This window comes from Lacticaseibacillus hegangensis (assembly GCF_003946465.1).
GTDB lineage: Bacteria > Bacillota > Bacilli > Lactobacillales > Lactobacillaceae > Lacticaseibacillus > Lacticaseibacillus hegangensis.
This window is the reverse complement of the sequence record NZ_RHOL01000001.1, coordinates 1-115,343: the sequence shown is the minus strand read 5'-3', so window position 1 is coordinate 115,343 and position 115,343 is coordinate 1. Positions and strand designations below refer to the sequence as shown.

The following is a 115,343-nucleotide window of genomic DNA, read 5'->3' as shown; positions in this document are numbered from 1 at the left end:
GGTTTCGTGGTGGTCGGGCAGGTGCTCGGCTACGTGCTGGCGCTTGGCGCCACGCCGTACCTGGAAATGATTTGGCAGGATGATTCGGTGTTTAAGCTGAACCAGCTGAGTGACCCCAATGATCCGCTGCTGCGAGATTTGATGGAAAAGGCGCCTGGGACGTATCATCACAGCATGATGGTCGCAAGCCTGGCGTCCAACGCCGTGGCGGCGATCGGCGGGCGCACGATGCTCACCCGCGTGGCCTGTTATTACCACGATGTCGGTAAGTTGAAAAAGCCCCTGTATTTCACCGAGAATCAGCCGGCAGGCTTCGACTCGCCGCACAATCACCTGACGGCGCCAGAATCGGCAGCCATCATTTTTGCCCATGTCACAGACGGCGTGGCAATGCTCAAGGCGCGCCACATGCCGCAGTTCATCATCGACATCTGTCAGCAGCACCATGGCACCACGCTGATGAAGTATTTTTACCATGAGGCCAAAGAAGCCGACCCGAGCACTAAGGAAAGCGACTATCGCTACGATGGCCCGAAGCCGCAAACCATTGAGGCGGCGGTGGTCAACATTGCCGACACCTGTGAGGCCGCGGTGCGGTCGATGAAGCACCCGACGCATGCGTCGATTCAGACGTTCGTTCACAACATCACCAATGAGCGTCTGTTGGATGGGCAGTTTGACGAGTCGCCCATCACGGTCGAACAGCTGCGGCAGGTCGAGGCCTCGCTGGTCGGCGGCTTGACCAGCACCTTCTACACTCGCATTGAATACCCCAAAGACGATGCACCAACTAAAGGAGAAGCATAATGGATCTGGAATTTTATGATGACGACCACCGCTTGGATGATGCCCACACAAAGCTGGCTAAGGAGCTGGTTGAGTTTGCCGGCAAAGAGCTGAACAAAGCCGAAGACACCGAGATGTCGATCACGATTGTTTCCGATGAGGAGATTCATCGCATCAACAAGCAGTATCGCAACACCGACCGGGTGACTGATGTCATTTCTTTTGCCATTGAAGACGGCGACGACGAGCAGTTGGTCGGGTTCCCTGACATGCCGGAAAATATCGGCGATTTGTTCATCGACCCCGACCAGGTGGCGCGCCAGGCCAAGGATTACGGTCACTCATTTGAACGCGAGCTGGGCTACACGGTGGTCCACGGCTTTTTACACCTGAACGGTTACGATCACATCAAGCCGGAAGACGAAGCGGTCATGATCCCGCTGCAAGAAAAGATCCTAGACGCCTATGGCCTCCCGAGATAAGCAAATCGAGAAAAATCACCACTTTGGTCAGTCCCTTAAGCATGCGCTGACCGGCTTATTTGGGGTTTACCTGCGCGAAGGGAATTTTCGGCGCGAAGGTCTGATGGCGCTGGTCGTGTTTATTTTTGCCTGGGTGTTTCAGGTCGGCCGCTTTCAGTGGTTCATCTTGCTGCTGGCGGTGATGCTGGTCTTTTTGATGGAGCTGTGGAACACCATCATCGAAAATGTCGTCGATTTAGTGGTCGGCCATCAGTTCGACGAGCGGGCCAAGCGGATTAAAGACATGAGTGCCGGCGCCGTGCTTGTTGCCAGCGGCATCGCCGTGGTTTGCGGTCTGTATGTGTTCCTGCCGCCGCTGTGGCAGCTGCTGACGAGCTGGGGTTAGGAGGATGAAACATGGATGAATTGATTGAGGCGGCCAAACAGGCGCGTGAAAAAGCCTATGTGCCGTATTCCCATTTCAAGGTCGGCGCCGCCGTGAAGGTGGGCGACACGATTTTTACCGGCTGCAACATTGAAAACGCGAGCTACGGGCTGGCAATGTGCGCCGAGCGAACCGCCATTTTCAAAGCAGTATCGGCTGGGCACCTGCGGCTGGACGCAATCGCGATTATCGGCGACACCACCGGGCCAATCTCGCCGTGTGGGGCGTGCCGGCAGGTGATGGCAGAGTTTTTTGCGCCGGACGCGCCGGTGACCTTGACCAACTTGACCGGCGAGCAGACTGACACCACCGTGGCGAATTTGCTGCCAGGGGCTTTTACCAAAGGAGATATGCAGAAATGAGTCATCATTCAGGTTTCGTTGCCATTATCGGCCGGCCAAACGTCGGTAAATCCACGTTCATGAACCGCATCCTGGGCGAGAAAATTGCGATCATGTCGCCCAAGGCGCAGACCACTCGCAACAAGATCAACGGGATCTACACCACGGATGACGTCCAAATTGTGTTTGTCGACACCCCCGGGATCCACAAGCCGAAGAACCAGCTGGACGATTACATGGATACGGCGGCGCTGTCAACCCTGAACCAGGTCGACGCCGTTTTGTTCATGGTCGCGGCCGACGAGGCCATGGGCCCTGGCGACCAATACATCATCAATCAGCTCAAGCCGGTGAAGACCCCAGTTTACCTGGTCATCAACAAAATCGACCTGGTTCACCCCGACGACTTGCTGCCGCGCATCAAGCAGTACCAGACGGCCCGCGAGTTTACCGGCGTGTTCCCGATTTCTGCCACGATGGGCAATAACGTCGACGAGCTGCTCAGTGAATTGACCAAGGCACTGCCTGAGGGCCCGCAGTATTACCCGGACGATCAGCTGACGGATCACCCTGAGTATTTTGTCGTCGGCGAGCTGATCCGGGAAAAAATCCTTGAGCTGACGCGCGACGAGGTGCCGCATTCCGTTGCTGTCGAGGTCGAGCGCATGAAGGACCGGGTCAACGGCAAGCTTCAAATCGAGGCGTACATCATCGTTGAGCGCGACTCGCAAAAGGGGATTATCATCGGTAAAGGCGGCGCGATGCTGAAACAGATCGGCATTCGCTCCCGCCGCGACATTGAGGCCTTGCTGGGTGAATCGGTCAATTTGAAGCTGTGGGTCCGGGTGCAGAAGAACTGGCGCGATAACAACCAGTACCTGCGCAGCCTTGGCTACAACATCAAGGACCTGCACTGATGGCGCGCCGCGATGTGACCTTTGCCGGCCTGGTGCTGTCGCGGCAGAACTACCGTGAGTCTGACATGCTGGTCAAACTGGCGACGGATCAGTTTGGCAAGCGGATGTTTTTGCTTCATCGGGCGCGCAAGCCGGGCTTCCCTTTGGCGGCAGGCATTCTGCCGTTTACCCAAGGCACTTATGTTGGCACCATCAACGAAAAAGGCCTGTCGTACCTCAGCGCCGTTAAGCACGTCGAACAGTTTCAGCAAATCGCCGGTGATATTTCACTTAATGCCTACGCGACTTATGTGCTGGGGCTGATCGACCTGGCGTTTCCGGATGGCGAGAATTTAGGCGGCTGGTACGACTTTGCGGCCACCAGTCTCCACCTGATCGATGCCGGCTTTGATGCGGGCATCGTGGCAAACATCGCGGAAGTGCAGCTGCTCGGCGCGTTTGGGGTGGCCCCGGACTGGCGCGCCTGCGTGCTGGATGGGCGCACAGATCTGCCGCTTGATTTCTCGGAAAAATACGGCGGTTTGCTGTGTCAGGACCACTGGGCGCTTGACGACTACCGCTTCCACGTGCAGCCCAAGGCGCTTTACCTGCTGCGGCGGTTTTCCGTGACTGACTTGCACCAGCTGCACTCGATCACCGTCAGCGCCGCCACCAAGCGTGAGCTGCGGCGAGTCCTTGATCGCATTTATCAGGACATGGTGGGCACCGTGCCCAAGGCCAAACGCTTTTTAGACCAAATGCAAAGCTGGCAGGACAAGCTGCCGCCACTTCACCCTTCAGACCCAGCGAATTAAGCCGGGTCTTTTTTGCGCGTGCGGGCAGAGGCAAATTATATTATGATTGAACAAGCGTTTACTTGACGGGAAAGTGGGTTTGGTGATTGAAGACTCTCAGCATGATTGTGCCTTGTTACAACGCGGCCGATTACATGGCGCGTTGTGTTGACTCGCTGCTCGTGGGCGGCACTGCGGTGGAAATTATTTTGGTCGACGACGGGTCAACGGATGGCACGCCGGCACTGGTTGACGACTATGCGCGCCGCTATCCGACGCAAGTGCGGGCAGTGCACCAGGCAAACGCCGGCCACGGCGGGGCCATCAATGCCGGTCTGAAGGTGGCAACTGGGACTTACCTCAAGGTCGTGGACTCGGACGACTGGCTTGATGAGGCCGCTTTTCACCAGGTGCTGAGGACGCTTGAAAGTTTACCCGCGCCGGTGGATTTGTTCATCAGCAATTACATTTACGACAAGGTGGGCGCGCGCCACAAAAAAGTGACGCGCTACCGCCACGGCCTGCCGCAGCACCGCGTTTTTGGCTGGCCTGAGGTTCGCCTGCCAGTCGGGCAGTACCTGCTGATGCACGCGCTGATCTACCGGACTGCGCTGCTGCGCGACTTGCCGCTTCAACTGCCCACACACACGTTTTACGTCGACAATTTGTTTGCGCTGGAGCCGCTGCCGCAGACCAAGCGGTTGTATTACTTGGATGTCGACCTTTATCACTACTTTATCGGGCGGCCGGACCAGTCCGTTCACGAATCCGTCATGATCAAGCGCATTGACCAGCAGCTGGCGGTGAACCGGCGCATGATCAAGGTAATTGCCGCAGCGGGCGAGCTCGAGCCGCATCTTTACCGGTACATGGCCCGGTACACGGAAATCGTCACCGGCATCTCCTCAATCCTGCTGCTGCGGCAAGGAACGCCTGAGGCCCGGCAGAAAAAAACCAATCTTTGGCGCTACATGCGCATGACGGCGCCGCGCTTTTATCGTCAGGCGCGCACCAGCGTGGTGGGCGTTGGGGTCAATCTGCCAGGCTGGCTGGTCCGCCACACCAGCGTCGATTTTTATCGGCTGTTGCAGCAGATTTACCACTTCAACTGATGGCGCAGATCAAACTGGTCGCCAGCGACCTCGACCACACGCTGCTGCGGCCAACCGGCGTTCTCGCCGAGGCCACCGTCGGCCTGCTTCAACAGCTGGCTGCGAGCGGCATTGACTTTGTGCCGGTCAGCGGCCGGGATCTGCCCACCTTGTTGGCGCTGCTGCCAGGGGCTGAATGGGTGATCGCACACAACGGTGCGGTGGTGGCCCGCCGCGGTCGGGTCATTCAGGCGCGGCTGCTGGCGAAGGACACAGTGAAAGCCCTGATCAACCAAGCCGACGCGCTGGGGGCATTGCCGGTGTTGTGCCGACTGAATGGGGCCGAGCTGCTCACCGGGCACGCAGAAGCGTCTGCCCAGCTGCGGCAGTTCTTCTTGCGCGTTACTGAGGTCTCGGCCTTCACGCGGCTTGATGATGTGGCCAAGGTCACGTTGCTGGTTTCGCCCTCGCGCCTGGCTGCCGTGCAGACGGCAATCACCGCGCAATTCGGCGCGGTTCTGCAGGTGACTGCAGGTGAGGCCGACGCACTGGGCATCACTGACGCTAGGGTCAATAAAGGGTCAGCGCTGACTGCGCTGTGCCAGCGGCTGCACGTGCCACTGGCGCAAGTCCTGGCGTTCGGCGACGCCCAAAACGATGCGCCGATGCTGCAGGCAGCGGGCTTCGGGATGCGCATGGCAGACGGCGATCCGGCGCTGGCAGGCGTGACGGGGCTGGTCGCCCCGCCCAATGCCGAAAAGGGGGTCGACCGGGTGCTGAAGCAGCTGATCGACGATCATGGCACATTGTCTCAATCCAAAGGAGTGTAAACATGACACCAGTGAAACTGATTGCCAGTGACTTAGATCGAACGTTGCTGCTGGATGACAGCAGTCTGCCGGTGGGCATTTTTGACCGGGTCAAGGCGCTGCACGCGGCCGGCATCGAGTTTGTCGCCGCCAGTGGCCGGGGCGTTTACACACTTGAAGACCTTTTCGCCCCGGTGCGCGAGCAGATGAGTTTTCTGGCCGAAAATGGTGGGGTCCTCAAGCACGCCGGCCAGGTGGTCGGGGCGACGTATCTCACGCCGACTCAGGTGGCGGAGATCGTGAACTTTGTTCGCACTCAGGATGACGCGATCGCGATTGGCAACGGGCTTGATGCCACCTACCTTGACGCGCACGAGCGGCAGTACCAACCGGCCCTCAGCAGCTTTATCACGCGCTTCAAGATCGCCCCTGATTTAGCCAAGCTGGATGCGCCGCTCGCGAAGCTCTCGCTGTATTTCCCGCACGGCGGCGCTTACGATGCCATCGAGCCGATTTACCAGCCGCGGTTTGGCCAAGAATTAGCGCTGACCGTCGGCGGGCCGACCTTTATCGATGTCATGCCGAAAACGACCAATAAGGGCAACGGCCTGACTCAGCTCGGCGCCGTGTTGGGGATCGCGCCGGAAGCCATGATGGCCTTCGGCGACACCAACAACGACATTGAAATGATGCAAACGGTTGGGTATCCGGTGCTCGTCGACAACGCCACTGAGAACATGTGGCAGTATGGTAAGTATCACACCAAAACCAACCAGCAGCACGGTGTTCTGGCCGCAATCGACCGCGTCCTGGTAGGTGAGCTGCCGGCGCTGATCGGCAAATAAAAAGGCTGAGACATAAAGCGGGTTTAGCCCAAAGCACAAGCGCCCCTGCACCGTGATTTGTTTTTCAAAATCGCGGTGCAGGGGCGTTTGTGTGCTTGGGCGTTGCTTTATGAAACGCGACTAGGCAATTTTGGCTTACTTTATTTTTAGGCTAAGGCCTTGAGCATGGTTGGTGCGAGCAGCTCCTGCGCGTAAGCCTCGGCTGTTTTCAGTGAGACGTGATGGCCGGCCAGGAAGATCCATTCGAGGATCAACAGAACGGTGGTGCTGTAATGCTGCGCCACCAGCTCCATCGGCGTTTCGAGGCGCTTGGGCTGATCGCTGGCGGCCATGAGGTTTGAGAACACCCCAGTGAAGTAGTTAGTGAAGTTAAAGACGAGCGGCGAATCCAGCGGATTGTGGGCGACGACTTTGACCAGCAACTCTCTGTGCGTGTCGAACACGTTGTAGATCTGCGCGAACGCCTCCAGAAAGGTCTCGCTGCTTTTGGCGGCGGACAGGGAATCCAGCTTCACTTCTTGGCGCAGCCGATACCAGCAGTAGGTGAGCAAGTCGTACTTGTCATCAAAGTAGTTGTAAAACGTCGCGCGCGGATAGTCAGCCTCCTGGCAGAGCTCATTGACGCTGATCTTGTCAAACGGCTTTTCACCAAGCAAATTAAACATGGTTTCTGAAAACGCATACAGGGTTCGTTTAGCACCGCGCGTGAGTTTCTGGCTGGGATCGTATTTCATTTTCATGTGCTCCTTCAGTCTGTTTTCTGGACTATTTTCAGCTATTGTCTAAATTCAGACGATAGGCCATTCATTGTCCCTTGTCTGACTTTCGACTGTACTTTATCATAGCCTTGAACGTTTGACAAGTGTCTAAAAGTATACAAGTGATTGAGGGGTTCTCACATGAAGAAATTTTTCGAACATCATGGTTTAGCAGCCATTACCTGGCTGATCGTCGTTGTGTTGGCGGTCGTGTTTATGCCCGATGTCAACGCCTTAGTGCGCGACAACGGCGCGGTGAAATTGCCAAACAATGTCGAAAGCGAAGTTGCCACGCGCATCCAGAAAAAGGCGAATGGCAAACCAGTGCGCACCTACACGGCGGTTTTCTCAAACGGCAATCAGGCACTCACTGCGGCTCAGACCAAGCGTATTGATCGCACGCTGCACGACCTGAAAAGCGAGTCCGGGCTGCGCGTCAAGTCGGTGATGCGGCCCAACGATAACGCGGAAACGCGCAAGCAGCTGATTGCTAAGGACAAGACCACCCAGCTGGCGCAGATCACCGTTAAAGACGGCCCGCTGGTCAAGACACAGGTGGCCAAGCTGCGCGCTCAGCTGAAGGTCAAAGGGTTGAAGACGTATGTGACCGGTGCCGATGCCTTAAATGACGACTTCACCAACGTCACGGAAAAAGGCATTCAAAAAACCGAGATCATCGCGATCATCTTTATCTTTATCGTCCTGATCATCGTGTTCCGCTCGCCCATTGTCCCAGTGTTATCACTGGTCAACGTTGGGGTCGCCTTTATCACCAGCTTGAGTGTGGTGATGAACCTAGCGAAATACGTGAACTTCCCAATTTCCAACTTCACTCAGGTCTTCATGGTCATCGTGCTGTTTGGGATCGGCACGGATTACAACATCCTGCTTTACGATTACTTCAAGGGTCAGCTGGCCAAAGGCAAGTCTGCGCTTGAGGCGACCCGGGCGACTCGGCGCCACGGCGGCCGCACCGTGTTGTACTCCGGGGTCTCAGTGCTGATTGGCTTTTCTGTTTTGTGGCTGGCGAAGTTCTCCTTCTACCAAAGTGCTTCAGCAGTTGCAATCGGGGTGCTGGTGCTGCTGCCAGTGCTATTGACCTTGAACATGTTCTTCATGGCCACTTTGGGGGCCAGGATGTTCTGGCCGAGCAAGATCGATGGCGCTGAAACCTCCAGCAAGCTGTGGTACGGCCTGTCTCGCGCCTCGATGAGCAAGCCCGCGCTGTGGCTGGCAGCCATCGCGGTCCTGGCGGTCCCGTTTACCCTGGCCATGATGAATGCCAAGGAGAGTTTCAATAACGCAGAAGAAGTGCCAAGCACCTACCAGTCCAAACAGGGCTACCTGGTGATTGAAGACCACTTCTCCAAGGGAATGACCGAGCCGGCGACGGTGTACATTCAAAGCAAGACGCCGATGGACACGCCGGCCAAACTGGCTGCCGTCGACGAACTCACCCAGTACCTGCAAAAAGAACCTGGGGTCAAAACGGTGGCGTCGGTCACCGAACCGGGTGGCAGCAAGCTTGATCAAATGTACTTGCGCTCGCAGTTGAACACGATCACGAAGGGCCTCAAGACCTCCGAAAAGGGCCTGGCCACAATCAAGTCCGGGCTCAGCGGCGCCAGCACCCAAATGAAGGCCGCCAATGTGTCCGGCAGCATGGGCCAAGTCCAGCAGCTCGCCAACGGGACTGATCAGCTGCAAAGCAAGATGCAGGAGATGCAGGCTGGCCTGAGTACGTACACAGCCGGCGTCAATGCGGCGAACACCGGCGCCCAGAGCCTGAGCAAAGGGGTTTCGGCTGTGAATACCGGGACGCAAACCTTGAATCGCAGTGCCGGCCAGCTGGCGAGCGGCGCAAGTCAGCTCAGTCAAGGCGCGCAGGCGGTCAGTGCCGGCGTTGATCAAACAAACGCCGGTGCGGCCAGCTTGAGTCAGTACGCCGGTCAAGTCGCCGGTGGCACCAGCCAGCTAAACGCCAGCGTGCAAAGCCTCACGCAAGGCGCCGCCGGGATGAGTACGCAGCTGACCGCCCTTCAAAGCAGTTTGAAGGCGTATCAGGCCCAGGCCCAGCAGCTGGTGGCTTATCTGAACAGTCAACCCGGCCAAGGGCAGGCCATGGGCAGTCAAACTGCCGCGGCGCTCAACCAGCTGAATGCCGGCTTAACGCAAATTAACGGCGGCACTGCGGCCCTGCAAAATGGTATGACCGAAGCCAGCCGCGATGTGCCAACGTTAAATAATGGTGCTGCGCAGTTGGCCAGTGGCGCAGCGGCGCTCAGCCGCGGGACGGGGACCTTGAGTCAAGGCACCCAGAAGTTGGCCGCCAACCTGGCCGCGTTGAGCCTTGGCACCAACCAAGCCGTCAGCGGCATTGGCACGTTAGCCAGTGGCACCGGCCAGGCGGCGGCAGGCGCTTCGACTTTAGCCGCCGGAACCGGCAAGTTAGCGGCTAATAGCGCCACCTTGAATAGTGGCGCCGGCCAGCTGACCGCAGGCAGTCAGCAGGTCAACGCTGGCGTGCAGGAGTTGAACACCAAGCTCCAGCAGATGAGCAGTCAGCTGACCAAGCTGGAAGATGGGTTAGGGTCTGCGACCGATGGGTTATCTGCCTTGGAAAAAGGGTCAAACTCCATGGATCAGTACCTGACTGAGCTTCAAGGGTCGTACATGGGCAACCAGTTCTACCTGCCTAAAGCTTCGGTCCATTCCAAGGCCTTTAAGCCGGCACTTGATGCGTACATGTATGACAACAACAAAATCACCACGATGACCATCGTGCTGAAAGGCGATCCGAACTCCGATCAGACAGACAAGCGCTTTGGCGTCTTGCAGCGTGATTTGGCGGCCAAGGTCAAGCACAGCAGCCTGGCTGGCACCACCGTCGCGATTGGCGGCCAAACCGCTCAGAATCACGACCTGCGCAGCCTTGCGAACGGCGACTTCCTGCGCACCGCCTCGATCATGGTGATTGGGATCTTCATTGCGCTGATTTTCGTTACCGAGTCCGTGCTGCAACCGATCACGATCCTCGGGACTTTGATCACTGCTTATGTCGCCTCAATGGGCATGACGCGGCTGCTGTCCAATGTTGTGTTGGGTCGGCCGCTGCTCAGCTGGAACACGCCGTTCTTCACGTTCATCATGCTGATGGCCCTTGGCGTCGACTACAGTATCTTCCTGATGGTTCGCTTCCGCGATGGGCGTCAGGAACCTGACATTCGCATCCGGATGCTGAAGGCAGCCACGATCATCGGGGCAGTCGTCCTGTCCGCGGCGGTGATCCTGGGCGGCACGTTTGCGGCCCTGATGCCTAGTGGCGTCACCACGCTGATTCAAGTCGCGCTGGGCGTCATCATCGGCCTGATCTTACTGGTCATCTTGTTGCCGATCACGACGTCGGCACTGGTCAGCTTGAACGAGTGGCACAACGAGCGTGAGCACAAGGCGCCAGATCAAGACGAAGACTAATGTTTGACAGGACCCGCAGGCTTAATGACTGCGGGTTTTGTGGTATTCTGGCAGCGGAGGTGGCGCAATGAGAAAAATGGCGGTGTATTGTGGGGCCTATTCAGGCGGCCCAGTCTATGAGCAGGCGGCCCGTGAACTGGGCGAGTGGCTGGTCGCAAACCAGTTTGAGTTAGTGTACGGCGGCGGTGGCGTCGGCCTGATGAAGACGCTGGCCGAGGCCGTGCTCTCGGCCGGCGGCACGGTGCACGGGGTGATGCCGGAGAATCTGTATGCGCGCGGCGCGGCCCTGGCCGGATTACAGAACCTTGAGGTCGTTTCGGACATGGCGGCGCGCAAGAAGCGAATGCTGGCTTTGGCGGACGCCTGCGTGGCGCTGCCTGGCGGGGCCGGCACGCTGGAGGAGATCAGCGAGGCCTTCTCCTGGGCGCGGGTGGGCGATAACGCCAGTCCCTGTGCGTTTTACAACGTGGCGCATTATTACGATTCCCTGGCGACCTTTTACGATCAGATGGTCGAAAAAGGGTTTCTGTCCGCGGCGGATCGCAGTAAACTGTTGTTCACGGCGGACTTGTCCGCCCTTGGGCAGTTCATCGACCACTACACGCCGCCGGTTCTTCGCACCTATCCTAAACAGGGCTGAACTTGACCAGCAGGTGGGGCGTGCTATACTTAATGCAATTGAATCGGTGATGAGAAAAAGCGTCGCAGGCCATGGGCCATGCAGCGAGCAGGGGACAGTGAAAGCCCTGCCGGCCGAGCTGCGACGGGCGTTTTCGAGCCATGTTTAAGTAAGGGCAAGTCTCTGACTTGAAGTAGGGTGGAACCGCGCGCAAGCGTCCCTATGCTGATTTTGGCATAGAGGCGCTTTTTTCATGACCAGAAAAGAGGAAGCAATGAGCAAGAAAATGAGTGTCCAGAAAATGATTCAGACCCTGCAAAACTTCTGGGCTGACAAGGGCTGCATGCTGATGCAGGCCTATGACACAGAAAAAGGGGCCGGCACCATGAGTCCCTACACGTTCCTGCGCGCCATCGGCCCGGAGCCGTGGGCCGCGGCGTATGTTGAGCCGTCCCGGCGGCCTGCCGATGGCCGCTACGGGGAAAACCCGAACCGCTTGTACCAACACCACCAGTTCCAGGTCGTGATGAAGCCGTCGCCGGAGAATATTCAGGACTATTACCTGGATTCGCTGCGCGCTTTGAACATCGACCCGCTCGAACACGACATTCGCTTTGTTGAAGATAACTGGGAGAACCCGTCAATGGGCTGCGCCGGGGTTGGCTGGGAAGTTTGGCTTGACGGCATGGAAGTCAGCCAGTTTACCTACTTCCAAGTCGTTGGCGGCCTTGAAGTCTCACCGGTGACCAGCGAGATCACCTATGGGGTGGAGCGCCTGGCGTCCTACATTCAGGACGTGAATTCGGTGTTCGACCTCGAATGGGGCGACGGTGTGCTGTACGGCGACATTTTCAAGGAACCAGAATACGAGCACTCCAAGTACTCCTTTGAAGAGTCCGACCAGGACATGCTGCTGAAGTTCTTTGATGCGTACGAAAAAGAGGCTTGGCGCCTGATGGATCTCGGGCTCGTGCACCCGGCTTATGACTACATCTTGAAATGCAGCCACACCTTCAACCTGTTGGATGCGCGCGGCGTGGTTTCGGTCACCGAACGAGCCGGCTATCTCAGCCGGATTCGCAAGATGGCGCACAAGGTCGCGCGGGCGTTTGTTGAAGAGCGCAAGAAGCTGGGCTTCCCGCTTTTGAAGCACCAAGTAGAGGAGGCAGACTAATGGCAACATACTTACTAGAAATCGGTTTGGAAGATATGCCCGCCCATGTGGTCACGCCAAGCGTTAAGCAATTCGCGCAAAAAGCCGGCCAGTTTCTCAAGGACAACCACCTGGATTATGAAACAATCAACACCTATTCCACTCCGCGCAGGTTGACGATCGAAGTGTTGGGTCTGGCGGCCAAGCAGGCAGATACCGAAGAAGACGTCAAAGGCCCGGCCAAGAAAATCGCGCAGGACGCGGCCGGCAATTGGAGCAAGGCCGCCATCGGGTTCACGCGCGGTCAGGGGATGACCGTTGATGACATCGAGTTCCGCGAACTGAAAGGCATCGAGTACGTTTACCTGCACAAGCAGACAGCCGGCAAGCCCGCGTCAGCGATTTTGCCTGGGCTGGTCGACGTGATCAAGAGCTTGACTTTCCCCACCCGCATGAAGTGGGGCAGCTACGATTTCGAGTATATCCGGCCCATTCACTGGCTGGTTTCGCTGCTTGATGACCAGGTGGTGCCGATGCAGCTGCTGGATATCAAGGCCGGCCGCCGCACCGAAGGTCACCGCTTCCTTGGCCATCCTGTCGACTTGAAGCAGGCCAGTGATTATGTTGAAGCCCTGCGCGGCGAGAAGGTACTGGTCGATGCCGACGAGCGCAAGGCCTTGATCAAAGCCCAAATTGAGAAAATCGCCACGGATAACCAGTGGCAGATCGACCTGGATCAAGATTTACTGGAAGAGGTCAACAACCTGGTTGAATGGCCAACCGCCTTTGCGGGCCGCTTTGACGAGAAATACCTCGAAATTCCAGAAGCCGTGTTGATCACCTCAATGAAGGACAACCAGCGCTACTTTTACGCCCGCGACCAAGCAGGCAAAATGGTCAACGCCTTCATCGGGGTCCGCAACGGCAACGCCGATCACCTCGACAATGTGATCCGGGGGAACGTCAAGGTCCTAACGGCACGCCTGGAAGACGCCGCGTTCTTCTACGCGGAGGACCGCAAGAAGACAATCGCCCAGTTTGTGGATCGCCTGAAGACCGTCAGCTTCCACGACAAGATCGGGTCGATGACGGAGAAGATGGCACGCGTGAAGACCATCGCCGGGTTGCTGGCGGATCACGTGGGCCTTGCAGACGCCGACAAGCAGAAGCTGCTGCGGGCGGCTTCAATCTATAAATTTGACCTAGTCTCCGCGATGGTTGGCGAATTTGCCGAGCTGCAAGGGGTGATGGGCGAGGTCTACGCCACCTTGGCCGGGGAGGATCCGGCCGTCGCGCAGGCGATTCGCGAACACTACGAACCGATTTCTGCGGACGGGGCACTGCCGCAATCGACAATCGGCACGCTATTGGCAATCGCCGACAAGTTCGACTCCGTGATGAGCTTCTTTGCTGTTGACCTGATCCCGACTGGCTCAAACGACCCTTACGCGCTGCGCCGGCAGGCATACGGCATCGTCCGGATGGTGGCCGCACAGCACTGGCAGTTCGATGTGTCCGCACTGCAGAAACAGGTCGTCGCGCAGCTGACCCAAAATGATCAGCTGGCCGGCCTCGACTGGGGGAAGAATCAGGCCGCCGTCGCTGACTTTTTCCGCGACCGCGTGGGGCAGTTCCTAGGCACCGGCAAAATCCGTCACGACATCTTGGACGCCGTGCAAAACGCCCCAACAGTCGACGTCACGGGGATGATCGACGCCGCCAAGATCCTCACTGCACATCAGGACGATCCTGACTTTAAGGCGACCATGGAAGCCCTCGGCCGCGTGCTGCGGATTGCCGACAAGGATCCACAAAATGTGGCGGTCAACGTGGCGTTGTTTGAAAACAGCACCGAAAAGGCGCTCCACGACGCCGTCAGCACGGTCAAGGCTGACTTTGATGCCCAGCCGAGTGAGGCGAATTACCAGGCGCTGCGCGGGCTGACCGCGGTCATCACCGATTACTTTACTGAAACGATGATCATGGCTGATGATAAACAGGTCCGCACCAACCGCTTAGCCGAGCTGACCGGGCTGGCCAGCCTCATTCAACAGTTTGGCGACATCACCGCCGTCATCGTTAAATAGCTTGCTTTTCCGCGGCACACCGGCTATACTATAGCTTGTATTAGTCTGTCGTAAATGGCAAAAACGAAGTCGCATTTCAACCTTGAAGTGCGACTTTTTACCGCTATGGGAGGGAGGATCACGGATGGCTCGAATCCCGAAAGAAGTGATCGATCAGGTCCGCACGACCGTGAATATTGCCGATTACATCGGCCAAGTCGTGCAGCTGCGCAAGCAAGGCCAAAATCTGTTCGGTTTGTGCCCGTTTCAGGCTGAGCACACCCCCTCGTTTTCGGTGTCGGAAAGCAAGCAGCTGTTTAAATGTTTCTCCTGCGGGCGCGGCGGCAATGTGTTTGATTTCGTCATGCAGTATGACCATGTCACCTTTCCTGAAGCCGTGGCCAAGGTCGCGGCGTTTGCCAACATCCCGCTGGGCGTGACGGTGACCCCAACGCGCCAGCCGGAAGACCCGGCGAAGACGCGGCAAAAGCAACTGCTGCGCGAAGTGACCGACATGATGCACCACCTGCTGGTCAACACTAAGGGTGGCGAGCCCGCGCTGGCGTATCTCACAAACCGGGGACTGAGCCAGGCCACCATCGATCACTTCGAAGTCGGGTACGTGCCCGCCGACCGGAGCTTGATGAAGAAATTTTTGGACAGTCGCGATGTCAGTTACGACGAAGAGCGCGCCTCTGGGCTGTTCGTCGAGGATGATCAAGGGCACCTGTTTGATCGCTTCAACGATCGCGTCATGTTCCCGCTGAAAGATGCGTACGGCGACGTGATCGGATTTTCCGGGCGCATCCTCACCAAAGAGGCCAGTCAGGCCAAGTACCTGAACAGCCCCGAAACCGCCTTGTTCAACAAACGTGACGTGCTGTTCAATCTCGATCAGGCCAAAAATGCGTTCAAGGAAAGCGGCGCGCTGCTGTTTGAAGGGTTCATGGATGTGATTGCGGCCTACCAGGCGGGGGTGCCAAACGGCATAGCCTCAATGGGCACGAGTTTGACGCAGGAGCAGGTCGGCATCATTAGCCGCCAGACTAAGCGACTCACGATTTGTTACGACGGTGATGCTCCTGGCCAAAGCGCCGCAGACCGCGCCCTGGCACTGGTAAAAGACCACCCGCAGCTGCAAGTGGGCGTGGTGGTGCTGCCTGATGGTCAAGACCCGGATGACTTCATCCAGGCCAAGGGCGCTGAGGCGTTTGCCAAGCAGGTCCAACACACGCTGACGCCAATTGGCTTTCGCCTGAACTACCTGGTGCAAGACCGTGATTTGACCGCCGACCAGGATAAGCTGGCGTACATCGATGCGGCTCTCAAGGAAATTGCCCAGGAAAGGGAGCCGGTCGCGCAGAGCCTGTACCTCAAACAGGTGAGCGATTTGACCGGGGTCCCGGCCGAAACCTTGCGCCAGCAGCTGCCATCAATCAACCCAAAGCCGGCCACTAGCGAAGACTGGGGTACCCCGCCACCGCCGCCGGAGGACTTTGGCCAGCAGGCGGCCGCGCCGCCGGTTGCCGCGCCACATTACGACCGGTTTGAAAAGGCCGAACGCCAGCTGCTTCAGCTGAGTTTCCACCAGTCAGCTGTGGCCACGCGGCTTCATCAAACTGACTTCCAGTTTCCTGATGCCGTGTACCAGCAGTTGTTTGATGCTTGGGTCGCGTACGCCAAAAGCGACCCGTCACCCACGGTCGCCGGATTTATCGATACTTTGGATCCAGCAACCAGTCCCACGGTCGCGACCCTCGAGTTTGAGGATCACCCTGAAACGGATGATGACGGCGTCACTGCGCTGATTCAAGCGATCGCGCAGGGCGGCGTCAAACGATCGCTTCAGGCCGTGAAGCAGCAATTGGCCCAGGCGCAGCAGCTTGGCGATAACGCCACTGTTGACGCGTTGTTAGATAAGTATATTCAGCTGCAGCGTCAGCTTAAGACTGCAGCTGAAGAATGAAGTTATAGGAGGCACTTTTATGGCTGAAAAAGAAACTGCAAAGAAACAAACCATCAAGAAGACGACTGAGGCCAAACCAGCCGCCAAGCGCACGGCCAAGAAGGCGCCTGCTTCCAGCACCAAAGCTACCACCGCGGCGGCGAAAAAAACCGTCACCAAGGCAGCGACTAAGTCCACTGCCAAAAAGCCGGCGGCAAAAAAGGCATCAGCCAAGGAAACTAGTGCTAAGCCTACTGACGCAGAGACCAAGAAATACGATGCCGCAGTCAAGAAGGTGATCAAGGACTACAAGAAAGATAAAGAAATCACCAACGAAGAGCTGGTCAAGCAAATCGTCAAGCCATTCGCGCTGAAGAGCGAAGCCGTCGATGACCTGATGCAGCAGCTTGAAGACAACGGGATTTCGATCGTGGATGAAAACGGCGATCCGGCCGAAGCCAGCTTGAAGAAGGAAAAGCCGGTTTCCAAGAAGGCCTTATCCGACATGTCCGCGCCAACCGGCGTCAAGATCAACGACCCTGTGCGCATGTACCTGAAGGAAATCGGCCGCGTGCCGCTTTTGACGGCGGACCAGGAAGTCGATTTGGCCCTAAAGATCGAGCAAGGTGATCAGGAAGCCAAGCAGCGGCTGGCCGAAGCAAACCTGCGGCTGGTCGTGTCCATCGCCAAGCGCTATGTTGGGCGGGGGATGCAGTTCCTGGATCTGATTCAGGAAGGGAATATGGGTTTGATGAAGGCCGTCGAGAAGTTTGACTACCGCAAGGGCTTCAAGTTCTCGACTTACGCGACTTGGTGGATCCGTCAGGCCATTACCCGTGCCATCGCCGATCAGGCCCGCACGATTCGCATCCCGGTCCACATGGTCGAAACCATCAACAAGCTGATTCGCATCCAGCGTCAGCTGCTCCAAGACCTCGGGCGTGAACCAACGCCGGAAGAAATCGGGGCTGAGATGGATATGCCGACCGAGAAGGTGCGCGAAATCCTGAAAATCGCGCAAGAGCCAGTTTCCCTTGAAACCCCAATTGGGGAAGAGGATGACTCCCACCTGGGCGACTTCATCGAGGATGACAACGCGACCTCGCCAGAGGATCACGCCAGCTACGAACTGCTGAAGGAGCAGCTAGAAAACGTGCTTGACACGCTGACTGACCGTGAAGAAAACGTGCTGCGTCTACGCTTCGGCCTCGACGATGGCCGCACCCGGACACTGGAAGAGGTTGGTAAGGTCTTCGGCGTCACGCGTGAGCGGATCCGGCAGATCGAGGCCAAGGCCCTGCGCAAGCTGCGCCACCCGAGCCGCTCCAAGCAGCTCAAGGACTTTTTGGAATAGCAATCAAGGCGCTGGCTGCGGCCGGCGCTTTTTGCTTGCCAGCGACAGCAGTGCTGGTTCGTGTATACTAGACTCATATAATACTCAAAGGAGTTTGATCATGTCACCGATTCATCTATCAAAACGGCTTGCGCATTTAGCGGCGTTGAACAACGACGGCCGCCGCATCGCCGACATCGGCACCGACCACGCCTATCTCCCCATCTATCTCGCCCAAACCGGCCAGATCGACTTTGCTGTTGCCAGCGACATTGGGGCGGGCCCGGTTGCGATTGCCAAGGCTAACATTCATGACGCCGGAATGGTTGACCGCATCGTGGTCCGGCAAGCAGACGGCTTGGCGGGCCTGACGGCGGCAGACGCCTTAGACACAATTTACATCGCCGGGATGGGCGGGCAACTGATCGAGTCGATCATTGACGCCGGGATGGGGCACCTGGATGGCACCGAGACGTTGATTCTCGGGCCCAACCGTGACGCCGAAGCACTGCGCCGCTTTTTGGCTGCGCACGAGTTTGGCATTTTGGATGAGGATCTGGTGGCAGACGCCGGCCACGTCTATCCGCTGATGAGTGTCGGCCAGACCCGGCCGCAGGTGCCTTACACCGAAGCGGACCTAATTATGGGGCCGGTGCTGCGACGCAAGCGCAGCGCGTTATTTGTGCAACAGTTGGCACTGGACATCGAAAAGACGGAAGCCGTCCTGCAGGGGCTGGCCAATGCCAGCGCTGTGCCGGAAGCCAAAATTGCGGCGGAGCAGGCGCGCCTGGCGCTGTTGAAGGAGGAAAGTCATGCTGACCGGAAATGATATCATTACCCAATTTGAACAATTTGCCCCGCAGACCCTGGCGGTGCCTGGGGATCCGGTCGGCATCCAAATCGGGGATGGCACCCGCGCCGTTCATACGGTGTTGGTCACGCTGGATGTGCGGCCGGAGGTAGTTGACGAGGCCATCGCGCTGAACGCGGACATGATTTTTGCCCATCATCCGGCGGTGTTTCACGCCCCGCGGAATCTGAATTACGCCGATCCGCAAAATGCCATGTACGGTGAACTCGCCAAGCATGATATTTTAGTTTACGCGGCGCACACCAACCTAGATCGGGCCAACGGTGGGATGAACGACTGGCTGGCGGAAGCCATGCATCTGACCGATGTGAAGCCGTTTATTGAGGCCGGCGATGAGGCGAACATGGGCCGAGTCGGCGAGTTGAAGACGGCAACCACGGTCGAGGCGTTTGCCCGGGAACTGAAAAGCATCTTTAACGTTGACGGCTTGCGCGTGATTGCCGATGATCTGACGCTGCCGGTGCAAACGGTGGCAGTTGTCGGTGGCGACGGCGGCCAGTTTTATCCGGATGCCCTGAAGGCCGGCGCCGATGTGTTCGTCACCGGTGATGTCTATTACCACACCGGCCACGACATGCTGGCGCATCACTTGCCGGTGATCGACCCTGGCCATCATATCGAATCCATTATGAAAAATAAGGTACGCGAGCTGCTGATCGGCTGGGCTGAGCAGAACAACTGGCCGCTGCACGTGGTGGCGTCGACGCTGAACACCGATCCGTTTACCTTTATCTGACCATGCAAACAAGGCGCCTTCTGCAATTGCAGGAGGCGCCTTTGAATTGCGTTAAAGCTGGTCGTCGGTGTTGAAGTTCAATGGGCTGAGGTCGGCCGACTCTTGAAGCAGCCGCGCAGTGAAGGCTTGCCAAGCCTGTTTAGCAATTGCTGCATTGGCCGCGCTCGCGCTGGTGGCCAGCACTGCCAAATCAGGGGCAGTATTCGCTTGGGCATCGGTTTGGGCGATATTGGCAAGCAGCTTTGCGTGCGTGGCCGACTGGGTTTGCTGCAGCGCCTGCTGGAAGTGCCAGTAGTGGGCGTCGATCAAGACGCTGGCAAGCTTGTACTGCCAGTACGCGGAATCCGGACTGGGCGGCAGCGCGCCGACTTGGTAGTCCAAAGGCGTGGTGGTGGTGCCGGCAAAAAACGGGACGAACTGGCTTTCTGCGGCCACGCCCATGGCCTGCCAGTGGATGCCCGCCAGCTCCTCGGGCAGATTCGGCCGCAGCTGGAGCACGTGACTCTCCTGGGTGCGGGCTAGGCTGATTGGGCGGAAGCGATGCGGGGCAGCAGCGCTGGGATCGACCGGATCGTACGGCGTCTCCTCAAAGTGCCCGCCAAGCACGCGAAAGGCATCATCCACATGCAGCAACTGGTCAGGCTTGAGGGTGAACGGCAGGTCATCCATCGGGCCACTGACGCGGCTCGGCGTCAGACGGCGCTGGCCGTCCCACACCCGCGCCGTGTTGTAGGTGCGATCAAACGGCGTATCTGTGCCAAAAAGGCGGCGAAAATTAAACGGCGTGCCCGGTTGCCACAGGTGATGGGCCTCGGCGAAGGCGGCAAGCCCGGGGCGGGTGAGGTAGTCGGCACTGTTAAAATCGATCACTTCGATGCTCAGCTGGTTGGCCACGACGGCATAGCTGTCATCCGGGATACGCTCGGCAACCCAGTGGTGGCCCGAGCCGATCTCCATGTACCACGCTTCGTCGTGATCGGCAAACAGCACGCCATTGGCTTCACCGGTGCCTTGGGCGGAGATAATCTCGCCCAGCCGCTTGACGCCTTCTCGCGCCGAGTGGCAATAGGGCAGGATTACTGTCACCATGGCTTCTTCCAAGATGCCATCGGGCACGAACGGGTCGCCAGCCAGCACCCGGGCGTTCGCGTAGGCACTTTCGGTGGCGCTCATCGCGACGCCGACTTGGTTGATGCCGGCTTCTTCAAACAGGCCGTACTGATCGGTCCATTCCGGGGTGGCGGTGTACTTCAACGCATGCGCGGGCAAGGAAAGCGTGAACCCGTTGGCTTTGGATGCAAACGGCACCGGATCTGTGCCGTTTGTTTCCGGATGAACGACGAGGCGCTTGGGCCAGGCGGCTTTTGAGTCCTCATTGCGGCCAATCATGACGCTGCCGTCAGCGGTCGCTTTTTTGCCAATCAAAATACTGGTGCAAGATGAACGTGCCATAGTTTGTTTCCTTTCTTTGTTCACAAATCGAGAACAGTTGGGTACGAGTTGCGGGTTTGTGCTTATTATACCCGAAAACGCGCAGTAGGGGCTGTATTTTCGTCAGTTCTCCGTGTATTCTAGGAGGGATGAAACGCCGCGGGCAGGCCATTTCTTGCACGGGTGTTGATAAATTGTGAACAGGTAGGCAGAAGCATGGCAAAACTCACGAAGTTTGTTCAGCACGACACCTTGACGAAAATCGGCGTGGCCCTGGTCAGCGGCCTGCTAACGGCGATCGCCTTAAACTTTTTTCTCACCCCGGCACAGGTGTTTCAGGCCGGCGCGACCGGACTGGCCCAGCTGATTTCGATTTTTCTTCATCGCCTGGGTTTGTCAAGCGGTGATTTGACCGGCTGGTTCAACCTCCTGATCAACATGCCGATTGCTTATCTTGGCTGGCGCAAGTTGGGACGCAGTTTCACCTTGTTCAGTATTCTCAATATTTTGATTATTTCTGGCTTCACCATTGTGCTGCCGGTGCAGTCGTTAACCAACGACCCGCTGATGAATTCCATTTTCGGCGGTGTTTTGACCGGCGCGGCGGTCGGCATTGCGCTGCGCTACGGGTTTTCGACCGGCGGGTTCGACATCCTGTCGATGTACCTGTCGAAAACCACCAGGAAATCGGTGGGCTGGCTGATGTTCGGCATCAACTTGATCATTGTCCTGATTGCCGGGTTTGGTCTGCAGTGGGAAAGCGCGCTGTACACGATTATTTCGATTTACTGCATGACGCGTGTGGTCGACATGATCCACACGTCGAACCAGAAAATCACGGCGATGATCGTCACCGAACACCCGGATGCGGTGGTCGCGGCGGTTTCAGCCCGGCTGATTCGCGGTATCACGGTGATCCCAAGCCGCGGCGGCTTTTTGCACCGGCCCAACACGACGCTAATGATCGTGATCACGCGCTACGAACTGTACGACCTCACTCAGGCGACGTTGGGCGCTGATCACCAGGCCTTCATCGATATCTTGAACACAGTCGATGTAGTGGGCGAATTTCTCACTTCGGATGAGCAAGACGCCAAGCGGCGGGCACCTGTTCAAGCGCCGCAATCTCGGGTATAATTTGGGCAAGAAGCAAAACTAAGGAGTGATCACATGCCACTAGTCCACATTGATCTGTTAGCAGGCCGGACCCCGGAGCAGTTGGCCAAAATGTGCCAGGACGTGACAGCTGCCATTGCCAAGAACACTGGCGCCCCCGCCGAGCACATCCACATCGTGCTTAACGAGATGACGCCGGATCATTATGCGGTTGCCGGGACCTTGAAGGCCAACGAGTAGGAGGCCATGACCATGGCTGATGAGAAAACCACGACGCCTGAGGAAGACGCGTACTTTGCCAAAATGAAAAAGGCAATCGTCAAGGCCCTCGAAGGGGTGATCGACCCAGAGCTCGGCGTCGACATTGTCAACTTAGGGCTGATTTACGGCGTTGACCTCGATGATGTCGGGCACTGCGACGTGGAAATGACCCTGACGACCATGGGGTGCCCGCTGACCACGATGTTGGATGACAGCATCCATGAGGCCCTGCTTGCCGTCCCGGGCATCACTTCTGTCGACATTCACTTGGTCTGGTATCCGCAGTGGGGGCCGGAACGCATGAGTCGTTACGCGAAGATGGCGCTGGGAATCCACTAAGCAATTGTGAAGCCGCTGGTGATTCAGCGGCTTTTTCATTGGCAGGGAGGCTGCTTTGGACTACTGGGTGAAACTTAATCAATTGGCCAAGCGTATGCCGACCCCTGACATTCAGGCGCAGATGGCGGCCATCACAGCCTTTCGTGAGGCGGTCGCCAAACGCCAGCTGCCCGCCCGGCCATTGCCTCGGCTCGGACTGAGCGGCGAGGCGATGGCCGAGGCACAATACCGCTTCGACGTTCCGCTGGCGGCGGTCAGCGCCATGGACCATTTGCTGCGCAACTTTCGTCAGTACATTGCTTATCATTATGGCATGTGGGCCTTCGTCCAGCAGACCTTGTTTGCCGAGTGGACGGCGCTGTTTGGCCCCAGACGTTATCTGGAGGTGGCCGCGGGCAACGGCTATGTCAGCTGCGGTTTGCGGCAGGCTGGTAACCAAGTAATCGCGTCTGACAGTTTGAGCTGGCAAGGGGAAAACGTGACCGGGCGCACCCCGCTGCTTCCGGTCCACCGCGCCGGTGCCAGTGCGGCTTTGTGGCAGTGGGGCGATCAGGTCGATGCGGTGGTCATGGCGTGGTCCCCGGATCACGAATGGAGCGACGCGGCCTTCTTAAAGCTGCTGCGCGCGCGGTTTGCCAGACTCGATTTGTTTGTGATCGGTGAGCGCTTTGGTGCGACCAACAGCCAGCTTTTTTGGCAGCTTGCTGAATTCGTACCTGACCGCCGGCTGCTGCCGCTCAACCGGGCATTTCCCCGGTTTGACGCCATCAACGACCGTATTTACTTGATTCGATAGAAAGGAGGCTGCACCTTGAAGCGACTGTTCATTTTAGCGGCGGCTTGGATCCTGCTGATCCTCGGGGCCGGCTGGGTCTGGTCAACGCATGACCAAACCGAATACGCGGAACTGCTGGATCACTACAACCTCAGCGAGCAGGCGGTTAAAATTACGACGAAATCGCCGTTAACGCTGCCGCAAGCCGCCGCCAAACTGGCCCAAAGCGACCTGACAAATGTTCAGGTGCAGTTTCGCGCCAGTGGCGCCCGGGTCTTCCTTTACGCGAAAGGCAGCTACGGCGAGCTGCCGCTTGCCTCTGGTCAGTGGTTTTCCGACGCCGATCTGCAGTCGCCGCTACCCGTCGCCGTGGTCGGCAATGATTTAAGTGCGCGCCTCGCCACCGGCAGCCACCAGCAGTATTTGAAGCAAAACGGCCAATACATTCCGGTTCTAGGGGTCGTGTCCTCGCCGCGCAGCCAGCGGCTTAACCAGGCTATTTTTCTGAATGCTAGTGGCGCCGGCCAAGCGGCACCACGCCTGGCCAACGTTAAAATTTATGCGGACGGCGCCAATATTCAAAAGCAAAAGAGTCAGCTGGCCAAGCTGCTCGGTGGCAAGGCCTCAAAGTATCAGTACCGCCAGCACCTTGGCGTTTCCGACTGGTGGCAAACCAGCGGCGTAACTGCCTTATGGTGCGTTCTTCTGGTGCTGGGTGCCTTGCTGATTGCCTGGCTTGCGCAGTGGTTTATCAAAAACACGCTGCCAGCCGAGCTCAAAGCGCCGCAGCGCACGCGGGCCCTGCGCACGCAGTGGGTCCGGCTGGCCGGTTATGGGGCGCTGCTGACCGCCGCCGGAACGCTCACCGCCAACTGGTGGTTTTACCTGAGTGACCGGCCGCGTCTAGTGGTCTTCGCCACCAGTTTATGGGGGCTGGCGGCGGTTGCACTATATGGTTTAATCATGCACAATTCAAAAAAAAGGGAGCGCAAGCATGAATCTGCCTGAGGGGTTTGAGGAAAAATATCGCCGCCTGCTGGGGGCTGAAGCCGACGCGTTTCTGGCCAGTTTCGACCGACCAGCCGCTTCTGGCTTTCGTGTCAATCCGCTGCACCATGCTGAAAGTGACGCGCCCTCGGTTCCTTGGAGCCAGTGGGGGCACTACGGTAAGGTGGCGGGGACCTCGCTGGCTCACATTGCTGGTGATGTCTACAGTCAAGAACCCAGCGCACAGTTCGTGGGGACTGTCGCCGCCCCTGTCCCTGGCGAGCGGGTGCTCGACTTGTGTGCTGCGCCCGGGGGCAAAACCACCCACTTGGGCAGTTTCATGCAGCAACAGGGGCTGCTGGTCGCCAACGAGATCAACGCCGGTCGCGCCCGCGTGCTTTCCAGTAACGTGGAGCGCTTTGGCCTGACCAACACGCTGGTGACCAACAGTGATCCGGCTCATTTGGCAGCGCGGCTGCCGGAAGCATTTGATCGGATCTTGGTTGACGCACCGTGCTCCGGTGAAGGGATGTTTCGCAAGGATCCAGATGCCATGGCCTACTGGACCCCGGATTACCCGGTCAGCTGCGCCGAGCGCCAGCGGGAGATCCTGACTGAAACCGTGAAAATGTTGCGGCCGGGTGGCGTTTTGATCTACTCGACCTGCACATTTGCCCCTGAAGAAGACGAGCAGATGATTGCCTGGGCGACGGTCAATCTGGGGCTAACCGTGGTGCCGATCACTAAGCCTGACGGCATCGCCAACGGGCGCCCGGAGTGGGCCAATGGTGATCCGGCACTGCTGGGTACCGCCCGGCTGTGGCCGCACCAGTTGGCTGGTGAAGGGCACTTTGTCGCCAAGCTGCAAAAAGCCGGTGACGGCGTGGTTCAGGTCGGCGCGGTCGTTGCCCCCGCCAAGCTCAACCGCACGCAGCAGCATGATTTTGACGAATTCGCGAAGACGACGTTCAAGCAGCCGTTTACTGCCCCGTTAACCTTGAATCGGGACACGCTAGCCACGCTGCCGCCGCAAACACCGGCGCTGGTTGGCATACACATTCTGCGTACCGGTTTGACGCTGGGCACCTTCAAGAAGGGCCGGTTTGAGCCGGCGCATGCGCTGGCGACAGCACTAGCTCCTGAGGCGTTTCAGTCGGTCGTCGAGGTGTCTGAGGAAGAATTTGCCAAGTATCGCCACGGCGAAACCCTTAGTCGCCCGGCGCTGACCAAAAAGCAAACGGTGTTATTGACCTACCAAGGCCACGGCTTTGCCCTTGGCAAGGCGGTCAATGGCACGATTAAAAACGCGTATCCTAAGGGACTGCGCATCTAAGGCTGAGACATCAAGCGATTTTAGCCCAAAGCATAAGCGCCCCTGCGCCACGATTGGTTTAAAATCGCGGTGCAGGGGCGTTTGGGCGTTGCTTTATGGAACGCGACTAGGCAAGCTGGTCTGATTTTCTTTTAGATGGGCAGACTTCACTTTGGCAGCGGCAAATGGCGCTGCTGGGCGTAGCTGACCAGGGCCGGGGAAAGGACCACCGGCACCTGCTGCAGGGCGGTGAGGTCCGCCGCCCCCAGCAGGGCCAGCAAGGCGGGCAGTTGCTGCTGCCAGGCCTTGATATGCGCCTCTGCGGCTGCCGGGCCTTCCTGGATCAGCCAGTGGAGCACCTGGCCGCTGATCCCCACGGCACTGGCGCCCAGCCGCAGGGCCTTGATCACGTCGAGGGGACTGCGCACGCCGCCCGTCGCGAGGATCGTCAATCCGCTGCCTTGGGCTTCCAGCAGCGACTCAACGGTGGATTGGCCAAAACCAATCAAGTCCTGGTAATCGTCGCTTTGCCGCCGCACGCCTTCGATTTGGGCGAAATTGGTGCCGCCACGGCCGCCAACGTCGACGTATTTTACGTTGACGGCGGCCAACTTGGCGAGAGCTTCCTTAGTCATCCCAAACCCGACCTCTTTGACGATCACCGGCACGGGGCTGGTTTCGACCAGCGTCTGGAGATTAGCGAGCCAGTGAAAGTCCCGGTCGCCTTCGGGCATGATCAGTTCTTGAACCGCGTTCAGATGAATCTCCAGCGCGTCGGCGTGAAGCATGGCAATTGCTGCCTGCGCCTGCGCCGGCGTTTTATTTGCGCCAATGTTACCGATCAAAAACCCGTCTGGGTCAGCGGTGCGCGCCACGTGAAAAGTCTCGGCCAGCGCCGGCTCTTTCAGCGCGACCGCCTGCGACCCTGTCGCCATGGCCAGCCCAGTGTGGGCGGCAATGGTGGCGAGCTGCTGATTGTACTGGCCGGTTTGCTTAGAGCCGCCGGTCATTGCGTTAATAAAAAACGGCCACTGCCAGTCGAACAGGGCGGGTTTGACGGCAACTTCGCCAACTGCGGTTTCTGGCAGCGGATCGTGAAGCAGGCGCACCTCATCAAAGCCGGCTGTCGCGTGCGCGGCAAAAAACTTTTCGGCTAGGAAGACGTGTTCATCTTTGCGGTGTGACTGAATCGATTGGCTCATCGTGCTTCCTCCAATACTTTGGTCGCGGGACCGGGGCCGGCCACCAGCAGCCGGTCTTGAAACTCGGGGAGCGCCGCTTTGACCGCTTCAACGGCTGGCGCCAGCGTCAAAATTTTGACGTTCGGGCCGGCATCCATCGTCGCGTAGGCGGGAATGCCTTGGGCGCGCATGGTCTGAACCGCGTGCCACACCTGCAGCGTCGCGGGCTGAAAATAGGTGAAGGCCGGGGCGCTGGCGAAAATCGCCGCGTGCATGCGGGCGCTGCTTTGCTCGGTCAGCTCACCGACGCGAGTGAAGTCGGCTGTGGCCAGGGCGTTCACCATCTCACCGGCCGCCTGCTCGTTGTTTTCGACCCAGGCCGAAAAATAGGGGCTCGTGGCAACGGTGTTGGCCATCAGCTGCCTAGACGACACGGGTTTGGGTCCGGCATCGACCATCACCACCACCATGCGTAGCGGCAAGCGGGTCTCTGGCAGCGCCTCGGCAAACGAGGTGAGGTCGTCTTCGCCGCGATGCCAAATCGCCAGCCCACCAAAAATCGACCGCGATGCTGACCCGGAACCGCGCCGCGCTAGTCGGGAAAGCTCAAGTGAAGACAGCGACAACCCGGCGTCACGACTGGCGGCCAGCGCCAAGGCAGCGTACGCCGACGCGGAACTGGCGAGCCCGGCCGCGGTGGGCACATGGTTCACTGAGGTGACACGGGCAAATTGGTTCAGCTTGGCCTGCGCCCGCACCAGATCCAAAAAGGCACTGACCTTGGGCGCCGGCTGCGGATTGCCGTCAAGGACAAAAGTGTCCGCGGTCAAATCTGAGTCAAACGCGACCGTGGTATCCGTGTAGAAATCATCCAGCGTCAACGAGACACTGCTGGTGTACGGCAAGATCAAGTTCGCATTGCGTTTGCCCCAGTATTTGATCAAAGCGATATTGGTGTGTGCGCGTGCGGTGGTTGTCATGAAATCGCCTCACTTTCGGAAAAGTCATACTGCCAGGTGGCTGCGGCGCCAGCTCGGTGCAGCGCCTGCGCGATAGTCGCCGCGCTGGTGCTGTCTTGCGCCAAGGCAATCATGCAGCCCCCCTGGCCGCTGCCGGTCAGCTTGGCCCCCAGTGCCCCGGCGGCGGCCGCCGCCTGAATCAACCGGTCAAGGGAGGGAGCGCTGACGCCCAGTTGGCTCAGCGCGGCTTGGGCCGTATTAAGTTGCTTGCCCAGCGCGGGCAGATCATCTTGCGCCAACGCAACGGCCGCCTTGCGAGAAGCGAGCCCAATGCTTTCAATCAGCGGCTGAAACTGCGCATGGTCGCGGCGCAAAAGGTCGGCAACGTGGCCCACTGCGGCCCCGGTTTGCCCCATTTCGCCCGTGTCGGCGATCACCAGCACACCGCGGGAAGGAAAGTGGATGGCTTTAGGCGCCGCGCCGCGGATAAACCACTGCGGCCGGTCCGCTGACGTCGTGGCGGCATCAAGGCCGCTGGGGTTGCCGTGAATTGCTTTTTCAGAGACCGCGGCCCAGTTCAGAAGGGTGGCCCGGTCCAGCGGGGTATCAAACGCCGCGTAAAATGCGCGGATGATGGCAATTGCACAGGCTGCCGACGACCCCATGCCGCGCTCGGCCGGCAAGGCACTTTCAATCGTCAGCGTGAAGCCCTGCGATTCGGCGCTGAAGAACACCAGCAGGCGAGAGATCAACTTGGTCAGCCCGGTGAACGGGGGCTGGGCGTCAGCCAGCAATCCGCGATAGAAAGTTGAGCGGATCTTCTGCTGGTGATCCTGCGTAGGGGTCACGGTCACTTGCAGTTTGATCGACTTGATCGGCAGTGCGATGGCAGGCTGGCCATAGACGACCGCGTGCTCCCCAATCAGGATGATTTTGGCGCAGCTTTCACCTTTTGCTTGATGCATAGAATCGCTCCTTTTATTCCTATAAATGATACCCCATCGCCGCTGCCGGGACTAGTCGCTTATGCTAAACTTAGAGCAGTTGAAAAACGGACAGGAGGCCCGCACATGACGTTGCAATTTTATCTAGGCACAGCGGCGGCTGATCATCGCCAGAAAATGGTTGCGGCCGTTGACCAGGCGTTGAAAGCCGGCAAGGAGGTCTTCTACCTCGTGCCGAACCACGTGAAGTTTGAAGCGGAAGTCAGTTTGCTGCAAGGGCTCCGAGCGCTCGATGGCGGGGTACAGGGGCAGTTTGCGGTCAGTCGGCTGCAAGTCCTGTCGTTTAGCCGGCTTGGTTGGTACTTCCTGAAAAATACGGAGGCTTACCAGAAGCCAGCGCTGGATCGCGCCAGCAACACGATGCTGGTCAGCAAGGTGTTCAATGACCTGCTGAATGATGATGCCACCAAGCACCAGCTGAATTTGTTTGCCGGGTCGGCCCAAAATCCCGGCTTTTTTGCCGAACTTGCCGATCAGCTGGCGGAGCTGCAAACTGGCCGGGTCACTGCTGACATGCTCGCGGATGCTGTCACCCGAGGAGAGGCCCACCTTCAGGACGCCGAAAAGCTGAAGGAACTTCAAATTGTCGCCGCAGCCTACGAAAAGCAGGTGCAGGCCTTCGCCACGCCCGCAGCACTGCTCGATCAGTTGACGCGCTGGGTCGTTGACCACGCCGACCGGCTCCATCACGCCGCCTTTTTCCTCGACCACTTCAATAACCTGTCGGCCAGTGAATTTCACCTGGTCCACACGATGCTGCACACCGGTGCCGACTTAACGGTCGCCTTAACGCTAGATCAAGAACCGCAGGCGCAGCCGCAGGGCCCGGCGTTATTTCTGCCTGCCGCCAAGCTGTATTATCAGCTGAGTCAGTCGGTGAATGATATTCCAGGGCGGACGTGGGAACCTGTCACCCATTACTGCAGCGTCTTTGACAATGCCAATGATCTGCGACTTGGGGTCGATGCGTTCTGGCGCAGCCAATACGGCGGTGATGAAGGCGCGGCAGCCGCCCCTGACGCTGACGCCGTGATCGCCACAATGACAAACAAGCCTGAAATCAGAAAGGCGAGCGAGCCCTACGTCGAGCTGCGCGGCGTGGCCAAGGAAATCGTGATGGCACTACACCAGGATCCTAATCTGCGCTATCGGGATTTTCTGATTGTCGCGCGGCATTTGGCGCCCTATGAGCCGTACCTGCAACCGGTATTTAGCGAGCAGGGACTGCCAGTTTTCATTGACCGAGAGCGGCCAATGGAAAATCATCCCCTCATTGCACTGATTCAAAGCCTGTTTGCGGTTCAGCGGTATCACTACCAGTACGAGGACGTGATGAAACTCCTCAAAACCGAGCTGCTGATTCCCTCTGGCATGAGCGCGGCTGATTTTCGTGAGGCCCTGGATGTTACAGATAACTTCTTGCTCAAAACCGGCAAGCATGGTGATGCCTGGCTGCGCGAGGAGCAGTGGCAGTACATCGACCATATCGATCACTCCATGAATGAGAAACATGAGGAAGTCGACGAGTTTGTGGCCGATCCCGAAAAAACCACTCAGATCAATCTGATTCGGGATTTTGTGGCGACTAACCTGCCGCCTTTGTTTAGTGCCTGGGAAAACGCGCAAACCGGAGCCGAAGGGGCCACAGTGCTTTACCAGTGGCTGGAACAGGTTGGCGTCACCAGTGTCCTTGGAAAGTGGCGGCAAGACGCCATTGACGAAGGAGACCTCACCGCGTCAACGGCTGGTGAGCAGGCCTGGCAGAAACTGGTCACTCTGCTGGACGACTACGCCAACATTCTTGGTGGTGGCGCGCCAGAGGCCGCAGCCGCGGCTGAAAATAAGTTTAACTTGCAATCGTTTGCCGACCTGCTTAACGCTGGCTTTGCGGGCGCCAGTTACACTCAAATCCCGTCAACGTTGGATGAGGTGACCGTGTCCGAAACCGGCCTGAGTCGGCTGGCCAAGTTTAAGCGTGTCTTCGTGATCGGGGCGACCAGCACCGTGATGCCGGACACCCCGACTGACCATCCCATCATCACCGACGCCGACCGCGAGGCACTTCAGCCGCTGCTCGACGAAGGCGCCTATCTGCCTGAATCGGGGGCGGAAAGTGCCCTCGGGGATGCTTTTCTCAACTACCTGGCCATGATGGCTGGCAGTGAGAAGCTCACGCTGAGCTACCCCGAGTACGGCGACGAGGAGAATCACGCTTCCAGCTATTTGACCCAAATGGCCAAGTACTTTGGCGTCTCTGTTGAGCCTTGGCCAGAGTTAAGCCTTGATTTCAATGCGAATAGCGACTTTAGCAGCCCGCGGGGGATGTTGGCGGATTACATGCGCATCTTTGAACTGGCGCAGTCGAGTCATAGTGCGCGGCCAGAAGCCTGGGAGACGATCATGACAGCCTTGCGGCGGACTCCTGGGGCTTTGGGCGCATTGGCAACCCGCTTGGCGCAAAATGCCGGCACGCAAAACCCAATCGGCGAACTGCAGCCGGCGCTGGCTGAACAACTTTACTCACCGCACATGAGTATTTCGATTTCACAACTGGAGCGGTTCTACGCCAATCCGTTCGAGTATTTTTTGGTTTACGGGTTGAAGCTGCGCAAGCGGCCTGAATTTGAGCTGTCACCATTGGATTCAGGGACGCTTTACCACAAGGTGATGGAGGTGCTGCTCAGTGATTCCCAGTATGATCTGAACGCGCTCATCAAGCAGAAGACCCTTTGGCAAACAGTGAATGAACTGGTGCAAGGCACGGCGCAAAAATTTGGCATCGATATCCTGCAGGCCGACAGCTACTGGCAATTTGTCGCGGGCCAAATCAGCACAATGCTGACCAATAGTGCGCTGGCAATAGTCCATCAGCAAGCAAATACCGCGTTTCGGCCGAGTGGTTTTGAACTGAATATTGGCCGCGGCCATGGCGACAAGGCCATCAAAGGACTGGAATTTCCACTTGAAGGCGGTCGCAGTGTCACCGTTGCCGGGCGGATTGATCGGCTAGATGAGGCCGTGATTGATCAGCGCCGCTACTTCGTGGTGCTTGATTACAAGTCAAGCAGCCACAGCTTTGATATGCTGAATGCTTACTACGGGCAGACGATGCAACTGCTGACGTACATCGATGCGGTGCGGCAGACTGACGGAAAATTTGCGGGGATGACCCCGGCTGGGGCGCAGTATTTTGTGCTTGACCTGCCGAGCCTGAGATATGCGAAGCTGATTGATTCAAAAGCACCAGATCAGCCCTTGGCCGAGAAGCAAATCAATGAAGCGCGATTGAACTATTATCGGCTTGACGGACTGATCTTGCTTCCGGATGACGCTGACTTTGATCAGCACCAGCATCTCATCTCCGCGTTTGATCAGACGCTTGAGCCAGGCGATAAAATGGCGACTGGTCGGCAGTCTCCTGTTTTCGGCATCGCCGTGAAGCAGGGCGGCGGCCTAACCGCAAAGGCCGAGAAGAAAATGTACAAGCTGTCGGACATGCAACTGCTGTTGCAGCACAATGAAAAGCTGATCAAGCAGGCGGCAAATGACATTCTGCACGGCGTGATCAAACTAGCGCCGCTTCAGTTCAAGCATGAGTCCACGATCATCACGCGCAGTGATTATCAGGCCATTATGCGGTTTGATCCGGCAACCGGTGGCGACGAATACAATCATGTCCCATCATTTTCACAGGATGAGATCTTGGCCCGACTCAAGGCTGAACAGGAGGACAACCAGAATGAGTGACGCAAATACCCTCACCGAAGATCAAAAAAAGGCTGTCACATTAACGGGCAGTAATCTGTTGGTGTCCGCCAGTGCTGGTTCCGGGAAAACCAAGGTCCTCGTCGATCGCATCATCAATCGTCTCAGGAATGATCCGGACGCTTCGTTGAGCAAAATGCTGGTGGTGACGTTCACCAAGGCCGCCACCGCCGAGATGAAGCTCAAAATCGAAACCAAGCTGCGTGAACAACTGACTGACGGTGATTTAACCCAAGCGCAGCGGCAACATCTGGCCAAGGAGGTCGCTCAGGTTAGTGCCGCCAACATCATGACCCTCGACTCATTTTCTAAGCAGGTGGTGGATCACTACTATTACGTGATCGACATGGACCCCGGTTATCGCATGATGACAGATGAATCCGAGGTCTTGCTGTTCAAGACGCGCGTTTGGGAAGATCTGCGAGCGAATATCATGACCACCGATTGGCGGGATGACTTTGCGGCGCTTGAGGCCAACTTTTCGACCAAGGCGACCAAGGACGGCTTGCAGGACATTGTGTTTGACCTGTACGAGTACGCGATGACAACCAAAGATCCGCAGGCGTATCTGAGCCAAATCGCGGCGGCCTACGCCGAGCGGAATGAGTCCTGGATGGCCGACGTCTGGGCGGCAGTCACCCCCGAACTGACTCGCAGTTTGCCACTGCTGGAAGAAGCGGGGCAGTTGGTTAACGGCAGTCCTGTTCTTTCGCTTTGGCAGGAAAAAATCAACCCCACTTTGACCGCAGTCAGGAAGATGTCAACGCTGACGAAGCCCAGTTACCAGACCGCCTATGCGGCATTTCGGGCCATCACCTATCCCAAATGGCGGACGCCGACCGCAAAAGAGCATCAGTACGATGAATTCAGGGCGGCAATCAAGTCCGCCCAAACCCTGCGCGACACCGCTAAAGAGACGCTAAGCGCACTGAGTGATTGGTTTGTCATTGCGCCTTCAGATCTTGAGGCCGCGATGAAAGGGGCTTATTCTGTCGCCGAAACGCTGCAGCGGACAATGCTGGAATACTTGACGGCCATGGCGGCGGAGAAGAAAGCGCGCCGCGTCCAGACCTTCGGCGACATCGCCCAGAACGCCTTAGCGATTCTTAACCATCAGCCGCAAGCAGGCGCTTCAGGCCAGGCTGACGCCGAAAATCAGGCCTCCTTGACGGTCGGCGACCACTACCGGGCCCTGTTTGATGAGGTCTTGGTCGACGAATATCAAGACATTAATCCACTGCAAGATGCCCTGCTGGATGCAGTTAGCCAAAAGGCGCCAGATCACGGCAATCGGTTCATGGTCGGTGATATGAAGCAGAGCATTTACGGGTTTCGGTTAGCCGATCCGCAGAAGTTTCTTAAGCGTTACCACGACTACTCAAGGGCCAACACAGACGGCCAGCTTGTCACGTTGAATCAAAATTTTCGGTCGACCAAGAACGTGTTGGCGTTCACCAACTTAGTGTTCACTCAGATCATGGACCAGGCGCTTGGTGACATTGCCTACACTGATGACGAAAAGCTGCATGAAAATACCGGCTATCAGTATCAAGAAGCCGGTCAAGCAAGAGACTTCCACCTGCCGACTGAACTGTTGATCGAGGTGAAAGACGCAGATACACCAGAGGTCAAAGCTGCGGCCACGCCGAGCAACTTGGCGGATGATGCAGAAGCCGAAGAAGAGGACAATAATGACCTCAGCGTTAGCCAGGCGATCATGGTCGCGGCCAAAATCAAGGCCCTCACCGCACCTAATAGTCCGGCCCGACTATTCGATAGAGACGCGGCACCAGATGCCGCAAATCGGCTCAGACCAGTGACTTATCACGACATCACTTTACTCACCCGGAGTCGCACCAATAATTTGACCCTGCAACAGGTCTTTACCAAGGCCGGCATCCCGCTGGTGGTGTCCAAGACGCAGAATTTCTTCAAAACCACCGAAATGATGGTGATGCTCAGTCTGCTGCGGATCATCGATAATCCCAAGCAGGAAATTCCGCTGACCGCCGTGCTGCGTTCGCCAATCGTGGGCCTGGACGCCAATGATTTAGCGCGCATTCGCATTGCGGCAGAAAGCGGTCCTTACGATGAGGCAGTCTTCAACTACGCCCAGCGGACAGATGTGACTGACCCAGCGGAAACCGCCCTGCGCGACAAACTATGCGATTTTTCTGAGCTGCTGGAGGAGCTGCGGGTCTTTGCGCGCACTCATGACCTTTCTGCCTTGATCTGGCATATTTACGAAGAGACGGGCTTTTTGGATCTCGTCGGCAGCCAAGCCGGCGGGCGGCAGCGCCAGGCCAACCTGCGAGCCTTGGCGAAACGGGCGGCTGAATACGAAAAAGGGGGCTTCAAAGGCCTGTTTGCATTCGTTCAGTTCATTGAAACCATGCAAAAGCAGGACAAAGACCTCAGCCAGCCAATTTCGCTGGCTTCAGATGTCAACGCTGTTTCGCTAATGACGATTCACAACAGCAAGGGGCTGCAGTTTCCAATTGTCTTCCTGCTTGATAGTCAAAAAAAGTTCAATGACAGCGACCTGAAAGCCGCTGCGATTCTCAGCCAAGCCCCGGCGGCCCGGCCAGGAGAGCCTAAGCGTGAACTAGTTGGGCTCAAGTGGCGGGATCCCCAGACCTTCGTCGAGTATCTGCTGCCGCAGTACCAAATCGCCAAGAACCAGAAGAAAAAGCAGCTTTGGGCAGAGGAAATGCGGCTGCTTTATGTCGCATTGACCCGCGCTGAACAGCAATTGATCATTGTTGGCACCCCTAAATCATCAGGCAACCTATACACGCAGGAGAGGCTGGAAAAACGCTGGCTGGCTAACGCAGACGGCGGTGAGGATGTGCTGCCACTTGCGCCGCGCCTTGCCGCGGGGTCATTTCTTGACTGGATCGGCATGGCGTTAGCGCGCACGGGGAAACTTGAAGCCGGTGGGGCGGTCAAGGATTCCTTGGCGGCGGATCTGGCTAAGGCAGACATTAAGCTAAATTACCAAATCAACCCTCATCTTGACAGCGAGGACAATGAGGCCACCCAGGCGCCGGCCCAGCCGCAGCCGGCGGGCTTTGACCGGCGCCTTGCGCAGTGGCTGGCTTTCGCCTACGCCAATGAGCGGGCAACCACCACGACCGGGTTTCAAAGCGTCACCGAGTTGAAGCGGATGTTTGAAGACCCTGACGTCACCGACGCCCAGGACAGCTCGCCGCGCAAAACGGGCCACCGCCTTACCAGTGATTTTGCTAAGCCGGCCTTTCTGCGGGAGGCAAAAGCCACCTCTGGCGCCGCAGTCGGGACCGCGACGCACTTGCTGCTGCAGCAGGTGCCACTGACTGGTCCACATGACGAAGCGACACTGGCAGAGCTGGCCGATCAGCTCTTGAGTCAGAAGCTGATCACGCCGGCAGTCCGCAGCGCGATGCGGCTGGAACACGTTGCGGCCTTTTTCCAGACGCCGCTTGGCCAAAAGCTCGGCGCTGAGGCCACCAAGGTGCACCGGGAGCAGGCCTTCTCGCTGCTGTGGCCGGCCGCAGATTTTCCGCAGGCGGAAGATGAGCAGCCGAGCACCAGCAACCTGGAAGGTGACGTCCTGGTCCACGGGGTGATCGACGGGTTCATTGAGGAGCCAGACGGGATCATCTTGTTCGATTACAAGACGGACCACATCGGCAACAAGCTTCATGAGGTCATTGAACGGTATCAGGGCCAGCTTGAGGTCTACGCCGAGGCACTGACGCTGATGACCAAAAAGCCCGTGCTGCACCGCTACCTGGTGCTGCTGGAAACCGGGGATGTGCATGAGGTGCAGCCCGTTAAGCGCACGCGTTAAAAATAGTTAGTAACGGAAGGAAGAATGCAGATGTCGGGCGACACAGTGTACGCGGTAATTGATCTTGAGACCACGGGGACTGAGCGTGACTCAGACCGCATCATTCAATTTGGGTGTGCGGTCATGCAAGACGGGCACATCCTCTCCACGATGTCGCAGATGATCAACCCTGACCGCCCCGTGCCGCAAGCCATTCAGCGACTAACAGGCATTCACCCTGCTGACCTGACCGCGGCCCCGTATTTCGCCGACGTTGCGGGAACAATCCGCGATTTGATCGGGGATGCCGTGATTGTCGCGCATAACGTCAACTTCGACTATCCCTTTTTGTCGAACGCACTGACTTTGGCGGGACAGCCGCCGTTGACCAACGCCGCAGTCGATACGGTGGAGCTTTCGCAGGTGCTGCTGCCCACGCAGGCCAGCTACCGCTTGAGTGACCTGACCGCCGCTTTGGGCATCACCCACGACCACCCCCACCGGGCGGATAGTGATGCCATCAGCACGGCCAAACTCCTTTGGCGGCTGCGGGCGGTCTTTCAAGCGCTGCCGACCCCGACCCAAAAGCTGCTCAGCCGCCATGGCACGTTCCTACTGCGCGACACTGGCGACTTCTTAAAGGCCGCAGTCAAACCCGACCAGCCTTTGACCGCCGACATGCAGCAGGTGGGCGACTTAGTGATCAGGCAGCCGCAGGGGCTGGAACCCGAGGTGGGCCAGGCGGTTTATCCTGCCGATGACGCGGCCAAAAAGGCCATGCTGCGGCCGCAGTTTCGGTTCCGGCAGGTGCAGGCGCACATGATGGACATGATCCACACCAATGCGCTGGGCGAACGGCGTCCGCTGATGATCGAGGCGGGGACTGGGGCCGGGAAAAGTTTGGGGTACCTGCTGCCTTACGCCTATCTGGCCAGCCCCGCGCATCAGCTAGTGGTCACCACGCACACAACGCTGCTTCAAACCCAGTTGGTTAACAAGGAGCTGAAGAGTGTTCGGGAACTCACTGGGTTGACGCTGCCCGCAGTCCTTTTGAAAAGTCCGCGGCACTACTTGGACCTGGCCAAATTTGCCGCCAGTCTGCAGCTGCCGCGGGCCAACCGGCTGACGCGGCTGCTCCAAATGAAGATCATTGTGTGGCTGACGCAAACCGCGACCGGCGATTTAGATGAACTGCAGCTGACCAATTATCACGCGCCTTTATTCGCGCGCATTCAGGCGACCGGCGATAACCGACTGGCGATGCCAGGACCATACGCCGACGCCGATTTTCTGGTACGCCTGAAAAACGAAGTTCAGCGGGCCGCCATTATCGTCACCAATCACGCCTATCTGGCGCGGCATTTTCAGGAGCTGCCGGGAACCTCGGACTATCTTGTGGTGGATGAAGCACAGCACTTCGCGGATACGACGGCAGAGGCGTTTTCGCGGACGCTGGATCTCGGCAAACTCAGGCGAAGGCTTGGGCAACTGCTCACCTTTATCGAAGGGCAGCATGGCGAAGGCCTTTCCCAACTTGTTCAGTCCTCGGCGGCGCTGAGTTATCAACTGAGCCAGGCCAGGGCCCAAATTGAGACCCTTGAGAATCAAATCGAGCAGCTGCAGGATAAACTCTACCGCCGCAACTTCACGCCAATTAGCCATCCCAGCGGCCGGGTGGCCCAAACCCTTGACGAGGCAGGGGTCAGCTGGCTGAACGGTGAGTTAGACGCGCCACTGGCCGGGCTGAAGCGGCAGCTGCCCCCGCTTTTGGCAAGTGTTACCAGCGTTGCCGAGACGGTGCAACAGCAGCAAAGTCACTTTGGCGCGGCGCCGCTGCTGGAAGGGCTGGCCGGGCTGCTCAGCGCGCTGCAGCGCCAAACCGATCGTCTGAGCCACCTGGATCTTCAGGGCTTAGCAAAGGCGCAGGTGGTCGTCGGCCTAACGCTGGCCAATCAAAATGACCGGCTGAGTTTAGCCGTGACTTGGACGCGCTTTGCCGCGGGTGCTATCATTCAAGAAGAACTCTCGCACTTCACCGCGCCTGTCTTTGTCGGCGCGACCCTCACAGTCGGCCGCAAGTTTGACTATCTAGCGGGTCAGCTGGGTTATCAGGATTTCCCAGAGGCGCAAACCCTGCGCCTGCGCAGTCCGTTTCATTACAAGCAGCAGGCCCAGGTGTTTCTGGCGACTGATGCCCCGAACGCTCACGACCTGCCTGCCAGCGCCTATGCGGATAACTTGGCTGGGGCGATTGCGCAGCTGGCTGACAATCAGCACCAAACGCTGGTCCTGTTCACCTCGCTGGCAATGATCGACGAGGTGTACCGCCGCCTCGCCCGCATGCCGATTGCCGGGCACAAGGAACTACTTGCGCAAGGCGTGACCGGCACGGCGTCACGGATCGCCAAGCGCTTTGCGGTGGGAGAGCAAACGCTGCTCCTCGGCGCAGCAAGCTTTTTCGAAGGGGTCGACTATCCGGACAAGCAGCTGGAGCAGGTCATCTTGACGCGGCTGCCCTTCGACAACCCGGATCGCCCCGACGTGAGAGCGCGGGAGCAGGCGCTTGCCGCGCGCGGCGAGGATCCGTTTGCGGCGGACATGCTGCCGCGGGCCATCTTGCGGTTTCGGCAAAGCTTCGGCCGGCTGATTCGCACCGAGCGCGACCGCGGGGTGTTCGTGGTCTTGGATCCGCGCTTGGGGACCACCGCTTACGGCCGGCAAATGGCCAAAAGTCTGCCGAACCTGAAGCCGATGAGTTTGCCGCTGGCGGACTTGATTCCGCTGGCCAATGCGTGGCTTGATCACACCATCATCAAAAAGGAGGCGCACCATGCGCAGTAATCGAATGCAGTGGCGGAACCTGGTGGGGCCTGCCGTTGGCCTGGTCATTTTAGCCATCATTATCGGCGCGTATGTACGCGCGTTAAGCCCGCTTTACTCCGTGCGCCGGCAGGCCATTGCCATTGCCCGCAAAACGGCAAACGTCAAGCAGGTCAGCAACTTTTACTGGGATAAAGAGGACGATTCTTATCTCACGGTGCAGGGTACGACCAGACAGAACCAGCCGGTTTACGTGCTGATTCGCCAGAAAACTGGTAAGGTCCGGGTCGCCGCTCAGGGCAGTGGCATTAGTCGCAGTGCGGCAATCGGGCAGGCTCAGACCAAATTTAGCCCGCGTAAGATCTTGAACGCTGGCCTGCGGTGGCGCGCAAAGAAATTCGTCTGGGATGTTGGCTATATCACGAAGTCTGGTAAACTGGGTTACGTGACATACGATTTCAAGACGGGCACGCAGGTGAAGTCCATTCGGAACCTGTAAGGCTCCTCGAGGAGGAATTGGATGCATTTAGCAAAGCGTATTAACAGCGTGGCCCCTTCGGCGACACTGGCAATCAGTAGTCTCACGAAGCAAATGAAGGCCAACGGGCAGGACGTGATCGACTTGTCGATCGGCCAGCCGGACTTTACGACGCCGGCCTTTATCGACGCCGCGGCCACGACCGCGATCAATTCCGGCCAGGCGAGTTTCTACACGCCGGCCACCGGGATTCCCGAGCTTAAGGACGCAATTGCCGCGCACGTGGCGGCGCAAACCGGTGTGACGTACGAGCCGGCGCAAATTGCCGTGACTACCGGGGCTAAAATGGCCCTTTACGGCTTATTCCAAGTACTGCTGGACCCAGGCGATGAAGTCTTGGTCCCAACGCCCGGCTGGGTCTCGTACGTGGAACAGATCCGGTTGGCCGGTGGAGTGCCGCGTGCCGTTGCCGCGGCCGCGCACTTTAAGGTGACAGTCGACGAGCTGGAAGCGCAGCGGACAGCCAAAACCCGCGCCGTGATCATCAACTCACCGCAAAATCCCAGTGGGGTGGTGTACTCCCGCCAGGAGCTGACACTGATCGGCAACTGGGCGCTGCAGCACGGCATCCTGGTCGTCGCGGATGATATCTACCGCGACCTGATATACAACGGTGCCAGTTACACCTCGATGATCGAAATCGATCCGGCCATCACCGCCAACACGGTTCTGATCTCTGGCGTCTCCAAGTCTTACGCAATGACCGGCTGGCGCATTGGTTTTGCCGCCGGGCCGGAGAAACTGATTGGGGCCCTCGGTAAGCTGTTGGGCCACGCCACTGGTAATCCCACGGCGGCGAGCCAGTATGCGGCCGTGGCGGCTTTCACCAGTGACGGCACCGCGGTGGCAAGTATGCGCCAGGCGTTTGAAGACCGGTTAAACACGATTTTTCCGCTGGTGCAAAAGCTGCCGGGCTTCGATCTGCCTGAAAAGCCGCAAGGGGCGTTTTACCTGTTTCCGCAGGTCAAGCGTGCCGCCGCGCTCACGCACTACACCAGTGTCGACGAGTTCGTGGCGGCGCTGCTGCAGGAAACCGGGGTGGCGCTGGTGCCCGGCCGGGCGTTCGGCATGCCGGACTATGCGCGGCTGAGCTACGCAACGGATAAGGCCTCACTGCTTGACGCGGTTGGCCGTATCGAAAATTTTGTTGGAAATAACTAGTGAGGGGAAATAACCAATGACGCAAGAGATCCGCATCAAAGACGCAAAGGATCACGTAAACGAAGAAGTCCGCATCGGAGCCTGGCTGACGGACAAACGCTCCAGCGGGAAAATTGCTTTCCTGCAGCTGCGCGATGGGTCGGCCTTTTTCCAAGGGGTCGTGCTGAAAAATAAGGTCAGCGAAGAGGTGTTCCAAACCGCCAAAGAAATGCGGCAGGAAACCAGCATGTGGCTGACTGGCGAGATCCACGAGGATGCCCGCAGCCATTTTGGCTACGAGATCGAAGTCCACGACATTGAAATGGTGGGGGAAAGTGAAGACTACCCGATCACCCCGAAGGAGCACGGGATCGAATTTCTGCTTGATCACCGCCACCTCTGGCTGCGCAGTAAGCGCCAGTTCGCGATTCAGCAGATCCGCAACGAAATGGTCCGAGCCACTTACGAATTCTTCAACCAGGAAGGCTTCATCAAGATGGATCCGCCAATTCTGACCGGCAGCGCGCCGGAAGGCACAACCGAGTTGTTTGAGACGGATTACTTTGATCAGGAAGCCTACTTGAGCCAGTCCGGCCAGCTGTACGCCGAAGCCGGTGCGATGGCATACGGCAAGGTCTTCACGTTTGGCCCGGTCTTCCGCGCGGAAAAAAGTAAGACCCGCCGCCATCTGACCGAATTTTGGATGATCGAGCCTGAAATGGCCTTCACGCACCAAGCTGAAAGTCTGAAGGTGCAAGAAAACTACATCGCGTACTTGGTCCAGTCGGTTCTTGACAACTGCGCCTATGAGCTGAGGCTGATCGACCGCGATCCGGAAATTCTCAAGCGTTACACCAAGACCCCTTATCCAAAAATTCGCTACGACAAGGCCATCGAAATGCTGCAGGAAGGCGGCTTTGACACCAAATGGGGCGACGATCTGGGCTCTCCTGAGGAAACTTACCTGTCTGAGCAATTCGAGCAGCCGGTGTTTGTCCTGAACTACCCGAAGGCCATCAAGCCGTTTTACATGCTGCCAGAAGAAGGGCGTGACGACACCTATGTCTGCGCCGATTTGCTCGCACCGGAAGGTTACGGTGAGATTATCGGCGGCTCCGAGCGTGAAACCGACTATGACAAGCTGAAGGCGGCGATCGAAGCCAAGGGGCTGGACCTGGCCGAGTACGAATGGTACTTGGATCTGCGCAAGTACGGCAGCGTGCCGCACTCCGGGTTTGGACTCGGCTTCGAGCGGGCCATCACGTGGATCTGCCACTTGGATCACTTGCGCGAATCAATTCCGTTCCCACGGATGATCAACCGCTTAAAGCCGTGATGCTTGGGCTGGGCTTAGGCCCGGCCTTTTTGTTCAGAAAGGGGGATCTTCATGGCAGATTTAAGCAGTTATCTGGCGGCCGGGCAGACCAGTCTGTCGCAGGCGCTGTTCGCCCACTTTAGCGAGACCACACTGACGCACCGGGAGTTCGTGGTGTACCTGTTTCTGGCTGACTGGGGGCAGCACCACGAGGAAGCACCTGAGCTTGGCGCGCTGGCCTCGGCGACGAAGCTTAAAAAGCAAGACCTGTACACCGTGATTGAAACACTGATTCAAAAAAACGCCATTCAGTTGGTGCAGCGTACTGGCCAAGGGGGCCGCACGCTGGATCAATACGATGTGACGCCGCTTTTGGATACGGTACTAAAGCCCACCTCCGGGCACCCGGTCTCGCCAGCAGCGGCGCCGGACCAGCAGGTGTTCAGTCAAATCGAGGCTGAATTCGGCCGGCCGCTGTCGCCAATTGAGCAGCAGACCATCACTGATTGGCTGACGATTGACCACTACGCGCCAGACATGATCAACCTCGCACTGCGCGAGGCCGTGCTCAATCAGGCGTATTCGTTGCGGTACATGGATCGGATCTTGATCAACTGGGAGAAAAAGCATTTGACCACGCCGGCTCAGGTACAAGCTGAACAGGAAAGGCACTTAGGACTATGAGCAGGATGACCAACGCCCGGGCTCAGGAACTGCTGAGCCTGGTGCTCAAACTATACCCAGATCCGCAGCCGACGTTGAACGCGCAAACCCCTTACCAGATTTTGGTGGCAGTGATGCTGTCTGCACAAACCACGGACGTTGCGGTCAATGCCTGCACGCCGGCGCTGTTTGCGGCGTACCCGACGCCAAGCGCGATGGCAGCAGCCTCCATTCCCGCCATCGAAGCGAAAATCGACCGGCTGGGCCTTTACCACAACAAGGCAAAATACCTCAAGGCGCTGTCGGCTGAGTTAGTCGCGCGGTTTGACAGCACCGTACCTCAGACTTATGCCGAACTGACGAGTTTGCCAGGGGTCGGGCGCAAAACCGCCACCGTGGTCCGCACCGACGCGTTTGGCATTCCCGGCATTGCCGTTGACACGCACGTCAGTCGGATCATCAAGGGCTTTGGCATTGCCCCGCAAAAAGCGACCCCTGACCAGATCCAGGCCCGCCTTGAACACCTGATGCCGCCGAGCACCTGGATTCGTCTGCACCGCGGGCTGATCCGGCTGGGCCGGGAATGGCTCACGGCGCGCCACCCACAGCTGCCTGCCGACCCTGCCTGGCAGGCATTTAAGGACGACTATTCCCCGCTGAAAGAAGGTAAGTAACATGACCGATCAAATTGTTGCCTCAACGCGGCAAGCCCGCCGCGAATCTTGGGACCAATACTTCATGCAACTGGCCACCGTTGTGGCGCAGCGCTCAACTTGCGAGCGGGCGACAGTGGGGGCGCTGCTGGTGGTTGACCATCGCATTATTGCCACCGGCTACAACGGCAGCATCTCCGGCGACCCGCACTGCGATGATGCCGGCCACCTGATGCGCGATGGTCACTGCATTCGCACCCTTCACGCCGAGATGAACGCCATCCTGCAGTGCGCCGAAAACGGGGTCTCCACGCGAGGGGCGGCCGTGTATGTGACCTATTACCCGTGCCTCAACTGCACCAAGGCGCTGATCCAAGCCGGTGTCACGCGCGTCTATTATGCGCATGATTACCGCAACGACCCGTACGCCGTGCAGCTGTTTGAAGAGCACCACATCAAAACAACGCTCGTCACCGTTCCCGCTTAGACCATACGAAAGGCCTTGCCCGTTTGGGCAAGGCCTTTCGCGTTGCATATGCACTTACTGGGGTCACTGCGACGTGGTACCGTCTGGTCCGGGCGAGCCGCCGCTGGCAGACGAAGAGCTGACACTAGGCTCGCTGCCGCTTTCAGCGCTGCTTGAACTGCTTGATGGCAGCTCGCTCGTTGAACTGACCGAACTGGACTCACTGCTAGAAGTCGTGCTCGAAGTTGAACTGGTGCTGGACGAGCTGACTGGCGTATCGGCCACAGCGGTCTTAGTTGACGGGCCATGACCGCGCACGTACAATTCGCGCGTCGTGTTTGCCGTGTTGCCGGTGACCGCTGTGCCAGGGTTGGAACCTTTCAAAATGTGCTCGACCAATACTGAACTTGGCCTTGTCCAATCCTTGTTCGGCAGATTCTCACTGTCGACCATGTAACTCATCATCGCCTTGTAAATCTGTTGCGCAATCAGGTCGGAGCTGCTGCCCAGGCCATTTTGAAGCGGCTTGTCGTAACCGGTCCAAATCGACATGGTGCGCTGCGTGGTGTAGCCGGTGAACCAGATGTCCTTAGCCAACCCGGACAAGGCGGGGTTGGTTTTCAGTTCCGCAGCGCCGTAGTCCGACGTGCCTGTTTTACCGGCTTCATGCAAGCCAGAAATCCGGGCGTAAACGCCGGTCCCGCCGGTGAGAACGCCCTTGAGCATGTCCGTGATCATATAGGCGGTGCTGGCTTTCATCGCGCGCGTCCCGTTGCTGGCGAAATTGGTGGTGCGGCCTTCCATGTCAACCACTTTCCGGACATAAGTCGGCTTGTAGTACGTGCCGCCGTTGGCAAAGGCGGAATAGGCGGCAGCTTCCTCCTCGGTGGTCACCGAAGCCCCAATGGCACTCGGGTAGACACGCTGATTTTCTGGCAGGGTGATGCCCAGACCTTTCAGGAAGTTTAGGCCTCTGGAAAGCCCAACAGCTTCGAGCGTACGCCCAGCCACCGGGTTGCGCGATTTGACCAGGGCCTCCCGAATCGAGATCCGCCCCAAGTACTGGTGATCGATGTTGTTAACGGTTGCCGTGCTGTTCGGCCAGGTGTATGGTTCGTCTTCCATTTGCTGGTAGGTGGAGTAGTTCAGATACTCGATTGCTGGACCGTAATCCAGCAGCGGCTTCATGGTCGAGCCGTTGCTGCGGTCGTTTTGGGTGGCGCGGTTGTAGGCCAGGCGCACATCGCCAGTCTTACGACCGCCAATTTGGGCGATCACGCGGCCGTTGTTCGGGTTGGTGATGGTCACAGCGGTTTGCAGCGAGTCATTCGGAAACTGGACATACTTATCGGTGTTGACGATATCGTACAGCCGCTGCTGGGCCTTCATGTCGATGTTGGTGTAGATTTTGAGGTTTTCGCTGTACGGATCGACGCCGGTTTTCGCCTTGACTTCCTTAATGACGGAGGTGAGGTAAGAGTCGATGACCTTGTCGGTGCCGGTGTTGGTGGTTTGCGTTTTCTGCGGCACCAGACCGTCGGTGACAGGCTTGGCTTTGGCGGCATCGGCCTGGGCCTGGCTGATTTTCTTGTTCGTCACCATCGCGGAAAGCACTTCATTGCGGCGCGTGGTGGCGGCTTCTGGGTGCTGGTAAGGGTCGTAGCCCGCGGGGGACTGCGGCATACCGGCAAGCAGCGCCATCTGGGCGAGGTCGAGCTGCTTCAAATCCTTATTGAAGTAGTACTTCGCCGCGGTACCCATGCCGCGTTGCGCGTTATCCATGTATACCTTGTTGATGTAAAACTCGAGGATTTGTTCCTTGCTGTAGGACTGCTCCAGTTTGATGGCCAGCCAGGCTTCCTGCGCCTTGCGCTTCAGTGTTTGGTCAGAGGCCTTGGTGGAAAAAACCGACAGCTTGATCAGCTGCTGGGTCAAGGTTGACCCGCCTTGCAGACCTGAGCCGCGGCCGGTGACCCGGCCGACGACGTTGTTCATCGCGGCGCTGGCGATGCGAATCGGGTCGATGCCCCAGCGCTCTTGATAAAAGCGCCGGTCTTCAATTGAGACCACGGCGTCTTTCAGCGTCTGGGGAATCTCATCGGCGTTCACATAAGTGCGACTTTCGACGCCGAGGGTGGTGATTGCATTGCCTGATTTATCATAAAGAGTGGAGCTGCCGCCAGATTTCAAGGCGGATTCCGTCACTTTGGGTGCGCTGGACGCGTAATAGGCGAACAGGCCGATGCCGGCGACCACGCCAACCACAAAAATGATCAGCAGGGTTTTCAGCACCGTGAGCCAGCGCCGTTTTTTCTTCGGCTTGCGTGCTTGTTTGCGCGCCATGCGCGATGGTGTATTAGCCATTTTGAGTGCCTCTCTTCGTTTTGATCAACCAATCCACGCCGTCCAGGTAAGGAATCAGCGGCTGGAGCTTGGGGTGCAGCTCAAAGCCGGCCGCCTCGATGGCCTTGAGTGGAATCGACTTGCGCCCGTTGTTCAGGCTCTCGGTCCACCAGCGGTTCAAATCGCTGACCGGGTAGACAAACAGCCGGTTCAGCGACACGAAGCGGATCAACGCAAAGCAGATTCCGCCTTGTTCCAGGCAGGCATTGAGATGCTTGATCTGGTGCGGATGGAAATTCTTGAGCGGGAAACTCTGCTTGTTTTTGGTCTCCTTGGCGTCAAAGTCGATGTAGTAACCCTGGTAAACGCCATTGTAGTCGGTGGTCGAAGGAGTTTTGAAATAGGCCTCCTTGATTACCGCCTGACTGCGCTGGGGGTAGTCGACTTTGACAATCTGGATCGGGGTTGGTTTCTTATAAATGACCGCACGTTTGGCCGCGCGGTAGTATTGATTGCTGGCATTGAGTTCGGCTTCTAGCGTCATGCCGCGACCGCCGTAATTGACGGCGTCCTCGGCGGTTTGCTTGCCGCTCTCGTATGCTTTACCATTGGGGTAATGAATAGCCATATGTTCACGCTCCTAGCGCCATTATATCAATCTTGGCCGGTCGTGACCTAATGAGAAGGGAACCGTTATGCTGACACGCCTTTGGCTGACGGGGTATCGCTCGTGGGAACTAAGCACTCACGGGGAAGATGACCCCAAGATCACGGTGATTAAGTATAGTTTAAAAAATGCACTGATCCCACTTTTGGACGACGGCCTGAAGTGGGTCATTACCGGCGGCGAGCTTGGCATCGAGCAGTGGGGTGCCCAAGTGGCGCTCAGCCTGAAGCCGGATTACCCGGACTTGAAGGTGGCGGTCATGCTGCCGTTTGCCGATTTCGGGCACCAGTGGAACGAGGATAATCAGAATCGCCTCCAGACGCTGCTGGCCCAGGTCGACTTCACTCAGCCGACCTCGAGTGCCCCGTATCAAAACCCAAGGCAGCTCTCAGGTTACACGCAGTTTATGTTGCATCACACGGACGGCGCACTGTTGGTTTACGACCCGGATTTTGAAGGCAAGCCGCGGTTTGCGTACCAAGGCGCGCAGTCGGAAAGTAGCCGGCGCGCTTATCCGCTGACGTTGATCGGGATGGAAGACTTGGAAGAGGCTGCGCGCGACTGGGCCGAAAGCCAGGCAAATGAGCAGTTTTAATGCGATTAGTGGTATGATACAATAGTTTCAGTAAGTCTTCGAATGAGGTGCTGGATATGGATAGCAAGGAAAATACATTCAGTGTTCAACTTGACCCTAAGGCCATTTTGGACAAGAATTTCAAAAAAGTCATGCGCGGTGACGATCCTGACGAGGTCGATGAATTTCTCGACCAAGTCATCAAGGATTACGAAAGCTACAACGCCGAGCTGGATCGTCTCAGCGAGGAGAATGCGCGATTGCGCAGTCGCGTTGACGAGCTGACCAAGCAGTTATCCGTTTCGAAGAACGTGGCCGCGGCCACACCGCAGCAGCCCAGTGCGACTGCAACCAACTACGACATTTTGAAGCGGCTTTCCAATCTGGAGCGTCACGTCTTTGGCAGCAAGCTGTCTGATGGCGGTCAAAGTACGCACGACGACCAGTCTGGAATCGATCAGTACTAAATTTGTGAATTCATTTGCAGTTCTCGAGTAATCGCGCCAGGCTGATGTCTGGTGAGGAAAGTCCATGCCCGCCCAAGCTGCGATGCTTGGAGTGTTCGCGTCAGGCCCAATAAGCCTGAGTACCGTTTACGGTAACGGCGACCCAAAGCGCTAAGGCTTCGGCTATGCGTGAGTCGGTCTGAAAAGTGCCACAGAGACGATGCTGACGGGAAACCGCCAGTCTGGAACGGGTAAACCCCGCGAGCGAGTAACCCAAACTTTGGTAGGGGCGCAAGGCCTAGGAAATTGAACCGATGGCCCTAACAGCGAAAGCTGAGATAGATGATTACTGAAGGCACCTTGGCCTGACTTGGTGCTGGAACAAAACATGGCTTATAGAGAACTGCAAACAGGCGCGGCTCGGGGTATCCCCGGGCTGTTTTTTTGTAAGGTGCGAAAGGCAAGGTGCGAAGGGGTCGCGCACTTAGGGGAATGGGTAGCCTAGCTCGAGGCATTGCCGCTGCTTCTTCGCGGCGAGGCCTCGAGCGTAGCTAGCCACTTCCCCGTTGCGAACCCGTAGCCCGATTATGTAAGGTGCGAAGGGCTGGCGGTTTTAGCGGGATGGCTAGCCTAGCGCAAGGCATTGCCGGCGATTTTGGCCGGCGAGGGCTTGTGCGTTGATCAGCCTGTCTCGCAAAGCGAGCTACAGGCTGACATGCGTAGCAGCTAGCCACTCCCGCGTTGCCAGCCCGTAGCCCGATTAAAGTAAGGTGCGAAGACTTGGCGCACTTAGGGGGACAGGCAGCCTAGCCAGAGGCGTTGCCGCCGCTTTTTGGCGGTGAGGCCTCTGGCGTAGCTGGCTGCTCCCCCGTTGCCAAGTCGAAGCCCGATTAGATCAACAGGCGAAGGACTGGCGGTTTTGTCCGTTAAAACCATAAAACACGATCAGTCCCGGTCCGAAAAGCACCCACCAAAGCCGCAGTTTTACCTATTCGTTTCCGGTGACACGGCCCCTTTTCTGGGGTAACATTGAAGCGACAGAAAAGGAGACTATTATGCAATATAAATTACTGGCCACCATGGCTTCCGGTCTGGAAGCCTTGACCGCACGGGAGATCCGCGACCTGGGCTTCGACGAGCAAACCGATAACGGCAAAGTGTACTTTCAGGGCGACGAGACAGCCATTGCCAAGGCCAATGTCTGGCTGCGCACTGCTGACCGCGTGAAAATCGTAGTCGGGCAGTTTACTGCCACCACTTTTGACGAGCTGTTTGAAGGCGTCAAGGCGCTGCCATGGGATCAGTACCTGCCGCTCGATGCTGCGTTTCCAGTGGAAGGCCGCAGCGTGCGCTCGAAGCTGCACTCCGAGCCTGACGTGCAGGCCATCACTAAAAAAGCCATCGTTGATAAACTGGCGACGGTTTATCACCGACGCGGCCGCCTGGCGGAAACCGGCAAAACTTACCCGCTGGAAGTTTCGATTCTGCGTGACGTGGCGACGTTGACCATCGACACGACTGGACCGAGCTTATTCAAGCGCGGCTACCGGATCGCCAAAGGGGAAGCACCGCTGAAGGAAAACTTTGCGGCCGCGCTGGTCATGCTGACGAGCTGGCACCCGGACATGCCGTTTGTCGATCCGACCACCGGTTCCGGCACGATTCCAATCGAAGCGGCGCTGTGGGGTCTGAATATCGCGCCTGGGCTGCAGCGGCAATTTGCGTTTGAAAACTTCGGCTTCATGGATCCGCAGATTTTGCAGGACGTGAAGGATGAGGCGCTGGATGACGCGGACTTTGACCGGGAACTCGACATTCAGGGCTTCGACCTTGATCCGAAAATGATTGAAATCGCTCAGGAAAACGCCAAGCAGGCGGGCTTGGGCCAAACCGTGCACTTCAAGCAGCTGGCGGTCAAGGATAACCGCCTCGACAACGCTCAGCACGGGGTGTTAGTGGCCAACCCACCATACGGGAAACGGCTTGGCGAACTGGACGCTGCCCGCACGCTGTATCGCGAAATGGGCCAGGTCTACGGCGGGCTGACCAACTGGAGCCGCTACATTCTGACTGCCGACTTGGAGTTTGAAAAAGCCTTTGGGCAAAAGGCGACTAAGCGGCGCAAGTTGTACAACGGGACGATTCGCACGGATTACTTCCAGTTCTGGGCGCAGCGGCGCCACTAAAAGGAGCGCGTAATGAATATTTTGGCTTTGTACGGGCTGCCAAGCAGCGCGACCGATGATTTTGCTGAGCATCCGGACTGGCACGTGATTTCAAAGGCTGCCTACACTAAAGACCAAGCCGAGAACATCGACGTGATTTTGGGGTGGGACGCGGTCGGCGCCGAGCTGATTGCCGGCCCGAATCACGTTAAATTTGTTCAGGCCATGTCAGCTGGTGTCGATTACCTGCCATTGACGCAGTTCCAGCAGCAAGGCATTCAACTGGCCAACACCAGCGGCATCCATGCTGAACCCATCGCGCAGTCGACCCTGGCCATGGTGTTGGCGTTTGCCCGCGGCCTGGTGCCATTTGCACGGCAGTGGGACAACGATGCCCGGCGGCCGGAAATGTGGCTGCCAGCCGGCAAAACGGCAGTGATTTTTGGCACCGGGCACATCGGCCGTGTGATTGCCCGCCGGCTCAACCAGCAGGGCATGACGGTCTGGGGGCTCAGCCGGCACGGCAACGCCGCCGAGGGCTTTGCGAAGGTCGGCACCGATGAGCAGGCTGTCGCCTTTGCGGCAGGTGCCGACGTGCTGATCAATGTGATGCCGCTGACCGCCGCCACGCAGCACTTTTTCAATGCGAGTTTCTTCAATGGGTTGAAGCAGGCGCCGCTGTTCGTCAATGTTGGGCGCGGTCAAACCGTTGACACGGTGGCCCTGCGCAATGCGCTCCACGCCGGTCGCATCTCAGGGGCGGCGCTGGACGTCTTCGAGCAAGAACCGCTGCCCAGCACCGATCCGCTGTGGCAGGAGCCGCGCGTGCTGATCACGCCTCATATTTCGGGCACCGTGCCACACCTGCGTGAGGCGGTTTACCAAATTTTTAAACCGAACCTCGAGGCCTTGGCCGCCACGGGTCAGATTGTCAAAAATCGCGTCGACTTGACCGCCGGCTACTGATTTTTGCCGAGATAACGCGTATACTGAAAGCGTTATCAAAAGCACCCAAAAGGAGGTTCTTGCTCATGGCGCAACGCACCACTGAGATTATTGGCTTACTGGAGGACGCATTACTGACGAAGCGAAAGGTCTCGATCCACACCATCGATAAGCAAATATTGAAGGGCATCATTGCCGAGATTCACCCGGCGACGGTCAAACCATATCAGGAGCGGAGCACGGTGATCATCGAAACGCCAAAAGGCGCTAAGAGGGTCCAGGAATACGCGATCACAAAAATCGCTTGGGCTTGACAAGGCGGCGGCACACACAGTGGTGCCGCCGTTTTTGTGCAACGTGCGCAACACAGGTGAAAACAACCCGGGCTTGCGCTATAATTAGCATTACATTAAACGCTGGTGAGAGCCGGCGAAGGGAGCGACAAGAAAATGGCTGAAGCACGATACCAGGATGATTTGTACGAAGCCGTCAACGGCGAATGGGAAAAGACGGCGGAAATTGCGCCAGACAAGACCGCGACAGGCGGCTTTAACGACCTCGCAGACGACGTCGAGGCGAAGCTGATGGCGGACTTTGCCGGCGTCAGCGACGGCAGCAAGCAGGCGCCGGATGCCTACTTTGCCGAGGCCGTAAAGCTTTACGACAAGGCCAAGGACTTCAAAGCTCGCGACCAGGCCGGTATCAAGCCGGCGCTGGACCGCTTGGTGCCGCTGAACGACACTTCGGACATCGCGGCGTTCAACGCCAAAGCCGCCGACCTGTCCGCCTCGCTGTTCCCAATGCCGTTTGAAACGGATGCGGAACCAGACCTCAAGGACACCAGCGTCAACAAGATCACGCTGACCGGCCCGGCCACCATTTTGCCTGACGTGCCTTACTACGCTGAAGACAATGAACAGGGCAAGGCGCTGCTCAAAGTCTGGGCAGACATGGTCAAGGAAATTCTGGCGCAAACGGATCTCAGCGAAGCAGACCAGGCGGCCTACCTGGACGATGCGCTGGCGTTTGACCGCGAGTTGGCCAAGCACGTAAAGACGCGCGAAGAGTGGGCAGACTACCCGAAGGCTTACAACCCGCAATCCTTCCAGGAAGTTGCCGACCAGCTCGGTGATTTTGACCTGGCCAGTTTTGCTAAGGACGCCTGGCCGGCAGTGCCGGACACGATCATCGTCGCCGACCCCCGTTTCTTGAAGGAATTCACGCAGCTGTTCTCAGCGGCAACGTTTGAGCGGTACAAGCACTGGGCCTATGTCTCTGACTTGGTTTCCAACACCGGGTACCTGAGCGAAGACCTGCGCCAGCTCGGCGGGAAGTTCGGTCGTGCGCTCTCCGGCAATCCGGAAGCGCCAAAGCAGATCAAGCACGCCTACCGCCTGGCTAACCGGGTCTTCTCGGAACCGGTCGGCATCTACTACGGTCGCACCTACTTCGGCGAAGAAGCCAAGCAGGATGTGACCCAGCTGGTCGAGAACATGATTGCGACCTACAAGCGCCGACTCGCCAACTCTGATTGGCTCAGTCAGTCCACCAAAGACAAGGCCATCGTCAAGCTCGACAAAATGGTCCTGAAAATGGGCTACCCGGAGCGCCCGAATGAAGTATACGACCGCATGCATGTGCAGGACGACCAAGGCCTGCTGGAAAATGTGATCCAGCTCGCCGAGGCGCGGCATGCCTTCAACGTTGAGCAGCTGACCAAGCCGGTCGACCGCAACGTCTGGAACATGCCAGGGCACCTGGTCAACGCCAGCTATGATCCGTCGCGCAATGACATCACGTTCCCAGCAGCCATTTTGCAGGCTCCTTTCTACTCCTTGAAGCAAACCGCCAGTGAAAACTACGGCGGGATTGGGGCCGTCATCGCCCACGAAATTTCACACGGGTTTGACAACAACGGGGCCCAATTCGACGAGTACGGCAACATGACGAACTGGTGGCAGGAAGCCGACTACGCCCACTTCAAAGAACTGACCCAGCAGATGATCGACGAGTTCGACGGGCTTGAAACGCCGGCGGGTAAGGTCAACGGCAAACAGATCGTCTCCGAAAACATCGCGGATGCCGGCGGCTTGGCCGCAGCCTTGGAAACCGCACAGAATCAGCCCGATGCCGACCTCAAGGCGTTCTTCACCAACTGGGCCCGGGTCTGGCGTCAGAAGTCCCGGCCGGAATACGCCAAGTTCATTTTGTCGATCGACGTGCACGCGCCGAACAAGTTGCGAGCGAATGTGCAGCCGCAGAACCTGGATGAATTTTACTCGACCTTTGACGTGAAGCCAGGCGATGGCATGTACACCGCCCCTGAAAAGCGCGTCCACATTTGGTAAACGAGGAAATTTTGGCGCGATATTCGCACCTGGAAACGGCCCGGCTCACGCTGCGGCCGTTTTTGCTGACCGATGCCAAGTCGCTGCTCGCCAACGGTCAAGATCCGCGCGCCAATCAGTGGACGCTGCGGTTTGCCGACTTGAGCGCCGCTCGGGCCAACATTCGCCGCTACTGGCTGGGGCAGCCGGCGGGCAAATGGGTGATCGAGCAAGACGGCGTGTTTCTCGGCGCCGTGGAGTGCCACTTGCACCCAGCCATCGATGGGGTGGAAATTGGCTACCTGCTCTTGCCTGAGTACTGGGGGCAGGGGTTTGCCACCGAAGCGGCCCGCGCGGTGATGCAGCTGGCGTTCGGGCCGCTTGAGGCGCAAAGCGTGTTGATTGGCTGCGATGAGGCGAATCACCGCTCTGCCGGGGTGGCGCAGCGCTTGGGGCTGCACCTGGGCTGGCTGGTGTTGGCGGCCCATCAAGACGCGGAAACCTGGTGGGTGCGGTATCGCTGACCGCTTGTCAATCTGGCCCAGATGGCTCACAGTAAAGGGGACAGCATCGCCTGCCAAAGAATGTATTGGAGGTTTATCATGCAAGCTTTTCGGTTAAATAATCAAACGGATTTGCGGTTCGGCCCGCTCAAAGAGGCGGACCTTAAGGCCGCGGTCAGCCAGTTCGGCGACCGCGTGCTCTTTGTTTACGGCGGTCATTCAATTAAAGCCAGTGGGCTGTATGACCGCGTCATCAAGGCCCTTTCTGGTCTGCACGTCACGGAGCTGCCGGGCATCGCGCCCAATCCCAAAATCGCTTCCGTGCGCGCCGGCAAGAAGCTGGCAAAGGCCAACAACATTCAGGTGATCCTGGCCGTCGGCGGCGGCTCGGTCATTGACGCATCCAAGGTAATCGGTGAGGCTGCGAACTACGCCGGCGACCCGTGGGACCTCGTCCTCGACAGTGAGCTGGGTAAAAGCACCCCGCAGCTGCCGATCGTCGACGTGGTGACGCTGGCCGCCACCGGCACCGAAATGAACATCAACGCGGTCATCTCCAATCCTGAGACCAAGCAAAAACTGGGGGCTCGCAGCAGTCGCACGCCGGCGGTATCATTCATGGACCCGACGTTGACCTTCACCGTGCCGGCGCGGCAAACCGCGGCCGGTTCGATGGATATTTTCAGCCACCTGTGTGAGCAGTATTTTGATCGCGAACCCGATAATGACGCCACCAAGGGCATGATCGAAGGGCTGATGCGCAGCGTGATCAAATGGGCGCCAGTGGCGATCAAGCAGCCGGATTCACTGCCGGCGCGTCAGAACCTCATGTGGACCGCCACCGCGGCGCTGAACGGCGAAATGGGGGCGGGCAACCGCAACGGCTGGTCCTGTCATGCCATGGAGCACGAGCTCTCCGCGTTTTACGACATCACGCACGGTGTCGGGCTGGGGATTTTGACCCCGCGCTGGATGCATTACGTCTTGACGTCTGATCCCACGACCACGGCGCTGTTTGCCCGGTTTGGCCGCAACGTCTGGCACCTGACCGATGCCGAAGAAGCGGATCTTGCCGGCCACGCGATTGCCAAGACGCTGAGCTGGATCACCAGCCTTGGCTTTGGCATGACGCTGCCGGAAGTGGGCATTGCGGACGATAAGAACTTCGCTCCAATGGCCCAAGCCGCTGCCAAGCGTTTAGGCAATGCCTACCTGCCGCTGGATGAAGCGGCGGTCACGGCCATTTACCAGGCCAGCATGACGCCTGGGTTAGCCTAGGCACAAAAATAGCGCTGATCACTTTTGATGATCAGCGCTATTATTTTGGCCTAGAACTTGTAGTCGTCGTCGCTCATGGCTTCGACTTCGCCCAAACGGTAGCCGTTGCCGACCTGGGAGAAGAAGTCGTGGTTCGACGTGGAGGTGGAGATCCCGTTCATGACGATCGGGTTCACATCCTCGGCGGTGTCTGGGAACAGGGGATCCTGACCCAGATTCATCAGCGCCTTGTTGGCGTTGTAGCGCAGGAAGGTGAGGACTTCATCGGTCCAGTCGGTCTTGGCGTACAAGTCGTTGGTGTAGCCTTCCTCGTTGGCGTAGAGGTCGTACAGCAGATCGTACATCCAGTCCTTCATTTTGCTTTGCTCGTCTTCTGAGAGCTCGTTAAAGCCAAGTTGGAACTTGTAGCCGATGTAGGTTCCGTGAACGGACTCGTCGCGAATGATCAGCTTGATGATCTCTGCAACGTTGGTCAACTTGTTGTTGCCCAGGTAGTAAAGCGGGGTGAAGAAGCCGGAGTAGAACAGGAAGGTTTCCAGGAAGACTGATGCGACCTTTTTCTCCAGCGGCGAACCGTTGTGATAGATGTCGTTGATCTTGTTGGCCTTGTACTGCAGGTGTTTGTTGGAGTTGGTCCAGTCAAAGATCTCATCGATTTCTGCCGGGGTATTCAGCGTGGAAAAAATCGTCGAGTAGGACTTTGCGTGCACGGACTCCATGAACTGGATGTTGTTCAGCACCGCGCGCTCCTGCTGGGTGCGAATATTGTCCATCAAGCTGCGCATGCCGTCCTGGCTTTGCAGGGTATCCAGCAGCGTGAGGCCGCCAAAAACATGGCCGACGACCCACTGCTCGTCTGAGCTCAAGGTGCGCCAGTCATCCAGGTCGTTTGACACCGGGATCCGGGTATCGAGCCAAAACTGCTCGGTCAGCTTTTCCCAGGTCGCCTTGTCGATCTGGTCTTCAATGTCGTTCCAATTGATCGCAATATACTGCTTTTCAGCCATTTTGCCACTCCTTAAAATTGTTTGCCGCAAGACTCGCAAAAGGCAGGGCCAAGCCCTGCCCGCTGCGGTTTAAATCGAGCAAGATTCGCAAGCGTTCGAACCGATTTCTTCCTGGTCATCCGTGTAAGTCCGGATGTAGTAAATCGACTTGATGCCCTTGTGGTGTGCGTAGTTGCGCAGAATGTTCAAATCGCGCGTGGTCATCTTGTTGGTGCGACCCTTTTTCCATGGGTACATGCCTTCTGGAATCGTGGAGCGCATGAACAAGGTGAGGGACATGCTTTGGTCAACGTGCTGCTGGGCCTCGGCGTAAACGTCGATTTCCTTGCGCATGTCGATGTCGTAGGCACTCTTGTAATAAGGCATCGTGTCGTTGGAAAGGCCAGGAGCGGGATAGTAGATCGTCCCGATTTTCTTTTCCTGGCGGTCCTCAATGCGGTTGACGATCGGCTGCAAGGAGGCGCTGGTGTCGTTGATGTAAGAGATCGAGCCGTTCGGGGCGACAGCAAGACGGTTCTGGTGATACAAACCATCCTTCATGACCGCGGCTTTTAGATCAGCCCAATCCTGCTGCGTCGGGATTTTCACGTTTTTGAACAGCTCCTGAACCTTTGCGGTCTTCGGCGCCCAGGTCTGGTTGACGTACTTGTCGAAATACGAGCCATCGGCGTACTTGCTGGCCTTGAAGTTGTGGAAGGTCTCACCGCGCTCTGCGGCGATCTTGTTCGACGCCTTCAGGGTGTAATAGTTGAGCAGCAGGAAGTAGATGTTGGTGAAGTCGAGCGACTCCTCGTCCCCATACTGCATGTGGTTCAAGGCAAAGTAGGTGTGCAGGCCCATTGCGCCCAGGCCGATGGAGTGGGCGAGGTGGTTGCCGTGTTGAACCGACGGCACGACATCGATGTTGCTGCTGTCGGTGACATAGGTCAACGCGCGCACCATGGCCTCAACACTCTTGCCGAAGTCCTGGCTCTTCATGAGGTTCGGAATGTTAGTTGAACCCAGGTTGCAGGAAACATCGGTGCCCATCACGTCGTATTCCTGCTTGTTGTTGATCACGCTTGGCGTTTGCACCTGCATGATTTCCGAGCACAGGTTGGACATGATGATCTTGCCGGCAATCGGGCTGGCGTCGTTAGCGGTATCAATGTTAACGATGTACGGGTAGCCGGATTCCTGCTGGAGCTTAGAAATTTCGTTTTCCAGGTCGCGGGCCTTGATCTTGTACTTCTTGATCTTGGGGTTGGCGACCATGTTGTCGTATTCCTTGCTGATGTCAACGTAGGAGAATGGCTGGCCGTACTCGCGCTCCACGGAGTAAGGGGAGAACAGGTACATGTCAGCGTCTGCGGCAACCAGTTCGTAATACTTGTCTGGTACGATCACGCCGAGGCTCAGGGTCTTGACGCGGTACTTTTCGTCGGCGTTTTCCTTCTTGGCGCCCAGGAAGCTAATGATGTCTGGGTGGAAGACGTTCAGGTAAACGACCCCGGCCCCTTGGCGCTGGCCCAGCTGGTTAGAATAGGAAAAGCTGTCTTCCAGCAGCTTCATGACTGGCAGCACACCGCTGGCTGCGCCTTCGATGCCCTTGATCGGGGCCCCGGCTTCGCGCAGGTTCGACAGGGTCAAGCCGACCCCGCCGCCAATGCGGGAAAGCTCCAGCGCTGAGTTCACGGCGCGGCCGATGGAGTTCATATCATCGGCGATCTGCAGCAAGAAACAGGAAACCAATTCACCGCGGCGCAAGCGGCCGGCGTTCAGGAACGACGGGGTGGCCGGCTGGTAGCGCTGGTGGATCATTTCATCCGCCAGGGCCATCGCCAAGTCTTCGTTGCCATCCGCAAAGTACAGGGCATTCGAAAAGACGCGGTCTTTGAAGTCTTCCAAGTAGTACTGGTTGTCATCCGTCTTCAAGGCGTATTGGGCGTAAAACTTGTACGCCGCCATGAAGGACTTGAATTGGAACCCGGCGTTGGTCAGAAAATCGTTGATCTTTTCCAGGAAGGCTGGACTGTATTTATCCAGCATGGCCTTTTCGTAGTACTTGTTTTTGACCAAGTAGTCGAGCCTGTCCTGAAGGGACGCGAAATGTTTGGTGTTTGGCGTCACATTCTCTTCAAGAAAGGCAGCCAGGGCCTGCTTGTCCTTGGCCAGCGGAATCTGGCCATCAACGGGGATATTAATCTCATTATTCAATGCGTAGTATGAAACGTCTTCTGGTTTCAGCGTGCTTAATGCCATAATGTCACCACTTTCACAAAGTTAGGGAGATGAAAAAAGCTGGCCGATTAGCCAGCCAGCTGCTTCAATGCTTCTGGGCGGAACCCGTAGAAGGATTGCAATCCGTCAGCCTCAAGGACCGGCACAGCCTGGAAGCCTTTATCTTTCAAGTAGCTGATGTATTGAGGCTCTTCGTTAATGTTGTGTTCGGTGAATTGAATGTTGTGGGTCCGCAAGTAGTTCTTCGTCATGCGGCACTGCGGGCAGCCGTTCTTGGTAAACAATGTAATGTTGCTCATATCAATCACTCTTTCTTGTTATCTTATGGGACTATCATACTCAATGTTGGGGGTGCGGTCAAGCAAAAACACCACATCTTGTGGCCAGCGGATTTTCAGGCCTCAAGGTGCGGTGTTAAAGGTTTTGTACGTTTAGTATACCGCGACTGTCCAAATAAAAATAGCCTTTGGACACTATTTTTTTGTAAGTTTCTCAGGGTACGGCCATTGACCTATAATAAAGACACAAGGTATCGGAGGTGAAAACATGAGTGATGACAAAAAAGCGGACGAAGCTGCCGCTGTCGACATGGTGGATGGCCTCATCGATTACGCCAGCAAGCACGGAATCAAAAGCCGCGACCTCGCGAAAACCCTGATCGAAGCCACTAAAAATGGCTTGGAAGGGGTCGATGCCCTGTTCAAAGATGGGGGCCTGGAGCGGCGAAGCGTTGAAGACCTTGCCACGGGGTATTTGATCGATCGCTATCACCTGGAAGGCGACGAACTGAAGACCCGCCACGACGAAATGGTCAAGGCGGCTTTGGAGACGTTGCGCAAGCGTCCGGAAGCATTTGATAAATGGGTCAAATAAACCAGACTGAGAGATATACACGTTTAGTCCGAAACACAAGCGCCCCTGAGCTGCGATTCGTCTTAGAATCGCGACCCAGGGGCGCTGGCGTACTTTGGAAATTGAATAAGAGACACGTTTTTTGCGCTCTGATTGGTTACAGCACAGGGGAGAGAAGCCGTGAGAAATACTGCTTGAATCGCAGCCAGTGGCCTTGACTCTTGATCAGCGCCGGCGTCAGCAGCTGACTGTGCTTCAAGTCCTCATCAAACGCCGCCGTCAGCTGCTCAGCGATTTTGGCATCGTAGATGAACGCGTTGACTTCAAAATTCAGCTTAAACGAGCGAATATCGAAGTTGGCTGAGCCGACACTGGCGACTACATCGTCGATCACCAGCGTCTTGGCGTGCAGGAACCCGTTTTGGTAGTGGTAAATCTTAATCCCGTAGCGGCTCAGGTAATTGGCGTAGTACTGGGTCGCCCGGAAGATAAAGGGGTGATCGGGCATGTCCGGCACCATCACCTGGACGTCGATGCCGGCCAAGGCGGCGGTGATCAGCGCGTCCATGGCCGTGTCGTCGGGGATCAGGTACGGCGTCTGCAGGCGAATCGACTTGGTCGCGCTGGCGATCATCTTCACATAGCCGTACTTGATCTGCTGCGCGGAGGAATCTGGGCCGCTGGCGACGATTTGCATCGGCGCGCTCCCCAGGTGAAGGTGGCGCGTCGCCAGATTTTCCGGCGACAGCGGCGCGACATCGATGTCGTAAGGCTCGGCCTGATCATCCGGCACGGTCGCATTCCAGTCCATCAGAAACTGCACCTTCAGCGCGTACACCGTATTGCCGCGAATGCGCAGGTGCGTGTCGCGCCAGAACCCGAATTTCTTTTTGCGGGACACGTACTGGTCGCCGACGTTAAAGCCGCCGATGAAGCCGATGTCGTCGTCGATCACAACGATTTTGCGGTGCAGCCGGTAGTTCAGCCGAAAATCGGTGATGAGGTGCTGCGAGGAAAAGTAGGCTTCCGCCTTGGCCCCAGCGGCCAACAGCGGCGCCCAGAACTTTTTGTTTGCGCCAAGGGAACCCCAGGCGTCGTAAAGGACCAGGACCTTGACGCCTTGCTTGGCTTTCTTGATCAACAGGTCCCGGAACTGGTTGCCCAGCTCGTCGTTGTAAAAGGTGTAATACTCCACAAAGACGTGGTCCGTCGCCGCTTCGATGTCTTCAAAAAGCTTGGCAAACTTTTTTTTGCCGTCGAAGAACAGGTCGACTGAGTTATCCCCCAGCACCGGCGCGCTGGCCGTGTTAAGAAACAAGGTGGTCAGCTCCTTGGCGGCCGTTGAGGTCACCGCGGCCGGCAGCAGGCGGCCGTGGGTGTTGGCGTGCTTTTGCATCGCCACAAAGGCCTTGGTCCCGCGTCGGTACTCGGTTTGGATCGCGTGCACCTTTTTGGTCGAGAGGCCGCGGCCAGCAAACAGGTAAATGCCAAACCCGATCACCGGCAGAAAAATCAGCACCAAAAGCCAAGCCCAGGTCGTGGAAATATCGCGCACCGACCGGAGCACGGTGAAAATGGCTGCAATGGTGTTGAGCAGCAGCACCAGTAAAATGATGATTGTAAGAAGAGACATGCACGCACCGCCTTTAATCGATTGATCGCCCGGCAAGCCGCCGGACCTCGTCTGTGGCCAATTTTGCCACGTCCGCAGGTAAAGGACAACCTGCATCGCCCTGTGACTTCATTATATAGAAGCAGTCAGGCGTAGTGCCACGAGTGGGCCTACCGTGCGGCCGCTTCCGCCTCACGCAGCCCTTGCTGGGCCAGCATGTGGGCCCCACGGTTGGCGTGGTCAGGGACCCACTGCCACAAGACCCACGAGAATTGCTTGGTCAAGGCGGTCAATTCTGTGACATAATCACCATAGTGCTTGGCGTAATGCTTATCCAGCGCCTCGATTACGAGCTTAGAATCACTGTAAAAGGTGACCGGACCAGTCAGGCCCAAGGCCAGCAGGCGCCTGAAGCCGGCAATGGCGGCCTCAAACTCCGCCTCATGATTGCTCATTTCGGGAAGCGGTAAGTGGGTCTGATCCTGCTGTCCTTCGGCGATGATCAAAATACCGATCCCGCCGAGTCCAATATTGCCTTTTGTCGCTGCATCTGTGTATAGTTTATTCATCGTTCTCCTTAAGGAAGTGGCTGTGTGAAAAACCGATTTTACGTTCAACCGGGCTGGCTCGATTTTACCATGTTTTGGGCCTTCATCATGATCGGCGTGAGTTTTGCCGTGGTCTTGCAAATGGAACTCATCGGCTACGGGCCGGTCAGCTGGCCGGCTGCCGCGCTCCTGGTGGTCGTGCTGGCGCTCGCGGCGTTGCAGATTCAACGCTCCCGCCTGGTGGTCGGCGCTGGCCGCGTCACGCTGCGCCGACTTTTACCTGGCAACTCACTGCAGATCGCACCTGAAGACGTGACGGCGGTGGCCTGGAAGAAGCAGACTTGCACACTGGTGACGCGGTCTTACGGTAATATTACGTTTATTCATTTTGGCCATAATGACGCACTCAAGCAGGCATTGGCAGCCGTGCTGCCAGAAAGGGGTTAGTCGTGTCAGACATCGAAATTGCGCAGGCAAACGAACAAAGTGAAATGAAGCCGATCGAGGAGATCGGCGCTATGGTCGGCCTCACCCCAGACGAGCTCGAGCCTTACGGACGCAGCAAGGCCAAATTGACGCTTGCCGCGATGAAGCGGCTCAAAAGCAAGCCCTTGGGCAAGCTGGTGCTGGTCACCTCGATCAACCCGACCCCGGCCGGGGAAGGCAAGTCCACCGTGACCATCGGGTTAGGCGACGCGCTGCGCCTGCGTCAGCAAAACGCGGTGATCGCGCTGCGCGAACCCTCGCTGGGCCCGGTCATGGGCATGAAGGGCGGCGCCACCGGGGGCGGCTACTCCCAGGTGGTGCCGATGGAAGACATCAACCTGCACTTCACCGGTGACATGCACGCGCTGACCACTGCAGTCGACACGCTGGCGGCGCTGATCGACAACCACCTGCAGCAGGGCAACCAGCTGAACTTGGATCCGCGCCGCATCCAGTGGCGCCGCGTCCTTGACATCAACGACCGCGCACTGCGCCACGTCACCATCGGCCTGGGCGGCGTTACCTCAGGGGTGCCGCGTGAAACCGAGTTTGACATCACCGTTGCGAGCGAACTGATGGCGATTTTGTGCTTGGCAGATGGTCTTGGCGACTTGAAGCGCCGCATCGCCAAAATTGTCATCGGCTACACCTATGACCGCAAGCCGGTCACCGTTGATGACCTCGGGGTGACGGGCGCGATCGCGATGCTGCTGAGGGACGCGGTCAAACCAAACCTGGTGCAGACGCTGGCACACACGCCGGCCTTGATTCACGGCGGCCCGTTTGCCAACATTGCCCACGGGTGCAATTCGATCATCGCGACGCGGGCGGCGCTTGAAATGGGCGACATTGCACTGACCGAGGCCGGTTTTGGGGCCGATCTGGGCGGCGAAAAGTTTATGGACATTACCGCCCCGGCGCTGGGCAAAACGCCTGATGCGGTCGTGATTGTGGCGACCGTGCGCGCGCTCAAGTACAACGGCGGTCAGAAGCTGGCAGACCTCAAAACGGAAGATCTTGCCGCGCTGGAAAGCGGCTTTGCCAACCTCAAGCGCCACATACACAACATGAAACGCTACGGGGTTCCCGTCATCGTCGGCATCAACCAGTTTACATCGGACACGCCGGCCGAAATCAACCGGCTGGTTGAGCTTTGTGAGCAAGAAGGTACGACTGCCATTCCCGCCGACGTTTGGGGCAAAGGCGGCCAGGGTGGCCTAGCGTTGGCTGATGCGCTGCTCGCCGTGCTCAAGCAGCCGGCTGACTTCCGGCCGCTTTACGCCAATACCGATGCGGTTAAAGATAAGATCAACACGATCGTCACCCAAATTTACGGCGGCGCCAGTGTCGACTATGATCACAAGGCGGAGTTGGCGCTGCGGACCATCACCAAAAATGGTTGGTCTGACCTGCCAATCTGCATGGCCAAGACCCAGTACAGCTTTTCCGATAATGCCAAGGCGTTAGGCGCGCCATCTGGCTTCACCATTAACGTCCGCGACGTGACCCCGCGGCTCGGCGCCGGGTTCCTAGTCGTGATGACCGGCACCGTGCTCACCATGCCGGGGCTGCCCAAACAGCCCGCGGCACTGAACATGGATGTCTCGGACGACGGTGTAATCTCAGGGTTGTTCTAACAAGGAGAGAATATGGTTTTATATCTGTTACTGGCAGCGGCCTTAGTAGTCGTCGATCAAGTGGTCAAAGCGTGGGTCGTCGCCCACCTCGCAGTGGGGGAAACCGTCGCGTTTCTGCCTGGCCTTGCGCTGACCCACCTGCAAAATGACGGTGCCGCCTTTTCAATGCTGCGCGGCCAGCAGCGGTTCTTTTACCTGATCACAGTGGTTTCTTTGATCGTCGTGTACTGGCTCTGGCGCGATGCCGGTCGCAGCCGGTTCTACAAACTTGCGCTGGCGCTGATCCTTGCCGGCACCATTGGCAACTTCATCGACCGCGTGCGCTTTGGCTCGGTCACGGACATGTTCGAAACCACGTTCATGAATTTCGCTATTTTTAATGTGGCGGATGCTTGCCTGACCGTCGGCGTCGTCATGGTGGTCATTTACCTGTTGTTCATCGATGGAAAAGGGGAAAAATCACGCTAGAATTGACCATCACGACGCAACGCGGCCGGCTGGACAAGGTGATCGCCGACAATTTTTCGGACATCTCCCGCTCGCAGGCGCAAAAATGGCTGGCCGCCGGGCTGGTGACGGTAAATGGCAAGGCGGCCAAGGGTAAAGAGCAGGTGAGCACCGGCGACGTGATCCGGCTTGATCCCCCCAAACCCAAACCGCTTGAAGCTGTCCCGCAGGACATGCCACTGGACATCATTTACGAAGACGACCAAGTGATTGTGGTCAACAAACCGCAAGGCATGGTCGTGCATCCTGCCCCCGGCCACCCCGATGGGACCTTGGTCAACGGGCTGCTGTTTCACACCAGTTTTCCCGGCATTAACGACGTGCTGCGGCCTGGCATCGTGCACCGCATTGACAAGGACACCAGCGGGCTGCTCATGGTCGCCAAAACGGCGCAGGCGCAAGTCAGCCTGTCCGCCCAGCTGAAGGCCAAGACGACCAAGCGTGAGTACTGGGCGATTGTCCACGGCGCGTTTCGCGACGAACAAGGCACCATCGACGCACCGCTGGCCAGAGACCCCAAGGACCGCAAACGCCAGGCCATCGTGCCAGGTGGGCGGCGCGCAGTCACGCATTACCAGGTGCTGGAGCAGTTTCCCCACTACGCGCTGATCAAGTGCGTGCTGGAAACCGGGCGCACCCACCAGATCCGCGTGCACATGGCTTCGATTCACCACCCGCTGGCCGGCGACCCGCTGTACGGCCCGCGGGTCACGCTGCCGGGTGCAGGTCAGTTCCTGCACGCCCGCACGCTGGGGTTCGTTCATCCGACAACCGGCAAATTCATGGAATTTTCCGTTGAGCCGCCAGCGCTGTTTCAAAAAACTTTGGCGGATCTGCGCGCTGGGATTGACAAGACCAGGCGCGTTCGCTAGACTGAGAACAACTTGATAAAGCACCTTTAACTAAGTCCAGAGAGGCTTGGAAGGGCACGTGTTTGCTGCGGCAAACGAAATTTTCGGCCAAAAGCCGCCTTCTATACCCGAACTGGATATGGCAGGCGGCTTTTTCGTGCAGAAAAGGGGATCATTATGGCAAAACAAGTAGTGGATGCAGTGACCATGCAGCGTGCGTTGACGCGCATCTCGTACGAAATCATCGAGCAGAACAAGGATCTGTCCGATCTGGTCATCGTGGGAATCAAAACCCGCGGGGTGTACCTGGCCAACCGGATCGCCGCGCGCTTGAATCAGTTGGAAAACTTGGCTGTGCCGGTCGGCGACCTCGACATTCGCCTGTATCGCGACGACGTGCACACCGCCGACTACCGGATGCAGCCGGACGTGAAGGGCTCAGACCTGCCGGTATCAATCACCAACAAGCATGTCATCCTGGTTGACGACGTCATTTTCACCGGCCGCACGATTCGCGCCGCGCTGGACGCCTTGATGGATCAGGGCCGGCCGCGCCAGATCAGCCTGGCCGTCCTGGTCGATCGCGGCCACCGCGAGCTGCCGATCCGGCCAGATTTTGTCGGCAAAAACATTCCGACTTCCCGCCACGAGGAAATTAACGTGCAAGTAAAGGAAATTGACGGGCAGGACGGCATCAGCATCGCCCAGCTGGAGGCATAGCATGGCCAAATTTCATGATGATGACGCAGTTTTAGACATTCACGATAAACCTGGCTTCGGTCAGTGGGTGGGCCTGTCCATCCAGCACTTGTTCGCCATGTTCGGCTCCACGGTGCTGGTGCCGATCCTGGTTGGCCTGGATCCCAGCATTGCGCTGTTTTCCAGCGGGGTCGGCACGCTGATTTACATCCTGATCACGCGCGGCAAGATTCCAGCCTACATGGGCTCCAGTTTCTCCTTCATCGTGGTGATGCAGTCGCTGATGAAAACCACCGGCTACCCGGGCATCGCGCAGGGCACTATCGCCGTCGGGTGCGTGTACCTGATCGTCGCCTTAATCGTGAACTTCGCCGGATCCGCCTGGATCGATAAGGCGCTGCCGCCGATCGTGGTGGGGCCGATCGTCATGGTCATCGGCCTGAGTCTGGCCGGCACTGCCGCGACCGACGCCACCATGCGCGCCGTGTCCGCGACCAAGAGCGTGTACGACATCCGCTACTTTGCCGTCGCCATGCTGACGTTGGCTTTCACCATTATTTACAACATGTACCTGAAAAAGTTCATCAGCCTGCTGCCGATTCTGCTGGGTCTGATCACCGGCTATGTCATCGCCTTGCTGTTCGGCATCGTGGACTTCACGCCGGTCATGCAGGCCAAGTGGTTCTCACTGCCGGCGTTTCAAATTCCGTTTCTCACGTACCAGCCCAAGTTTTACTGGGGCGCGGTGCTCTCGATGGCGCCAATCGCCTTCGTCACGATGACGGAGCACATGGGGCACATCATGGTGCTCGATGAAATGACTCACCGCAACTTCTTCAAGGATCCTGGCCTGAACCACACGCTGGCCGGAGACGGCACAGCCTCCATCATCGCCGGGTTCGTCGGCGGCCCGCCAGTCACCTCATACGGTGAAAACATCGGGGTCATGGCGATGACCAAGGTCCACAGTGTGTACGTGCTGGCCGGCGCTGGCATGTTCGCGGTGCTCTTCGCCTTCATCGGCAAGCTCAGCGCCTTGATCCGCACCATTCCAAGTCCGGTCATCGGCGGCATCTCATTTCTGCTGTTCGGCGTCATCGCCAGCAACGGGCTCAAGGTCCTGATCGACAACAAGGTCGATTTTAATAAGAAACGCAACCTCATGATCGGCTCGACTATCCTGGTCATCGGGATCGGCAACGCCAGCCTGCAATTCGCCGGCTACACCTTCTCGGGGCTGGCCATCGCCACCGTGATCGGCATTTTGTTGAACTTCATTCTGCCGCAGCAAGCAGCCAACGAGGAGGAACCTGTCGATGCTAAAAAACTTTGAGCATTTTGTTTCGGAAACCCAAGTCACCCCTGAACTTGCCGAAAGCCTGATCGATCGAGCCGAGGCCTTCAAGCAGGGGGCCACGCCGGCAGTCGCAACGCCGTACTACGCGGCCAATCTATTCTTTGAAAACAGCACGCGCACGCACACCAGTTTTGAAATGGCCGAGCGCAAACTGGGCATGACGGTGATCCCGTTTGATCCCGGCCATAGCTCTGTCACCAAGGGCGAAAGCCTGGAGGACACACTGCGGGCGCTTGCCGCGATTGGCATTCAAGTCGCGGTGATCCGCCATTCTCAGGACAACTACTACCAGCCGCTGATCGAAGCCAATGTGCCGCTGCACATTGTCAACGCCGGCGACGGGGCCGGCCAGCACCCGAGTCAAATGATGCTGGACCTGATGACCATTCGCGAGGAGTTCGGGCACTTCAAGGGCCTGCACGTCGGCATCGTCGGTGACTTAGCCCACTCCCGGGTGGCGCGGTCGGACATGGCCATGCTGACGCAGCTGGGCGCCACTGTCAGTTTTTCCGGGCCGAAAACTTGGTACACCAAGGACTTTGAGCAGTACGGTGACTATGTGCCGCTGGATGACCTGATTCCGCAGGTCGACGTCTTGATGTTGCTGCGGGTTCAGCTGGAGCGCCTGACCCCAGCAGAAAAGGCGGAATTTTCTGCTGAGTCTTACCATGAACGCTTCGGCATTAACCAGGCGCGCTACGACCAGATGAAGCCCGGCGCCATCATCATGCATCCGGCGCCGGTCAACCGCGGCGTCGAGCTCGCCTCTGACCTGGTTTTGGCCGAACGGTCGCGGATCTTTAAGCAGATGCACAACGGCGTGTTCATGCGCATGGCCATGCTGGAACTGGTATGCGGAAAGTAGGAGGTCATCATGCATACACTGATTAAAAACGCCAAGGTGATGGGCCCACAGTCCTTCACTGGGGACATCCTGATTGCAGACGGCAAAATCAGCGCGCTCGGCCGGCACCTGTTTGCACCGGCTGACGCCACCATCATTGACGCCCAGAACAATGCGGTCCTGCCTGGACTCGTCGACGTGCACGTGCATTTTCGCGAACCGGGCTTTGAGCAAAAGGAAACCATCAAGACTGGGGCTGCCGCGGCGGCGCACGGCGGCTTCACCACCGTTGTCGCCATGCCCAACTTGGATCCGGTGCCGGACAACGTCATCGATTTGCGCCAGCTGATCAAGAAAAACCACACCGACGCGAAAATTCACGTTGAACAGTTTGCCGCCATCACGAAGGGCCTGCACTCCAATGATCTCGATGATTACCAGGCCCTGAAGGACGCCGGTGCGCTGGGCTTTTCCAACGACGGGGTCGGCATCCAAGACGCTGGCACGATGTACCAGGCCATGCAGGCCGCCGTAAAAGTTGACGCGCCGATCGTTGCCCACATTCAGGACGATGGGCTGATGGCCGGCGGGGTGATCAGCACCGGCACCAAGGCCCAGGCCTTTGGGCTGCCGGGCATCAACCACGTCAGCGAATCCGCCCAGCTGGCCCGCGACCTAACGCTGGCCGAGGCGACCGGCGTGCACTACCACGCCTGCCACATTTCAACCAAGCAAAGCGTGGAGCTGATCCGCGACGCCAAGGCGCGGGGCGTCAACGTCACCGCCGAGGTCACCCCGCACCACCTGCTGCTGGATTACGAGCACATCCCGGCCAACGACCCGAATTACAAAATGAACCCGCCGCTGCGGGCCGAAATGGACCGCATGGCGCTGATCGATGGGCTGGAAGACGGCACTATCGACATGATCGCCACCGACCACGCGCCGCACACCGACGAAGACAAGGCAGGGGACTTCAGTACTGCTGCGTTTGGCATCGTCGGCAGCGAGACAGCCTTTGCGCTGCTTTACACCAGCCTGGTCAAAAGTGGGCGCTTCACGCTCGACCAGCTGATCGAGTGGATGAGCACGAACCCGGCCAAGGCATTTGGATTGCCCGCCGGCAGCATCGGCATCGGCCAGCCCGCCGACTTGACCATCATCGATTTGAACAAGCAGTACAAGATCGATGCCAACACGTGGCTGTCGAAAGGGCGCAACAGTCCGTTTATCGGTCGCGAAGTCTCTGGCCAGGTGCTTTACACGCTGGCCGATGGGCAAATCGCATACAAGGAGGAGAACCAGTGAAACGCTATTTGATCCTTGAAGACGGCTCAGTTTTCCCTGGAGAGGGGTTTGGCGCCGAAACTGTCACCACCGGCGAAATCGTCTTTAACACCGGCATGAGCGGCTATCAGGAAACTATCACCGACCAAAGTTACAACGGCCAGATTATCACGTTCACGTATCCTTTGATCGGCAACGCCGGCATCAACCGCGACGATTACGAAAGCATCAATCCGACGGCCAAAGGGGTGGTCGTGCACGAGGCCGCCCGCGTCACTGGCAATTGGCGGGCGCAGATGACGCTCGACGAATTTTTGCGGCGCAAGCACATCCCCGGCATTGCCGGCATCGACACGCGGGCGCTGACCAAGCGCCTGCGCGAGGCTGGGACGATGAAGGCCAGTATCGTTGACGCGGCCGATGAGCATGCGTTCGATCAGCTGCGAGCGCTGGTCCTGCCGAAAAACCAGGTCGCCCAGGTCGCAACCACCCAGGCCTACCCGGCGCCGGGCACCGGCAAGGACATCGTCGTGGTGGACTTCGGACTGAAGCACAGCATCCTGCGCGAGCTTTCCAAGCGCGAGTGCAATGTGACCGTGGTACCGCCGACCATTACGGCCAGCGAGATCCTCGAGCTGAATCCGGACGGGGTGATGCTGACCAACGGCCCTGGCGATCCCAAAGATGTGCCAGGCGCTTTGGACATGATCCGCGGCGTGGAAGGCCACATTCCAATGTTTGGCATCTGCTTAGGCCACCAACTGTTTGCGCTGGCCAACGGCGCCGACACGTTTAAGATGAAGTACGGCCACCGCGGCTTCAACCACCCGGTGCGCGAGATTGCGACCGGCCGCATCGACTTCACCAGTCAGAACCACGGCTACGCGGTCGACCCGAACTCGATCGATCCTGATCAGCTGCTGGTCACTCATGAGGAGATCAATGATCACACCGTCGAAGGCCTGCGCCATCGCTTGTACCCGGCGTTTTCGGTCCAGTTTCATCCGGACGCGGCGCCCGGTCCTCACGATGCCGCGCATCTATTCGACGAATTCATGGAAATGATGGACGCCTTTTCGGCCAACAAAGGAGCGAGTCATGCCAAAACGTACTGATATTCACAAGATTCTGGTCATCGGGTCCGGCCCCATCATCATCGGTCAGGCTGCGGAATTTGATTACTCAGGCACTCAGGCCTGCTTGGCGCTGCGCGAAGAGGGCTACGAAGTCGTGCTGGTGAACTCCAACCCGGCGACGATCATGACCGACAAGGAAATTGCGGACAAGGTTTACATTGAGCCGCTGACGACCGAATTTGTCAGCCAGATCCTGCGCAAGGAACTGCCAGATGCCATCCTGCCAACCATCGGCGGCCAGATCGGCCTCAACCTGGCGATGGCCCTGGCCAACTCGGGCATTCTTGACGAACTGCACATCGAACTGCTCGGCACCAAGCTCAGCGCCATCGACCAAGCCGAGGACCGCGAGCTGTTCAAGAACCTGATGCAAAAGCTGCACCAGCCGATCCCCGAATCGGCCATCGCCCATAACTTCGACGAGGCCAAGGCGTTTGCAGAAAAAATCGGCTACCCGGTTATCATTCGGCCGGCCTTCACCATGGGCGGCACCGGCGGCGGCATTGCCAAAACCGAGGATGAGCTGCGCACCATCACTGAAAACGGGCTGAACCTGAGTCCGGTCACCCAGGTCCTGGTCGAGCGGTCGATCGCCGGTTTCAAGGAAATCGAATTTGAGGTCATGCGCGACGCCGCCGACAACGCCATCGTGGTCTGCAACATGGAGAACTTCGACCCGGTCGGCATTCACACCGGCGACTCCGTGGTGTTCGCCCCGGTGCAGACGCTGACCGACAAGGAAGTGCAGATGCTGCGCGACGCCTCGCTGAAAATCATCCGGGCGCTGAAAATCGAAGGCGGCTGCAACGTACAGCTGGCCCTGGACCCCAACTCCTTCAAGTACTACGTCATCGAAGTCAACCCGCGGGTGTCCCGCTCGTCGGCTTTGGCCTCCAAGGCGACCGGCTATCCGATCGCCAAAATGGCGGCCAAGATTGCTGTCGGCCTGCACCTGGACGAGATCAAAAATCCCATCACGGACGCGACCTACGCCGAGTTCGAACCCATGCTGGATTACGTCGTGGCGAAGATCCCGCGGTTCCCGTTTGATAAATTTGAGCACGGCGACCGCACCTTGGGGACGCAGATGAAGGCCACCGGCGAAGTGATGGCGATTGGCCGCAACATCGAGGAATCGCTGCTCAAGGCCGTACGCGGCCTCGAAGTGGGGGCGATTCACCTGGAGCTGGCGGCTGCCAAGCCGCTGTCAGATCAGGCACTAACGGATCTAATCGTCACCCCCACGGACATGCGGCTGTTTTACCTGGCTGAGGCGCTGCGGCGCGGCTTTACCCTGGGCGAGCTGGCCGAGCTGTCGCACATCAACATTTTCTTCCTCGACAAAATTAAACACATCATCGAGCTCGAAGATGACTTGAAGGCCCACCCGGGCGACTTGGAAGTGCTGCGCACTGCCAAGCGCAATGGGTTTGCCGATCAGGAAGTCGCCAAGCTTTGGGGGCAAACGATGGATGAGGTCCGCGACCTGCGCCGGGCCAATCAGCTGACGCCGGTCTATAAAATGGTTGACACCTGCGCCGGCGAATTTGCCTCAACCACGCCGTACTTTTACAGCACCTACGAAACTGAAAACGAAAGCCAAAAGAGCGGCCGCAAGAGTGTCCTAGTCCTGGGCTCCGGCCCGATTCGCATCGGGCAAGGCGTCGAGTTTGACTACGCCACGGTCCACTCCGTCAAGGCGATTCAAAAGGCCGGGTATGAGGCCATCATCATGAACTCGAACCCGGAGACGGTATCAACTGACTTCTCGATTTCCGACAAGCTGTACTTTGAGCCGCTGACGATCGAGGACGTCCTCAACGTGATCGACCTGGAGCAACCGCTGGGCGTCATCGTCCAGTTCGGCGGGCAAACGGCCATCAACCTGGCGGCGCCGCTGGCCGCGCACGGCGTGAAGATCCTCGGCACCAGTCTGGATGACCTGGACGCCGCCGAAGACCGCGACCGCTTCGATGAAATCATCACCAAGCTGAACATCCCCCAGCCAGTGGGGGACACGGCCACCGACAAAGCCGGCGCCATCGCGATCGGCGAAAAAATCGGCTACCCAGTGCTCGTGCGCCCAAGCTACGTGCTCGGCGGTCGGGCGATGGAAATCGTGCACTCCTCCGCGGAGCTTGCGGATTACATCGACCGGGCGGTGTCCGTTTCTAACGACCACCCAGTCCTGATCGATCAATACCTGGTCGGCAAGGAGTGTGAAGTCGACGCCATTTGCGACGGCGAAACCGTCGTGATTCCGGGCATCATGGAACACATTGAGCGCGCCGGCGTGCACAGCGGCGATTCCATGGCCGTTTACCCGCCGCAAGACTTCAGTCAGGCGATCCAGGGCCAAATCGAGCGCTACACCATTGACTTGGCGCACGCGCTGCACTGCATTGGCATCATGAATATTCAGTTCATCGTGCATGACGATCAAGTCTACGTGATCGAAGTCAACCCGCGGGCCAGCCGGACCGTGCCATTTTTGAGCAAAGTCACCGATATTTCCATGGCGCAGCTGGCCACCCAGGCCATTTTGGGACTCAAGCTTAAGGATCTGGGCTTTGAAAATGGACTGCAGCCGCTGCGCGATGGGGTCCATGTCAAGGCGCCGGTCTTCAGCTTTTCCAAGCTTAACGACGTCGACAGCACGCTGGGGCCGGAGATGAAGTCGACTGGTGAGGTGATGGGTTCAGACAGCACGCTGGAAAAGGCGCTGTACAAGGCCTTTGAAGCCAGTCACACGCACCTGCCGGCGCACGGCATCGCGCTGTTCACCGTCGCCGATCCCGATAAGCCCGAGGCAGTGGCACTGGCCAAGCGTTTCCGCGAGGTCGGCTACCAGATCGATGCCACCGCCGGGACCGCCGAGGCGCTGCGGGCGGCAGGCATTCGCACCAAGGTGATCGCCAAGCTCGGCGAAAGCGGCGAGGATGCCATCCTCGATGCCATCTCAGACCGCAAGCTGCAGCTGGTGATCAACACCACCAGCCAGGACAAGGCCACGACCAGCGACGGCTACCGCATTCGCCAGGCGGCAATCATGCATGGGGTGCCGCTGATGACCAGCCTTGACACCGCACGCGCCATCGTGCAGGTGCTCGAGTCGCGCGCCTTCACCACTAAGCCATTGTAGGAGGAAGTATGTCACCAATCATTGCACTGGATTTTCCCACCATTGAGGAAACGACGGCTTTTCTTGAGCGCTTCAAGGGCGTGCGGCCGCTGACCGTCAAAATTGGCATGGAGCTGTTCTACGGCGTCGGCCCCCGCGCGGTAGGCGGCGTGATGCTTCAGGGCGACGTCAATGTCTTCCTCGACTTAAAACTGCACGACATTCCGCACACCGTCGAGCGGGCAGCCTATCAAATCGGCCGCATGGGCGTGCAGCTGACCACCGCGCACGCGACCGGGGGCAGCGAGATGCTGGCGGCCGCCAAACGCGGTCTGCTCGCCGGCGCGGCCGAATCAGGCTTTCCCGCCCCTAAGCTGCTCGCCATCACACAACTGACGTCGACCTCGCCCGCCATGATGCACAACGAGCTGCAGATCCCCGGTCCCGTTGCCGATTCGGTGCAGCATTTGGCTGCAGTCGCCCAGGCGGCCGGCGCTGACGGGGTCGTCGCCAGCGCGCAAGAGGCCCCATTAATCCGCGCCATCACCCGACCTGATTTTCTGATCGTCACGCCGGGCATTCGGCCGGCCGGCAGCGAAAACGGCGATCAAGTCCGCACCACCACGCCGGCGCAGGCCGCACAGCTGGGCAGCTCAGCAATCGTGGTCGGCCGCCCGATCACGCAAGCGGCCGATCCGGTTAAGGCGTTCAAGCAAATTGGCAGACAATGGAGGCGCGCTAATGAGTGAGATTGAAACCACAATTGCCACTGACCTATTGACGATCGGCGCGGTGACCCTGCGGCCCAAAGCGCCATTTACCTGGGCGAGCGGCATTCACAGCCCGATTTACACCGATAACCGGCTCACCATCTCGTATCCCGCGGTGCGCACGCGCATTGCAGACGGGCTGGCGCAGCTGATCAAAACCCAGTACCCGGACGTGCAGGTGATCGGCGGCGTCGCCACGGCAGGCATTCCCCATGCCGCCCTGGTGGCCGAGCGTCTGAACCTGCCGCTGGTCTACGTCCGCAGCAAGCCCAAGGACCACGGGCAGGGCCGGCAGATCGAAGGCCGCCTGGACCAACAGGCCAAGCTGGTGTTGATCGATGACTTGCTGAGCACTGGCGGCTCGGTTTTGAAGGCGGCAGAGGCGGCGCGGCGCGAAGGCGCGAACGTCATCGGCGTGGCAGCCATTTTCAGTTACCAGCTGCCAGCACTCACCGCCAATTTTGAAGCGGCCAAAACCAAGTTCGTCACGTTGACCAATTACACCACGCTGATTCAAACGGCGCAGGCCCACGGTCAAATCGATGCGGATGAGTTGGCGCTGCTGCACGCCTGGCGCACGGATCCTGCGCACTGGCAGGCTTAACCGGTGCCACTGCTTTAGCCAAGGAAAGGAAGCAAATCGCATGTTGACCCTTGAAACCACAATTGCCGGCCGCCACTTTGACCGCTGCCTCATGAACGCGGCAGGCGTCCGCTGCCAGTCCAGCCGTGATTTAGACGCGCTGGTGCAATCGCGCGCCGGCGCCTATGTCACGAAAAGTGCCACCCCGGCGCCGCGTCCAGGGAATCCATCACCGCGCATGGCCACCATGCCGCACGGCAGCTTCAACTCCATGGGCCTGCCCAACAACGGCCTGGCGTATTACCTCGATTATGTGATCGCGGACGAGCAAAAACGTCCAGGAAAAACAAACTTCCTGTCGCTGGCCGGGACCAGTCTTGATGACAATCTGGCAATGCTTCACGAAATCAATGACTCGGCTTATCAAGGCTTCGTGGAACTGAATCTGTCTTGCCCCAACGTGCCGGGCCATCCGCAAACCGGGTACGATTTTGAGGCCACGCGGCAAACTCTGGAAGCCGTGTTCGACTTTTACCAGAAGCCGCTGGGGGTTAAGCTGCCGCCATACTTCGACATGGCTCACTTTGATGCGATCGCAGGCATCCTCAACCAATTTCCGCTGAGTTTTGTCACGACCATCAACAGCGTCGGCAACGGCCTGCTTGTCAATTTCGAGACTGAGACGGTGGCAATTAAGCCCAAGGGCGGCTTTGGCGGCATCGGCGGCGCCAGCATCAAGCCGACCGCCCTGGCCAACGTGCGCGCCTTAGCCCAGCGCCTGAACCCCGACATCGCCGTGATTGGCGTCGGCGGCATCATGTCTGGCCGCGACGCCTTCGAGCACATTTTGTGCGGGGCCTCGATGCTGCAGATTGGCACGCAGTTTGGGTACGAAGGGCCGGCAATCTTTGCTCGGATCGCAAAAGAGCTTGGCGACATCATGCTGCTAAAGGGCTACACCAGCATTGAAGACTTCCGCGGCAAACTCAAGACGCTCGACTAACGCACCACAACCTAAAAATGAGGCTGAGACATAAAGCGGGTTTAGCCCAAAGCACAAGCGCCCCTGCACCACGATTTGTTTTTAAAATCGCGGTGCAGGGGCGTTTGTGCGCTTGGGCGTTGCTTTATGGAACGCGACTAGCCAATTTTGTCTTACTTTCGTTTTGCGTGAATACGTCTTACATCGTGGGCTGATGGCGCAGCCGCTCGACGACTGCCTCATCCGGCGTCACGACCACTGTGCGCTGGCCTTCGTACACCACAAACCCGGGCTTGGCACCATTGGGCTTGCGAATCTTCTTCACTTCGATCCAATCGACCTGGACGTTCGCCGACGCGCGGCTCTTGGAGAAGTAGGCCGCCAGCATGGCAGCCTCCATCAGCGTCTTGTCGCTGGGTTTGGCTGAATCGATGATGACATGAGAGCCTGGGACGTCCTTGGCGTGCAGCCAGATGTCGGTTTTGGCGGCCTTGTGGAGCGTGAGCTGGTCGTTTTGCAGGTTGTTCTTGCCGACCCAGATTTTCGTGCCATCCGAGGCGTAAAACTCCTCAGGCTTGGCAATTTTGTGCTTCGGCGCCTTCTTTCCTTGCTTGTGCGCCTTCAGGTAGCCGCCGTCCTGCAGCTCGGTGCGAATGTCGTCGAGATCCTTGGGGCTGGCAATCTCGATTTGCGCCATGATGCCGGTGAGGTAATCGAGCTCGGCCTGATTCTGCTTCATCTGCTCGTTGACGTAGGCCACGGCGTTGCGGAGCTTCTGATAGCGAGAAAAATACTTCTGCGCGTTCTTCGACGGGGACAGCTGGTTGGACAGGCTGATCTTCAGCGGCTTCATGTCGTCGTAAAAATTGGGCAGGGTAACGCTGGTGTCGCCTCGCTTGACCTGCGCCAGGTAGGTGGTGAGGATCTCGCCGCGGATCCGGTAGTCATCGGCTTTTTCCGTGTCCTTGAGGGTTTGCTGCAGCTTTTTTTGCTTCTTCTCGTCGCGCTCGATTAAGGTCTTCAGCGGGCGAATCAGATTATCGCCTTGGGTGCGCACACGGTCGTGCTCGGCCTTTTGCGCGTAAAAGGCGTCCAGCATTTCGCTCAGGGACGCGAACGTCTGCTGCGTCCCTTCATGGGTCTGATAGGGCAGGGCGGAGAAATTCACCTTGGCACCCGTGGTAATGGTCGGCTGTGGGTGGTCCAGCGCAGCAAAAAAGTCGTTCCAGGCCGCGTCGGCATCCCCAGCGCTCAGCCTGGCTGCCAGCTCCTTGGCGGAGTCGCCGGCTAGACCCTGGTAGTGGCGCTGGAGGAGCTGGGCTAACGGCACGTCGGTGGTTTTCATCAGCTCGCGGTAGCCGCGGGTGTCATCGGTGAAGGGGTCGATTTTGTCCTGCGCCGGGGCCGGCACGTATGGTGCACCGGGGAGCAGCGTCCGGAAACGGTCCTGATCGGGGCCGACATGGCGAATCAAGTCAATAATCTTACCGGTCTTGAGATTGACCAGGGTAATGTTGGAGTGCCGCGCCATGATCTCAACCACCAGGCGCAGGCTCAGGTCATCGCCCAGCTCGTCGCGCGTGGAAAAGTCGAGGTGCAGCACCCGGTCATTGGCCACCTGGGTCAGGGCCTGGAGCGTCGCGCTGGCCAAGTACTTGCGCAGTGTCATGGTAAAATTCGTCGGGACCTTGGGGTTTTCGTAGGGAATCTGCGTGATCTGGACCCGTGCAAACTGCGGGTTGGCCGACAGCAGCAGGGGCCAATTTTTCCGGTTGGCCCGAATGGTCAAAATGACCTCGTTATTGTATGGTTGGGTGATTTTATTGACGCGGCCGCCCACCAGTGGCTGCAGTTCTTTCGCCATGGCATGCGTGAATAAGCCGTCAAATGACATCGCAAACCTCTTTTCTGCCCGCTCAGGGCCGGCAATTGCTGTCCTTTATTCTACCGGTTTTCCAGGCCCGACGCAAAGCGCCACCGCGCGTTATTCTTCTAAAATAAGACAGAAAATGTTATGCTGTTCTAAGCAAATTCAGAAAAGTGGGTGTAGCAAATGAAGATCGCCGTCGTGACCGACAGCACCGCATACTTATCCGATCAGCAGATCGCGGCCAATCACATCAAGATCGTGCCGATTCCCGTTATCCTGGACGGCACCGTGTACGACGAAGGCAAAGACATCACCACTGCCGAGTACTACGAAAAATTGCGAACCGCTAAGACGTTCCCCAGCACCTCTCAGCCGCCATTGGGCGAGGTCCTGAAACTTTACGAAAATCTGGCTAATGAAGGGTACGACACGATCATCTCGATTCATCTGGCCAGCACGATTTCCGGGTTTGTGGAGACGCTGCGCGCGGCCGTCGCCGACTTCAAGCCGGCGCATGTCATCGTGTACGATTCCCAAATCACGGTCATCTTGATGGGTGAGCTGGTCCTGACCGCCGCAAAAATGGCGGCAGCTGGCAAGACGCCAGACGAGATCATCCAAACGCTGGATGCACTGCGCGCCACCATGGGTGAGTACTTCATCGTCAACGACCTGCAAAACCTGGTGCGCGGCGGCCGCCTGAGAAACGCGGCAGGTTTTATCGGCGGCATGCTGAAGATCAAGCCGCTGTTGACCTTCGACGACGACTCGCACAAGATCGTCGCCTTCGATAAGGTTCGCTCGCTGAAAAAAGCGTACTCGCGGGTCGAGGAACTGCTCGCCGCGGAGCTGGCAAAAGTCGACTACCCGGTCAAGGCGTGGGTCATTCACGCCAACGACCCCGAAGCCGCGGGTGCTTGGCAAGCCGAGCTGAAGGAGAAGTTTCCGCAGGTGACGTTTGAAGTCTCATACTTCGGTCCGGTCATCGGCACCCACCTGGGGGAGAAGGCCATCGCGGTGGCCTGGATCCAAGACCTCAGCCGCACCATGAAGTAATCTCAAACCAGCCGCTTAAAGGGCTGGTTTTTTGGTATCATGGAAGAGACGGCGGCCGCTTGCCGCCAGCGCTTAAATCTTTTAATTAATCGAGGCAATTATGTTTATTCACGCATCTCAGAAAAAAGGCCGCATCCTGTCGGCCCGCACAGTTTACAGCGGGCACATTTTTGAGGTCATTCAGCAAACCATCGACACCCCGGACGGCCTGCGCGTGGAGCGCGATCTAATCAAGCACGCGCCGGCAGTGGCCATGCTGGCGCTCACGCCGGATGATCAGGTGCTGATCAACCGCGAGTACCGTGTCGGCATCAACACGGAATCTTTTGCGCTGCCCGCCGGCCTGATGGACCCGGGCGAGGATCCGCTCAAGGCCGCCAAACGCGAGCTTGAGGAGGAAACCGGTTATGTGACGGACGACATCACGGAAATGTGCGCGATCCGCTCCAGCGAAGGCATGACCGACGAGGTCGTGCACCTGATGCTGGTCCACATCGATCCGGCCAAGCGCACCCCCAAGCATTTTGACCAGGACGAATTCGTGACCAGTCAGCTGGTGCCACTAAACGAAGTCATCGCTGCGGTCAAAAGCGGCAAAATTGCTTCTGCACAAAGCGTTGGCGCCATCAGCTACTACGAGGCATTCGTCAAAGGAGACCGCGCATGACTTTAAAAGACGTGAAGTTTATCGCCACCGACATGGATCACACGCTGCTGACTGAGGCCAGTGTACTGCCGCCGCGGTTTCAGGAGCGGCTCGAGGCCCTTGACCGCCTCGGGATTCAATTCGGGATCGCCAGCGGCCGGCCGCTGTATACGCTGCAGGACATTTTCCCGCATGACCACCAAAAGCTGGCCTTGATTTGCGATAACGGTGGCGTGATCAGTTTCCGCGGTCAGCTCATCAGCAAAACTTTGATGCCAACTGCGACAGTTCAGGAAATGGTGCGCGTGATCCGCGACGAAACCGATGGGCTGCCGCTGATCTGCGGCATCACTGAAGCCGTGGGGCAAACCGCCGACCGGCAGTACGACTCAGTCTATCGCGAGTTTTACCACCGGCTCTCCTACCTGGATGACCTGACCACCTGGAGCGGCGAGGCGGACAAGGTGACGATTTACCTGCCTAATGGCGACGCCAGGGCGGTCTTTGATGACGTGATCGCGCCGCGGTTTGGCGGTCAATTTTCCGCGGCCGTTTCCGGTCCGGTCTGGATCGACATCATGATGCCTGACATCAACAAGGGCAACGGCATGCGGGCAATCGGCAAGCAGATGGACATCACGACGGACCAAATGATGGCCTTTGGCGACAACTTCAACGACGCCGAAATGCTCAAGGCGGTCAAGTACAGCTACCTGGTCAATAATTTTGCACCGGGCATGGAGCAGTTTGCGACCTACCGCACCGGGACCAACGAGGAATACGGCGTCGTGCAGGTGCTCGACCAGGTGATCGCCGCGCACCAGGCGCAGTGAGGACTTCAATGACAGTAACGCTGACACATTACGCTTGCGAGGCAAAACTATGAACTTTGAGTATTCTCCTTATGATAACCCGGCCGTTCAATGGGTCGGCACTGCGGAAGACCGCGCTTTATTCAAGGCCCACCGCGATGGGGCGACCATCTTGTCTTGCAACGACGACATCGTCGGTGCGCTAACCACTTGGCGCAATCCGTTGCATCCTTACCTGATGCGGTTTGTGACCGTGACCACCGCAAAGGCCGACGCCCTGCCGCAAGCGGAGCTCGCTGATGCGCTGCTCACGCCGGTGGTTGACCGCGCCAAAAACGCCGGGCAGCGAGGGATTTTGACCGTCAGCACGGACACCCAGTCGGCACTGCGATCTGCCACGATTTCCCGTGGGCTGCGCCGGATTCGGACCACGTTCAAACCGAAACTGGCGTTAAAAACGGCCCACACCGCCACAGTTTCTTTGACCCCAGGGACAAGGCTCTTGACGCAAAGTGACGTTCTCCAATCTGAACCATTGAGTAATGCGTTGATTCAAGCGGCCTACTTAACCTACCAAAAGCGCCATGAAGTCGATCCAGTCAAGCCGTTTGCCGACAATGACTGGGCGCCGCGCATCCTGACCGACCTCGAACCGACAGCACCGCTTGCGCTGGCGCAAGGGGACAACATCGTCGCGTATTGCCTGACGTATCTGCGCGGCAATCGGCTCGAATTCGGTGGCGCCTGGGGCCAAGATCACGGCCTGCTTGACGGCCTGCTCGCTTACACCCTACCAGCTTTGGCCAGTCGTTACCCGACCCTGGAAGGGGCTTTTGCAGACGTAGATGAGGGCGGCATGCAGGTTTACATGTCTTTTCCAGATCAAGCGACGGCCCAGGAAAGCGCCGCATTTGCCATCTTGTTCTAATTGGGAGGTCCCGCTCTGACTGGGCCTTTTTTCATGCAGAACAGCAGATTCTTTGTGCACCGCAAAGACCATTCAGGTACACTAGGTGCAACTGGGGGTGAGTGCGTGAAACGCCAACTAAAAATGGCCTTATCGATTCTTGGCGCGCTGATTGCCGCCGGTATTGTTTACGATTTATGGCGCCAGTACCGCGGCAGCGTTTCACCGCTGTTAGAATCCACCACGCAAGCGGAAAATGCGATCGCCAGTTTGCGCGATTATGGTCCCTTAGAAGTCATTTTGTTTTTTGGACTGCTGGTCTTAATGTGCTGCATCCCTGGGGCACCAAGTTCGGTGGTCGCAATTTTCACCGGGGTCTGCCTGGGCGATTGGGCCGGATTTCTGGTTAGTGCCGCTGGGCTCACGGTCGTTAATCTCGTCCAAAGCGCGGTGCTGAAACTGCTGGCGGACCGGCGTGATCAGGAGCCGACCAACTGGCTGTATCAGAGCCTGGTGAACATGAAGCATCCGCGCCTCGGGCTGCTCATCGGCTACGCGGTGCCGATGATTCCAACCATGCTGGTCAATGTGGCATCGGTGCGTCTGCGCGTCTCTGAACGCTCGCACGCGCTGGTCTGCCTGCTCGGCAGCACGCTGGTCGCCGCCTTGTATGCGTTTGGCGGTGACGCCTTGATTCGTGGCAATCGGCGTCTGCTGATCACGCTCATCATCGTGTTTGCCGCGCTGTCGGTGCTGATCGTGGTGATTCGCAAGGACCGCCAGCGCCGGCGCAGCGAGAATTAAGTAGAGCCAGGATACGCGAAGGAGGACAGTCATGCCATTTTCAACCAATGCCGCTGGCCGGCTCAAGCCGCGGTCCCTGCGCCGCGGCGATCAGGTCGCGATTGTCAGCTTGTCCAGCGGAATTCTGGGGGAGCCCGCCACAGCCCATCAGCTCGCCCTCGGCAAAAAGCGCCTGCGCGAGCTGGGACTGGTCCCGGTCGTAATGCCGCACGCGTTAGATGGGCTTGCCGCACTGGCTGCGCACCCTGAACACCGCGCCGCCGACTTGAAAGCCGCCTTCGCTGACCCAGAAATTACCGGCATTATCGCCGCGATCGGCGGGGAAGACACTTTCAGGCTGGCGCCTTATCTGATGGCAGACGCCACCTTTGCTGAAGCCGTTCGCCAGCAGCCTAAATTATTCACCGGCTTTTCTGACACGACAATCGATCACCTGATGCTGTATCGCCTGGGTCTGCAGAGCTTCTACGGGCCGAATTTGTTGAATGACCTGGCGGAGCTCGACACGGCAATGCTGCCATACACCCAAGCGACATTTGCGCATTATTTGACCAATCCTGCCACCACAGCCATAACAGCCAGTCCGGTGTGGTACGAAGAGCGGGAAGACTTTTCACCCGCCGCGTTGGGCACTGCGCGGGTCAGCCACCGCGAGACGCACGGCCTGGAAATTCTGCGGGGCCAAGGGCAGGTGAGGGGGCCGCTGCTGGGCGGCTGCCTGGAAAGTTTAGATGACTTGTTGGTCAACCACCTACCCAATGAGCGAACCCTGAGCGAACAATATGGGCTGATGCCGACACCAGAGGAGTGGCACGGCAAACTCCTGTTCATCGAAACCAGCGAGGAGCGGCCGGCGCCCGCCAGCTATCGACTGATGCTGCAGCACCTGAAGGCTTATGGGATTTTTGACCAGGTGGTTGGGATCATTGCGGGCAAGCCGCAAAATGAGCGCTACTACGCTGAGTACAAGCAGATTCTGCTCGAGGAAACTGAACCAGAACAGCTGCCAGTGCTGTTTAATGCCAACTTTGGGCACGCTTATCCGCGTGCGGCGCTGCCATACGGCGGCATGGCTTGCTTAGATTGCACCCAGAAAGCCTTCACCATCACCGAGCCATTTTTCAGTTAAAGGGCGGTCTGGCGGCGTTTTCACAATAGTACCAGTGCAATTTTATGGTACAATAAGTAACCGAAAAGAGTGTTTCGTTGAGGAGGACGCGTATGCGGCAGGTTCATTTTCACCGGTTAAAGAAGCGTTACCGGCCCTGGGTCTGGGGTCTGGTCGTGATTGTGGTGGTGGCGCTGATCGGCGTCAGGGCGGCTGAGCACCTTCAGGCGTCCGCTTTGACCACGCGTCAGAACCAGACAAGCAAGGTCACTAAGAACAGGCCTGCCAAAAAATTCGCGGCAAAGTCTGTTGACAAGCACAAGGCTAAGCCAAAGACGGCGGCACCATCCGTGATGCGCAAGCCAATTGACTGGCATCAGCCATCTGAGACCGTCGCATACCCAACTATCACGAGCGCTGAAAAAGTGGCGATGCGGGTCAACTTGAAAAAACAGCGGGTCTACATCCTGATCAATGGTAAAGTCGCGTACACCATGTATGCGTCTAGTGGCGTCAATAATCTGACGCCGAAGGGGCACTTCCAAATCGGGACTCGCGGCGATCACTTCTACACGCCATCGGAAAAAATGGGCGCCAATTACTGGACCGCATTTTCCGGCACGGGCTACCTGTTTCACTCGGTGCCGGTCGACGTCAACGGCAATTATCTGCCGAAAGAGGCCGCAAAGTTAGGCAAAGAGCCTGGTTCTCATGGCTGCGTGCGGTTGAGCATTCCTGACGCCAAGTGGGTCAATGAAAATATTCCCACCGGCACGCCAGTCGACATCAGCTGAGCATACGTCACCAACAAAATTGGGGCACATTCTGGAAGAGGGTTATCGGGGTAATGCGTTTACGTCAACCACAATCGAATCCATCAAGGGCTTCCCGGAGACTTGTTTCGTCAAGAGTTGAGCGGTTGGCCTTACTAGCCGTCGCCTTGATTGTTATTGCCTTGGGCATCGCTTTGGTGACGCGGCAGCAAGTACAAGCGGTACATCACGACCGCGACGCTCAAAGCCAGCCAAAGCACCGTTCGCATGCGGTGCGGCCGCACAAGCTGGCTAAACCAAAGCGGGCCTCCGTGATGCGCACGCCGATTGACTGGCACCAGCCATCGGAAACGGCTGCATACCCAGACCTCACACATGTTCAGAAGCTTTCAATGGAAGTCCGGCTCGACAAACAGCGGGTCTACATTCGCGGTAATGGGAAACTGCTTTACACGATGTACGCGTCAACCGGGATTGATGGCCGCACCCCAGAAGGCCACTTTAGCATTGGTCAACGCGGGCTGCACTTCTTCAATTCCAGTCCGGCGGTGCGGCTGGGGGCGAACTACTGGACGTCGATTTACCAAAACCGGATTCTTTTTCACACAGTGCCGTTTGACGCTCAAGGCCATTACGACATCAAAGAGGCCAGCGACTTGGGCAAACGCGCCGGGTCGCACGGCTGCGTGCAGCTAAGCATTCCAGACGCCAAATGGATCTATGACAAAATTCCTGAAGGTACACCGGTCACGATAGACCATCGGTAAAAAAGTCTTTCCGCAACACGCCAGAGTCCTTTGATCACTTGGCGGTTGCAGAAAGACTTTTCTGAACCTGTTGTAACAGGATTTGATTTTAGCCAAAGCCTGGTCAATGGTCAGCTGGCAGCAAGTCGCCAGCACTTGGGTTTGGTCAATTCTCAGATTTTCGCTTGCTTCACAATGGCACAGTCAGTCAATCATTTAACTGAGCGGCAAATGGACAGTGGGGTGTACGACATTTAGGGGTGAATTTAGCCCTGTTGTTTTTTGGTATATTCTAGTTCACATAATATATATTATACGAAGTAGTGCTTGAGAGCCGAAGGGACTGGCTTAGTCAATTCATGTCAGCTGCTGCTGCTATACCTTCGACTGCCGGTCAACTCTAAGTTAATTTTTGTGCGATTGCAGTTTCATCAGTCTCTTCGTCTGTTTCAACTTGCTGTGCGTCATCGCGGCTCAGAATCGTCCGCAGCAAATCATCAACCGACAGTCTTCAATAAATCTCTGCGCACAAGATTTCAATCTGCCATCACACTTGTTCAAGTCACACTCACGCGTCGGTCTTAATCTGCGCCTTGCGTGTGGCTTGCTGACATCGTGATTCTGAGGAATTAGACCATCAACTATGCGTCTACTAAGCTGAACTCGCATCAGATTCACAACTGATAATTCAGCTGTTTCGATGCGGCCAGAGTCCGCTGACGATGACCCATAGAATCTGTGATTACGGCAAAAAAAACTCAACTAGGCTCAAAATCAGTTTCGACATGCTGAAGGCTCGTTTTACTGGGCCGCGGTGATCACGATCAGCCTGAGTCAACCAGCTGGTGCAACGCAAGAGCCTAGAGACGGATTGGGCGAATTTGCTTCGGACTGCAGCAAGCTGGATACGACATTTCGTCGTATCAATAACCATGTATAACAATTATCAGGGCTAGAAAATAAGCACCCATGCAAAAGTTAGACATGTCTAAACTTATTCAACAACAAAAAATTGGCAGCCAGGTTAAATGCCCAGCTGCCGCGGTTTTTCAATTAATCGACAGAATTAAACGACGCGATGGTTTCCTTATCCAACCGGCGCAGAATCTCGGTGCCAAGCTTGCTGGAGACCTGAAAATCGCTCAGCGCGGTGAAGGTGTATGCAGTGTGCTCATAGCGCACAGGAATACCGACCACGATGGTTGGGACGCCTTTCCAGTAGCCAATCGCGGCCCCGTTCTGTCCCCCACCCGTCCGCACGGCCCGGGTGTATGGTAGGTGCAGCTCGTCGGCCAAATCAGCCGCGAACTGCTGGAAGTTCGGATTCGCGATGTAGGTCGTATCCAGATCCCGCAGCATCGGGCCTGCCTTGACGCGAGTCTGCGAGAGCCAGTCAGGCTCGAAGGTGTCATCAGCCGGCACCCCTTCGTAAACAATGGCGATGTCAGGGTCGACCTTGCGCGCAGTGACGTAAGCACCACGCAAGCCAACTTCTTCCTGCGTAGACAGTCCGGCGATGACATCCACGTTGAGGTCGTCGTCCTTGAGGTTGTCAAACGTATCGATCAAGGCTGCGGCGCCGATACGGTCATCAAACGCCTTGCCGAAGAACATGCCGTGTTTGGCATCGTATTCGCACTTCACGTCAGGAAAAATCGGGCAGCCGGTGTCGATGGCGTAATCCTCAAGAGTTTCCTCGCGCGAGGTGCTGCCGACGTCGATTGACATGCCGGCAATGGTTGGCACGGCGTTGCGTTCTGCGGCCGTCATGAAGTGTGGCGGCTTGGTCGCCACCACACCTGGAACGTACTCGCCGCGCTTGTTGCGCACGACCACGCGCATCGCCGGGACATTGGTCGGCACCCAGCCGCCAAGCGTGACGAACTTGATCAGACCGCTGGGGCGAATGGCCTGGACCATGAAGCCGACTTCATCGGCATGGGCATCCATTTGCACCACCGGTCGGTTGCCGGTGTTTTGCTTGCGGGCTGCCAGCGCGTTGAACATGCCATCGATTGTGACGTCCGCGTACGGCTTCATCTGGTCGCGATACAGCCGCACCACGTCTTGTTCAAAGCCTGGCACGCCATACGCGTCTGAGAATTGTTTGATCAGATCGATCTGAGTTTGCTCTTCCATTGCTTTTCCTCCTACCAAAAAAGGCTCCGGCAACCGCCTGAGCCTCAATCAACTTACGCCTCAAACGCCTTTTGCAGCGGTGGGACGACTTGCTTCTTGCGGGAAACCACGCCAGGCAGCGCGATGCGGTGGTCCGCATCGAACTTCTGGTTGAAGGCCGCTTCCAGCTTGTCGGCATTCTTGCCGTAGAAGAAACCGGTGGTATCGGAGTCCAGGATGTTGGTTGCCAAAAGCAGGAAGGAGTCGTAGCCGTTCTTTTCGGCTTCGCTCTTCATGGTGGCTTCAATGGCCGCCTGACGCTCGTAAACCTCATTCAGGTCAACGACATTGACCTGGCCGATGCGAACCGAGGTGCCGCCCATATCGAAGCTCTTGGCGTCGCCTTCAACGATATCCAGATCGGACTTGGCCGCCAGGTTGGTGCCTGCCTTCAGCATGGCGAGGCCGTATTCCTGCAGGTCAAAGCCGCCGATTTTTGCCAGTTCTGGCAGGACCTTGCGCTCAACGTCAGTAGTGGTCGGGCTCTTCAGCAGCAGCGTGTCTGAAATCATCCCGCTCGCCATCAGGCCGGCCAGCTGGGGGCTGATCTTGAAGCCTTTTTCCTGGAACATTTCGTAGATGACCGAGTTGCAGCTGCCGATTGGCTCCGCGCGGTAGAACAGCGGTGCGGCCGTTTCGAAGTTGGCGATTCGGTGATGATCCACAACGGCGGCAATCGTGACGTCCTTGATGTCGGACACACTCTGCTGGAACTCGTTGTGGTCGACCAGCATGACCGTGTCGGTCTCGTTAGCGGCGGTCTTGATCACACGCGGCGTGGCCTTCTTGAAGGTTTTGAGCGCAAAAGCCGTTTCGGCGTTCACTTCGCCCAAAGCGACCGCCTCAACATCAGTATTGCCGAGCTGCTTTTGGTATTCCGCGAAACTCATCGCGGAGGTTACGGCGTCGGTATCTGGATTCTGATGACCAAAAATCAATGTTGTCATGGTGTGACTCCCTTTTTCAGTATTGCGCTTTACGCGTACTAGTCCAGTTTAACACGGTTCTCAGCGACCCGCGACAGGTAATCCTTCTTGTCCAGGTACGCATCGAAGCTGTTCAGAAACTGTTCGACCCGCGGAATGGTGTCCTTGCCCTTGCGGAAAATGAACGCCAGCTCGAACGACACTGCCGGCTCAAACGAAACCGCGTACGCATCGATTTCATCCTGATGAGCTTGGTAGAACGACGTCGGCAGCGCCGTATTCACGCCGGTGAGGTTGAGAAACTGCATCAGCTGAAACGGCGTGGTGAACTGCGCCACGATGTGCGGGTAGTCGACCATCTGATTCTTGTAGGCCTCGTGCAGGAAGTACGACAGGAAATAGGAATCCGGGTACGTCACCCACGGCTGGCTCAGGGTGTCTCGGAAGTGCACACGCTTGCGCTTGGCCAGCTTCTCGTTGTGGTGCAAGAACAGCAGCTGCTCGTCAACGATTTTGCGGCTTTCGTACGGCTTCCAGTTCTTGATCGTGTCATCCGGCAGATACATGATGGCCAGGTCGATCTGGTTGTTTTCAAGCTGCTCCCAAATTTCGTGGCGGGTCATGTTCAGAAACACGATCTGCACATCGGGGTTTTGCTTGTAGTATTCAGCGGAAAAACCAATGAAGGCCGAGGACTCCACCGAGGCCAGCATGCCAATCTTGATCACGCCGGAGTTGGCGTTGCTGGCCTGCTGAATCTCATCGGTCGCCTGGTTCAGCGTCTCGTAGATCGAATGCGTGGCGTCGAGCATCGTGCGCCCAGCATCGGACAGATGCAGCTTCTTCCCCACCGAATAGAAGAGCGGGGCCCCCACGGTCCGCTCCAGTTTCTTGATCTGCTGCGTCAGCGCCGGCTGCGTGATACCCAGCAGCTGAGCGGCCTGCGTGTAATTCATGGTGTCCGCCAATTGCAAAAAATATGACAGTGTCTTCGACGAGAAAATGCTCTCCTGCTTTGTCTTCATGTGCTACTCCTTCATTCGGGTCTCCGCCCAGTTCACGACCGCAACCATTGCCAACATAACGAAATAAATCGCTTACCTAATAATAAGGTACAAAAAAAGAAAGAGCAACCAAAAGCTCTTCCTTCTTATCATAACAATTATCTGAAAGTCTAGTTTGCCGGCTTCCAAGTCTTCCAGCCGGTGTAATCGGCCGTGTGCAACAACTGCTCCGCGTTTTTGACGCGGTCGGCGGTTGGCGGCTCGATGCCTTCAAGCGGATAGGTAATGCCCAATTCGTGGTACTTTTTGACCCCCAGCGTGTGGTAAGGCAGCACCTCAACTTTTTGAACATTATTTAGAGTTTTGATGTAGTCCCCCAGCTGCTTGAGATACACGTCGTAGTCGGTGCGCTCAGGCACCAGCACGTGGCGGATCCACATGTCGCAGCCGTTCGCCGACATCCACTGGATCATATCGAGGATGTTCTCGTTCCCGATGCCGGTGAGTTTCTTGTGCTCAGCCGAGTTGATATGCTTGATGTCGACCAGTGAAATGTCGGTGACCTTCATGAGCTCCTTGAACTTCGAGAACCACGGCTCGTCGCGGGTAAACGGACCGCCTGAGGTATCCAGGCAGGTCGAGATGCCGCGTGCCTTGGCCTTGGTGAACAGGTCGAGCAAAAAGTCGATCTGCACCAGGGACTCGCCGCCGGAGCATGTCAAGCCGCCGGTCTCACCCCAAAACGCGCGGTAGCGTTCGGCGTTATCCAGCAGCTCATCCGCGGTCATTTCGGTGCCGACACCGATGTTCCAGGTGTCAGGGTTGTGGCAGTACTGGCAGCGCATCCGGCAGCCCTGCAGGAAGGCCACGAAACGGATACCGGGACCGTCAACTGAGCCGAAACTTTCCAGCGAGTGCACATACCCTTTGACTGGCCCCTCATCCTCAACGCCAATGGAGTCCAGCACGTTCAGTGGTGTTTTGGTATTATCGATCAATTTCATCAAAATGCCTCCTGTCAGTTTCAGCATACGCGGTCTTGCCCACAAGCGGCAAGCATTTTTGCCGCCTCTGGGCAAAACGGGAGTCCCGTTTACGAGGCTCCCGCTTAGTCGAATTGTTTGAATTGCACACGGCTCGGCAGCGGAACGCACCGAGTATGAAAGTGGTCTTACATTTCCTCGAAGAAGGTCCGGGCAATGACGTCGTCCTGTTGCTCCTTGGTCAGATCTGCGAAGTAGACGCAGTAACCGGAGACGCGGACCGTCAAAGTTGGGTATTCTTCTGGGTGCTTCTGGGCATCGATCAAGGTCTCCTTGTTGAAGACGTTGATGTTCAGGTGCATCCCGTTGTTCTCCATGTAACCGTCGATCATGTGAACCAGCGTGTCCTTGCGGGTTTCATCATCGTGGCCCAAGGTGTTCGGGGTGACGCCGAACGTGTTGGAGATCCCGTCTGTTGCGTAGTGATATGGGATCTTCGCGGTGGACATCAGGGAAGCCAGCGCGCCGTTCTTTTCAGCGCCATAAGCTGGGTTTGCACCAGGTGAGAATGGTTCGCCCTTCTGGCGGCCGTTAGGCGTGGTCCCAGTGTTCTTGCCGTAAACCACGTTGGACGTAATGGTCAGAACAGAAGTTGAGAGCTTAGCACCGTGGTACAGGTGGTGCGTGTTCATCTTGTTGTAGAAGTACTTGATCAGCCACTTGGCAATGTCGTCAGCGCGGTCATCGTTGTTCCCATAGCGTGGGTAGTCGTCGTTTTCGGCCTTGAAGTCGATGGCAACGCCCTTTTCGTCGCGGATCGGGTGAACCTTGCCGTACTTGATCGCGGAAATGGAGTCAACCGCGTGCGAGAAGCCGGAAATCCCTGTCGCGAAGGTGTAGTCCAGGTGGGTGTCCTTCAATGCCAACTGAGCGGATTCGTAGTAGTACTTGTCGTGCATGTACTGAATCGCGTTCAAGGCGTTGACATAGACATCAGCCAGCCAGCCGGCCTGGACGTCGAACTTCTTCATGAATTCATCATAGTCGATGACGTCAGAGGTGATTGGCTCGGTTTCAGGACCAACTTGCGTCTCGCCGATTTCGTCCATCCCACCATTGATGGCGTAAAGGATGGCCTTTGCCAGGTTTGCCCGGGCGCCGAAGAACTGGACGCCGTCTTTGATCGGCTGAGCGGAAACACAGCAGGCAATGCCGTAGTAGTCGGTGCCCCATTCGGTGCGCATCAGTGAGTCGTTTTCGTACTGAATGGTTGAACTGGAGATGGACACCTCAGTTGCGTAGCGCTTGAAGCCTTCTGGCAGCTTCTCGTCCCACAGCAGCGTGATGTTCGGCTCAGGCGCCGCACCCATGTTGTCGAGGGTCTTCAGGAAGCGGAATGCGGTCTTGGTGATGTGGTGACGGCCGTCAAAGCCGACACCGCCCAAGCTCAGGGTCGCCCAGATCGGGTCGCCTGAGAACAAGGAGTTGTACTCTTCGGTCCGAATGAAGCGCACCATGCGGAGTTTCATGACCAAGTGGTCGATCAGCTCTTGGGCCTGGCTCTCGTCAAGCAGGCCGCGCTTCATGTCGCGTTCGATAAAGGCATCAATTGTGGTGTCGATGCGGCCAACTGACATCGCAGCCCCGTTTTGGGTCTTGACTGCGGCCAGGTAGCCGAAGTAGATCCACTGAACGGCTTCTTGGGCGGTCGTTGCCGGCTTGGAAATATCGAAACCGTAGCTGGCTGCCATCTTCTTCATGTCGTTCAGGGCCCGATACTGGTCGGAAACCTGTTCGCGCAGGCGAATCACATCGTCGGTCATTTCGCCGTCGCCGATGTTGTCAAAGTCCGCCTTCTTGGCGGCCATCAACGCGTCGATCCCGTAAATCGCGATCCGTGGGAAGTCAGCCACGATGCGGCCACGTGCGTAAGCATCTGGCAAGCCGGTCACGATCTTGTAGTGGCGCGCCTTGCGCATGTCTGGCGTGTAGACATCGAACACGCCTTGGTTGTGGGTCTTGTGGTATTCAGTAAAGATCTTATGCATTTCTGGATCTGGGGTGTACCCGTAGGACTTAAGCGCATCCTCGGCCATCCGGATCCCGCCGAAAGGCATGAACGCACGCTTGAATGGCTTGTCAGTTTGCAGACCAACGATCTTTTCCAGATCCTTGTTCAAGTAGCCCGGGCCGTGGCTAGTGACCGTTGCGACCACTTTGGTGTCCGCATCGAGCACGCCGCCTGCAGCACGTTCTTGCTTCTTCAGGTTCAGCACCTGATTGTTCAAGATCGTGGTTGCTTCAGTTGGGCCGGCAAGGAATGATTCATCGCCGTTGTATTGTGTCAGGTTGTGCTGAATGAAATCGCGAACGTTGATCTCATCCTGCCAGTCGCCGCCGTTAAAACCTTCCCAGTAGGTCTTGACGTCAGTTTTGTCTAACTGCTTCATCTGGATAGCCTCCTAATTGTTGAACTTTTACCACAGTTCTTACGTAATTAGTATAACACGTCACAAGACCTGTGCAAGCCTTTTCTTTCCCTTTGTACAGGCATTGATAGCCCTATCAGGATTGTGTCTTAAATGTAAATTCCGATAACTATTTCACAAACTTTTTAGATTGAAATGCTGATTTACCGCGGTTTTATCTGACCCCTGTCGCACGTATCTGTATTACAGTTTTTCACCCCGTGTATTGTAACAGATACAAAAAAAGAGACCTCATCGGTCCCTTTAGAAAAAATTAATTTTCTTCCGGCGTTGCTAACACCTGACTCAAATGGATAAAACTCGGCGTCCCCACCGTATCGGTGTCGAGAACAAACGACCCATTCGAGTAGCGATCGCCATCCGGATACTCGCTGGCGGTCAGCTCGACCTGCTGGTCCTTATCCGTGACGACGGTGATCAGCGTGTTGTCGTCGACCTTGCTCATCGCGACGACGCGGTGCGGGTCACGCTTGAGCTCACGCAGCACGAGCAGGCCGCGGCGGGCCCGGGCGCCGACGCCCATTTCCTTCAGCTTCATCTTCTTGAAGGCGCCACGCTGCGTCAAGATGCCGACTTCGGTTTGCACCGGATCATCGGCCAGAATGAAGTTGACGACCCAGTCGCCCGGCTTGAGCGCCATGCTCTTGACCCCAGTCGACCGCGCGCCGATCACGCTGACTTCTGAGAGCTCAAACTGCTGAGCGTAGGCCTGATTGGTCACGGCAAAAACGGTTTGCTTGGACTCAGCCGCGGCGAAGTAGGCGTTGGTGACATAAGCGTCCTTGCCCTTCAGCTTCATGCCCACCATCGGTCGGCTCTTGTAGTTGCGCTGCGGCTGCAGGTCCGCGAGTGCGGTCTGCTTGATGTAACCGTCAGAGGAGCCAAGGACAAAGTTCCCCTTGGCATCCAGTGAATCGAACCCAAACGCGGCGATGACGTGCTCGTCGGTGCCGATGCCGACCGCCTGGGACAAGTGCTCCCCGGCGTCCTTCCAGCGCGAATCTTCAAGTTCATGGACGGGCCGGTAAATCACGTTGCCCGCACTGGTAAAAATGTACAGGTGCTGCAGGGTGCCCATTTCCCGCTCAAATACGGGGAAATCGTTGTCCTTGAGCCCGTTATCTTCAGCCGAAACCGCCTGGTACGACCGCAGCGAGCTGCGCTTCATGTACCCATCGCGGGAGACCAGGACCATCACGCGCTCGTCGGTCACGGTGACGGCGGTGTCGACTTCCAGGGTTTCAATTTCCGCCTGAATCGTCGACTTGCGGTCCTTGCCGTAGGTTTTGGCAATGCTCGACAGCTCTTGCTCGATGACCGCGTCGCGCGCCGCCGGGTGATCCAAGATGTCATGGTACTCGGCGATGCTTTTTGCCAGTGCCGCCGCCTCTTCTTCCAGCGCCGTGATGTCGGTGTTGGTCAAACGGTACAGCTGCAGGGACACGATGGCTTCGGCCTGCTCAACGGAAAAGTCGTACTGGGCGACCAGGTTGTTCTTGGCGTCGGCCTTGTTGGCGCTTTGGCGAATCGTGTGGATGACCTGGTCGAGAATCGAGATCATCTTGATCAGGCCTTGCACGATGTGCTGGCGGGCCTCGGCCTTTTTCAGGTCAAATTGGGTGCGCCGCGTGATGACCTCGCGCCGGTGCTTCAGGTAGGCCTCAAGCATCGGCTTCAGGCCCAGCTGCTTGGGCTTGAGATCCGCGATGGCGACCATGTTGAAGTTGTAATTGATCTGCAGGTCGGTGTTTTTGAACAGATACGTCAAAATGCCTTCCGCGTTAGCCTCTTTTTTCAGCTCGATGACCACGGACAGGCCGAAGCGGTCGGACTCGTCGCGAATTTCGGCGATGCCGTCAACCTTCTTGGCCAGCCGCAGCTCGTCGATTTTCTTGATCAGCAGGGCCTTGTTCACCTCGTAAGGCAGCTCCGTGATCACGATCTCCTGCTTGCCGCCGCGCATGGTTTCCATGTGGGTGCGGGAGCGCACGACCACCTTGCCGCGGCCGGTTTCGTAGGCCTGCTTAATGCCAGCGAGCCCTTGGATGATGCCACCGGTCGGAAAATCGGGGCCCAAAACGAACTTCATCAAGTCATCCAGGCTGGCGTCCGGATGCTTCATCAGATACAGCAGCGCGTTGATGACCTCGCGCAGGTTGTGCGGCGGAATGTCGGTCGCGTATCCCGCGGAGATCCCAGTCGCACCGTTGACCAGCAGATTGGGAAAAGCCGCCGGCAGCACCGTCGGCTCTTCGGTGGTGTCATCGAAGTTCAGGACCATTTCCACGGTATCCTTGTCGATGTCCTTCAGCAGCTCGCCGGAGATTTTGGACAGTCGGGCTTCGGTGTACCGCATCGCGGCCGGCGGATCGCCGTCCATCGAGCCGTTGTTCCCGTGCATTTCGATCAGCGGCTCTTCCAGCTTCCAGTCTTGGGACAAGCGCACCATCGCCTCGTAAATCGACGAGTCGCCATGCGGGTGAAAATTACCCATAACGTTCCCGACGGACTTGGCGGATTTCCGAAAACCCTTATCAAACGTGTTGCCGTCCTGGTTCATCGCAAACAGGATGCGGCGCTGAACCGGCTTTAAGCCGTCGCGCACATCTGGCAGGGCGCGCTCTTGAATGATGTACTTGGAGTAGCGGCCGAACCGCTCCCCCATGACCTCTTCGAGCGTCATTTCTTGAATGTGATTTGCCATTACTTACCCTTCTTCGAAATCTGCTTTTTGATCTGCTCGACGCCGAACTGCATGTTGCTGTGGTCGGTGGTCTTCGTTTCCATGATCGAGCCTTCCTCGTCCATGTCGAAGTCGACGTTGCGCTCGATCCACTCGCGGCGCGGCTCTACGCGGTCGCCCATGAGCGTGGTGACCCGGCGCTCGGCCAAGGCGCCATCATCGACCCGCACCCGGATCAGCGTCCGGGTTTCCGGATTCATGGTGGTTTCCCAAAGCTGGTCGGCGTTCATTTCGCCTAAGCCCTTGAACCGGGTCAAAACGTAGCCTTTGCCCATTTTTTTGGTTTCTTTTTCCAGTTCCTCATCGGTCCAGGCGTAGGCGATCTTGATGTTGGCGCCCTTCCCCTTCTGCAGCCGGTAAAGCGGCGGCAGGGCGATGTAGACCTTGCCGGCGTCCATCAGCGGCCGCATGTAGCGGTAGAAAAAGGTGAGCAGCAGCGCCTGAATGTGGGCCCCGTCGGTATCGGCATCGGTCATGATGATGACCTTATCGTAGTTGGCCTGCTTGACGTCAAACTCCGCGCCGACACCGGCGCCGATGGTGTAGATCATCGTGTTGATTTCTTCGTTCTTGACGATGTCCTGGAGCTTGGCCTTCTGCGTGTTCAACACCTTGCCTCGCAGCGGCAGGATGGCCTGGAACTTGCGGTCGCGGCCCTGCTTGGCCGAGCCGCCCGCCGAATCCCCTTCGACCAGGTACAGCTCGTTTTTCGCGGCGTTTTTGCTTTGCGCCGGGGTCAGCTTGCCTGACAGCAGGCCCTGGTCCTTCTTCTTGCGCTTGCCGGTGCGGGAGTCATCGCGGGCCTTGCGTGCGGCCTCACGGGCTTCGCGGGCCCGCAGCGCTTTGCGTACCAGCTCCTGCGCGTCGTCGCCGCCTTCCATGAGCCAAAAGCTCATTTTCTCGTAAATCACCGAATCGACGGCGGCGCGAGCCTGAGGCGTGCCCAGCTTACCCTTAGTCTGACCCTCAAACTGCAGAATCTCCTCGGGGATGCGCACGGACAGCACCGCAGCCAGGCCTTCGCGAACGTCGGAGCCTTCCAGGTTCTTATCCTTGTCCTTCAGCAGGTTGACCTTGCGCGCAAAATCGTTGAACGCACGGGTCAGCGCCGAGCGCATGCCGACTTCATGCGTGCCGCCGTCGCCGGTGCGCACGTTGTTGACGAAGCTGATCGTGTTTTCGGAGTAGCCGTCGTTGTACTGGCCGGCGAAGTCCACGATGATGCCGTCCTTATCGCCTTCGAAGTTGAAGACGGGGCTGACCGTGTCGCGGTCCTCGTTCAGGTACTTGACGAAGCTGACCAGGCCGTCGGGATAGTGGTACGTCTCGGCGCGGCCGGTGCGCTCATCCGTCAGGGTGAACACGATGTTTTTCATCAAGAAGGCCGATTCGCGCAGGCGCTCGGACAGTGTGTCGAAGTTGTAGGTCGTCGTCTGAAAAATCGTCGGGTCCGGCTTGAACGTGATGGTCGTCCCGTTCGGCTCGTTGACCTTGCCCAACTTCTGCAGGCCGCCATCGGGATGACCGCCGTTGATGAAGTGCTCCTCAAAGCCCTGCTTGTCGCGCACCACGCGCACCGTCAGCGACTCGCTCAGTGCATTGACGACGGAAGAGCCGACCCCGTGCAGGCCGCCAGACGTCTTGTAAGAGTTCTGGTCGAACTTCCCGCCGGCGTGCAGCACCGTCAAAATGACTTCGATGGTCGGCTTGCCGGACGCGTGCATCCCCGTCGGCATGCCCCGACCATGGTCCTTGACCGTGATCGAGTTGTCTTCATGAATCGTCGTGGCGATGGTGTCCCCGTACCCAGCGAGAGCCTCATCGACCGAGTTGTCGACAATTTCGTAAACCAGATGGTGCAAGCCGCGGGCATCGGTTGAGCCAATATACATCCCCGGCCGCTTTCGCACGGCTTCCAGGCCATGCAGCACCTGGATCGATGAATCGGTGTATGCTTCTCTTGCTTTTGCCATTAAATGCTCCTCTTTTCGTGCAACTTCAATTACAATACACCAGACGCGGCCTCATATGAAAGCTATTTTTCCAAGGCAGTCAAGCCGCGCGGCCTGAGCAAGCCGGCTAGCCTGCCTGGCGCAACGCCGCGGCCGGGTCCTGCCTTTCGGCCAATGATTGATTTCGCGAAAACTCGCTGCTGATCTGCAAGCAGCGAATGCTTGTTCGGATAACCTATTTTACGCAAGATTCGCCTTCACGTCAAAAAATGGTAAACTGAAAACACTGATATTGCTTCATCAAAGGTGGTTTCCATGCCAGATTTTCTGACCAAGCCGACCCTCACTCAGGAGCCGGTGACACTGCGGCCGTTTCGCGCCGCAGACATTCCGCGAATGCTTGACATCTTAACGCTGCCGCAGGTTAACCTGTACACCGGTGCGCTGACCAAAACCCTGCGTGCAGCAGACCGCTTCCCCGCGGATCAAAAGGAGACGGCCAAGATCATCAACTGGTACCAGACCCGTAATCAGCAACCAGACCGGCTGGACCTGGCGATTGAGGCCAGCGGGCAACTGGTCGGCGAAGTCGTCTTGAACGAGTATGACGCCGCGCACAACACCTGCAACCTGCGCGTACTGATCGCCGACGATGCGACCGAACGCGGCATCGGCAGCATCGCGCTGAAGCTGATGGCGGCTCACGCCTTTACCTACTTGCACTTGGCCGCGCTCACCCTCGACGTGTTCGACTTCAACCCGCGGGCCCAGCACGTTTACCGCAAAGTAGGCTTCAGGCCAACCGGTGCCATCGAAAATGACCTCATGCTCGACGGCCAGCCGCACACGACCTTCACCATGCGCCTGACTGCCAAATCATTTGCCAAGAAAGGACCTCAGTCATGATTCTCGCCTTATGCTTCATCCTGGCCTACCTGATTGGCTCCATCCCCAGCGGGGTGTGGGTCGGCCGCGCCTTTTTCCACCAGGACATCCGCACCGCCGGCTCCCACAACATCGGGACAACGAACGCTTACCGCGTCCTCGGGCCAGTCGGCGGCACCATCGTCCTGGTGATGGACATTCTCAAAGGCACGCTGGGTGCCAGCCTGCCGATGTTGTTCGGTCTGCACCCGCACTGGCTCGTGCTGCTGGTCGGTCTGGCCGCTGTGTTCGGCCACACCTGCTCGATTTTCATCGGTTTCAAGGGCGGCAAGGCGGTCGCCACGTCGGCCGGCATCGCGCTGGCCTACAACCCGCCGTTTTTCCTGTTCTGCTGCGCGGTGTTCATCAGCTTGGTCCTGCTTTCCAGCATGGTGTCAGTGGCCTCAACGCTGGGGATGTTCCTGATCACCATTGCGACGCTGTTCATGCATGACTGGATCCTGACGGCGGTGGCCGCGCTGATCTGGGTGCTGATCATGATCCGCCACCGCGCCAACTTTGCCCGCATCAAAAACGGCACCGAAAACATGGTGCCGTTCGGCCTCGGCCAGTATCTGCGCAAGCGCAGGGCAGAGACCAAAGCCAAATAGAACGCAAAACGCCAAGGCCTGATCGCCTTGGCGTTAATTTTTGGCTGCACTTGAAAAAGATCCGTGGGGACGTAAGCGCCCAACGTTCGCCAGTCATTAGGGCTGCATACGTCGTCCCTCTTTGCGGCTTCAACACCGCTCCCGCACCAAATTACTTGGTTTGCTTCAGCAGCGCTTCACCAATCTTGTAGTTGCGCGCGTGTTCGGCTTCCGGCACGAGCCTGCCGCCAGTGGCCCAAACAATGTGGGTCGCGTTCGGCATGTTGAAGTGCTGACCGAGAAACTGCTGGCTGGCCGCCAGCGCGGCAAAGCCGGCGGTGGCAGAAGGCTCCAGCTTGATGTCCTCGGTATCCATCATCTCTGCGGTGTAGGCCATCACCTGCTCATCATCAAACGTCGCGATGCCCATGAGCAGCGTCTTCATCACGCGACCGGCCAGCCGCGATGGTCGGCCAACGGCGAGCCCGTCAGCTTCAGTCAGCCCGTCAAGCCCGATGTCGTAGACGGAGATGCCTTCATTCAGACCGGTCGCCATGCCCAGCACCACCGACGGCACGTGAGTCGGCTCGGCAAAAATTGCGTGAACGTTCTTGCCCAAGATTTGCTTGAGGCCAAAGGTCGTGCCGCTTGGAGAGCCGCCGACCCCGGCTGGCAGGTAAACAAACAGCGGGTGGTTGTCATCCACCTGGATGTGTTGGTCCCGCAGCTGCTTTTGCAGGCGAATGGCCGCCACCCCGTAACCCAAGAACAGGTCCTTGCTGCCTTCATCATCGATGAAGAAAACAGAAGGATCCTTGGCCGCAAGCGCGCGGCCGGTGGTGATGGCGGTCGTGAAACTGCCATCGTATTCGACCACGTTGACGCCAACCGACCGCAGCGTGTCCTTCTTCCATTGCTTGGCGTCGCTGGACATGTGCACAGTGGTGTTGAAGCCAAGCTTTGCGGCCACGATGCCGATGGACAGGCCCAAGTTTCCAGTTGAACCAACGGCGATCCCGTAGTGGCTGAACAAGTCCTTGAATTCAGGCGCGTTCAGCTTGGCATAATTGTCGCCGTAAACCAGCATCTTGTGGTCGATGGCCACTTCTTCGGCAATCTTGAGCACTTCGTAAATGCCGCCGCGAGACTTGATGGAGCCGCTAATGGGCAGCTCGTTGTCAGCCTTGAGGTACAAGTCGCCGGGCAAAGTGTAGCCTTCACGCTTGGTCATGTCAGCTTGCATCGCCTTCAGCCGGCGCAATGGAGATTCAAGGATGCCACCGGTTTTGGCCGTTTCCGGAAACGCCACTGCCATGTAAGGGGCAAACCGGTCCAAGCGCGCCGAGGCGTCAAATAAATCGGCGCGGGTCAGGCCCAAGTCGGCGGCCTTGCCGTAATCCGGATTGATCCACAGAGTTTTCTTTTCCGCGGCTAAATCCTTAACCACCGGGTACTTTGTCTCTAATGCTGCAACATCCATGCGCTTTCCTCCGTATCGGTTCCCCACCCTGATTGCTGCTCAATGCCAGAACCAGTCAGCTGGCCGAAAAAAAACAAGCGATGGTCGCGACTGCGCGACCACCACTTGTCTGGCGGGGAACTCTATTATTGTGTGTTTGGCGTCTCTCTAAATTGATCTTCGTTTATGATAAATCAAATCATGCGTCGAGACCACAATTTTTTAGAAAATCTCGATCAGGTAGCTGTGATCAAAGGTCGTGATCGGATCCAGCTTGTTGATGCCGAGCTTTTGGGTGAAGTCGCCAGTCGCGTCAATCGTGTCGGCAATCCCCCACCATGGCTCCAGGCAGACAAAGTTGCCAGTCTTCGGGTACGGGCTCCAGACGCCCAGGTACGGCGCATCGGCGACCGTCAGGATCACGCCGTGGCGCGTCTTGTCCGACCGCAGCGAAAACGCCGAGCGGCCGTTCAGCTCATAGATCACCGCATCATTTTTGAAAAAGTCGTGACTCAGCTGCAGGTTCGCGTCGGTCGAGGCCAGCGTGCGGTGGGCGTAGTCGATGCCCTCACCCGCGACCAGCGGAATGCGGACCCGCGACTTCAGCGGCTGAAAGCCCAGGTAGTAGTCCTCGAACTTGGTGTCGTCGGTCAGCGGGATCTGGAAGCCGGGGTGCCCGCCAATGCTGACGTACAGCGGCGCGGTCTCGTCCGGGTTTTCCACGTGGTACGTCACAGTCAGGCCGTTATTTTCCAGCAGAAAAGTCAGCTTGAGGACAAACTTGAACGGGTACATTTTGTGCGTTTCCGCGTCGTCGGTCAGCGTGAAGACCGCCGCGGTCTTGGACTGCTGCTCGACTTCGAAGTCGCGGTCGCGGGCAAAGCCGTGCTGGGTCATGTGGTACGTCTGACCGTTGTATTGGTACTCATCGTTCTTCAGCGCGCCGACAATAGGAAACAGCACCGGGGCGTGGCGCTTCCAGACGCTGGGGTCGGCCTGCCAGATGTATTCCCGGTCGGTGTGGTTGTTGATGATGCTGGTCACTTCGGCGCCGTGCGGGTCGATCGTGACGGTTAGAAAATCATTGGTCAGCGTTACCATTTAACTCAGTCCTTTGATAAATATTATCAGCCATAAAAGTCAACGTGTCTTATTTAACCATGAGAACGCTTCACTTTCAAGCCGGAAGTGCCGCACCAAAAAATGACGCGCCGCCTGGCCCGTCATTTTTTGGTCGCCGGTTACAGAATGTACCGCGTCATGTTCTTATCGGCCGCAATGTCGCCGACCTTATCGTTGACGTACTTTTCGGTAATCGTGATGTCGCCCATTTGCATGTCCGGGCCTTCGTACAGGATATCCTCGAGCAGCTTTTCGAGGATCGTCGCCAGGCGCCGCGCGCCGATGTTGTCGGTGTCGCGGTTAACGTCAATGGCGATCTCGGCGATGCGCTCGATGGCCTCCTTGGTGAAGGTGACCTTGACGCCGTCGGTTTTGATCAGCGCCATGTACTGCTTGACCAGCGCGTTGTCGGGCTCGGTCAGGATGCGGACAAAGTCTTCCTTCGTGAGGTCCTTGAGCTCGACGCGAATCGGGAAGCGCCCTTGCAGCTCGGCGATGAGATCCGATGGCTTGGCGGTCGCAAACGCGCCTGAGCCGATGAACAGCACGTGCTCTGTGTTCAGCGGGCCGTACTTGGTGTTGACCACGGAGCCTTCAACGATCGGCAAAATGTCGCGCTGCACGCCTTCGCGGGAAACTTCCCCGGAGGTGTTCTTGTTGCCCGCGGCGATCTTGTCGATTTCGTCGATGAAAATGATCCCGTTGTCCTGGGCCGACTTGATCGCGTTGTGGTAAATGTCGGCGTGGTTAACCAGCTTGGCGGATTCCTCGCGGATGAAGACCTCGCGCGCCTCGCGCACGCTCATGGTGCGCTGAACTTTGCGCTTGGGCATCATCTGGCCCATCATGTCGGACAGGTCGATGCCCATCGCGCCCATGGCGTCATTGCCGCCTGCCGGCTTTTTCTCGTCCTCGACCGAAACCGTGAGCTCCTTGTCCTCAAGCAGGCCTTTTTCCAGCTGGTCGGCGACACTCAGGCGCTGGTTGCGGATCTCGTCGTTGAGCTCGCCGTCTTCTTCCTTGGGCTGCTGCGGCATGCCCTCGCCGTTTTGCATGCTTTGCATCATGGTCATCAGCTCGGCCATCGGGTTTTGGTTCTTCTTTTCCTTCTTGATGGCCGGCACCAGCAGGCGCACCAGGCGCTTGTTCGCCTCGCGAGTGGCGCGGCCGCGCACATCCCCGTAGGCCTTGTCCTCTTCCATCTTGACGGCGGTGTCCGCCAGGTCGCGAACCATGGACTCCACATCGCGGCCGACATAGCCGACTTCGGTGAACTTGGTGGCCTCAACCTTCACGAAAGGCGCGTTGACGACCTTCGCCAGCCGGCGCGCGATCTCCGTTTTGCCGACCCCAGTGGGCCCGATCATCAGCAGGTTCTTCGGCGTGATGTCCTGCTGCATTTTCTCCGGCAGCTGCATGCGCCGGTAGCGGTTGTACAAGGCGACAGCGACGGCGCGCTTGGCCTCGTCTTGGCCGATGACGTACTTGTCCAGCGCCGCGACGATCTCTTTAGGTGTTTTAACTGACATAAGCGGCCTCCTTAAAAGCTTTCGACCTTAATGTTCTGGTTGGTGAAAATGTCGATGTTTGAGGCAATTTCAATGGCCTCCTTGGCGATGTCCTCCGCACTCATGTCGGTGTGCCGAATCATCGCCATCGCGGCCGCCTGGGCGTAATTGCCGCCGGAGCCGATGGCGATCACGTCCGCGTCCGGTTCGATGACCTCGCCTTGGCCGGAAATGAGCAGCAGATCGTCCTTATCCAGCGCAATCAGCTCGGCCTGCAGCTTTTGCAGCGTCGGGTCCTTGCGCCAATCCTGAGCCAGTGCCACGGCGGAGCGCCGCAGGTTGCCGGCATGGCTTTCCAGCTTCTTTTCGAGCCAGTCTTCCAGCGTGATGGCGTCGGCCACGCCGCCCGCAAAGCCGATGACGACCTGGTCATTGTAGATGCGGCGAATCTTCTGGGCGTTGCCCTTCATGATCACTTTCTCGCCCAGGGTGACCTGGCCATCCCCGGCGATCGCGGTGTGCCCATTTTTTCTAACGGCTGCAATTGTTGTCATTGTTTAGTCTCCTATCTCAGTCAAATGACGTCCTGTCATAATGGTACTTAGTTTACCGGTCTGCCTCACCTGAAACATCAGCCCTTCGACCGATTTTAGCACTGTCTAGTCGAGAGTGCTTAATTGTGCCGCGGGTAAAACTTCATGTAGTCCTGCTTGAGGTGGTCGGTGGTCATGTGGGTGTAGATCTGCGTGGTCGACAGGCTCGCGTGGCCCAGCAGCTCCTGCACCGTGCGCAGGTCCGCGCCGTGGTTCAGCATGTGGGTGGCAAAACTGTGCCGCAGCATGTGGGGATGAATGTCCGCGGTCAGGCTGGTTTGCTTGATCAGCTGATCGAGAATGTACTCGATGCCGCGCGACGTGATGGGCTTGCCGCGCTGGTTGACGAACACCACATTGGTGGGGTCGGCTTTTTTCATCAACTGAACGCGGCCGTCTTTGAGGTAACGCTGCAGCGCCCGCTTGGCGTAATTGCCAAACGGCACGTAGCGGTCCTTGTTGCCCTTGCCATGGATCAGCATGACTTCCAAGTCAAAATCGATCTGCGGCAGCGTCAGGTTCGCGCACTCGGACACCCGAATGCCGGTGCCATACAGCACCTCCAGCAGCGCGTCGTTGCGCTGGTCTAGGGGCTTGTCGCCGGCGGTCGTGGTGAAGAGTTCTTGAATCTCCTGCTCGTAGAAAAAACTCGGCAAGTGGTTGTGCGACTTCTTGGTTTCGACCAGTTCGAACGGGTTGACCGTGGCCTTGCCGACGCGGATCAGGTAGCGGTAAAAGCTGCGCATGCTGCTCATTTTTCGCGCCACCGAACTGCGCGCCAGCTTGCGGTCGGCCAGGTCGGAGAGATAGGTCTCCACGTCCAGGCGATCGACTTTTTCAAACGTCGAAAAATGCCCGCTGGCTTTCAGGCACTGGGTGAAGTCATCCAGGTCCTCAAGGTAGGCGCGCTGCGTGTCCTCGGTGTAATGGCGCTCCACCTTGAGATATTCCATAAACTCGGCAACTTCGTCCATGCGCTCACCTCCTGTCTTCTAGTTTAACGCAAACAGGACCGCCGCTGCCGGCGATCCTGTAAACGGTTAGGCTTGCTGAAGCTGACGCTGCTCAAGCGCAGCCAGCGCCCGGTCCGCGTAAGCCTGATTACGCTCGATTTTGTTCTTGATCGGCTTGTCGAGGCTTTCCATGATCCCGAAGTTCGCGTTCATCGGCTGGAAGTGGCGCGGGCTGGTATGCGTGATGTAATGCGCCATTGCGCCCATTTCCGTATCTGTCGAAAAGGTCTCGGTGGGCTCGCCCAGCGCCAGGTGCGCGGCGTTGATGCCGGCAATCAGGCCGCTGGACGCCGACTCCACGTAGCCTTCCACGCCGGTCATCTGGCCGGCGAAAAACAAACCAGGCCGCTTGGTGCTTTCGTAAGTGTCCTTGAGCACGACCGGCGAGTTCATGTACGTGTTGCGGTGCATGACGCCATAGCGCACAAACTCGGCGTGCTCCAGCCCGGGAATCATGCGAAAGACGCGCTTTTGCTCGCCCCACTTCAGGTGCGTCTGGAAGCCGACCATGTTGTACAGGCTGGCGGCCGCGTTGTCCTGGCGCAGCTGCACCACGGCATACGGCGCCTTGCCCGTGCGCGGATCGAGCAGGCCGACCGGCTTGAGTGGGCCGAACAGCAAGGTCCGCCGGCCGCGCTCGGCCATTACTTCAACCGGCATGCAGCCCTCAAAGACGGTGAGGTTTTCAAACTCGTGCCCTTCTGCGACCTGCGCGTGCAGCAAGGCATCCTGGAACGCGTAGTACTCGTCACGGTTCATTGGGCAGTTGTAATACGCGGCTTCGCCGGTGTCATAGCGCGACTGCTTGAAGGCAATGTTCGTGTCAATGGAGCTGGCGTCGACGATCGGCGCTGCGGCATCGAAAAAGTGCAGCCCGTCCTCGCCGTTCAGCGCGACGATCCGCTTGGCCAGCCCTTCAGCAGTGAGCGGGCCGGTCGCCACCACCGTGATGCCCTCGGGGAAATCGTCGACGACCTCGTTGACCACGTGAATGTGCGGGTTGGCTTTCAGGGCTGCAGTCACCCCAGCGGAAAACGGTTCGCGGTCCACCGCAAGCGCGCCGCCGGCCGGCACCGCGTTCGCATCAGCGTTTTGCATGATCACCGAGTTCAGCCGCCGCATTTCCTCTTTGAGCAGGCCCACCGCGTTGGTGATCGCGTTGGCGCGCAGCGAGTTGGTGCAGACCAGCTCGGCAAACGCACTGGTGTGGTGCGCCGGGGTCATTTCGACCGGGCGCATTTCGTACAGGTTCACGTCGACGCCGCGTTGGGCAATCTGCCACGCGGCTTCACTACCGGCCAGGCCGGCGCCAATCACATTCACAGTGGGCATAAGCATCCTCTTTTCCTTTTCTAAAAAGCGCCGCAGGGCAGCCCCCGCGGCGTTAATGTGCCAAAGCCTAGCGCCGCGCGCTTAGGCCTTCACAGTTTCTTCTTTGTAATCATTGTTCGGGCAGACCACTTGAACCTTGCCCCGGCTGCGTTTTTCGACCAGGAAGTGGCCACACTTCGGGCAGTTGCGCCCAACCGGCTTATCCCAGGACACAAAGTCGCAGTCCGGGTAGCGCGAGCAGCCGTAGAACGTCCGATTGCGCTTGGACTTGCGCTCCACGACCTGACCCTTGCCACACTTCGGGCAAATCACGCCGATTTCCTTGGTGATGGCCTTGGTGTTGCGGCAGTTCGGGAACCGCGAGCAGGCGTAGAACTTGCCGTAGCGGCCGAGCTTGATGACCATCGGCGCGCCGCAGATATCGCAGTTGAAGCCGGCGGGCTCATCCTTGATCTGGATCTTCTCGATACCTTTTTCGGCAGTCGCAACTTCCTGCTTGAACGGCTGGTAGAAGTCGTCGATGACCTTGACCCACTGCGTCTTGCCGGTTTCAATCGAGTCAAGCTCGGCTTCGACGGTCGCCGTGAACTTGATGTCCACAATGTCCGGGAAAAATTCGACGATCAGATTGTTGACGATCTCGCCCAGCTCGGTGGGCTCAAACCGCTTCGCTGTCATTTTGACGTAGTAGCGCTTCTCGATCGTCGCGATGGTCGGCGCGTACGTCGACGGCCGGCCGACACCGTTTTCTTCCAGCGCCTTGACCAGGTTGGCTTCGGAATAGCGGGCCGGCGGCTGGGTGAAGTGCTGCGCCGGGTCGGTCTTGACCAGCATGGCGTCGTCGCCCACCTTGAGATCCGGCAAAAGGTTGTCCTTGGCGGCCTCGTCGCGGCTGGAGACATACAGCTTCGTGAACCCGGCAAACTTGGTCTGGCTACCATTGGCGCGGAAGGTGGCCGCGTTTTGCTGCAAGGTGACCTGCACCGTGTCGACCACGGATGGGGTCATTTCGCTGGCGACAAAGCGACTCCAGATCAGCCGGTACAGCTTCATCTGGTCCTTGTCCAGGACCTTGCTGAGGCTTTCCGGCGTGCGGTACGTGGACGACGGGCGTATCGCTTCATGGGCGTCCTGGGCGCCTTCCTGCATCTTGCCCTGGCGGATCTTGACGGCGGCGTACGGCTCGCCGTATTTTTCGTGAATGAACTTCGACGTCTCCGTCTTGGCGACGCTGGAGACCCGGGTCGAATCGGTACGCATGTACGTGATCAAACCGACTGTCCCTTGCTTGCCGCCGAGGTTGATGCCTTCGTACAGCTGCTGGGCCAGCATCATCGTTTTGCGGGTCGGGAAGCCGAGCTTGCGGTTGGCTTCCTGCTGCATGGAACTGGTGGTAAATGGCGGGGCCGGGAACCGCTTGCGCTCTTTCTTCACCACATTGGTGATGGCAAACGGCTTCTTCTTGTCGATGCCGCGCAGGACGTCCTGCACCTTGTCGTTGTTCGGCAGCGGCGTCTTCTTGCCGTTCAGCCCATAAAAGCTGGCGGCAAACTTGGCGCTTTTGCCCTTCTTGAACTCGGCGTCCAGGCTCCAGTACTCTTCCGGCTTGAAGTTGCGGATCTCGTTTTCGCGATCGATGATCAGCTTCAAGGCGACGGACTGCACACGGCCGGCACTCAGGCCTTTTTTGACCTTCGACCACAGCAGCGGGCTGATGGAATAGCCCACGATGCGGTCGAGAATGCGGCGGGCCTGCTGGGCGTCGACGAGGTTCATGTCGATCGACCGCGGGCTCTTGAACGCGTTTTTAACGGTGTCCTTGGTGATTTCGTTGAAAACGACCCGGTTCTTGTCCTTCGGGTTGAGGTTCAAGATGTGGCTGACGTGCCACGCAATGGCTTCCCCTTCACGGTCCGGATCGGCCGCGAGGTAGATGTGCTCCGCCTTGCTTGCGGCCTTCTTCAGGTCCTTGATGACGTCGCCTTTACCGCGGATAGAAATGTACTTGGGTGCATAATTATTGTCAAAATCGATCCCCATCTGGCTTTTCGGCAGGTCGCGAATGTGACCCAGACTGGCCACGACCTTGTAATTGCGGCCGAGGTACTTCTCGATGGTTTTTGCTTTCGCTGGCGATTCCACAATGACCAAATTCTTGGCGGTCATGTGCGCCCCCCTTTCGTTGAGCAGTTGCCCAAAATCCTTGGCTATCATATTCGAGCCGGAGCGGCTTTGTCAAATGGAACTGGCAGAGCCCGGGCCGCTGCAACCACGCAAAAGGGCTACTGGTCGCCCACTAGCCCACTGCGAGTTTCTTCTATATATATTGCTCGTTCACGGAAAAAAGTGCAACTCATCCGCAATATCCTGACCGGTCGTGACCAGTTTGGCTCCGGCCTGGATCAGCATGTTGGACCCTTCTCCGATTGGCGCGTCGATGCGGTTCGGCAGTGCGAACACCTCGCGATTGTTCTGCAAGGCATAGTTGGCGGTGATCAAGCTGCCGCTGTGTGCCGCGGCCTCAGTCACCAGCACGCCATGCGCGAGCCCGGCGATGATGCGGTTGCGCGCGACAAACTGGAACTTCTGCGGCTGGGTACTTGGCGGATACTCGCTAAGCACCAGGCCGTTCTCGGCGATGACCTGCTGCAACTGTCGGTGCGCCGGCGGGTACGCGACATCCAGGCCCGTGGCAATCACCGCCACCGTTGGCCAACCCTTGCTGAGGGCAAAGCGGTGCGCCATGCCGTCAGCGCCGGCGGCCAGCCCACTGAGGACCACCAACGGCGGCAGCGTCTCACCCAGCCGGCGCAGTGCCGTTTCCGTGTAGGTGGTCGCCCGACGCGCCCCAACCACTGCCAGCGTCATGTTGTCGAGCTGGTCAATCCGGCCGCGGTAAAACAGCACCAGCGGCGGCTGGTTGCTTTCCGCCAAACGCTCTGGATACGTCGGGTCAAAGCGCGTGACAAACAGGCCGGTGCGGTAATACTGCCGCACCGTGGTCAGCCAGGCCGCGTCTTGGGCGAACGGCCGCAGCGCTTTTAACGGTACCCAATCGCGCAGCGCAGACACTGGCGTTTCGGCATTCAGCCCGCGGCGCGTGATTTCCTCCCAGAGGCCTTGCTCCGTTTTCCAGCTTTTCGTGTACATAGCCCAGTGCCACACCAGCATCAATTCTCGCAGCTTCATTCGCACTCCCGCCTTTCAGGAGTAGATTACGAAAAAAGCCTGCGTAATCCGCAGACTAGCGAGAAGCAGCTTCGCGCACCGGACTGAAACTCGTCCGGTGGATCTCTGTCACACCGTAACGGTCGAGCCCATCCAGATGCTTTTTGGTGCCGTAACCCATGTTGTCCTTAAAATCGTAGCCGGGGTAGATGCCGTCGTACATCACCATCAGGCGGTCCCGCACGACCTTGGCCACAATGCTGGCCGCGCCGATGGAAATGCTGTTGGCATCCCCGTGGATCAGCTTGCGCTGGGGCACGGCGCTGGGCACGTGCATCGCGTCGACCAGCAGAAAGTCCGGCGCCACGCGCAAGTGCGCTACCGCGTCGCCCATCGCCAATTCCGTGGCGTGGTAAATGTTCTCACGGTCGATCATGTGGTTATCGGCGACGCCAATGCTGACGGCCAGCGCCTGGCTGACGATCAACGGGTACAGGTGCTCGCGCTCGTGGCGCGTTAGCTGCTTGGAATCGTTCACCGGCAGCTGACAGTCGTGACGCAAAATGACGGCACAGGTCACCACCGGCCCGGCCAGCGGCCCGCGCCCGACCTCGTCGATCCCAGCGATGTGCGGAAATTTCGGCCACAGCTCATGCTCGTAGCGCGAGCGGTACTGCAAATCCAGCGCCTCAGCCTCGGCCTCAGATTGACGCCGCTGATACCAGTCCAGCAGGTTCTGGGCGCCGACACGCGGGTCGGCCGCCAGCGTCTCCAGCAACTCGTCGGTTGGGTGCGCGATCAGCTGCTTTTTTAACTCACTCAGCGTGGCCATCGAGATCACCTGGCACTTCCAGCGTGAAAGGCCCGAACTTGCCTTGGCGCGCATCAAAAATTACACGCTCGGCGGCCCGGTTGTACTCCTCGCCGTAACCCCATTTCTGACTCAGCGCTATCATCAGGTCGGCAGGCTTTTGCGCCATATCATCGTCATTCAGCCCGTACGCCTTGCGCAGCGCCTGCGGGTACCCCTGCTGGAAAAAGGTCAGCCCAAACAGGCCGACCGTGTCAGCCTGATAAACTGTGTCGGCGATCGCACCCGTCAGCGCGAGCTTGTTGCCCACGGACTCGTCTTCAAACTTCGGCCAGAGAATCCCCGGCGTGTCGAGGACCTGGAATGTGTCATCAGCGGTAAGCCACTGTTGGTTCTTGGTGACGCCAGGCCGATTGCCTGTGACCGCGATGTTCTTCTTTACCAGGCGGTTCAGCACCGTCGACTTGCCGACGTTGGGGATGCCGATGCACATCGCGCGCAGCCCAGGATTGCGAATGCCGCGGGACTTCTGCTTCTCCAGCTTGGCCTTCATCATCTGCCGAGCGAGTTGCGGGATCTGTTGCAGCCGCCTGGCGTGCTGGGCATCGATGGCAATGGCCTCATAGCCCTGCTTTCGATAGTAAGCCAACCACTCGGCCGTTTTCTGCGGGTCTGCCAGGTCCTTCTTGTTTAGAACCATAATGCGCGGTTTTTGCCCGACAATTTGGTTCATCATCGGGTTTCGGCTAGCCTCTGGGACCCGCGAGTCGACGATCTCAAGCACGAGATCGACCAGTTTTAATTTTTCCTGGACCTGATTGCGGGCCTTGGCCATGTGGCCGGGGAACCATTGAATTTGTGCCATAGTTTGTAACTCCTTTGGTACCAAGGGTTCAAGGCCCTTGGGTTGTCATTTCTTCGTAAACGTGGGCAAAACGTGGGCAGCATCGTTAAATTGCCAAACACTACTGTTCAACTTCACCCGATTTTTTCAATAAATCGCGTGATGGCTTCTACCGACTTGTCTTGATTTTCATCAAGGGTGTGGGTGTAGCCATCTGTGGTTTCAGCCCGAACATGCCCGACCCGCTTTTGCACCTCTTTGAGTGAAATCGTCGGGTCATCGCGAAGCACCGAGATGTGAATGTGGCGAAAGCCATGAGGAATCGCGTTCTTCGTCCATTCAAAACCATACCATTCTTGGCAGTGCTTCGTCAGTGACTTGTTAATTCGCGTTAGGATCTCACGAAAGCTGTGCGAGGTGATTGGTGAACCGTACTCCGTCCTAAACAGCGACTTGGAAGCATGAAAGGCCTCTGCCGGAAAATCGGCCATGTGTTCATCGAATGCCTTATCACGGGCAATAACGCGCTTTAACGCATCGATGGCAAACCCTGGCAGTTCTTCCACCCGTTCACCGGCCTCGGTCTTGGTGGTGTCTTCGTAATACTCATCAACGCGCAGGTCGTGATATTGCAAGGACTTGTCGATTGTCACTAGCCGGTTCTCGAAATCAATGTCAGCTTCCGTCAACGCGGCCGCCTCACCGATCCGACAGCCCGTCCCAATCATGAATAGCGCCAAATCGTAGTACGACTGATGCCGCCGCTTTCGTAACTCTGCCAATAAGACGTGGACCTCGTGTTCGTCAAGAAACTTCGCTTCGCGGCGCAGTCGCTTTTCGCGCTTCTCCTTTGAACTGGCAGAGAGTTTGATCACACGCGTTGGCGAGAACGGAATTGCGTTGTGCAGAACGCCATAGTCGAAGATTTTGTTGAGTGAGCACTTGATATGCTGCATCGTTGAATGCGTGGAATGATACTTTTGCTTGTAGTCATTCAACAGATTCTGGATCAACAGCGGCGTGATGACTTCAAGAAGCACGTCATCTGCCATCAGCTCCTCAATGCGTTTCAGCACCATTTTTTCACGCGTAACGGTTGGCGGCTTGACCGTAGTCTGCCAGGTTTCCAACCATTTTGCTTTTAGGTCACCGAATGTTACCATCGCGGCGCCGTTGAAAGCGCCTTGTTTCTCTGCAATCAACTCCTCAATCTTTGCAGCTAAGTCGCGTTCGGCCTGCTTGCGGGCGCGCGCCGTGTTCGTATAGAACTTGACGACTTCCCGTTTGGCTTTGCCTGTCAATGGATCAACATAGCGATCCACCGCGTAATAAGTTGACTTACCGTTCTTGCGTTTTCTTTCTTCAAAATACATGTTTTATCCTTCCCGGGTAAGGAAAAGGGCAAAACTGAATCCCTATTAGCAGATTCTATTTTAACATCCTGACCCATCATTTTCTCCGCAATTTTGAATAGCCATGCGTCTTCCAGTACAAAAAGTCGTCGAATATCTCGAAATTGATGAAGACCAGCTTGTGCGTTGGATTCAAGACGCCATCACGCCATAGCTTGTTGTCGCGCATCTCACAGAGCCAGCGATTGAGCGTATATTTGTTCAAACCATCGTATCGGCTCAAAATGGCGTCCTTGTTGCCCCATTCAGCGTCACTATCCGACACTGGACTGTATTTGATTCTCATTTATTCCCTCACTTGTTGTGTCTAACATTTGTGTGAGATAATCAAAACAGATAGGACCCATATCTTATCTGTAAAGGGTGACTACTTGCTTTGGTCGGCGTGGTCATCCTTTTTTGATTGCTCACTTTCAGGTGTCATTTCTTCAAATAAACCATTTTCAAGCTGATCGGCACCAACTGTATACTGCTCAATGATTTGTCGATGTTTGTCTGTCAGGATTGCCCCGCGAATCGATTGCATCGTTTTTTGGTTACCCCAGTACGCGTCAATCTCGTGGAGCACGCGCTCCATCGGTGCCACTTGCTTATCAATCCACGCCCGCGTCCGGTTGAGATCGAGCGGTTCTTGGGCAGTGGTCAACCGCAGCGGTTGGCGATCGTGACCGACAAAGTGTTGCCAATTTTTATTGAGTGGCCAATCCAATCGCGGCTGGCCCTTTTGCGTATCAACAAAGCGCAGGTAGCGTTTGATAATGCCAAATATTGTGCGTTCTTCATCACGGTAGCAAAGGCGATCAACAACAGCCTTTTCCGCCCGAGTGTTCTTCAAGCGAATTTCAAAACGGTTATAGATGTTCGTGGTTAAACCTTTCTTGTGCTGCTCGGCGCCTTTCTCGTAAAGGCAAAAGTACAGCTCGCTTTTGGTTGACCCAATGTATAATGTCGTGCCAGTCTCATCGTCGAACTCTGCATCGTCATCATGATAGATATGACCGGACACTGTGCCTTGATACTCACGCATTACGGTGATGCACTCGTTGGCCTGAATCTTTTGAATTAGGTTTGGAATATCCAGCATATCGACCATGTCGTTGACGGCTAAATCCAGTCGTTTCATCACGCCTTTCATGTCCAGACACTGGTTAAGAAAGTCATACCAAGTTTCACCACGCCCTAGCAGAATACTTTCCATTTGGCGACAACCTTGCCCGCGCAATTCCAGCAACGTTCCTAGTTCCTTGTGACCTAGATCAGAGCCGTAGACTTTGATCTGGCCAAGTGAGCGGGTGAATAGATAACCAAACGCCGCGCGATTTTCGGACAGAATACAATCCGTTTGCAAACGTAAGAGGTCACCGACTATTTTGTCGATGTCTTGTGTTGGAAACCGAATTCGTACATAGTCAACCAGCAATTGCAGCTCCGGCTCATCTGTCCAATTATTGAGCATCTTATCAATGTGCATCTGCAAACCGCTACTACACGCTTCACCATTTTCGATGCGACTAAGGTGGCGTTGTGTAATACCTAGACGGCGACAAAGCTTCACCTGCGTCAGGTTCAATTCTTTTCGGCGCGTTCGTACTGACTCACTCCAGTATCCCAAATTATTACCCTCCTAATCTGGTTGCCACCGGACATCAGCTTTAAATGTCCAGCCAGTAACTTCTCTGCTGTATCAACGTTTCTACCGGGAAATCAGGTAGATAGGTGTCATTTACGACCCCCCTGTTAGTACATGGGGGTCTAGGCGGCCGGCTGCGCCGACCGCCGCCGCTCACGCTTGCGGCTTTCGCGCTGCACGCCACGCGTGGCGGCGAGGTTGCGCTTTGTCCATTTCCAAAATAACAAGCCGCGTCTATCTGTAGCCCAATGGTAGCAAGGGTTTAGCCGACTGTAAATTAGCGAATCAGCCCGACAATATTAACGTGGGTAGGACTGAAACCTTGCATGGAAATCAGCCGCATAATATGATGATTGCGGAGGTGAGCAAAATGATTGAAAATGTCGGCCGCAACATGAAACGACTGCGTGAGCAATACGGCGTCACGCAAGAGGAGCTTGCTAAGATTGCCGAACTTTCCAGAGATACGATTTCAAAAATCGAGCAAAACAAGCGCAATCCCAGTTTTGATTCACTTGATCGAATTGCTCGGTTCTTCAACGTTGCCCCCGTTGACTTATTTGGCTCGCCTGATGAACAGAAAGTCCATAGCACAACTGCAATGCTAGACCGAATTAACGAAACCCTCGACCGATTGGAAGAATATCGTCCGAGGCTTGAGCAGATACACAAACTCGCTTGGGAAATGGAAGGGTATTCTCCTTATCAGCTTGAACACCTAGAAGAGCAACTACACGCGATATTTAGCTACTTCCAGCCGTATACTCCAGTGGATGAGGATGGCGTTCCTCATACTGACAGTAATGATCGCAAGATTAGCTTCGCCTCACGTTACTCGGAACTACCTGTTAATGAAATAGAGAATGTCTACAAACAACTTCAAGAAATCAAGGCATTTAACGTCCAAAATGATTAGCCACGGCGCTACTTCAAAATCGTCAAAAAAAATGAGACCTACCAACATGGTAGATCTCATTTTGATTAACTGGCGCTACGATATTTGGAGTTGATAGGCAACTTGCCTGCCAACTCCTTTTTCTATACCATTTTTATATTCGAGTACACAAACGGGACATCACACAGTCCCTTTGTCACTCGTCCGACCAAAGAAAAGAGAAATGGAGTGTGTGTGATGCCCCTTACTAGTAAGTCTATTCGATTAGCCCTCGAAATTACAGACCCAAACATCATCTTTTTAGAAGATGGTGAAATTGAAACAATTCATAATCAAGCAGCCTTAGTTTATCGCGCAAAGTTAACGGTCAAGCCCGACCACTGTCCCAACTGCGGATTTACGGATCAAATCGTCCGTTTCGGCTTCAACCAAGTAAGGATTGTAGCCCCTAGTTTTGGCTATCGGCCGACTTATCTAAAACTGAGTTGCCAACGTTTTCTCTGCCAAGCGTGTCAGACGACTTTCCAAAGCCGGACCGACTACGTCCGTCCGGGTTGCGTGATCAGTGAACCCGTTCGCCAGATGGTCCTGTTTGATGCCATCTCAAATCACTCACTTACAGACATTGGTCAACGCCACCACATCTCTGACAAGACCGTCCAGCGTGTGATTGACGAAGAGGCCAACCTACATAATTTCCAACAGATCACCTGGTTACCTGAACACTTGGCGTTTGATGAATTCAAAGCGACTGACCGGATGAGCTTTATCTGGGCCAACAGCGACTGCCAGGAAATCGGGGCAATTCTGCCTTCGCGCACTTCTTACCAGCTCACTAAGTATTTCGAACGCTTCCCGCTGACCGTTAGAAGACAGGTAAAAACGGTCTCACTGGATTTGAATGCCGGCTATGTGCATCTAGTCCCGAGGCTGTTTCCTAATGCGAAAGTCGTCGTTGATCGCTTTCACATCGTTCAAATGGTTTCAACGGCATTGAATATGGTCCGGGTTCAAGTCATGAAGACAGTACCTAAAACAAGTACTGAATATCGTTTCATGAAGCGGGAATGGAAAGTATTTCTCAAACGCTTTGAAGAACTTGATGCAGTAAACACTGTCTATCACGCTAGTGTTGGTTACTTCGACACTGTGGTCAATCTGATTAGCAAATGCCTTGATTTAGATCCCGCTTTTCGTGCCGCATATGAGACCTATCAAAGCATACTGACCGCTGTGAAAGAACGTGACGTTACAGCTTTGGACCTGGATTATTCACCTCGGTATTTGGGACATGAAATCGCATCTGGCCGGTCTGAAAGCAACGTTTGGAGCGTTGCGA

Annotated in this window: 99 protein-coding genes and 1 other RNA gene (1 of these 100 running past the window's edge); 67 read left to right on the top strand and 33 right to left on the bottom strand. The window is 57.4% G+C overall.

The window, feature by feature from the left end; genetic code table 11:
- The 9 genes from EKM86_RS00500 to EKM86_RS00460 all read left to right on the top strand — a co-directional run.
- Positions 1 to 807, top strand: the 3' end of a protein-coding gene (locus tag EKM86_RS00500) for an HD family phosphohydrolase (RefSeq protein ID WP_125754551.1). Its footprint begins 1,344 nt before the window's first position; only the last 807 of its 2,151 coding nucleotides appear in the window; its start codon lies off the left edge, out of view; it ends in the stop codon at positions 805 to 807.
- Complete coding sequence (gene ybeY, locus EKM86_RS00495) at positions 807 to 1,268, top strand: rRNA maturation RNase YbeY (RefSeq protein WP_125754549.1); 462 nt, start codon at positions 807 to 809, stop codon at positions 1,266 to 1,268. The genes EKM86_RS00500 and ybeY overlap by 1 nt, the downstream gene beginning before the upstream one ends.
- Positions 1,252 to 1,653 carry a diacylglycerol kinase family protein gene (locus tag EKM86_RS00490; protein WP_125754548.1) on the top strand — a complete coding sequence of 134 codons (402 nt, stop codon included), beginning with the start codon at positions 1,252 to 1,254 and terminating at the stop codon, positions 1,651 to 1,653. The genes ybeY and EKM86_RS00490 overlap by 17 nt, the downstream gene beginning before the upstream one ends.
- 11 nt (positions 1,654 to 1,664) lie before the next feature.
- Complete coding sequence (locus tag EKM86_RS00485; protein ID WP_125754547.1) at positions 1,665 to 2,054, top strand: cytidine deaminase; 390 nt, start codon at positions 1,665 to 1,667, stop codon at positions 2,052 to 2,054.
- On the top strand, positions 2,051 to 2,950 hold the full coding sequence (era, locus tag EKM86_RS00480; RefSeq protein ID WP_125754546.1) for a GTPase Era: 900 nt from the start codon (positions 2,051 to 2,053) through the stop codon (positions 2,948 to 2,950). The genes EKM86_RS00485 and era overlap by 4 nt, the downstream gene beginning before the upstream one ends.
- Positions 2,950 to 3,744 (top strand): DNA repair protein RecO, encoded by a 795-nt coding sequence (gene recO, locus EKM86_RS00475; protein ID WP_125754545.1) that lies wholly within the window; start codon positions 2,950 to 2,952, stop codon positions 3,742 to 3,744. The genes era and recO overlap by 1 nt, the downstream gene beginning before the upstream one ends.
- 86 nt (positions 3,745 to 3,830) lie before the next feature.
- Positions 3,831 to 4,835, top strand: coding sequence for a glycosyltransferase family 2 protein (locus tag EKM86_RS00470; RefSeq protein WP_125754543.1), 1,005 nt, complete (start codon positions 3,831 to 3,833; stop codon positions 4,833 to 4,835).
- Positions 4,835 to 5,644 carry an HAD family hydrolase gene (locus EKM86_RS00465; RefSeq protein WP_125754542.1) on the top strand — a complete coding sequence of 270 codons (810 nt, stop codon included), beginning with the start codon at positions 4,835 to 4,837 and terminating at the stop codon, positions 5,642 to 5,644. Before EKM86_RS00470 ends, EKM86_RS00465 begins: the two co-directional genes overlap by 1 nt.
- A 2-nt stretch (positions 5,645 to 5,646) precedes the next feature.
- On the top strand, positions 5,647 to 6,468 hold the full coding sequence (locus tag EKM86_RS00460; RefSeq protein WP_125754541.1) for an HAD-IIB family hydrolase: 822 nt from the start codon (positions 5,647 to 5,649) through the stop codon (positions 6,466 to 6,468).
- Between the two features lie 146 nt (positions 6,469 to 6,614).
- Here EKM86_RS00460 and EKM86_RS00455 read toward each other — a convergent pair whose 3' ends face one another.
- Entirely contained in the window at positions 6,615 to 7,208 is a 594-nt protein-coding gene (locus EKM86_RS00455) for a TetR/AcrR family transcriptional regulator (RefSeq protein ID WP_125754540.1), read from the bottom strand.
- A 159-nt stretch (positions 7,209 to 7,367) separates the two neighbouring features.
- Here EKM86_RS00455 and EKM86_RS00450 point away from each other — a divergent pair, with 159 nt between their 5' ends.
- The 8 genes from EKM86_RS00450 to EKM86_RS00415 all read left to right on the top strand — a co-directional run bounded on the left by EKM86_RS00450 (position 7,368) and on the right by EKM86_RS00415 (position 19,423).
- Positions 7,368 to 10,700, top strand: a complete 3,333-nt coding sequence (locus EKM86_RS00450; protein WP_125754539.1) for an MMPL family transporter — start codon at positions 7,368 to 7,370, stop codon at positions 10,698 to 10,700.
- A 67-nt stretch (positions 10,701 to 10,767) separates the two neighbouring features.
- Entirely contained in the window at positions 10,768 to 11,340 is a 573-nt protein-coding gene (locus EKM86_RS00445) for an LOG family protein (RefSeq protein ID WP_125754538.1), read from the top strand.
- Positions 11,341 to 11,593: 253 nt separating this feature from the next.
- Positions 11,594 to 12,493 (top strand): glycine--tRNA ligase subunit alpha, encoded by a 900-nt coding sequence (glyQ, locus tag EKM86_RS00440; RefSeq protein WP_125754596.1) that lies wholly within the window; start codon positions 11,594 to 11,596, stop codon positions 12,491 to 12,493.
- Positions 12,493 to 14,559, top strand: a complete 2,067-nt coding sequence (gene glyS / locus EKM86_RS00435) for a glycine--tRNA ligase subunit beta (protein WP_125754537.1) — start codon at positions 12,493 to 12,495, stop codon at positions 14,557 to 14,559. Before glyQ ends, glyS begins: the two co-directional genes overlap by 1 nt.
- A 124-nt stretch (positions 14,560 to 14,683) precedes the next feature.
- Entirely contained in the window at positions 14,684 to 16,504 is a 1,821-nt protein-coding gene (dnaG, locus tag EKM86_RS00430; protein WP_125754536.1) for a DNA primase, read from the top strand.
- A gap of 19 nt (positions 16,505 to 16,523) precedes the next feature.
- Positions 16,524 to 17,837, top strand: coding sequence for an RNA polymerase sigma factor RpoD (rpoD, locus tag EKM86_RS00425; protein WP_125754534.1), 1,314 nt, complete (start codon positions 16,524 to 16,526; stop codon positions 17,835 to 17,837).
- Positions 17,838 to 17,937: 100 nt separating this feature from the next.
- Positions 17,938 to 18,645 carry a tRNA (adenine(22)-N(1))-methyltransferase gene (locus EKM86_RS00420; RefSeq protein WP_125754533.1) on the top strand — a complete coding sequence of 236 codons (708 nt, stop codon included), beginning with the start codon at positions 17,938 to 17,940 and terminating at the stop codon, positions 18,643 to 18,645.
- Positions 18,629 to 19,423 (top strand): Nif3-like dinuclear metal center hexameric protein, encoded by a 795-nt coding sequence (locus EKM86_RS00415; RefSeq protein WP_125754531.1) that lies wholly within the window; start codon positions 18,629 to 18,631, stop codon positions 19,421 to 19,423. The genes EKM86_RS00420 and EKM86_RS00415 overlap by 17 nt, the downstream gene beginning before the upstream one ends.
- A gap of 51 nt (positions 19,424 to 19,474) precedes the next feature.
- Here EKM86_RS00415 and EKM86_RS00410 read toward each other — a convergent pair whose 3' ends face one another.
- Positions 19,475 to 20,875 (bottom strand): C69 family dipeptidase, encoded by a 1,401-nt coding sequence (locus EKM86_RS00410; RefSeq protein ID WP_125754529.1) that lies wholly within the window; start codon positions 20,873 to 20,875, stop codon positions 19,475 to 19,477.
- A 195-nt stretch (positions 20,876 to 21,070) separates the two neighbouring features.
- Here EKM86_RS00410 and EKM86_RS00405 point away from each other — a divergent pair, with 195 nt between their 5' ends.
- The 6 genes from EKM86_RS00405 to EKM86_RS00380 are packed head-to-tail and all read left to right on the top strand — an operon-like array spanning position 21,071 to position 25,665.
- A complete protein-coding gene (locus EKM86_RS00405) occupies positions 21,071 to 21,991 on the top strand; it encodes a YitT family protein (RefSeq protein WP_125754528.1) in 921 nt (306 codons plus the stop codon).
- A gap of 33 nt (positions 21,992 to 22,024) precedes the next feature.
- Positions 22,025 to 22,210 carry a 2-hydroxymuconate tautomerase gene (locus EKM86_RS00400; protein ID WP_125754526.1) on the top strand — a complete coding sequence of 62 codons (186 nt, stop codon included), beginning with the start codon at positions 22,025 to 22,027 and terminating at the stop codon, positions 22,208 to 22,210.
- A 12-nt stretch (positions 22,211 to 22,222) separates the two neighbouring features.
- On the top strand, positions 22,223 to 22,570 hold the full coding sequence (locus EKM86_RS00395) for a metal-sulfur cluster assembly factor (protein WP_056988955.1): 348 nt from the start codon (positions 22,223 to 22,225) through the stop codon (positions 22,568 to 22,570).
- A gap of 55 nt (positions 22,571 to 22,625) precedes the next feature.
- Positions 22,626 to 23,366, top strand: coding sequence for an SAM-dependent methyltransferase (locus tag EKM86_RS00390; protein ID WP_125754525.1), 741 nt, complete (start codon positions 22,626 to 22,628; stop codon positions 23,364 to 23,366).
- Between the two features lie 15 nt (positions 23,367 to 23,381).
- Positions 23,382 to 24,353 (top strand): ABC transporter permease, encoded by a 972-nt coding sequence (locus tag EKM86_RS00385; protein ID WP_125754524.1) that lies wholly within the window; start codon positions 23,382 to 23,384, stop codon positions 24,351 to 24,353.
- Complete coding sequence (locus tag EKM86_RS00380) at positions 24,340 to 25,665, top strand: RsmF rRNA methyltransferase first C-terminal domain-containing protein (protein ID WP_125754522.1); 1,326 nt, start codon at positions 24,340 to 24,342, stop codon at positions 25,663 to 25,665. The genes EKM86_RS00385 and EKM86_RS00380 overlap by 14 nt, the downstream gene beginning before the upstream one ends.
- A 146-nt stretch (positions 25,666 to 25,811) precedes the next feature.
- Here EKM86_RS00380 and fni read toward each other — a convergent pair whose 3' ends face one another.
- The 3 genes from fni to mvk are packed head-to-tail and all read right to left on the bottom strand — an operon-like array spanning position 25,812 to position 28,749.
- On the bottom strand, positions 25,812 to 26,846 hold the full coding sequence (fni, locus tag EKM86_RS00375) for a type 2 isopentenyl-diphosphate Delta-isomerase (protein WP_125754521.1): 1,035 nt from the start codon (positions 26,844 to 26,846) through the stop codon (positions 25,812 to 25,814).
- On the bottom strand, positions 26,843 to 27,805 hold the full coding sequence (gene mvaD / locus EKM86_RS00370; RefSeq protein ID WP_125754520.1) for a diphosphomevalonate decarboxylase: 963 nt from the start codon (positions 27,803 to 27,805) through the stop codon (positions 26,843 to 26,845). The genes fni and mvaD overlap by 4 nt, the downstream gene beginning before the upstream one ends.
- Positions 27,802 to 28,749 (bottom strand): mevalonate kinase, encoded by a 948-nt coding sequence (gene mvk / locus EKM86_RS00365; protein WP_125754519.1) that lies wholly within the window; start codon positions 28,747 to 28,749, stop codon positions 27,802 to 27,804. Before mvk ends, mvaD begins: the two co-directional genes overlap by 4 nt.
- 105 nt (positions 28,750 to 28,854) lie before the next feature.
- Between mvk and EKM86_RS00360 the strand changes: the two genes are divergently transcribed.
- The 9 genes from EKM86_RS00360 to EKM86_RS00320 are packed head-to-tail and all read left to right on the top strand — an operon-like array spanning position 28,855 to position 43,980.
- On the top strand, positions 28,855 to 32,535 hold the full coding sequence (locus tag EKM86_RS00360) for a PD-(D/E)XK nuclease family protein (protein ID WP_164506096.1): 3,681 nt from the start codon (positions 28,855 to 28,857) through the stop codon (positions 32,533 to 32,535).
- Positions 32,528 to 36,385: a helicase-exonuclease AddAB subunit AddA gene (gene addA, locus EKM86_RS00355; RefSeq protein ID WP_164506095.1), complete on the top strand. Its 3,858-nt coding sequence runs from the start codon at positions 32,528 to 32,530 to the stop codon at positions 36,383 to 36,385. Before EKM86_RS00360 ends, addA begins: the two co-directional genes overlap by 8 nt.
- 30 nt (positions 36,386 to 36,415) lie before the next feature.
- A complete protein-coding gene (locus EKM86_RS00350) occupies positions 36,416 to 39,205 on the top strand; it encodes a helicase C-terminal domain-containing protein (RefSeq protein ID WP_125754516.1) in 2,790 nt (929 codons plus the stop codon).
- The gene (locus tag EKM86_RS00345; protein ID WP_225419323.1) at positions 39,195 to 39,683 is read left to right on the top strand and encodes a cell wall elongation regulator TseB-like domain-containing protein; all 489 of its coding nucleotides are present in this window, start codon (positions 39,195 to 39,197) and stop codon (positions 39,681 to 39,683) included. Before EKM86_RS00350 ends, EKM86_RS00345 begins: the two co-directional genes overlap by 11 nt.
- A 21-nt stretch (positions 39,684 to 39,704) precedes the next feature.
- Positions 39,705 to 40,883 carry a pyridoxal phosphate-dependent aminotransferase gene (locus EKM86_RS00340; protein WP_125754515.1) on the top strand — a complete coding sequence of 393 codons (1,179 nt, stop codon included), beginning with the start codon at positions 39,705 to 39,707 and terminating at the stop codon, positions 40,881 to 40,883.
- 16 nt (positions 40,884 to 40,899) lie between these two features.
- A complete protein-coding gene (gene asnS / locus EKM86_RS00335; protein ID WP_125754514.1) occupies positions 40,900 to 42,198 on the top strand; it encodes an asparagine--tRNA ligase in 1,299 nt (432 codons plus the stop codon).
- Between the two features lie 51 nt (positions 42,199 to 42,249).
- Positions 42,250 to 42,861: a DnaD domain-containing protein gene (locus EKM86_RS00330; RefSeq protein WP_125754513.1), complete on the top strand. Its 612-nt coding sequence runs from the start codon at positions 42,250 to 42,252 to the stop codon at positions 42,859 to 42,861.
- Between the two features lie 5 nt (positions 42,862 to 42,866).
- The gene (locus EKM86_RS00325; protein WP_125754594.1) at positions 42,867 to 43,514 is read left to right on the top strand and encodes an endonuclease III domain-containing protein; all 648 of its coding nucleotides are present in this window, start codon (positions 42,867 to 42,869) and stop codon (positions 43,512 to 43,514) included.
- A gap of 1 nt (position 43,515) precedes the next feature.
- Complete coding sequence (locus EKM86_RS00320; protein WP_125754512.1) at positions 43,516 to 43,980, top strand: deoxycytidylate deaminase; 465 nt, start codon at positions 43,516 to 43,518, stop codon at positions 43,978 to 43,980.
- Between the two features lie 63 nt (positions 43,981 to 44,043).
- Here EKM86_RS00320 and EKM86_RS00315 read toward each other — a convergent pair whose 3' ends face one another.
- Positions 44,044 to 46,323, bottom strand: a complete 2,280-nt coding sequence (locus tag EKM86_RS00315) for a transglycosylase domain-containing protein (RefSeq protein WP_125754511.1) — start codon at positions 46,321 to 46,323, stop codon at positions 44,044 to 44,046.
- A complete protein-coding gene (gene recU, locus EKM86_RS00310) occupies positions 46,316 to 46,930 on the bottom strand; it encodes a Holliday junction resolvase RecU (RefSeq protein ID WP_125754510.1) in 615 nt (204 codons plus the stop codon). Before recU ends, EKM86_RS00315 begins: the two co-directional genes overlap by 8 nt.
- Before the next feature lie 70 nt (positions 46,931 to 47,000).
- On the opposite strand from recU, the gene EKM86_RS00305 reads away from it, so the two are divergent.
- The 9 genes from EKM86_RS00305 (at position 47,001) to EKM86_RS00265 (ending at position 55,207) form a co-directional block, all read left to right on the top strand.
- Complete coding sequence (locus EKM86_RS00305; RefSeq protein ID WP_164506099.1) at positions 47,001 to 47,564, top strand: DUF1273 domain-containing protein; 564 nt, start codon at positions 47,001 to 47,003, stop codon at positions 47,562 to 47,564.
- A gap of 56 nt (positions 47,565 to 47,620) precedes the next feature.
- A complete protein-coding gene (gene gpsB / locus EKM86_RS00300; RefSeq protein ID WP_125754508.1) occupies positions 47,621 to 48,010 on the top strand; it encodes a cell division regulator GpsB in 390 nt (129 codons plus the stop codon).
- 19 nt (positions 48,011 to 48,029) lie between these two features.
- An RNA gene (gene rnpB, locus EKM86_RS00295) (RNase P RNA component class B) lies at positions 48,030 to 48,390 on the top strand.
- Positions 48,391 to 49,044: 654 nt separating this feature from the next.
- Complete coding sequence (locus tag EKM86_RS00290; RefSeq protein ID WP_125754507.1) at positions 49,045 to 50,175, top strand: THUMP domain-containing class I SAM-dependent RNA methyltransferase; 1,131 nt, start codon at positions 49,045 to 49,047, stop codon at positions 50,173 to 50,175.
- Between the two features lie 12 nt (positions 50,176 to 50,187).
- Entirely contained in the window at positions 50,188 to 51,120 is a 933-nt protein-coding gene (locus EKM86_RS00285) for an NAD(P)-dependent oxidoreductase (RefSeq protein WP_125754506.1), read from the top strand.
- A gap of 65 nt (positions 51,121 to 51,185) precedes the next feature.
- Entirely contained in the window at positions 51,186 to 51,413 is a 228-nt protein-coding gene (locus tag EKM86_RS00280) for a hypothetical protein (RefSeq protein WP_125754505.1), read from the top strand.
- A 135-nt stretch (positions 51,414 to 51,548) separates the two neighbouring features.
- A complete protein-coding gene (locus EKM86_RS00275) occupies positions 51,549 to 53,447 on the top strand; it encodes a M13 family metallopeptidase (RefSeq protein WP_125754504.1) in 1,899 nt (632 codons plus the stop codon).
- A gap of 11 nt (positions 53,448 to 53,458) precedes the next feature.
- The gene (locus EKM86_RS00270) at positions 53,459 to 53,950 is read left to right on the top strand and encodes a GNAT family N-acetyltransferase (RefSeq protein ID WP_164506094.1); all 492 of its coding nucleotides are present in this window, start codon (positions 53,459 to 53,461) and stop codon (positions 53,948 to 53,950) included.
- 78 nt (positions 53,951 to 54,028) lie between these two features.
- Entirely contained in the window at positions 54,029 to 55,207 is a 1,179-nt protein-coding gene (locus EKM86_RS00265; protein ID WP_125754502.1) for an iron-containing alcohol dehydrogenase, read from the top strand.
- A gap of 50 nt (positions 55,208 to 55,257) precedes the next feature.
- Here EKM86_RS00265 and nrdF read toward each other — a convergent pair whose 3' ends face one another.
- The 3 genes from nrdF to nrdH all read right to left on the bottom strand — a co-directional run bounded on the left by nrdF (position 55,258) and on the right by nrdH (position 58,733).
- Positions 55,258 to 56,214, bottom strand: a complete 957-nt coding sequence (gene nrdF, locus EKM86_RS00260; RefSeq protein WP_125754501.1) for a class 1b ribonucleoside-diphosphate reductase subunit beta — start codon at positions 56,212 to 56,214, stop codon at positions 55,258 to 55,260.
- A 69-nt stretch (positions 56,215 to 56,283) separates the two neighbouring features.
- Positions 56,284 to 58,455 (bottom strand): class 1b ribonucleoside-diphosphate reductase subunit alpha, encoded by a 2,172-nt coding sequence (nrdE, locus tag EKM86_RS00255; RefSeq protein ID WP_125754500.1) that lies wholly within the window; start codon positions 58,453 to 58,455, stop codon positions 56,284 to 56,286.
- Positions 58,456 to 58,502: 47 nt separating this feature from the next.
- Entirely contained in the window at positions 58,503 to 58,733 is a 231-nt protein-coding gene (gene nrdH, locus EKM86_RS00250) for a glutaredoxin-like protein NrdH (protein WP_125754499.1), read from the bottom strand.
- A gap of 247 nt (positions 58,734 to 58,980) precedes the next feature.
- On the opposite strand from nrdH, the gene EKM86_RS00245 reads away from it, so the two are divergent.
- Positions 58,981 to 59,307 (top strand): hypothetical protein, encoded by a 327-nt coding sequence (locus EKM86_RS00245; protein WP_125754498.1) that lies wholly within the window; start codon positions 58,981 to 58,983, stop codon positions 59,305 to 59,307.
- Positions 59,308 to 59,443: 136 nt separating this feature from the next.
- Here the strand turns inward: EKM86_RS00245 and cls are convergent, their stop codons facing one another.
- Both cls and EKM86_RS00235 read right to left on the bottom strand, forming a co-directional pair.
- Positions 59,444 to 60,919 (bottom strand): cardiolipin synthase, encoded by a 1,476-nt coding sequence (gene cls, locus EKM86_RS00240; RefSeq protein WP_125754497.1) that lies wholly within the window; start codon positions 60,917 to 60,919, stop codon positions 59,444 to 59,446.
- A 149-nt stretch (positions 60,920 to 61,068) separates the two neighbouring features.
- Positions 61,069 to 61,467, bottom strand: a complete 399-nt coding sequence (locus tag EKM86_RS00235; RefSeq protein ID WP_125754496.1) for a reverse transcriptase-like protein — start codon at positions 61,465 to 61,467, stop codon at positions 61,069 to 61,071.
- Positions 61,468 to 61,491: 24 nt separating this feature from the next.
- Between EKM86_RS00235 and EKM86_RS00230 the strand changes: the two genes are divergently transcribed.
- The 13 genes from EKM86_RS00230 (at position 61,492) to EKM86_RS00170 (ending at position 75,727) form a co-directional block, all read left to right on the top strand.
- Positions 61,492 to 61,893, top strand: a complete 402-nt coding sequence (locus tag EKM86_RS00230; protein WP_125754495.1) for an EbsA family protein — start codon at positions 61,492 to 61,494, stop codon at positions 61,891 to 61,893.
- A 2-nt stretch (positions 61,894 to 61,895) separates the two neighbouring features.
- A complete protein-coding gene (locus EKM86_RS00225) occupies positions 61,896 to 63,569 on the top strand; it encodes a formate--tetrahydrofolate ligase (protein ID WP_125754494.1) in 1,674 nt (557 codons plus the stop codon).
- 12 nt (positions 63,570 to 63,581) lie between these two features.
- A complete protein-coding gene (lspA, locus tag EKM86_RS00220; RefSeq protein WP_125754493.1) occupies positions 63,582 to 64,037 on the top strand; it encodes a signal peptidase II in 456 nt (151 codons plus the stop codon).
- Entirely contained in the window at positions 64,028 to 64,948 is a 921-nt protein-coding gene (locus EKM86_RS00215) for an RluA family pseudouridine synthase (protein ID WP_125754593.1), read from the top strand. The genes lspA and EKM86_RS00215 overlap by 10 nt, the downstream gene beginning before the upstream one ends.
- A 150-nt stretch (positions 64,949 to 65,098) precedes the next feature.
- Complete coding sequence (gene pyrR / locus EKM86_RS00210; protein WP_125754492.1) at positions 65,099 to 65,647, top strand: bifunctional pyr operon transcriptional regulator/uracil phosphoribosyltransferase PyrR; 549 nt, start codon at positions 65,099 to 65,101, stop codon at positions 65,645 to 65,647.
- A 1-nt stretch (position 65,648) separates the two neighbouring features.
- Positions 65,649 to 66,959, top strand: a complete 1,311-nt coding sequence (locus EKM86_RS00205) for a uracil-xanthine permease family protein (RefSeq protein ID WP_125754491.1) — start codon at positions 65,649 to 65,651, stop codon at positions 66,957 to 66,959.
- Positions 66,943 to 67,848: an aspartate carbamoyltransferase catalytic subunit gene (locus EKM86_RS00200; RefSeq protein WP_125754490.1), complete on the top strand. Its 906-nt coding sequence runs from the start codon at positions 66,943 to 66,945 to the stop codon at positions 67,846 to 67,848. The genes EKM86_RS00205 and EKM86_RS00200 overlap by 17 nt, the downstream gene beginning before the upstream one ends.
- Before the next feature lie 9 nt (positions 67,849 to 67,857).
- Complete coding sequence (locus EKM86_RS00195; protein WP_125754489.1) at positions 67,858 to 69,135, top strand: dihydroorotase; 1,278 nt, start codon at positions 67,858 to 67,860, stop codon at positions 69,133 to 69,135.
- Positions 69,132 to 70,229, top strand: coding sequence for a carbamoyl phosphate synthase small subunit (locus EKM86_RS00190; RefSeq protein WP_125754488.1), 1,098 nt, complete (start codon positions 69,132 to 69,134; stop codon positions 70,227 to 70,229). The genes EKM86_RS00195 and EKM86_RS00190 overlap by 4 nt, the downstream gene beginning before the upstream one ends.
- On the top strand, positions 70,213 to 73,392 hold the full coding sequence (gene carB, locus EKM86_RS00185) for a carbamoyl-phosphate synthase large subunit (protein WP_125754487.1): 3,180 nt from the start codon (positions 70,213 to 70,215) through the stop codon (positions 73,390 to 73,392). Before EKM86_RS00190 ends, carB begins: the two co-directional genes overlap by 17 nt.
- An 8-nt stretch (positions 73,393 to 73,400) precedes the next feature.
- Positions 73,401 to 74,120 (top strand): orotidine-5'-phosphate decarboxylase, encoded by a 720-nt coding sequence (pyrF, locus tag EKM86_RS00180; protein WP_125754486.1) that lies wholly within the window; start codon positions 73,401 to 73,403, stop codon positions 74,118 to 74,120.
- Positions 74,113 to 74,745, top strand: a complete 633-nt coding sequence (gene pyrE / locus EKM86_RS00175) for an orotate phosphoribosyltransferase (RefSeq protein WP_125754485.1) — start codon at positions 74,113 to 74,115, stop codon at positions 74,743 to 74,745. Before pyrF ends, pyrE begins: the two co-directional genes overlap by 8 nt.
- 40 nt (positions 74,746 to 74,785) lie before the next feature.
- Entirely contained in the window at positions 74,786 to 75,727 is a 942-nt protein-coding gene (locus EKM86_RS00170) for a dihydroorotate oxidase (RefSeq protein WP_125754484.1), read from the top strand.
- Positions 75,728 to 75,905: 178 nt separating this feature from the next.
- On the opposite strand, the gene EKM86_RS00165 is transcribed toward EKM86_RS00170, so the two are convergent.
- Positions 75,906 to 77,600: an Rqc2 family fibronectin-binding protein gene (locus EKM86_RS00165; RefSeq protein ID WP_125754483.1), complete on the bottom strand. Its 1,695-nt coding sequence runs from the start codon at positions 77,598 to 77,600 to the stop codon at positions 75,906 to 75,908.
- A 159-nt stretch (positions 77,601 to 77,759) separates the two neighbouring features.
- Here EKM86_RS00165 and EKM86_RS00160 point away from each other — a divergent pair, with 159 nt between their 5' ends.
- The 8 genes from EKM86_RS00160 (at position 77,760) to EKM86_RS00125 (ending at position 84,449) form a co-directional block, all read left to right on the top strand.
- Entirely contained in the window at positions 77,760 to 78,632 is an 873-nt protein-coding gene (locus EKM86_RS00160) for a DegV family protein (protein ID WP_125754482.1), read from the top strand.
- Positions 78,633 to 78,732: 100 nt separating this feature from the next.
- On the top strand, positions 78,733 to 79,299 hold the full coding sequence (locus EKM86_RS00155; protein ID WP_125754481.1) for an NUDIX hydrolase: 567 nt from the start codon (positions 78,733 to 78,735) through the stop codon (positions 79,297 to 79,299).
- Positions 79,296 to 80,111 (top strand): HAD family hydrolase, encoded by an 816-nt coding sequence (locus EKM86_RS00150; RefSeq protein ID WP_125754480.1) that lies wholly within the window; start codon positions 79,296 to 79,298, stop codon positions 80,109 to 80,111. Before EKM86_RS00155 ends, EKM86_RS00150 begins: the two co-directional genes overlap by 4 nt.
- A 49-nt stretch (positions 80,112 to 80,160) precedes the next feature.
- A complete protein-coding gene (locus EKM86_RS00145) occupies positions 80,161 to 81,018 on the top strand; it encodes a hypothetical protein (RefSeq protein WP_125754479.1) in 858 nt (285 codons plus the stop codon).
- Between the two features lie 105 nt (positions 81,019 to 81,123).
- The gene (locus EKM86_RS00140; protein ID WP_164506092.1) at positions 81,124 to 81,801 is read left to right on the top strand and encodes a TVP38/TMEM64 family protein; all 678 of its coding nucleotides are present in this window, start codon (positions 81,124 to 81,126) and stop codon (positions 81,799 to 81,801) included.
- A gap of 31 nt (positions 81,802 to 81,832) precedes the next feature.
- The gene (locus EKM86_RS00135) at positions 81,833 to 82,930 is read left to right on the top strand and encodes a S66 family peptidase (protein ID WP_125754477.1); all 1,098 of its coding nucleotides are present in this window, start codon (positions 81,833 to 81,835) and stop codon (positions 82,928 to 82,930) included.
- Positions 82,931 to 83,022: 92 nt separating this feature from the next.
- On the top strand, positions 83,023 to 83,703 hold the full coding sequence (locus tag EKM86_RS00130) for a L,D-transpeptidase (protein WP_125754476.1): 681 nt from the start codon (positions 83,023 to 83,025) through the stop codon (positions 83,701 to 83,703).
- Positions 83,704 to 83,828: 125 nt separating this feature from the next.
- On the top strand, positions 83,829 to 84,449 hold the full coding sequence (locus tag EKM86_RS00125; protein WP_164506091.1) for a L,D-transpeptidase: 621 nt from the start codon (positions 83,829 to 83,831) through the stop codon (positions 84,447 to 84,449).
- A 1,032-nt stretch (positions 84,450 to 85,481) separates the two neighbouring features.
- Here EKM86_RS00125 and EKM86_RS00120 read toward each other — a convergent pair.
- From EKM86_RS00120 to parE, 7 genes are all read right to left on the bottom strand, one after another.
- Positions 85,482 to 86,567 (bottom strand): M42 family metallopeptidase, encoded by a 1,086-nt coding sequence (locus EKM86_RS00120; RefSeq protein WP_125754474.1) that lies wholly within the window; start codon positions 86,565 to 86,567, stop codon positions 85,482 to 85,484.
- Positions 86,568 to 86,620: 53 nt separating this feature from the next.
- Positions 86,621 to 87,553, bottom strand: a complete 933-nt coding sequence (locus EKM86_RS00115; protein WP_125754473.1) for a manganese-dependent inorganic pyrophosphatase — start codon at positions 87,551 to 87,553, stop codon at positions 86,621 to 86,623.
- Between the two features lie 38 nt (positions 87,554 to 87,591).
- The gene (locus EKM86_RS00110; protein ID WP_125754472.1) at positions 87,592 to 88,557 is read right to left on the bottom strand and encodes a LysR family transcriptional regulator; all 966 of its coding nucleotides are present in this window, start codon (positions 88,555 to 88,557) and stop codon (positions 87,592 to 87,594) included.
- 149 nt (positions 88,558 to 88,706) lie between these two features.
- Positions 88,707 to 89,540, bottom strand: a complete 834-nt coding sequence (gene pflA / locus EKM86_RS00105) for a pyruvate formate-lyase-activating protein (RefSeq protein WP_125754471.1) — start codon at positions 89,538 to 89,540, stop codon at positions 88,707 to 88,709.
- Positions 89,541 to 89,707: 167 nt separating this feature from the next.
- Positions 89,708 to 91,969: a formate C-acetyltransferase gene (gene pflB / locus EKM86_RS00100; RefSeq protein ID WP_125754470.1), complete on the bottom strand. Its 2,262-nt coding sequence runs from the start codon at positions 91,967 to 91,969 to the stop codon at positions 89,708 to 89,710.
- Between the two features lie 292 nt (positions 91,970 to 92,261).
- Entirely contained in the window at positions 92,262 to 94,712 is a 2,451-nt protein-coding gene (gene parC / locus EKM86_RS00095) for a DNA topoisomerase IV subunit A (RefSeq protein ID WP_125754469.1), read from the bottom strand.
- On the bottom strand, positions 94,712 to 96,724 hold the full coding sequence (parE, locus tag EKM86_RS00090) for a DNA topoisomerase IV subunit B (protein ID WP_125754468.1): 2,013 nt from the start codon (positions 96,722 to 96,724) through the stop codon (positions 94,712 to 94,714). The genes parC and parE overlap by 1 nt, the downstream gene beginning before the upstream one ends.
- Positions 96,725 to 97,018: 294 nt before the next feature.
- On the opposite strand from parE, the gene EKM86_RS00085 reads away from it, so the two are divergent.
- Together EKM86_RS00085 and plsY are read left to right on the top strand one after the other, a co-directional pair.
- A complete protein-coding gene (locus EKM86_RS00085; RefSeq protein WP_125754467.1) occupies positions 97,019 to 97,609 on the top strand; it encodes a GNAT family N-acetyltransferase in 591 nt (196 codons plus the stop codon).
- Positions 97,606 to 98,238 (top strand): glycerol-3-phosphate 1-O-acyltransferase PlsY, encoded by a 633-nt coding sequence (gene plsY, locus EKM86_RS00080; protein ID WP_125754466.1) that lies wholly within the window; start codon positions 97,606 to 97,608, stop codon positions 98,236 to 98,238. Before EKM86_RS00085 ends, plsY begins: the two co-directional genes overlap by 4 nt.
- Before the next feature lie 151 nt (positions 98,239 to 98,389).
- Here the strand turns inward: plsY and EKM86_RS00075 are convergent, their stop codons facing one another.
- From EKM86_RS00075 to EKM86_RS00015, 13 genes are all read right to left on the bottom strand, one after another.
- Positions 98,390 to 99,697 (bottom strand): D-serine ammonia-lyase, encoded by a 1,308-nt coding sequence (locus EKM86_RS00075; protein WP_125754465.1) that lies wholly within the window; start codon positions 99,695 to 99,697, stop codon positions 98,390 to 98,392.
- A gap of 201 nt (positions 99,698 to 99,898) precedes the next feature.
- Entirely contained in the window at positions 99,899 to 100,777 is an 879-nt protein-coding gene (locus tag EKM86_RS00070; RefSeq protein ID WP_125754464.1) for an aldose 1-epimerase family protein, read from the bottom strand.
- A gap of 140 nt (positions 100,778 to 100,917) precedes the next feature.
- Positions 100,918 to 102,327, bottom strand: coding sequence for an ATP-dependent protease ATPase subunit HslU (gene hslU, locus EKM86_RS00065; protein WP_125754463.1), 1,410 nt, complete (start codon positions 102,325 to 102,327; stop codon positions 100,918 to 100,920).
- A gap of 11 nt (positions 102,328 to 102,338) precedes the next feature.
- Positions 102,339 to 102,860: an ATP-dependent protease subunit HslV gene (gene hslV, locus EKM86_RS00060; protein WP_125754462.1), complete on the bottom strand. Its 522-nt coding sequence runs from the start codon at positions 102,858 to 102,860 to the stop codon at positions 102,339 to 102,341.
- Positions 102,861 to 102,979: 119 nt separating this feature from the next.
- The gene (gene xerC, locus EKM86_RS00055) at positions 102,980 to 103,873 is read right to left on the bottom strand and encodes a tyrosine recombinase XerC (protein ID WP_125754461.1); all 894 of its coding nucleotides are present in this window, start codon (positions 103,871 to 103,873) and stop codon (positions 102,980 to 102,982) included.
- A gap of 66 nt (positions 103,874 to 103,939) precedes the next feature.
- Positions 103,940 to 105,244 (bottom strand): methylenetetrahydrofolate--tRNA-(uracil(54)-C(5))-methyltransferase (FADH(2)-oxidizing) TrmFO, encoded by a 1,305-nt coding sequence (gene trmFO / locus EKM86_RS00050; protein ID WP_125754460.1) that lies wholly within the window; start codon positions 105,242 to 105,244, stop codon positions 103,940 to 103,942.
- An 81-nt stretch (positions 105,245 to 105,325) separates the two neighbouring features.
- Entirely contained in the window at positions 105,326 to 107,410 is a 2,085-nt protein-coding gene (gene topA, locus EKM86_RS00045; protein WP_125754459.1) for a type I DNA topoisomerase, read from the bottom strand.
- Between the two features lie 168 nt (positions 107,411 to 107,578).
- A complete protein-coding gene (dprA, locus tag EKM86_RS00040; RefSeq protein ID WP_125754458.1) occupies positions 107,579 to 108,433 on the bottom strand; it encodes a DNA-processing protein DprA in 855 nt (284 codons plus the stop codon).
- A 55-nt stretch (positions 108,434 to 108,488) separates the two neighbouring features.
- Positions 108,489 to 109,244, bottom strand: a complete 756-nt coding sequence (locus tag EKM86_RS00035; RefSeq protein WP_125754457.1) for a ribonuclease HII — start codon at positions 109,242 to 109,244, stop codon at positions 108,489 to 108,491.
- Positions 109,228 to 110,088: a ribosome biogenesis GTPase YlqF gene (gene ylqF / locus EKM86_RS00030; RefSeq protein ID WP_125754456.1), complete on the bottom strand. Its 861-nt coding sequence runs from the start codon at positions 110,086 to 110,088 to the stop codon at positions 109,228 to 109,230. Before ylqF ends, EKM86_RS00035 begins: the two co-directional genes overlap by 17 nt.
- A gap of 113 nt (positions 110,089 to 110,201) precedes the next feature.
- The gene (locus EKM86_RS00025) at positions 110,202 to 111,440 is read right to left on the bottom strand and encodes a tyrosine-type recombinase/integrase (protein WP_125754455.1); all 1,239 of its coding nucleotides are present in this window, start codon (positions 111,438 to 111,440) and stop codon (positions 110,202 to 110,204) included.
- Between the two features lie 76 nt (positions 111,441 to 111,516).
- Complete coding sequence (locus EKM86_RS00020) at positions 111,517 to 111,765, bottom strand: DNA-binding protein (protein ID WP_125754454.1); 249 nt, start codon at positions 111,763 to 111,765, stop codon at positions 111,517 to 111,519.
- A gap of 81 nt (positions 111,766 to 111,846) precedes the next feature.
- Positions 111,847 to 113,091 carry a replication initiation factor domain-containing protein gene (locus tag EKM86_RS00015; RefSeq protein WP_125754453.1) on the bottom strand — a complete coding sequence of 415 codons (1,245 nt, stop codon included), beginning with the start codon at positions 113,089 to 113,091 and terminating at the stop codon, positions 111,847 to 111,849.
- A 388-nt stretch (positions 113,092 to 113,479) separates the two neighbouring features.
- Between EKM86_RS00015 and EKM86_RS00010 the strand changes: the two genes are divergently transcribed.
- Together EKM86_RS00010 and EKM86_RS00005 are read left to right on the top strand one after the other, a co-directional pair.
- Entirely contained in the window at positions 113,480 to 114,025 is a 546-nt protein-coding gene (locus EKM86_RS00010; protein WP_125754452.1) for a helix-turn-helix domain-containing protein, read from the top strand.
- Between the two features lie 216 nt (positions 114,026 to 114,241).
- On the top strand, positions 114,242 to 115,343 hold a 1,102-nt coding region (locus EKM86_RS00005; protein ID WP_125754451.1), incomplete at its 3' end, for an ISL3 family transposase.

Coding starts and splice junctions, on each gene's coding strand:
- hslU (WP_125754463.1), bottom strand. CDS start 102,327: ATGTCAGTTAAAACACCTAAAGAGATCGTCGCGGCGCTGGACAAGTAC.
- mvk (WP_125754519.1), bottom strand. CDS start 28,749: ATGCATCAAGCAAAAGGTGAAAGCTGCGCCAAAATCATCCTGATTGGG.
- EKM86_RS00235 (WP_125754496.1), bottom strand. CDS start 61,467: ATGAATAAACTATACACAGATGCAGCGACAAAAGGCAATATTGGACTC.
- EKM86_RS00115 (WP_125754473.1), bottom strand. CDS start 87,553: ATGACAACATTGATTTTTGGTCATCAGAATCCAGATACCGACGCCGTA.
- EKM86_RS00195 (WP_125754489.1), top strand. CDS start 67,858: ATGCATACACTGATTAAAAACGCCAAGGTGATGGGCCCACAGTCCTTC.
- EKM86_RS00350 (WP_125754516.1), top strand. CDS start 36,416: ATGTCGGGCGACACAGTGTACGCGGTAATTGATCTTGAGACCACGGGG.
- era (WP_125754546.1), top strand. CDS start 2,051: ATGAGTCATCATTCAGGTTTCGTTGCCATTATCGGCCGGCCAAACGTC.
- EKM86_RS00410 (WP_125754529.1), bottom strand. CDS start 20,875: ATGGCACGTTCATCTTGCACCAGTATTTTGATTGGCAAAAAAGCGACC.
- nrdH (WP_125754499.1), bottom strand. CDS start 58,733: ATGAGCAACATTACATTGTTTACCAAGAACGGCTGCCCGCAGTGCCGC.
- pyrF (WP_125754486.1), top strand. CDS start 73,401: ATGTCACCAATCATTGCACTGGATTTTCCCACCATTGAGGAAACGACG.
- carB (WP_125754487.1), top strand. CDS start 70,213: ATGCCAAAACGTACTGATATTCACAAGATTCTGGTCATCGGGTCCGGC.
- pflA (WP_125754471.1), bottom strand. CDS start 89,540: ATGAAATTGATCGATAATACCAAAACACCACTGAACGTGCTGGACTCC.
- ybeY (WP_125754549.1), top strand. CDS start 807: ATGGATCTGGAATTTTATGATGACGACCACCGCTTGGATGATGCCCAC.
- EKM86_RS00420 (WP_125754533.1), top strand. CDS start 17,938: ATGTCACCGATTCATCTATCAAAACGGCTTGCGCATTTAGCGGCGTTG.
- lspA (WP_125754493.1), top strand. CDS start 63,582: ATGGTTTTATATCTGTTACTGGCAGCGGCCTTAGTAGTCGTCGATCAA.
- nrdF (WP_125754501.1), bottom strand. CDS start 56,214: ATGGCTGAAAAGCAGTATATTGCGATCAATTGGAACGACATTGAAGAC.
- EKM86_RS00150 (WP_125754480.1), top strand. CDS start 79,296: ATGACTTTAAAAGACGTGAAGTTTATCGCCACCGACATGGATCACACG.
- glyS (WP_125754537.1), top strand. CDS start 12,493: ATGGCAACATACTTACTAGAAATCGGTTTGGAAGATATGCCCGCCCAT.
- EKM86_RS00395 (WP_056988955.1), top strand. CDS start 22,223: ATGGCTGATGAGAAAACCACGACGCCTGAGGAAGACGCGTACTTTGCC.
- EKM86_RS00330 (WP_125754513.1), top strand. CDS start 42,250: ATGGCAGATTTAAGCAGTTATCTGGCGGCCGGGCAGACCAGTCTGTCG.
- rpoD (WP_125754534.1), top strand. CDS start 16,524: ATGGCTGAAAAAGAAACTGCAAAGAAACAAACCATCAAGAAGACGACT.
- gpsB (WP_125754508.1), top strand. CDS start 47,621: ATGGATAGCAAGGAAAATACATTCAGTGTTCAACTTGACCCTAAGGCC.
- EKM86_RS00135 (WP_125754477.1), top strand. CDS start 81,833: ATGCCATTTTCAACCAATGCCGCTGGCCGGCTCAAGCCGCGGTCCCTG.
- EKM86_RS00285 (WP_125754506.1), top strand. CDS start 50,188: ATGAATATTTTGGCTTTGTACGGGCTGCCAAGCAGCGCGACCGATGAT.
- EKM86_RS00445 (WP_125754538.1), top strand. CDS start 10,768: ATGAGAAAAATGGCGGTGTATTGTGGGGCCTATTCAGGCGGCCCAGTC.
- EKM86_RS00265 (WP_125754502.1), top strand. CDS start 54,029: ATGCAAGCTTTTCGGTTAAATAATCAAACGGATTTGCGGTTCGGCCCG.
- EKM86_RS00275 (WP_125754504.1), top strand. CDS start 51,549: ATGGCTGAAGCACGATACCAGGATGATTTGTACGAAGCCGTCAACGGC.
- EKM86_RS00130 (WP_125754476.1), top strand. CDS start 83,023: ATGCGGCAGGTTCATTTTCACCGGTTAAAGAAGCGTTACCGGCCCTGG.
- EKM86_RS00120 (WP_125754474.1), bottom strand. CDS start 86,567: ATGGAAGAGCAAACTCAGATCGATCTGATCAAACAATTCTCAGACGCG.
- EKM86_RS00075 (WP_125754465.1), bottom strand. CDS start 99,697: ATGGATGTTGCAGCATTAGAGACAAAGTACCCGGTGGTTAAGGATTTA.
- EKM86_RS00245 (WP_125754498.1), top strand. CDS start 58,981: ATGAGTGATGACAAAAAAGCGGACGAAGCTGCCGCTGTCGACATGGTG.
- EKM86_RS00085 (WP_125754467.1), top strand. CDS start 97,019: ATGCCAGATTTTCTGACCAAGCCGACCCTCACTCAGGAGCCGGTGACA.
- EKM86_RS00380 (WP_125754522.1), top strand. CDS start 24,340: ATGAATCTGCCTGAGGGGTTTGAGGAAAAATATCGCCGCCTGCTGGGG.
- ylqF (WP_125754456.1), bottom strand. CDS start 110,088: ATGGCACAAATTCAATGGTTCCCCGGCCACATGGCCAAGGCCCGCAAT.
- plsY (WP_125754466.1), top strand. CDS start 97,606: ATGATTCTCGCCTTATGCTTCATCCTGGCCTACCTGATTGGCTCCATC.
- EKM86_RS00070 (WP_125754464.1), bottom strand. CDS start 100,777: ATGGTAACGCTGACCAATGATTTTCTAACCGTCACGATCGACCCGCAC.
- EKM86_RS00450 (WP_125754539.1), top strand. CDS start 7,368: ATGAAGAAATTTTTCGAACATCATGGTTTAGCAGCCATTACCTGGCTG.
- EKM86_RS00455 (WP_125754540.1), bottom strand. CDS start 7,208: ATGAAAATGAAATACGATCCCAGCCAGAAACTCACGCGCGGTGCTAAA.
- parC (WP_125754469.1), bottom strand. CDS start 94,712: ATGGCAAATCACATTCAAGAAATGACGCTCGAAGAGGTCATGGGGGAG.
- EKM86_RS00035 (WP_125754457.1), bottom strand. CDS start 109,244: ATGGCCACGCTGAGTGAGTTAAAAAAGCAGCTGATCGCGCACCCAACC.
- EKM86_RS00110 (WP_125754472.1), bottom strand. CDS start 88,557: ATGAAGACAAAGCAGGAGAGCATTTTCTCGTCGAAGACACTGTCATAT.
- EKM86_RS00155 (WP_125754481.1), top strand. CDS start 78,733: ATGTTTATTCACGCATCTCAGAAAAAAGGCCGCATCCTGTCGGCCCGC.
- EKM86_RS00170 (WP_125754484.1), top strand. CDS start 74,786: ATGTTGACCCTTGAAACCACAATTGCCGGCCGCCACTTTGACCGCTGC.
- EKM86_RS00205 (WP_125754491.1), top strand. CDS start 65,649: ATGGCCAAATTTCATGATGATGACGCAGTTTTAGACATTCACGATAAA.
- trmFO (WP_125754460.1), bottom strand. CDS start 105,244: ATGCCCACTGTGAATGTGATTGGCGCCGGCCTGGCCGGTAGTGAAGCC.
- EKM86_RS00460 (WP_125754541.1), top strand. CDS start 5,647: ATGACACCAGTGAAACTGATTGCCAGTGACTTAGATCGAACGTTGCTG.
- pyrE (WP_125754485.1), top strand. CDS start 74,113: ATGAGTGAGATTGAAACCACAATTGCCACTGACCTATTGACGATCGGC.
- EKM86_RS00360 (WP_164506096.1), top strand. CDS start 28,855: ATGACGTTGCAATTTTATCTAGGCACAGCGGCGGCTGATCATCGCCAG.
- EKM86_RS00320 (WP_125754512.1), top strand. CDS start 43,516: ATGACCGATCAAATTGTTGCCTCAACGCGGCAAGCCCGCCGCGAATCT.
- mvaD (WP_125754520.1), bottom strand. CDS start 27,805: ATGACAACCACCGCACGCGCACACACCAATATCGCTTTGATCAAATAC.
- dprA (WP_125754458.1), bottom strand. CDS start 108,433: ATGAAGCTGCGAGAATTGATGCTGGTGTGGCACTGGGCTATGTACACG.
- topA (WP_125754459.1), bottom strand. CDS start 107,410: ATGACCGCCAAGAATTTGGTCATTGTGGAATCGCCAGCGAAAGCAAAA.
- pflB (WP_125754470.1), bottom strand. CDS start 91,969: ATGAAGCAGTTAGACAAAACTGACGTCAAGACCTACTGGGAAGGTTTT.
- EKM86_RS00025 (WP_125754455.1), bottom strand. CDS start 111,440: ATGTATTTTGAAGAAAGAAAACGCAAGAACGGTAAGTCAACTTATTAC.
- asnS (WP_125754514.1), top strand. CDS start 40,900: ATGACGCAAGAGATCCGCATCAAAGACGCAAAGGATCACGTAAACGAA.
- EKM86_RS00160 (WP_125754482.1), top strand. CDS start 77,760: ATGAAGATCGCCGTCGTGACCGACAGCACCGCATACTTATCCGATCAG.
- EKM86_RS00490 (WP_125754548.1), top strand. CDS start 1,252: ATGGCCTCCCGAGATAAGCAAATCGAGAAAAATCACCACTTTGGTCAG.
- EKM86_RS00325 (WP_125754594.1), top strand. CDS start 42,867: ATGACCAACGCCCGGGCTCAGGAACTGCTGAGCCTGGTGCTCAAACTA.
- glyQ (WP_125754596.1), top strand. CDS start 11,594: ATGAGCAAGAAAATGAGTGTCCAGAAAATGATTCAGACCCTGCAAAAC.
- EKM86_RS00405 (WP_125754528.1), top strand. CDS start 21,071: ATGGCAAAACTCACGAAGTTTGTTCAGCACGACACCTTGACGAAAATC.
- nrdE (WP_125754500.1), bottom strand. CDS start 58,455: ATGGCATTAAGCACGCTGAAACCAGAAGACGTTTCATACTACGCATTG.
- EKM86_RS00165 (WP_125754483.1), bottom strand. CDS start 77,600: ATGTCATTTGACGGCTTATTCACGCATGCCATGGCGAAAGAACTGCAG.
- recO (WP_125754545.1), top strand. CDS start 2,950: ATGGCGCGCCGCGATGTGACCTTTGCCGGCCTGGTGCTGTCGCGGCAG.
- cls (WP_125754497.1), bottom strand. CDS start 60,919: ATGTCTCTTCTTACAATCATCATTTTACTGGTGCTGCTGCTCAACACC.
- EKM86_RS00415 (WP_125754531.1), top strand. CDS start 18,629: ATGCTGACCGGAAATGATATCATTACCCAATTTGAACAATTTGCCCCG.
- hslV (WP_125754462.1), bottom strand. CDS start 102,860: ATGACAACAATTGCAGCCGTTAGAAAAAATGGGCACACCGCGATCGCC.
- EKM86_RS00290 (WP_125754507.1), top strand. CDS start 49,045: ATGCAATATAAATTACTGGCCACCATGGCTTCCGGTCTGGAAGCCTTG.
- recU (WP_125754510.1), bottom strand. CDS start 46,930: ATGGCTATTCATTACCCCAATGGTAAAGCATACGAGAGCGGCAAGCAA.
- EKM86_RS00010 (WP_125754452.1), top strand. CDS start 113,480: ATGATTGAAAATGTCGGCCGCAACATGAAACGACTGCGTGAGCAATAC.
- fni (WP_125754521.1), bottom strand. CDS start 26,846: ATGAGCCAATCGATTCAGTCACACCGCAAAGATGAACACGTCTTCCTA.
- EKM86_RS00340 (WP_125754515.1), top strand. CDS start 39,705: ATGCATTTAGCAAAGCGTATTAACAGCGTGGCCCCTTCGGCGACACTG.
- parE (WP_125754468.1), bottom strand. CDS start 96,724: ATGGCAAAAGCAAGAGAAGCATACACCGATTCATCGATCCAGGTGCTG.
- EKM86_RS00400 (WP_125754526.1), top strand. CDS start 22,025: ATGCCACTAGTCCACATTGATCTGTTAGCAGGCCGGACCCCGGAGCAG.
- EKM86_RS00020 (WP_125754454.1), bottom strand. CDS start 111,765: ATGAGAATCAAATACAGTCCAGTGTCGGATAGTGACGCTGAATGGGGC.
- EKM86_RS00145 (WP_125754479.1), top strand. CDS start 80,161: ATGAACTTTGAGTATTCTCCTTATGATAACCCGGCCGTTCAATGGGTC.
- EKM86_RS00485 (WP_125754547.1), top strand. CDS start 1,665: ATGGATGAATTGATTGAGGCGGCCAAACAGGCGCGTGAAAAAGCCTAT.
- dnaG (WP_125754536.1), top strand. CDS start 14,684: ATGGCTCGAATCCCGAAAGAAGTGATCGATCAGGTCCGCACGACCGTG.
- EKM86_RS00200 (WP_125754490.1), top strand. CDS start 66,943: ATGCTAAAAAACTTTGAGCATTTTGTTTCGGAAACCCAAGTCACCCCT.
- EKM86_RS00465 (WP_125754542.1), top strand. CDS start 4,835: ATGGCGCAGATCAAACTGGTCGCCAGCGACCTCGACCACACGCTGCTG.
- EKM86_RS00280 (WP_125754505.1), top strand. CDS start 51,186: ATGGCGCAACGCACCACTGAGATTATTGGCTTACTGGAGGACGCATTA.
- EKM86_RS00345 (WP_225419323.1), top strand. CDS start 39,195: ATGCGCAGTAATCGAATGCAGTGGCGGAACCTGGTGGGGCCTGCCGTT.
- xerC (WP_125754461.1), bottom strand. CDS start 103,873: ATGGACGAAGTTGCCGAGTTTATGGAATATCTCAAGGTGGAGCGCCAT.
- addA (WP_164506095.1), top strand. CDS start 32,528: ATGAGTGACGCAAATACCCTCACCGAAGATCAAAAAAAGGCTGTCACA.
- EKM86_RS00315 (WP_125754511.1), bottom strand. CDS start 46,323: ATGGCTAATACACCATCGCGCATGGCGCGCAAACAAGCACGCAAGCCG.